The organism is Klebsiella sp. HC6 (assembly GCF_022605325.1).
Lineage (GTDB): Bacteria > Pseudomonadota > Gammaproteobacteria > Enterobacterales > Enterobacteriaceae > Klebsiella > Klebsiella terrigena.
The window spans coordinates 1,588,682-1,701,746 of the sequence record NZ_CP093276.1; the positions used below are offsets into that span (position 1 = coordinate 1,588,682).

The window sequence follows — 113,065 nt, forward strand, 5'->3', positions numbered from 1 at the left end:
GAAATTCAGAGCAGGATTGATCCCAGCAGGCAGGCACTTGCAGACAGCACACCCGGCGGCCGGTTCTACGATGCGCGCTCTGATCTGTCCAGACTGGAGCAAGGCATTATCCCGGAGAGTATGCGCGGACTGATCCCGGAATCATCAACCAGGCCCAGCGATATCGATGCGGCGCATTCCCTGAATGAAGGGCTGCATTATGATATTGAGTCCGCGCCGGTTCTGCACGGTAGCGAAGCCAGCATTAACAGCCACGTTGCGGCGATGGATGAGGCCGCAAGGCAATTGATGGCCGGGCAGCCGGTGAATGTCGGTATGCAGGCGCGCGGGCTTGATGGCGTTGTGCGTCCTGATCTGCTCGTCGATGCATCAGAGCAGCGCGCAGCGATGGAACAGGTATATCGTGAAAACGGAATACCGGTAACCATGGTAGATGCTGGCAGTGAATCGCCGGCGAGAATGACCGACAATAGCGCCTTTACCGGGAAAGAAGACAGTTCACAGGTCAGCGTGGATCCCGATACGGGAGAAACTATTTCCTCAGGTAGCTACGACCTGATGGCGGCGCGCGATCTTGCCGGCGTTGAGCCGGATATCACCGTCGCTCATCCTGACACTGGGCAGCCGGTGAAGCTTTCAGAACTGCTCGCCGATCTGGACAACCAGATCGCCACCGTTAAAAACGAATCCCGCGCCTACTCTGTGGCCGCTTCCTGCTTCCTGAGGAATCCGTGATGAAACAAGCCTGTATTGATGCCGTAGCCAATACGCTGGGGCGCCAGCCGAAAGCGGACGAAATTAAAAATATCGAAGACCGCATTAAAGATGCCGTGCGCGTCATCGCGCGCCGCAACGCCAGGGAAGGGAAGACCGGCATCCCTGACCCGGAAACCTACCGCCAGGCGGCAGAACTTGCCGCTGCGCAGGCTGTGCATGCGGTATTCAAAAAACGCCAGCGCGTGGCGCAGAATGCCATTGCGATCGCCAAAGTTCGCGAGACGCTGAGTAACGCCATACCAGAGAATGAGCAGACTCCGATAGCGCTTCAGCAGTTTGTTTTTTCCGGGCGCCGCGGGCGTGACGGACAACAGGACATTAATGTTGTCTCCGCAGAAGAGATGGCTACCGGCGCTTACCAGGACTGGACGCGGCAACTTTCCGCAGAACTGACAGCCGCCGGCGACGATGTACAGAAATTTTTTTACCAGAGTCAGGCGCTCGGGGAGCAGCGTCTACGCAATTATTTTCCGTTTGACCGGGAAGCGTCACGTTCTGGACAGTTGCAGATCCTGAAAGAGATTTACGGCGAAGATACCGGCAACCCGGCGGCGAAAAAAATCGCTAAGGTCTGGGGCGATGTCACTGGTCGGGCCCGGCAGGAAATGAATGATTCCGGGTTTGATATAGGCCTGCGTGATGACTGGCACCTGCCATACGTTGATGATGCCGAGCTTATCCGCGCCGCCGGGCGTGATGAGTGGCTTTCATCTCTTCCGCTGAATGAGCGCGCTGCTGCAATCGTTGCTGGCCGACAGCCCCCGCAGGACTTCGCGCGGCAGGCCTGGGTTGATGACGTATGGAACACGCAAGACCGATCGCAGTATGTGAATCTCGACGGCAGCCCGATGAACGATATCGAGTATCGCCAGGCGCTGGAAGCCATCTACGAAACCAAAGTGACGGAAGGGGCCAACAAGATTGACCCAGGATCCTTTATGGGAAGCGGTGGCATAAAGAACCGCGGATCACAGAGCAGGGTGATGTCGTTCAAGGATGCACAGTCGCATTTTGCGTACATGGAGAGATACACCCAGCAGCCGGTAGTAGGTGTTATGATGTCGCACCTGCAATCTTCGTCACGGGATCTCGGCGTTGTAAAGGCGTTTGGTCCAGACTCGGCCAACAACTTCAAGCTGCTGATGGACCAGATTTATCAACGTGCGACGTCTACCGCCGGCGGCGGCCATGATGTCGGGACGATGAATGATCAGCGTCAACTGGTAGAGCGGATGTTTAACTCTATGGCCGGTCTGAACGGGGTTGCATCGTCAAGCGTTTTTTCCTCTGCTGTCGGTGGCCTGCGTAACCTGATGACTTCGGCAATGCTCGGTACCAGCGTGTTCACCGCCGCCAGTGATCAGGCCATCATGCGCGCCAATGCGCAGGCGCTGGGCTTCGACCGCAACGGGATGCGGCTATCGGCCAATACTCTGCGCAATCTCTTTAACGGCGATGCGAAACGCGCCAATGCTGAGCTCGGTCTGCTGGTTGATGCGCATGCCGCTGTGGTATCGAAGATGGGAGGCTTTGACCTTTCCCGCGGCATCACTGGCTGGTTCGCAGAGAAGACACTCAAATGGTCCGGGCTGATCGCAATGGACCGGGCAAACAAGGCCTCTTTCGGCCTGCTGATGTTTAAAAATATCGGCGAGCTATCCCGTAAATATAAATCCCTGGATGCGCTGACCGGTAGTGATCGTGCGGTGCTGGCTAACAAAGGCTGGACGCCGGAAGACTGGGCCATAATGAACGCCGCCGAGCTGCGGCCGCTGACACCTAACGGCCATAAGGGGATGACGCCCGACGCGATCTATGATGTTCCCGATGAGGCTATCCGCAATATCCTGGCTGACAGAATAGAACAGGTTCGCGCCGGTAGCGATCAGGCGTTGGCGGCGCTGGGCGATATGACCGATGCTAAACGTCAGACGCTGAAAGAGGCCTTTGACGCCGAAGTTGAGCAGACGGTAAGCCGTATGGTGCGCAACGCCCGTGCTGACGCGGCACAGCATCTCCTGGGGATAACCCACGGTGAGATGACCAGCGCTGTCACGACGGCAACCGGGCTGGATACGTTTGCTCGTGATACTTCCGGCGATCTCCTGAAAAGCTTTATGCTCTTCAAAACAACGCCAATGGCCGGCATGCGGCAACTGGTAACCCGCGCGCAGGATCTAGAAACGTTGCCGGCTGTAAAATATCTGGCGTCCTATATTGCCGGTACCACTGTGGCGGGGATGTTCGCCAACCAGATGAACGCGCTGCTGTCTGGAAATGACCCTCTGGATATGACAAAGCCGCAGACGTGGCTGCAAGCGTTGCTTAAGGGCGGATCATTCGGTATTTACGGCGACTTTCTATTCCAGGACCATACGCAGTATGGCTCCAGCATCGCCGGTATCGTCGGCGGCCCTGTGCTTGGGTTTGCCGAGCAGCTTTCAAAAACGATACTGACGAACTCGCAGAAAGCGATGGCCGGAGAAGATACCACTTTCACAGCTGATGCATTAAAAACCGCCAGGATGATTACGCCGTTTGCCAACCTGTGGTATACAAAAGCGATAACCAATCACCTGATCCTGCAGCAACTTCAGGAGATGGCAAACCCTGGGTATAACGCCCGCGTGCGCGACCGCGCGATGCGCGAGTTCAATACAACGAGCTGGTGGGAGCCTGGCGAAGAAGCGCCACGGAGAGCTCCGGATTTAGGTAAGGCGGTGGGTGAATGAAATCTATAGAAAAAATAGAAATGCTTTCAGGAATGTTATATTCCGCGGAACGTAATAAAAAAATAGCAGGATGGGCTTCTGTTACTTTTTTAGTGGTTTCTATCGGTGATGTTATTTTCCGATACTTATATCAAAGTTCGGCGCTCTTTGAAGGGATTATAGTTGGATGCGCTATAGGCTGTTGGGGTATGAGTTTAGAACATGCATCGGAAATAAAGAGAATGCTTGATAAGCATTGCTACCAAGAGTTTGGTAAAGATTTTGAATCTTCAGTCGATAAAATCGCAGAAATAAGGGATGAAAACTATAAAAGGTCTTTAATATGAATAAGATTATACTTCTTGCGATTGCACTTGCTGTATCTGGTTGCCAAAGTGCTGCTAAGTTCAAAGAAAACATGGCATCTTGGAAAGGACAATCCATTGATGCCATGATTGAAAACTGGGGATATCCTAATGGTGAGCTAACTTCTCCTGACGGCAACAGGGTTTACGTCTATTCCAAGTCTGGATTTTTAACTATCCCGGAGACAACCACATATAACACAAATGCATATTCGGTAGGGAATAGTGTACATGCAACAACAAATGCATATACAACAGGTGGTTACTCTGTTGACCTTGCATGCACTGTTTTTGTAGAGTTCGGGGCAGACAAAATAATAAAAAACATTAGTTGGCGTGGTAATAATTGCGTTTCATAATTTTTAATAAGGCCGCTGCGGCGGCCTTTATCATTTCAGTTGCTGCTTCAACTGCAGGGCGCAGTAGTCGAGGTGGGTTTGCAGGTCCCGCATAGAAACCTGCGAGCTCGTCACGTAGTTGACCAGCGCAACCAGTTCGGCGGCCGCGCCGCCGACGTCGTGCCCGTCCGCTTCAAGCTCTCTTAAAAGGTCCATAAGTTTTGACCTCTCAACCAGAGATCGGACGCCCGCCGGCGTGTGAATTCTCTCCGTGAACCCATCTTCGAGTGGATGATGGTACTGCTGCGGCATTAAGAAAACTCCTGAAATAACTGTATATATATACATATAGCAAAACAAAAGACGCATTTCCAGTGCTGTTTTATTTACCATTAAGGTAATAATAGCGAGGTGATGTCTATGTTTTATTCATATATGGTTTGATGGGTAATAGAATGTCTCTAATGCACGCGCGCCAGCGCTGACCACTGGAGCAAACTATGACAGTTTCAACGCAGGTAAGCCGTAACGAGTACACCGGGAACGGCGCCACCACGCAGTACGATTTCACGTTCCGCATAATGGACAAGAGCGATCTCTTTGTTCAAACGCTCGACACATCAGAAAACATCACGACGCTGACGCTTGACGTTGACTACAGCGTTACCGGCGTCAACCGCTATCCTGGCGGTAAGATTGTACTCAATACTCCGTTGCCTGACGGCTATAAAATCTCTCTCGAACGTAGCGTTCCGGCAACTCAGGAAACCAGCATTCGCAATCAGGGCGGTTTCTTCCCGGAGATCCACGAAGATGCATTCGATAAGTTGACGATGCTGGTACAGCAGATCGATGGATGGTGGTCTGGTCTTGCCCTTAAAAAACCCTCATGGCTGGCGAATTACTACGACGCGCAGAATAACAGAATTCGAAACCTACGTGACCCGTCACAGGCGCAGGATGCGGCAACGAAAAATTACGTGGATGTTGAAGTTGCGCAAGAGGCTGCCGAGCGTCAGGCTGCTGACGATAATCTTCAGTCTCAAATAAGCGTTAATCTGCAACGCACTTTACGCGTACCAGAAAGCAGCATACCTGTATTGTCGCCTGTCTCAGCCAGACGAGATTCAATCTTTGGCTGGGATAGTCAGGGCAGGCAGATACCGGTATTTTCTATGACGGATACCGCAGACCTCGCCATTAAACTTGCCTCAGATGAAGAGGGGCTTGGCGGCGATCTCGTAGCTGATACATCATATTTTTCTGTAAGAGATGTCCTTTCCCGGATGAGGACGCTTGCTGATGTTGGGGCCCCCTTGCCATATCTCGGCTATGACTCAATAAATGATGCCGCTCTTTATAATGCGATGGGGGAAGCCTCAGACCGGCATTTATTACTAAACGGTGGGCTGCATATTGCTGGCCTTTGCGGTAATGGTATTCGACGAAATGCGGGCCTTTTTTCTGTTCGCGCAGGGCAGCCCGTTCCGGGTCAGGGCTTTAATATCCCGTTAATGGGGGTGGCGAGCGCACAGGAGCTGCGCGCATATGATATTTATGAATCGGTGCCGGTTTACCTGGATAACACCAGCCCGGAACGGCAGAGCTATCACAATGTCGCCAGCGCAAATTATACCGCCACAACGGCGCAGATTGACCCCGTTGTCTATGCCATGACGCTCGCAAAATTAGAGGTGGGTTACTATATCAGAACGATGCATGCACCGTATTGCATCGGTCTGGTTCAGGATGTTAATGCGGTCACCGGTATTATTACTGTCGATATGTGGGCCGACTCTAAAACATCAACAACCACACCGGCGAGCGGAGTGGGTCTTTATACGGAATACATCACCAAAATTTACGTAGCGAACCTCAACCTTTTTGTTACCGAAAACTCTGATATCACCAATGCTACCGGTATCGAGATGGGGCTCTCGTCGAAAAAGGCCGTAACGGGCAGTATCGTGGGTTACGATACCGTGACCCTGCCGAACTCCACCCAGAACATCACAGCGGCGTATTTTGCAAGAAGCTCCAACCTGAACGGTTTCGGATTTACCTACGGTTTCAGGGCTCAGGATTCGCAGATTAACTTTCACTCTGCCAGCACGGAACTGTACGGGCGCACGCCTAGAATTGGCTTCAGTGAAAACTCTGATGCAATCGTTGGCTCCCGCTTTGGTACAAAAAATATCTATTCCATGCTCTGGAGTTCCAGTGACGATTTAACTGATGTAACCCTGGCTAACTCAACTATGGCTATTGGGCCAAACGGTCAGAATTACAGGAGGTTTAATCGCACATTAATCATTTCTGCCGATGTGTCCCTTAGTGGATGGTATCCGGATATATGGGTAACCGCTGCAGGAGTGACTATCACAATGCCTCCGGCGGCATCTCATCGTGTCGGACATGGTTATGAGATGGTATTAGTCAGTCCAGGGACATATAAAATAACCGGTGATGTAAACGTTAACGGGAATACGCCTTATACATTTACCACCACCATCGCCAGAAAAACGATTAAGGTCAAATTCGATGGTTCAACATGGCAGGTATTTGACCATGTATCGTAAGGGGGAATTATGCCGACATTCACCTATGAAATAACAGGTGATTTACTTAATGGAATTTACACAAATGAATACGGACTGCCCTTCCAGTCACAGGTAAAACCGTCAGATTACGATTCTGAACTGATGGCAGCAGCAGCTGCGCAGGCACTGGGCGAGCAATACAGCGAACAATATGAGGATACGATGAATGACAAACAAGACTGAACAACAGCCGGCAGAACAAAAATCGCCTGACCGCAACCTACAGCTTGAGCTCTGTGTTGCCAGAATGGAAGCCTGCGTCGTGCGTAATGAGCTTTTTGAAGCAACATCTCAGCTCCTGAAATACCAGATGCAGGACAACAAGCAGCTTTATGAAAATCTCCGCAAGATTCACGCGGAGCTGGCCCCTCAGGCAGGAGCCGCACCGGGGGCGGAGGTTCCGCAGGGTGAACCAGGGCAGCCTGACCCGCTGCGCAAATTCACCCGCGAGCAGGCTGTAATCATTGCGGGCTACACTGGTGCTGCGGTCTGTAAGCCCCATGAGCTGAGGAATGATGTGGGCGCACGCAAAGGAGTAAAAATCACCAATGCAGCCATGAAAAAGCTGACTCGCTCACATCTGGAAGACATGTATAAAGCTGACTTTCAGCTCCTGTGCCCGGTAAAAAATCCGGGGGCGAAAACCATACTAACCCCAGAGCAGGCCGTCATCGTTACAGGCTATACGGGCAAACTTCTGGGGGATGTAGGTAAGTTCTATCCCGACCTTGAAAAACGCCTTGGCCGTAAAATCGTTAATTCTGAACTGCCGTCAATCGGACAGGAGAAGATAAGCGGATTATACAGAGCAGATTTTTTCAATTTGCTATAGATTTCCGGCAATAGATGTAATGAATGACTAACAGATAAACCACATTGATTATTACCGTTTATTCATATTTGGTTTATTGTGTATGATGAGCTTACCAACTTCATGAGGTTCATCATGCACAGTAAACGGTGGTCATCATGTCAGGAACGCTAACCGCTGATACAATAAATCAGGGGCTTAGCTACGGCGCGCTGGCGGCTGTTGTCGCCGGAGTCCCGCCAGAAGTGGCGTTAGGTTCACTGGCCGGGGCGGTAATATTTGTTACCTCTGCGATCGAGTACCCTATCAGGCGCCGCGTTCTTCTGTCCCTTCTCAGCTTTCTCTGCGGTCTTCTCTTCTACAAGCCAACGGCATCCATCCTCATCGGTATGGCCAGTCTGTTCCCCACAATAACGCAGGACTCATTCGAGCGCGGGATCGTGTATTCCGCTGGCGCATTTGTCGCGTCAATCGTCTCTGTCCGGGTTGGCATCTGGCTGTATCACCGTTCTGATAATCCGCGCGATTTAATCCCGGGAGGAAAAGACGATGACAGGCCATGATCTGCTGCTTATTGCTAACGCCATTATCTGCGGAGGTATCGCTCTTCGGGTGATGCTTTTCCAGCGCAACGGATCACGGCACCGCCGGTGGGGAGGATGGATAGCCTACTTCCTCATTGTGTCTGCTGCCAGTATTCCGGTCCGTGCGGCATATTCATTTTTCTATCACTTCCCCATGACTGCCGATTTATCAGAGGTGGTTATCAATGCTGTCATGTTCGCCGCAGTGCTGAAAACCCGCGGCAACGTCGTACAAATTTTCAAAATATCGAGGTCCCAACATGGACATTAACCAGTTTCAGAAAGCCGCGGGCGTCAGTCTGGCGCTGGCCACGCGCTGGCATCCGCATATCGTTGCAGCCATGAAAGAGTTTGGCATCAGCAAGCCTGAAGATCAGGCGATGTTCATCGCCCAGGTAGGGCATGAAAGCGCCGGGTTCAGCAGCCTGGTGGAGAACTTCAACTACAGCGTCGCCGGGCTGGCGGGATTTGTGCGCGCCGGGCGGCTGACTCAGGACCAGGCGAACTCGCTCGGCCGCCGGCAGGGTGAACCATCATTGCCACTGGCGCGGCAGCGGGCGATCGCCAACCTGGTGTACAACAAGCGGAACGGTAATAAAGGTCCTGGCGATGGCTATAACTTCCGTGGCCGCGGTCTTATCCAGATCACAGGGCTGACTAATTACCTCAACTGCGGTACCGGCCTGAAGGTTGATCTGGTGACACAGCCTGAACTGCTGGCGCAGGACGATTACGCGGCGCGCAGCGCGGCATGGTTCTACGTGACGAATGGCTGCCTGAAATATACCGGCGACATCGCCCGGGTGACGCGCATTATCAATGGTGGGTCAAACGGTATCGATGACCGCCAGGCGCGCTTCCTGACAGCTAAGAAGGCGCTGTCGGTATGATCTCGGCATTCGTGAAATCATACTGGAAACAGATCGCCAGCGCCGCGGTTGCTGTTGTTGTCGTGGTCTGCATCATTATTGCCTGGAATATGCATGGCGATGCGCGCTACAGCGCCGGGCAGGACGCTGCAAACCAGAGCTGGCAAATCAAATGGTCTGAACGTGACAAGTCCGATGCGCTGGCGCAGGCATTCCGGAATGACGTTGAGCGCGAGAAAGAACATAACCGGCAGGCTGCCGCAGATGAGGAACAAACCAATGGTGAGAAAGCTCTGGCAAAAGCTCAGGCTGATGCCGATAATGCTCAGCGTGCTGCTGACGGCCTGCAGCAGCAGCTCGCATATCTCCAGCACCAACTCGGGCGAAGTGAAACCAGCAGGCTTTCCGCAACTGCCGCCCTCGGCCAGGCAAGGGGAGAGGCCGCCGTACTGCTTGCCCAGTTGCTCAGCAAATCTGACAAGGCAGCGGGAGAGTATGCAGCAGCAGCTGACAGAGCTTACGAGTCCGGGAAAACCTGCGAGCGCACCTACGACGCGGTGACTTCTGAGCGTGGTATTTCACATGGTACAGTTTCCCGGTGACGGTATATAAAACGGTACGTGAAAGACGGATCCGTTAAAATATGTTTCCAGTCAATTGGTTATGAATGCCGTAAATAATCGAGTGGGAATGATTTAACGTCCGGCAACCGCCCGCACGTAAAAGCCGTAACATCTCTAAGCCCGCGTCACTGCGGGCTTTTCTGTTTTTGTACCCTGCCTTTCCCGGCGTTCATATCGCCGGTGGCAACGGCTATCCCTTCCGCGCGCTACGCATTCCCGGGCGTTTCTCAACGTCCGGATCGGCCAGCAGCCGCGCGTAGGCTTCGCTCTCTACCGCGACCAGCGCGATGCGGCTCTCCCGGTTGTGATGCAGACCATAGCCGTGTTTTTTCACCAGGGGAGAAGCGCGCAGGCAGGCCTGCGGCCTGGCGAAGAACGCTTCGGCCGTCACCGGGCCTTTGCGATCGTTCTCGACCGCGAGAAGCAGTTCATCTGACGTCATGGCGTATGGCGCGGCTGAAAGCCTGGCGAACTGCCGTTCGGCGATCGTGCCCTCCTTCGTTGGCGGCGTTGCCACCGCCACCGGGCAATCATCCGATACGACGATCAGCGTATTCCGGTAATTGGTGCTGTGCATGGTCATATCCCGCTTAATCCGTTAGCCCAATTTATCGTCGGAGACTCGTTGGCTCCAAATCTGCTGCGTCCCTGAAGTATAGAAAATCCGCCGCCGGCGGCAAATCCGGGCTCCGCGGGCTGTGGAATATGGGCTATCGCTCGGGAATGGCGTGCAACAGGCCGGCGTTAGTTGAACGGCCGATCGCCGAGCGGATCGGGGTTATCCTGTTCCCCATCCTGCAAAAGCGCAGGCGGGGGCGGGGCTACCGAGCGCGCATATCGGGCGGGAGGCATACCGACATAGCGGGTGAACGCGATGCTAAAGCTGCTTGCCGACCGATAACCCACCTGAACGGCCAGCCGATCGATACTCAGTTTTCGGCTCCGCAATAGCTGCTTCGCCAGCGCCATGCGCCAGGCCAGTAAATACTCCATCGGCGGCAGGCCGACGATGCGGCTGAATCTGGCAAAGAAGGCCGAGCGGGAGAGGGCGGCTTTGGTGGCCAGCTCGGCAACCGTCCAGGAGTATTCAGGTTGAGTATGCATACAGCGCAGCGCGATCGCGAGACGCTCGTCAGCCAGGCCGCGTCCCAGGCCTGGAACGGATGTGGTCTCTGTGCCGGATCGCAAGACCTCGATCAGCAGCACCTCAAGAAGTCGCTCCAGCACGAGCTCTTTTGCCGACCGCCGCTCTCGCGTTTCTTCGTCGATCAGCTGTATCAGCGTGGTCAGCCGGGGACGATCGCGTACCACAACCACGTCCGGCAGCAGCGAGACCAGCAGCGCCGCATCCGACGCGGCGAAGCTGCAGTGGCCGATGAGCATGCGCAGATCGGCAGCACCCTGCTGGCGCCCAACGCGAAAATGTCCCTCGGTGATCCGCACGGGCGAAGTGAAGGGCATATCGTCCGGCGCATCGAGGCTGCCGTTGACCAGATCCTGCATTGCCGGGGCTAGAATAAAGTCGCCCGCATGGAGGATGAATGGTTGGTTCCTGTCGAAGGTGACGCGGCAGCTGCCTTCAAGAATCACGCAATACAGGGGCTCGCCTGTCGCCTCACGATGGATCCGCCACGAGCCGGCGCACTCCACCAGCTTGGAAAAACGGGCGGCAGGCTGCAGCAGCGTAACGATCTGGGCAAGCGGATCGGGAGTCATGAACGAGACTCTCTCTAAAGTAATGACGACTGTAAGCTATATTACGTCCAATTTTTGGCGACTACTATAAGAGCGTCAACGTTTAATGGAGATGCTTATGCCTACGATATTGATTACCGGTTGTTCATCCGGCTTCGGCCTGGAAACCGCGAAGCTGTTCCTTGCCAGGGGTTGGGAGGTGATTGCCACGATGCGTACGCCGACCGAAGAGGTGCTCCCGTCCTCTGAACGGCTGCGGGTGCTGGCGCTGGATATCACCGATCCGACCAGCATCGCGCAGGCGCTGGCGGCGGCGGGACCCGTCGACGTCCTGGTCAACAATGCCGGTTTCGGCGCGCCGGCGCCGGTTGAGCTTACCGCTGCGGAAACCGTCCATGCCCTGTTTCAGACGAACACCATTGGCACGTTGGCAATGGTTCAGGCCTTCGTGCCGCAAATGCGCCAGCGCCGGGCCGGCGCGATCATTAACGTGACGTCTACGGTAACGGTCAAAGCATTGCCGATCGTCGGGATTTACCGGGCAAGCAAGGCGGCCGTCAATGCCTTCACCGAGTCCCTGGCGGTGGAGATGGCGCCCTTCGGCGTCCGCGTACATATCGTTTTGCCCGGTCGTTCGCCTGAAACCCGCTTCGGCGATAATGCTCGTCCCCACGTGCGCGGCATGGAGGATCCGGACTACGCTCCGATGCTGCAGCAGTTTATCAAAAGCGTCCTGGAGGACCCGGGCCCGGTGACTCATGCCGGCGATGTGGCAGAAGCGATCTGGCGGGCCGCGACCGACGCCTCCGCGCCGCTGCTTATTCCCGCTGGCGCCGATGCCGAGCTTTGGATGGCTGAAGCCGGCCGCCAGGCGCAATCGCACGCTTTTCAACCATGAGGGCAGATGCCGCTTTCCTGCCGCGCTGACCCTCAGGCGAAAAGTATTCCGCTGCGGTTGCGGCGGATAATTTCGGCGAAATATCGATAAACCCGCATGCGAACGGCACCTGACTCAACGGGTGCCGTTCGCATGCGGGTTTTTTATTGTGGGCGGGCCGGGCGACAGCCGTTGCCTTTCGCCGGGAAGCGGGTATTGGGGTCAATCGATAAAAAAGCTGCGCGAGCGGGAATAAAATTCAACGCCCGTACGTCTGCATGATGACGGCTCACTGCGGGCCTTTCTCTGACCTCTTCAGGAGTGGACCATGTTAAGAATCAAACTGCTTGTCCCTGCTACTGCTTTACTGGCTCTGGTATCGGCTTACAGCTTTGCGGCGCCAAAAGATGATGCTCAGGCCCATTTTGCGGCGATTGCCGCAGGCAACGTGACGGAGATCATGAAGCATTATGATAGCCGGGCGCATCTCGAGTGGGTCGGCGGCCCGCTGGACGGGGCGTATAGTACGCCGCAGGCGATTGGCGGCGTGTGGAAAAAATTCACCACCGCTCAGGGGACGATGAAGCTAAGCGTGGCCTCGGTTGAAGAAGCCGCCAACCCGAAAGGCACAACCGTCACGGCGAACGTCCTGTTTGAAGGGAAAATGCCGGTGAAGGTGCGCTATGTCCTGACCTGGCGTAACGGTAAAATCGTGGACGAAATCTGGCAGGTTGCGCCGTCGCTGAACGTCAGCGCGTCCTACTGACGCGATCCTCGTGCGTCAGTCCCACGATAACCGGCTGTTACCCTGGCTTCCGCGCCTGCGCCGCTACGCGCAGGCGTTGACGCATAACCGGGATGATGCTGACGATTTGGTCCAGGATACCCTTGAGCGGGCCTGGGCGAAATCGGCGCACTGGCCCCTTATTCTTGATATGCGCGCCTGGCTATTCAGCATTATGCACAACCTCTATATCGATGGCGTACGGCGCCCGCGGGTGCCGGTAAGCGAGATGGCAGAGCATGACGCCAGCGTCGAAGCACATCACGATAAGCAGCTGACGCTGATGGATCTTCAGGCGGCGCTGCGCCATCTGCCGCCGGAGCAAAAAGAGGTGGTTCTGCTGGTGGCGTTGGAGGATATGGCCTACGCCGATATTGCGCATATCCTTAACATCCCTGTCGGCACCGTTATGTCCCGTCTTTCACGCGGCCGCGAGCGTCTGCGGCTGTTAATGGAAGGGCCGCGTAACTCAGTCCGCGTGACGCGGGTGAAATAATTCTCAGCACCGGAGCCGCCAATGCCTATCACTGATGACGATCTTCACGCCTGGCTTGATGGTGAACTGAGCCATGAACGGATGCAGCAGGTCGCAAGCTACCTGGCAGCCCACCCCGATGAAGCGCAAAGAGTTGCGGCATGGCGGGCGCAGAATGAGGCGCTCCGCGCGCTCTACGATCCCATTCTCGATGACTCGCCGCCGCCGCGCCTGCTGCGCGCCGTGCTACAGCCTCAGCCTGCGCAACGTTCGCCACGCAGGCTGCTGCCCATCGCCGCATGCGTGGCGCTGGCGCTTGTCAGCGGCATCACCGGCTGGGCGCTACGCGCTATTTCGGCTTCGCCGGATATCGTCTGGCAACATCCGGCGCAGCCATTACCGGCTGCCGTTCCGACGGCAGGATTTGTACAACGCGCCGCCGTTGCCCACGCAGTCTATGCCGTGGATGAGCGCCGTCCGGTAGAAATTGACGCCGCACACGAAGCGCAGCTGGTGAAATGGCTGTCAAAACGCATGGGAGCGCCGATGAATCCGCCGCATTTACAGGCGGTGGGCTATAGCCTCGAAGGGGGGCGCCTGCTGCCCGGCGGCAGCGGGCCGGTGGCGCAGTTTATGTATCAGGACCGCAACGGCAAAAAATTGACCCTGTATGTCTCTGATGAAAGAACCGCGCATCGCACGGAGCCGCAGGGGAGCACGGCTTTTCAGTTTGCCCGGCAGGGAAATATCAGCGTGTTTTACTGGATCGATCGCGGTTTTGGCTATGCGCTATCCGCGGAGGAAGACAAAGCGGAGCTGGCGCGGGTATCGAATGAGGTATGGCGGCAGTTAACGGATGATCGCAGGGAGAAATAGCTGGCGCTGCTTGCGGCGATAAAAAAGCCAGATTCACGGCGTGAATCTGGCTAACGGTACGGACGGGGAAAGGATTAGCGCACCTGGACCTGTACCGGTTTGCCGTGCTGCTCGGCGGTGCCTTTCACAATCACCAGGTAGCGGCGTTCATCGGCGTGGCGGCTATCAACCACCTGGCGGATAGGGCCAACGGCGTTGACGATTGCCGCCCCGGCCGGGTTAGTCATAAACTGCGCCAGCGGTTCCAGCTGGCCTTTACCTTCCGCATCCGGCGAGAGCGCCAGCAGATAGGCCTGCTTCGGTTCGAGGCCGGTGGCCGACGCCTGCAGGACCTGGGTCAGCCCCTGATCGAACAGCGACAGCGTCGTTGCCGGCTGCGCTCCTGGGGCGGCATTCACGTTTTTCAGCGCCAGATGCGCTGCTTTGCCGGCGAGGCCGAGAGGAACCAGATTCTGCTTGCCGTCGCCCTGCGGTACGGCATTGGGCACATACACCACCGCCTGCGGCGCCTGGCCGATAGGAACGGTGGCAATGACTTTATTCGTCAGCGTATCAATGGCGGTCAGCGCGTCGGCGTTTTCCAGACCGACATAGACGCGGCTACCGTCGCCTGATGGCCAGACGCCGTGCGGCAGGTTGCCCACCGCAATGGTGGCGACCTGGCTGAAGTCATCGGTACGATACACGTTCACCTTATTCAGGCCGCCGATGGTGACGTAGGCAAAGGTCCCTTTGGCGTTATGCACAATGTTGACGTGGTTGGTAATCGGGCCGCTGTCGATGGTTTTAAGCAGGCTAAACGGCGGATGCGCATCGAACACCTGCACTTTGCCAACGTCTTTTAAGGTGAACCATACCTGCTTGCCGTCCGGGGTCGCCGCAATATTCGGGCAGAACGGGCTGGCCTGCTGAATGCTGCCGACAATTTTATGCTGCTTAACATCCACCACCACGGTTTGCGGGTTGAAAGAGGAGCAGACATAGCCGTACTGACCATCCGGGGAGAAAATCTGCATCCCCGGGCCGCCGGGGACCTTAATCCGCGTTTTCTCTTCGCCGCTGGCGCCGTCCAGCACGGCAACATAATCTTCACCGCGTACGGTCACCCAGATTTCTTTGCCGTCCGGGGTAAAGAAGGCCTCGTGTGGCGAACGCCCGACGTAGGTCACGTGCTTCACCGCGTTGGTTGCGGTATCAATCAGGCTGACGGAGTTCGAGCCAATGGAGACCACGGCAAGCGTCTTGCCATCCGGAGAGAAGCCTAAACCATGCACGAGCACCTGGCCTTTGTACAGCGGGCTGAGGTTGGCGGGCTGCGCATCGCCCAGTTTAATCACCCCGAGCAGGGTGTTGCTGGCCGGATCGGTGACCGATACGGTATTGGAGAACTGTTCTGCGGCATAAACGCGGTCGCGATGACTCACGCCGATATCTGCCGCAGAGGCCGCATAGGGCGCTTGCCCTGCCGAGGCGAATGAGGACGCCAGCGCCACCGTCGCCGCCAGCGCCGAGCGTACGAATCTTCTTGTCATAATGGGTATCCCTTTAACTGTCGAGTATTATCGTGACCACGCAAGGTGGCTTATTTCCCCTGCGGAGCAGCAGGCGCGGATTCAGATTGGATTTGATCGGGTGCGGGTACAGCAGGAGGAAGCGGTTTGCCCAGCGCCTGGTACATGGCGACGATCTCTTGCTGCTGGGTGACAATGATTTCCTGGGCAATGCGTTTTAGCTGTTCGTTTTTGCCGTAACGCAGTTCGGCCACGGCCATATCCATCGCGCCCTGGTGGTGGGGCGTCATCATGGCAACGAAGTCCTCGTCGATGTTGCCCGTCGGCTCAATCGCCATTTTCGCCATCATGGTATCCATCGCCTGCGCATTCTCTTTCCAGAACCCCTGTTCCTGCGTAAGCGCGGTAGCGTCAGCGGCGTGATGTTCATGAGCGCCTGCGCTCTGGCTCAGTAGCAGCAGGCCGTTAGCAATAAGGAAATAGCGAACAATACGGTTCATAGCACAGCCTTTAGCGAATCAATCAGGACCGGATGGGCCTGTCATGGCGCCTATATAAGCAAAGCGATGTATCAGGACTGTTTCTTACCGTGGTGGATTTTGTATTTTTATGTAGCGGGATGACGGAATGTTTCTGGCAAAACGACCCAGCGGACCTGATGGCGACAGGCTGCGGCCTGAAAACGGCCCCCGCGCTGGATACAGTACGGTACAAAGCCCGACACTTTTGCGTAACAACTGCGATAAACTGGCCGCCGTGAGATCATGCCTGAGAAGAGGAAGTGCGCCGTGGAACATGTCGATCATATTTTGATTGTCGATGACGATCGTGAAATTCGTAGCCTGATAGCCGATTACCTCAAAAAAAACGGTCTGCGTACCACCGAGGCCGCGGATGGGCGGCAAATGCGCAGCTTCCTGGAAACCACGCCGGTCGACCTGATTGTCCTCGACGTGATGATGCCGGGTGACGATGGCCTGACCCTGTGCCGTGAGCTACGCAGCAGCAAGCATAAAGGCACGCCGGTACTGATGTTAACGGCGCGCAGTGAAGACACTGACCGTATCATTGGCCTTGAAATGGGCGCGGATGATTATCTGGTCAAACCCTTTGTCGCCCGTGAACTGCTGGCGCGAATCAAAGCGGTGCTGCGGCGCACGCGGATGATGCCGCCGAATCTGGTGATCTCTGAAGCCGCGCGCATTCTGGCGTTTGGCGACTGGGAGCTGGACACCACCTCGCGCAACCTGATCGATAAAGAGGGGGTGATGGTGGCGCTAAGCGGGGCGGAGTATCGTTTGCTGCGGGTTTTCGTGGACCATCCGCAGCGCGTATTAAATCGCGATCAGCTGCTGAATCTCACCCAGGGCCGCGATGCCGAGTTGTTCGAACGCTCGATTGATTTACTGGTAAGCCGCTTGCGCCAGCGCCTCAACGACGTCGCCCGCGAACCTTCTTATATTAAAACGGTGCGCAGCGAAGGCTACGTCTTCGCCATGCCCGTGGAGCTGCGCGAGGCCAGAGAGTGAAACGCCTGACACAATGGTGGCCCAAACGTCTGGCATCGCGCCTGATGCTGATTTTGCTGCTGGGTTTGCTGCTGGCGAATGGTTTAACGCTGGGGCTGCTGTTGCTGGAGCGTTCTCAGAGCACGAAGGCGATGATGATGGACAACCTGGAGTATGACGTTGCCACCAGCATCGCTATCCTTGACCGTCTGCCGGTGGCGGAGCGTGCCGCGTGGACCGCGCGCCTCGATCGCAGTAACCATCACTATCTTTTACACGCCAGCCCGTCGGGCAAGACTGTACAGAGCAAACGCCTGCAGGATACGGCGGCAGCCCTGACCCGGGTGTTAGGCGGGCGCTATCCGCTGAGCTTTAGCGTGGATCCGGTGAGCCCCGGGCAGATGATGGCGCATCTGCGCCTGAGCGATGGCAGCCCATTAACCATCGATCTGCGGCCGCGCAATATGCCGTTCGCCCGCTGGCTGCCGATTGTACTGATCGGGCAGTTTATTCTGCTGCTGGGTTCTGCCTGGCTGGCGGTGCGCAGCGCGGTACGTCCGCTGACGGTGCTGACCCGCGCGGCCGAAACGCTGCATCCCGATCCGGGCGAAACCGTACAGATGTCGGAAGAGGGACCGGTTGAGGTGCGTAACGCCGCGCGGGCTTTTAATGCCATGCAGGAGCGTATTACGACTTACCTGAAAGAGCGCATGCAGATCCTGGCGGCGATCTCTCACGATTTACAAACGCCAATCACCCGCATTCGGCTGCGCTCAGAAATGATGGATGATACCGAAATCAAGTCCCGACTTTTACAGGATCTCGAGGAGATGACGCTGCTGGTGCGCGAAGGGGTGGCCTACGCGCGTACCAGCGAAAGCAGCAGCGAAAAGCCCTGCCGCATTCAGCCGCACGCCTTTATCGATAGTCTGGTGTGCGATTATCAGGATACCGGTCAGAAGGTGGTATTACGGGGGAAATTAAATGGCTCGCTAAGCACCAAACCCCACGCGCTGCGGCGAACGCTGAGTAATCTGATCGATAATGCGCTCAAGTTCGCCGGCAGCGCGGAGGTGGCGGTGAGCCAGGACGCTGACGCCATCACCATTGAGGTTCTCGATCGCGGTCCGGGGATTCCGCCGGCGGAGATGTATGCGGTGATGCAGCCGTTTTATCGGGTGGAAAATTCGCGCAATCGCGCCACCGGCGGCACCGGGCTGGGCTTAGCGATTGCCCAGCAGCTGGTGGCCTCGCTGGGCGGGGAATTGACGCTCGCTAATCGTCGGCAGGGCGGATTGCGGGTGACGGTGACCCTGCCGGGCAGCGGGCGCTGAAATGTATCGCAGTGTATATAAAGGCGCGATAGCGAAACCCCGGTACACTTTCACCTTATTGTCGATATGTTACCGATACATTGCAGTGGTGTAATTCAGTCATCGGGCAGCGAAACGTTTTAACGCTCTCTGCCCCTGGTTAATTACACTTATTGAGGTGACATATGAAAAACGTAAAAATGATTCTGGCCGCACTGATCCTTGGTTCTGTTTCCGCATCCAGCTTTGCGGCGATGGAAACCACCATGCCGCAGGGGATGACCCGTATCGGTACGATTTCTGACAGCAGCGGAGCGACCACGCTTTCAGAACTGGACGCTAATCTGGCGGCAAAAGCGCAGGCCGCAGGGGCCAGCAGCTACCGAATTGTGGCCGCCGGCGGGAATAATGTTTTCTTCGGCACCGCCGATATTTATAAGTAAGCGTGCCTTGCCTGTCGCGCAATGCGAAATAAGGATATCCGCATTGCGTCTGCTTTTTCCTTACCCTTCTTTGCCTCCGACCCGGAGGCTTTTTTACCCGCGCTACGATTATCCCGCCTTAAGGCGGGTTTTTTTATGCCGGCGACGAGGGAATTAGCGGGATGCGGAGGGCCACGTCGCCAGCGCGTGCTCGACCAGGGCGTCAAGCATCTGCCTGCTGGCCCCGGCTTTGGCCTGCACGGCCATCCCCTGAGATAGCGTCATGACGAAGGCAGCCAGGGTGGTGCTGTCCGCGGAAGGCGGCAAATCGCCTTCGCGGCGTGCCCGCTCCAGGCGGTCGTTCAGCGCCTGCTGGGTCGCGCTGCGGCGGCGAATCAGCTCGCGGCGAATGGGTTCTGCATCATCGGAGCAGGCCAGCGCACCGTTGATGCCCAGGCAGCCCGGATGGTCGGCACTTGCCGTCTGGACGCTGACCGATTCTCTCAGGATCCGCGCCACGACCTCGCGGGACGTCGGTTCATCCAGCGCCTCGCGCATAAAGCCCATGTACGCGGCGTCGTAGAGATCGAGGGCCCTGAGGAAGATTTTTTCCTTGTTGCCGAATGCCGCATAGAGGCCGGGGCGGGCTACGCCGGTGGCTTGCGTGAGATCTTCAAGGGAGGCCCCTTCGTATCCTTTCTGCCAGAAGACAGAGAGCGCCGCCTCCAGCGCCTCATTTTCGTTGAACTGTCTGTGACGTCCCATTGCTTTTCACCTGCATATTTCAATACCGACCAGTATAAATCGCTTGACACCTCAGCGGCAAATACAATACCGTTCGATATCATATCGATCGGTATTGTATTTGAGGAATATCATCATGACGAATACCCACGCTCTGCTTCACGATAAGGTCGCGCTGGTGACCGGCGGCGCGCGCGGACTCGGGCTGGAGATTGTTCACCAGCTTGCTGCGCTCGACGCCCACGTTATTATTGGCGCCCGCGATGAGCGCAAAGCCCGACAGGTGGCAAACGAGCTGCGTGGCCAGGGAGGCAAAGCATCGGCGCTCAGGCTCGACGTTACCCGCGAAGCGGATCGACAGGCGGCCTGCGCGGAGATCGACAGGGCTTATGGCAGGCTCGATATTCTGATTAACAACGCCGGTATTCTGCTGGACAGTCCCGACGGCGGCACGCCGGCGACCCGCCCGCCGAGCGAGGCGTCAGCGGACGCGGTGCGTGACACATTTGAGGCCAACTTCTTCGCTCCCGTTTTCCTGACGCAGGCTCTGCTGCCGCTGCTGAGACGCTCGACGGCGGGACGCGTCGTCAACGTATCGAGCATCCGCGGGTCGCTTGCCCATTTATCCGATCCGCATTCGCCGGTCTATCCGATTCGCGCGCTGGGGTACGACACGTCCAAAGCCGCGCTCAACGCCTTCACCATTCTGATTGCGGAAGAGCTGCGCGGGACACCAATCAAAATTAACGCCGTTCATCCCGGCTGGCTGCAAACCAGCATGGGCGGCGAACGCGCGGACATGAGCGTCGCAAGCGGCGCTCGTACCGTCATCCGCTATGCCTGCATCGGGGCAGAGGGGCCAACGGGCGGCTTTTTCTTCCAGGACCAGCGGCTGCCGTGGTGAGGCGGAATTTCCCTTTCAACCCAACCTACTGAGGAATTTGCAATGAATAAAAAACTTGCAGGAAAAGTCGCGCTCATCACCGGCGGTTCGCGCGGTCTCGGCGCGGCGATCGCTGACGTTCTGGCCGGTCAGGGGGCGGATATCGCCATCACCTACGTTGCTTCCGCCGACAAGGCGCATGCCGTCGTGGAAAAACTCATCGCGAAAGGCGTACGCGCCGTTGCTATCCGGGCCGATCAGGGGGAGCCGTCCGCCGCGGAACCCCTGGTGCGTGAGGTCGTGGAGAAGCTTGGTCAACTCGATATTCTCGTCAATAACGCGGCCGTCGCGTGGCAGGGGAAAACGATCGATGCCCCCGATATTGACAACGCGGCGATGGATCGACAGTGGGTTATTAATACGATGGGCGTCATCGCCAACATCCGTGCGGCGGTGCGGGTTCTGCCGGACGGCGGGAGGATTATTTCGGTCGGCTCCGGCCTTGGCACGCGCATAGGTTTCCCCGGTACCACCGATTATGCCGCCAGTAAAGCGGCGATTGTGGGCTACAGCAAGGGCGCGGCGCGCGATCTGGGGGCGCGTAATATCACCGTCAACGTGGTGCAGGCGGGCATCATGGACACCGACATGGCGGCCGGCGCGCGGGATAACCTGCCGCCGGTGGTGATGGCATCTCACGCTATTCAGCGCTACGCGACCGTTGCGGAGGTCGCCGCGACGATTGCTTTCCTGGCCGGGCCGGATGCCGGTTTCATCACCGGCTCGGTGATTGACGTCAACGGTGGCTTCACGGCCTGATTCAGACGCGCTCGCTCACCGTCTCCGGCGGGAACTGACGCTGGTGCCGGGCAATCGCCAGCGTCAGCGCGGTGACGACCAGCGCGAGCAGCGCAGACACCGCTAAACCACCCTCGATGCCCAGGCGCTGGTTAAGCCAGGCGTAGGCAAACGGCGAGGCGGCCGCCAGCAGCTGGGCGGGGATCAGCAAAACTCCGGTGCGCCGGGCGTAATCCTGTGCGGCAAACAGCTGCAGCGGCAGCGTGGCCTTGAAGACCGTGGTTAAGCCATTAATCGCGCCATATCCCAACACAAACCCGGCGGCGGCCCATGCGAAATTGGGGCCGCTCAGGCCGAGCGCAAAGCACAGCGGCATCAGCAGGGTCGTGAGCAGCGTGAGCTTTAGCGGCGTTAATGCGGAGCCGGAAGCCACTTCCAGAAAGCGGGCGCCGGTTTGTCCGACTCCCCAGAGCATGCCTGCCGCCACCGGCAGGCCGTAGCTGGCGATAAACTCGGGCAGATGGGTCGAGGTTCCGTTAGAGACAAAGGTCACCAGCGCGATCAGCGCCGCATACAGCAGGCCAACGCGTCGGTCGTGGCGCGAGGCCGGCGGGCGCGCTTTGCGCTGCGGCGGCCTCGGCAGCCGGATATTCGGCATTTTGCACAGCAGCAGCGCGCTGAGCACGCCGAACAGCGCGTAGACCAGCAGCGCGTGACGCCAGCCGATCGTCGTCAGCAGCCAGGCGCCAAGCGGCCAGAAAACGGCGGAGGCCAGGCCACCCGCCAGCGTCACCCGCGAGATAGCCACTCTTGCACCTTGTCCGTAAAGGTTGACCAGCGCGGCGAACAGCGCGTCATACAGCGCCAGGCGCATACCGATGCCGGTCAGCAGCCAGGCGCTAAACCAGACCGGCAGAGTATGGGCGTTCGCCATTATTAAGCATCCGCTGGCGATTATCAGCGTCCCGAACATCACCACGCGCTGACCGCCGAGGCGGGCCAGCAGGCGGGCAACGAAGGGCGAGACCATCGCCATCATCAGCATCGCAAAGGTCAGGCCGAGATAGATTTGCGCCGCGGACCAGCCGGTATCCCGGGCGATGGCCCGGGCGAAGGTGCCGGGCATATAAAAGGAAATGCCCCAGTTGATTAGCTGGCTGCATCCGGCGGCAAAGGTGAGCAGGGCGGGGGCTGAGGGCGATTTTGCGATTGCTTTCATGGTCTTCTGTTCAGTGATACGGTTGTCGACAGCATATCCCGCGGGCTATTGTGCTGGCAGACCCGTCCGTTTATGACCCTTATAAGAGAAACTTTGCGATGATGACGCTGAATCTGGCAAACCTGGCGACCTTCCGGCTGGTGGTGCTGCGGGGGAGCTTTTCCGCCGCCGCCGACGCACTGGGGCTATCGCAACCGGCCGTCAGCCTGCAGGTGCGCCAGCTGGAGCAGTTTCTCCAGACCCGGCTGGTAGAGCGCACCGGGCGAGGCGTGAAGGCGACGGCGGCCGGCCTGGCGCTGCTGGCCCACGGCGAACATATCGAGCAGGCGGTCAGCGCGGCGCTGCGGTCGGTCGGCGAGTTTAGCCATGAGGTCAGCGGTGCGATTGCCCTCGGTACCGGGGCGACGGCCTGTATTCATCTTTTACCCCCGGTCCTGCAGCAGCTGCGCGAGGGCCACCCGCTGTTGACGGTGGGCGTGACCACCGGCAATACGCTCGATATTGTCCGGGCGGTGGAAGAAAATCGGCTCGATCTTGGGCTGGTGACGCTGCCGGCGAACGGGCGTTGCCTGGCGGTCACCCCGATTCTCGATGAGGAGTTTGTGTTTATTTTTGCCAGCGACGGCCTGCCGCCGCCGCGGCTTACGCCGGACGTTCTGCAGGCTCTGCCTCTGATTGCCTTTGAGGCAGGAAGCGGCACCCGGGCGCTGATTGACGGCTGGTTTCATGCCGCAGGCCTGACGATTGCGCCGGTGATGCAGCTGGGGAGTATCGAGGCGATCAAGCGCATGGTGCGCGCCGGGCTGGGCTACAGCATTGTTCCGCGTATGGCGGTGGACGACGCCGAGGATCGTCGCGGGCTAAGCGTTCACTCGTTGACGCCATACCTTCATCGCCGGCTTGGCGTGGTGATGCGTCAGGATAAAATCCTCAGTAAAGGGATCGCCGAAATGTTGCGCCTGCTGCGGCAACTCGGAAGCTGAACGGACATCGGATACGGCGAACGGCTGGCGACGACGAGGCTATTCTCGGGTCGGCGTGACAACCGGAGCGGTGGTTTGCTGCGACTCTTTTTTGTCCTGATGATGGTACCAGGCACCGATAGAGGAGTAGACGAAACGTCCAAAGAAAAAGATAAAGCTGATAAGCAGTACGATACGGGTCATGCGACGGTTAAATCGATGTCGTTTACGCATACTGGGTGCCTGACTCACAAAAGGTTCCTTAAAGTATACCCATAACATGGGCGTTAGGCGTATTAAGGCACAGGAAAGGGGCGGGGTCAATTGATGAGGATGTAAAAGTGCCTTAGCCAAAGCATTACTTAATGTTATATAACATAATCATTGCATTTACATGGTTTCTTTTTCCTGCGGCCATTGGCAAAAAAATAAGCTTTATTAATATTAGCTAAATGATTTCTTGATTTATATCAACAGTCTGTTTTCGTTGGTAACTAGAATCTCCAGCCAGTTCCGCGTCATTATTCCCTACGCGGTTGAGATGGTTGGGTTGGATGCCTGCCTGAATATACCCTGTTGGAGTTTGGGTTATCCGTAGAGCATCTATGAGCATAATTAATCTGTACAGACAATATCGGGACAAGTGGTGGGCGCTGCCGCTGGTGTTACCCACACTCTTACTTCCCCTGGCGAGATGGACAAATACCTACGCTGAGCTGAACGGTAATGAGGTGTCTCTTTACTATTTACCGCTGGCGCTGGTCTTGAGCCTGATGCTGTTTTTTGGCTGGGACGCGCTGCCCGGCATTATCATCGGGCTGTGGTGCACGGTGGCCCGTGATATGGCTCCGGAAGAGGCGGTCGGCGTTATCTTCCACTTTCTGATCCCGGTGGTATTGTGCTGGGGCGGCTACCGTATTTTTGTCCCGCGCAGGCAGCAGATCTCGCACGGTAACGTCGGCCTGATGCCGCAGAGGCTGTTCTGGCAAATGCTGCTGCCGTCGGCGATATTCCTCGTGCTTTCCCAGTTTGCCGAGTACCTTGGCCTGCATCCTCGCGCCACGGGCCTGATCGGCATTGCCCCCTTTAGTTTACGATCGCTAATCACTTTCCAGGCGCTGATGGTCGGGTGTTTAACCGGCGTACCGCTGTGCTATTTCCTGCTGCGCATTATTCGTAATCCATTACATATACGCGGATTTATTTCGCAAATTCGCCTGCAAATTGATCCCAAAATAAAGCGGATGGAGTTTGTTTTCTGGGCGCTCACGCTGTTAATGTTATTAGTACTATTATTAATACCCTTGAGTAATACCAGTACGATATTTAGCACAAATTATACATTATCATTACTTATGCCGGTGATGCTGTGGGGAGCGATGCGCTTTGGCTATCGCTTTATCGCGATGGTCTGGACGCCGGTATTAATTCTTATTATCCATTTTCATTACCGCTATTTGCCGTTGTCGATGGGCTACAATAATCAGCTGGCTATCACCTCATCCAGCTACCTGGTGTCCTCATTTATTATTGCCTATATGGCCATGCTGGCGACACAGCAGCGGCTGATCCACGCGCGCGTGCGGCGAATGGCGTTTCTCGACCCGGTGGTGCATATGCCGAATTTACGCGCCCTAAGTCGGGCCCTCGAAAGCTCGCCGTGGTCGGTGCTGTGCTTTTTGCGCATCCCTGAGCTGGAGCTGCTGGGGCGGCACTATGGGGTGATGCTGCGCATTCAGTACAAGCAAAATCTGGCGGAACACCTTAGCGCCTTGCTGCAGCCGAATGAGGCCGTTCACCACCTCTCGGGCCACGACCTGGTTATCCGTATGAACTGCGACGATCACAAGGCGCGAATCGACGCGCTGGATAAGCACCTGAAGCAGTTTCGCTTTGTCTGGGACGGGATGCCGCTGCAGCCTGCGGTGGGCCTGAGCTACTGCAGCGTGCGCTCGCCGGTGAAGCATCTGTATTTGCTCTTAGGCGAGCTGAATACCATTGCTGACATGTCGTTAACCAGCGGTCACCCGGAAAATATGCAGCGTCGGGGCGCGATCCACGTCCAGCATGGGCTAAAGGATAAGGTGGCGATGATGAATCAGATCCTGCAGGCGCTGGATCTGGACCGCTTTCGCCTGATGGTGCAGCCGATAGTCGGGATCCGCGGCGATAGCTACCATGAAGTGCTGTTGAGGATGCTGGGCGAGAATGGCGAAATCATCAATCCGGATAGCTTCCTCCCGGTAGCCCACGAGTTTGGCCTCGCTTCGCGGATCGATCTGTGGGTGCTGGAAAATACGCTCTCCTTTATGAACCAGCATCGGCACACTCTTCCGGGCCTGCGGCTGGCGGTGAATCTGTCGCCGGTATCGGTGAGCCGCAGCCAGTTCCCGCAGGAGGTGGAGCAGCGGCTGGCGCACTACGGGGTTGAGCCCTGGCAGCTGATATTCGAACTGACCGAAAATCACTCGTTGACCAATCCGGAGCAGGCGCGACAAACGCTGGCCCATTTACAGGCGCTGGGCTGCCGCGTGGCGATCGATGATTTCGGTACCGGCTATGCCAGCTATGCGCGGCTGAAAAGCCTCAACGTCGACCTGCTGAAAATTGACGGCAGCTTTATTCGTAATCTGGTCACCAGCAGCCTCGACTATCAGGTGGTGGCCTCGATTTGCCATCTGGCGCGGATGAAGAATATGCAGGTCGTGGCGGAGTATGTCGAAACGGCGGAGATTCGTCAGGCGGTGATATCGCTGGGTATCGACTATATGCAGGGGTATGAGATTGGCGAGCCCGTGCCGCTGGAGACGCTGGCTAACGTGGCCGTACCGGCGACGGCTTGACTGCTGAAAAGTGGCCGGACGCGGAGCGCCCGGCCAGCCTGCTAGCTATCAGGCTCTTCTTCGGCAATTTTCAGCAGCCAGTCAGGCACGCCTTCCCAGTACTGCTGCTCTTTTTCCAGATCGAGCAGCACCAGCGCATTTTGGCTAAACCAGTCGTGCGGAAACACCAGCGTCCAGTGGTTGGCTTCGGTCTTCAGCGTCAGCGTCGGCGGCGTTGTCGTCGCCTGGCGCTGGTTGTTCAGCAGAATGCCGAGGCGCAAGAGCTGAATAAGCGGCAGGAACTGCTTTTTCTTAAACAGCGTAAAGCGCGGCAAATCGTCGAGCTTGATGGCCTTGCGATGATAGCGCACCAGCGTGGCCATCAGCATCTGCTGCTCCTGATTGAAGCCGGGCAAATCGCTGTTCTGCAGAATATACGCCGAGTGGCGATGCATACCGCTATGGTTAATATTCAGCCCCACTTCGTGCAGCATGACCGCCCATTTCAGCAGCGCCGAGAGGTTCGGGTTATCCAGCTTAGGGTTCTGATCCTGCCACTGCTCAAAGATATGGGTGGTGGTTTCCAGCACCCGACGCGCCTGTTCGCGGTCGATATTGTACTGGTTTGCCAGGCTTTGCGCGGTGCGGCTGCGGATATCCTGATGGCGGAAGCGCCCCTCCATCTCGTACAGCACGCCTTCGCGCAGCGCCCCGTCCGACAGGCGCAGTTCTTTGATGGCCAGCGCATCGAACACGCCGCACAGAATAGCCAGCCCCGGAGCAAATACCGCCTTGCGCTCTTCAGAGAGGCCCGGCAGGCTAAGCGAGTCGAAGTTTTTATACTTCAGCAGCTCGGCGACCAGCATTTCAAGGCGTTCAGGCGTGATAAAACCGTCCTTCTCGCCCATGGCGATCAGCACTTCCTGAGCGGCCTTAATGGTCCCGGAAGCGCCCAGCGCCACGGTCCAGCCCTGGATGCGGAACTGCCATGCCAGGGTTTCCAGCTTTTGCACCGCCGACAGGCGCGCGCGCTGGAAATTCTCTTTGTTGATGATGCCGCCCGGGAAGTAAATCTGCGAGAAGCTGACGCAGCCCATTCTGCGGCTTTCGACCAGACGCGGCTCGAAATCCTCGCCGATGACCAGTTCGGTTGAGCCGCCGCCGATATCAATGACCAGCTTGCGGCCGCGCTCGGGCTGAGTATGTTCGACGCCCATAAAAATCAGGCGCGCCTCTTCATTACCGGAGATTATCTCAATCGGATAGGGGATAACCTGCTCCGCGCGCTTGAGAAACTCGGCCGCGTTCGTCGCCTGGCGTAGCGTATGCGTCCCAACGATGCAGACGCTGGCGGGCGCAAAGCCCTGCAGGCGTTCGGCAAACAGCGACAGGCAGCTAAGCCCGCGCGCAATCGCCTCTTCGCTGAGCACGGAGTTTTCATCCAGACCATCGGCCAGATGAACCCGCTGTTTAAGGCGACCGATGATCTGCATTGCCCCGTCGACGACACGGGCGATCACCATATGAAAACTGTTTGAACCAAGGTCGACCGCAGCAAACTCCTGGGGCCGAGGGGCTTTTTCGTTTATAGGCATAGGTTAATCGGGCTGTTCGAGTGATTTGAGATAGTCATAGATCGCCATCTGAGCGCGAACTTTACGGCGGTTGCCGCGCGGCACGTAGCTATTACTCAGTTCTTTATCAAGATAGCGTGCTTTCACCGTGTCGTTGAACAAGATGTCAAAAATATCCAGCACCCGCTGTTTCAGGCGCGGGTCCAGCAGCGGCGCGGCGACTTCGATACGGTAGTCGATATTGCGCGTCATCCAGTCAGCGGAAGAGAGCCAGACCTGCTTATCACCGCCGTTTTCAAAGACATAGACGCGGTCGTGCTCAAGGAAGCGGTCGACGATGCTGGTAACGCGAATGTTGTCGCTAATCCCCTCAAGACCTGGGATCAGGGAGCACATGCCGCGGATTAGCAGGTTAACGGCAACGCCGGAGCTGGAGGCCGCGTAGAGGCGGTCAACCAGGCCCTTATCGACCAGGTTGTTCAGCTTAAGGGTGATCCCGGAAGGCTGGCCGTTCTGGGCGTTAGCAATTTCGCGATCGATCATCTCATACAGCAGGCGGCGCGAGTTCTGCGGCGAAACCAGCAGATAGTCAAAGCTAACCGGACGGTATGGGTTTTCGATAAAGTTGAACACGCGACGAACTTCATTGGTAATTCGCGCATCCGCGGTGATCAGGGAGTAGTCGGTATACAGGCGCGCGGTTTTTTCGTTGAAGTTACCGGTGCCGATATGGGCGTAGCGCACAACCTCGTCGCCCTCTTTACGCGAAATCAGGAACAGCTTGGCGTGGATCTTCAGCCCAGGGGCGGAGAAGATAACGTGCACGCCGGCCTCGGTCAGGCGCTTCGCCCAATGAATGTTGGCCTCTTCGTCAAAACGCGCCTGCAGCTCGACCACCACGGTGACTTTTTTACCGTTGTGGGCGGCGTGGATCATGGAGTCAATGATCCGCGAGTCTTTGGCGACGCGGTAAATATTGATTTTTATCGCCAGCACGCTGGGGTCGAAGGAGGCCTGGCGCAGCAGCTCCAGCACGTGCTCAAAGGTGTGGTACGGGTAGTAGAGCAGCACGTCGCGTTCGCGAATGGCGTCGAAACCGTTGCGGAACTTATCAAACCAGGTGTGGCGCAGGCGCGGCAGCGGCTTGTTGACCAGGTTGGCTTTGCCGACGTTCGGGAAGCCGATAAAGTCTTTAAAGTTGTGGTAACGGCCGCCCGGCAGCATCGAGTCATAGCGTGAAATCGAGAACATGGCCCGCAGCATTTCGACCATGGTGTCCGGCATATCGCGCTGATAAACAAAGCGCACCGGCTCGGCGGTGAGGCGCTGTTTCAGGCTGGAGGACATCAGCTCCATCAGGCTCGATTCCATCTCGTGCACCAGATCGTATTCGGCGTCACGGGTCATTTTCATCGAGTAGGCGTTCAGCGCATCGTAATCGAAGAAGCCTTTAAAGATATCATCCAGGCAGTAGCGCAGAATGTTATCGAGCAGGATCATTGGCTTGCGGCGGCGCGGGGCTTCCGGCGGCAGGTTAACAAAGCGCGGAACCTTATCTGACGGAATTTCCAGCAGGGCGTAGTTAATGGTGTCGCCGCGAATGATTTCCACCGCCAGATAGGTGTAATCATCCTTCAAAAACTGGATCAGGTCCGTTTCGCGGTTAATCAAAATAGGGGTGATATGCTGGCGCAGGTACTGCTTAAAGTAGTTGCGCAGCCAGGACTGCTGGTTGACCGACAGCTGGCGTTCGTTAATCAGGAAGATCTGATTGCGCGCCATCTCCAGCAGCAGCTCATTGTAGAGGCTGTCAAACTCCTGGTCGGCCTTCAGCACCCGGGCCTGGATTTTACCTAATAAGTGGCGAGAATGGGCGGTACTACCTTGCTCTTCACTGATGATGATGCGGCGCTTGAGTTCAGCGAAGCGCACTTTATAAAATTCATCGAGGTTGTTGGAGTAAATGCCCAAAAAACGCATGCGCTCAATCAGCGGGTTGCTCTTATCTGCCGCTTCCTGAAGTACGCGTTCATTAAAGGATAACCAGCTGAGTTCTTTCTCGATGTATAGCTTTTCCTGGCCCATTACAACTCACACTCCGGTTGATTGATGTTGCTTTTTCATTATGGCGAGCTTTGCCATTGAATGTCCAACTATGTCAAAGAAGTATGACAGTTTTCTTTCAACGCGCTGCGAAGAAAAGGCGGTCGCTTTCCTTTGCTCATTCTGTGTGCAAAAAACGCTGATTCTGATGCTTGCTGCCGTACGCCGGACGCAAAAAGACATCCGTCGCCCGGTCTTCTGGCGCAGCTAAGCGGTGGCCGCGGTGGCAAAAAAAACGCCTCTGACGGATGTGAGAGGCGCTATCTATTACTCTTCTGCCGCATATCCCTGCGGCGGCAGAGGCGCATCGTCAAGCCAGGCCTGACCGCCCTCCATGCGCAGACGACCGTCAACAAACCAGCTGACGACGAGCGGGTAAATGGCGTGTTCCTGAGCCTGCACGCGGGCGGTAACGTCATCTTCGCTATCGCCGGCGAAAACCGGAACTTTGGCCTGCAGAATAACCGGGCCGCCGTCTAGCTCATCGGTGACGAAATGCACCGAGGTTCCGTGCTCCTCATCGCCGTTTTCCAGTACCTGGCGATGGGTATGCAGCCCGGGATATTTAGGCAGCAGGGAAGGGTGGATATTCAGCAGCCGCCCCTGATAGTGGGCAACAAATGCCGGACTCAGAATGCGCATGTAGCCCGCAAGCACCACCACATCCGGCGCGTAGGCGTCGATCTCGTGCATCAGCTCGCGATCGAACGCTTCACGATTGGCGAACTGGCTGGCGGTGAGCGCATGGGTCGGAATACCGGCCTCACGCGCGCGTTCAAGGCCGAAAGCATCGGCCTTGTTGCTAAATACCGCTCGCAGGGTGCCGCCGATCTGTTTCCGCGCGCAGGCGTCAATCATTGCCTGCAGGTTACTGCCGCTACCGGAAATCAGCACCACGATGTTTTTCATTCAATGACCACACGCTGTTCGGAATCAGAGGCTTTGATATAGCCTATTTTCCACGCGTTTTCACCTTTTTCGTTCAGCAGAGCGATGGCGTTATCGACGGCTTCCGGCGGCAGCGCGATGACCATGCCGACGCCGCAGTTGAAGGTCCGATACATTTCGTGGCTGCTGACGTTGCCGGCAGTTTGCAGCCATTTGAAGACTTCCGGCCACTGCCAGGAGGATTCGTCGATCGCTGCCTGGGTGTTATCCGGCAGAACGCGCGGGATATTTTCCCAGAAGCCGCCGCCGGTCAGGTGAGCAATAGCGTGAACTTCAACGTTAGCGATCAGGTCCAGCACCGATTTGACGTAGATGCGGGTCGGCGCCAGCAGATGGTCGGCTAGTGACGCACCGTTCAGGTCGGTGGTCTGCGGGTCGACGCCGCTGACTTCAATAATTTTACGCACCAGCGAGTAGCCGTTGGAGTGCGGGCCGCTGGAGCCCAGTGCGATCAGCACGTCGCCGTCGGCAACTTTGCTGCCGTCGATAATTTCTGATTTTTCTACAACCCCGACGCAGAAGCCCGCGACGTCATAATCATCGCCATGGTACATGCCGGGCATTTCTGCCGTTTCGCCGCCAACCAGCGCGCAGCCTGACTGCAGGCAGCCTTCGGCGATCCCGCTGATGACGCTGGCCGCCGTGTCGACGTCCAGTTTGCCGGTCGCATAGTAGTCGAGGAAGAAGAGCGGCTCAGCGCCCTGAACCACAAGGTCGTTTACGCACATGGCCACCAGGTCGATACCGATAGTGTCGTGACGCTTGAGGTCCATTGCCAGACGCAGCTTGGTGCCGACGCCGTCAGTGCCGGAGACCAGTACCGGCTCGCGGTATTTCTGCGGCAATGCGCACAGTGCGCCGAATCCGCCCAGTCCACCCATCACTTCCGGGCGGCGGGTTTTCTTCACCACACCCTTAATACGGTCGACGAGCGCGTTGCCTGCATCAATATCTACGCCGGCATCTTTATAGCTGAGAGAGGTTTTATCGGTCACTGCGAAGTCTCCACACATTTGCGGTAGCAAGAAAAATCGGCGCAATTCTAACAGGGATAGCAAACGTTTGCGAGCCTGCTTTACAGTCGGCGTTAAACGGCGGTGAGATGGACAAATTTGATACTGTTCACGAAAATGAAACCGGGTACATTCTTGTGCTTGCCTCGGCGCGCCAGAATGATCATCATGCCACTGAAACCGGTTTCTCTTTTTATTTAAGCGAGCCGAACGACGGTATCAAGAGGATTCAGGAGGGGGGGAAGGATGGTAATTGCCGCATTTGATATTGGTGGCACGGCGCTAAAAATGGGCACGATGACCAGCACCGGCGAGCTGCTGGAGAAGGGAAAACAGCCTATTCGCGACAGCGACGGCGAGCAAATTTTGCAGGCCATGCTGGCGTGGATTGCCGCGCACCCGGAGTGTGAAGGGGTGGCGATCAGCGCGCCCGGCTACGTTAATCCGCACACCGGCTATATCGAAATGGGCGGTGCTATCCGCAGATTCGATAATTTTGCTATCAAAACCTGGCTTGAACAACGTACCCGACTTCCCGTCGCCATTGAAAACGACGCTAACTGCGTGCTGCTGGCCGAGCGCTGGCAGGGCAAAGCCGCCAATATAAGTGATTTTCTGGTTCTGACGATTGGCACCGGAATCGGCGGGGCTATCTTCTGTAATGACCGGCTGGTGCACGGCGCGAGCTTTCGCGCCGGCGAATTTGGCTATATGCAGACCCAGCGCCCGGGCACCCGCGACGTTCGTCGCTACTCAATGAATGAGAACTGTACCCTGCGCGTCTTGCGCCAGCGCTACGCCGCGCATTTCGGGAAAACGCTGGAAGAGGTGACCGGGGAAGAGATATTCGATCGTTACGACAGGGGCGATGCGACCTGTCATCGGCTGGTGGCCGAATTCTTTAACGGCCTTGGCACCGGCCTTTATAACCTCGTCAACGTGTTCGATCCGCAGACTATCCTCATCGGCGGCGGCATCGTGGAACGTCCGGGCTTTTTGCCGCTGCTGCGTGAACATCTGGCCTGGTTTGGCATTGCAGACTATATCGACACCGTTAGCCACGGCAACGACGCCGGGCTGATTGGCGCCGTTTACCATTTCAATCAGCAATACCGGTCGCCGACTGGCGATCGCTCATAAGGAAGAGAACATGTCTGGATTTAAAGAAGGTTTTCTGTGGGGCGGCGCGGTTGCGGCGCATCAGCTGGAAGGTGGTTGGCAGGAGGGCGGCAAGGGCGCGAGCGTTGCCGACGTGATGACCGCAGGCGCCCACGGCGTGGCGCGTGAAATTACCGACGGCGTGGTGGCGGGTAAAAATTACCCTAACCATGAGGCGATTGATTTTTATCATCGCTATAAAGATGACATTCAGCTGTTTGCGGAAATGGGCTTCAAATGCTTCCGTACCTCTATTGCCTGGACGCGTATTTTCCCGCTGGGCGACGAGCAGGAGCCGAATGAAGCCGGGCTGCAGTTCTATGACGATCTGTTCGACGAGTGCCTGAAGCACGGGATTGAGCCGGTTATTACGCTCTCCCACTTCGAGATGCCTTATCACCTCGTGCGCGAATACGGCGGCTGGCGTAACCGTAAGCTGATTGATTTCTTCGTGCGCTTTGCGCAGGTGGTGTTTAAGCGCTATCAGCATAAGGTGAAGTACTGGATGACCTTTAACGAGATCAACAACCAGGCAAACTTCCACGAAGACTTTGCGCCGTTCACCAACTCGGGGCTGAAGTTCCTGCCGGGTGAGGATCGCGAGCCGGTGATGTATCAGGCCGCGCACTACGAGCTGGTTGCCAGCGCCCTGGCGGTGAAAGCCGCGCGGGAGATTAACCCGGCGCTGCAGGTCGGCTGCATGATTGCGATGTGCCCCATTTACCCGCTCTCCTGCGCGCCTGACGATATGATGATGGCGATGAACGCCATGCACCGCCGCTACTGGTTCACCGACGTTCACGTGCGCGGTAAGTACCCTCAGCACCTGCTTAACTACTTCGAGCGCCGCGACTTTGCGCTGGATATCACCGACGAAGATCGCGTGGCGTTGAGCGAAGGCTGCGTCGACTATATTGGCTTCAGCTACTATATGTCGTTCGCCACCAAGGCCACCGAAGATAATCCGCAGCTGGATTATGATGAGACGAAAAGCCTGGTCTCCAACCCGTACGTGCAGAAATCGGACTGGGGCTGGCAGATTGACCCGGTTGGGCTGCGCTACTCCCTGAACTGGTTCTGGGATCATTACCAGCTGCCGCTGTTTATTGTTGAAAACGGCTTTGGCGCTATCGACGTGCGCGAAGCTGACGGCACGGTAGACGACCAGTACCGCATCGACTATCTCTCCGCCCATATCGCCGAAATGAAAAAAGCGGTGGTGGAAGACGGCGTTGACCTGATGGGCTATACCCCGTGGGGCTGTATCGACCTCGTCTCTGCCGGAACCGGCGAGATGAAAAAGCGTTACGGCTTTATCTACGTCGATAAAGACAACGAAGGGAACGGCACCCTGGCCCGCAGCCGCAAGAAATCTTTTGCATGGTATCAGCAGGTTATCGGCAGTAACGGCGAAACCCTCTAAACCGCCCGAAAGCCCCGTGAAACCCCGCCTGCGCGGGGTTTTTTTATTTTGATTTATACTGGCTCAGGCAGCGCAAAGCATTTTGGTTGATCCCGGTCAAACATATCGGCTATGGCGCAAATGGGAAAAAGCGGTATAATCCCGCGATTTTTTTTGTGGCTGCCCCTCAGAGGAGAAAGAGAATGAAGATTGTGGAAGTGAAACACCCACTCGTCAAACACAAGCTGGGCCTGATGCGCGAGCACGACATCAGCACCAAACGCTTCCGTGAACTCGCCTCAGAGGTTGGTAGCTTACTAACTTATGAAGCCACCGCCGACCTGGCGACCGAAAGGGTCACCATCGAAGGCTGGAATGGCCCGGTTGAAGTTGAGCAGATCAAAGGTAAGAAAATTACCGTCGTGCCTATTCTGCGCGCCGGCCTCGGCATGATGGAAGGCGTTCTGGAACACGTCCCGAGCGCGCGCATCAGCGTCGTTGGCATCTACCGTGATGAAGAAACCCTCGAGCCGGTACCTTACTTCCAGAAGCTGGTCTCCAATATCGACGAACGTATGGCGCTGGTGGTTGACCCGATGCTGGCAACCGGCGGTTCGATGATCGCCACTATCGACCTGCTGAAAAAAGCGGGCTGCTCAAGCATCAAGGTGCTGGTGCTGGTTGCCGCTCCGGAAGGGATTGCCGCGCTGGAGAAAGCGCACCCGGACGTCGAGATGTACACCGCGTCCATTGACCAGGGCCTCAACGAGCACGGATATATTATTCCCGGGCTCGGCGACGCCGGCGATAAGATTTTTGGTACCAAATAATTGCAGCATTAATAAGAAGCCGACTTTAAGAGTCGGCTTTTTTTTGAATAAAACACGCCAACAGCAACTAATAACGACACTCAGAGGAAAACACTATGACGCGCCGCGCAATCGGGGTGAGTGAAAGACCGCCGCTTTTACAGACAATCCCGCTAAGTTTGCAACATCTGTTCGCTATGTTTGGCGCAACGGTGTTGGTGCCAGTCCTGTTTCACATCAACCCGGCTACCGTTCTGCTGTTTAACGGTATCGGCACGCTGCTGTACCTGTTTATCTGTAAGGGCAAAATCCCGGCCTATCTGGGGTCGAGCTTTGCGTTTATCTCCCCGGTTTTGCTGCTGCTGCCGCTGGGCTATGAGGTCGCGCTGGGCGGCTTTATTATGTGCGGCGTGCTGTTCTGCATCGTCTCCTTTATTGTTAAAAAGGCCGGCACCGGCTGGCTGGACGTGATGTTCCCGCCGGCGGCCATGGGGGCTATCGTCGCGGTGATCGGCCTTGAGCTGGCCGGCGTCGCGGCGAATATGGCCGGCCTGCTGCCCGCTGACGGGCAGTCTCCCGATAGCAAAACCATTATTATCTCGATGGTGACGCTGGCGGTGACTGTCTTCGGTTCGGTGCTGTTCCGCGGTTTCATGGCCATCATCCCGATTCTTATCGGCGTGCTGGTGGGCTACGCGCTCTCCTTCGTGATGGGCGTTGTCGATACCACTCCCATCGCCGAGGCGCACTGGTTTGCGCTGCCGACCTTCTACACCCCGCGCTTTGAGTGGTTTGCGATTTTCACCATCCTGCCCGCCGCGCTGGTGGTGATTGCCGAACACGTCGGGCACCTGGTGGTGACGGCGAATATTGTTAAAAAGGATCTGATTCGCGATCCCGGCCTGCACCGCTCGATGTTTGCCAACGGCCTGTCGACGATGATCTCCGGCTTCTTTGGCTCGACGCCCAATACCACCTACGGTGAAAACATCGGCGTGATGGCGATTACCCGCGTCTACAGTACCTGGGTTATCGGCGGGGCGGCGATTATCGCCATTCTGCTCTCCTGCGTCGGCAAGCTGGCGGCGGCGATCCAGATCATTCCGCTGCCGGTAATGGGCGGCGTATCGCTGCTGCTGTACGGGGTGATCGGCGCATCGGGTATCCGCGTGCTGATTGAATCTAAGGTCGATTACAACAAGGCGCAGAACCTTATTCTGACCTCGGTGATTTTGATCATTGGCGTCAGCGGCGCGAAGGTGCACATCGGCGCGGCGGAGCTCAAAGGCATGGCGCTGGCCACGATCGTTGGCGTTGCCCTTAGCCTGATCTTCAAATTAATTAGCGTCCTGCGTCCGGAAGAGGTGGTTCTGGACGCGGCTGATGCGGCTGATGACGCCGAGGCAAAACGCTGATCCTCCTGCCGGGCGGCGATCCCGCCCGGTTCTCTCACGGCAGACTTCGTGATAAACTCTCCGCGTTTTTCTGTCAGTCTATGATGAGGTCCATCTGAACGCACCGGCACAGCTCTCCTTGCCACTGTACCTTCCTGACGATGAAACTTTTGCGAGTTTTTGGCCGGGTGGTAATCCTTCTCTTCTCGCTGCCTTACAGAACGTTCTGCGGCAGGAGCATAGCGGGTACATCTATATCTGGTCGCGTGAAGGCGCGGGGCGCAGTCACCTGCTACATGCCGCCTGTGCGGAGCTTTCCCAGCGCGGCGATGCGGTGGGCTACGTGCCGCTGGATAAGCGTACGTGGTTTGTTCCGGAAGTGCTGGAGGGGATGGAACAGCTTTCGCTGGTTTGTATCGATAATATCGAATGCGCGGCCGGCGACGAGCCGTGGGAGATGGCGATCTTCAACCTTTACAACCGCATCCTGGAGTCGGGTAAAACCCGCCTGCTGATCACCGGCGATAGCCCTCCGCGCCAGCTTAATCTTGGCCTCGCGGATTTGGCATCGCGCCTCGACTGGGGACAAATCTACAAGCTGCAGCCGTTGTCCGATGAAGACAAGCTGCAGGCGCTGCAGCTGCGCGCGCGGCTGCGCGGGTTTGAGATGCCGGAAGACGTCTGCCGCTTCCTGCTCAAGCGCCTCGATCGCGAAATGCGCTCGCTGTTTATGACGCTCGATCAGCTCGATCGCGCTTCTATTACCGCCCAACGCAAGCTGACCATTCCCTTCGTTAAAGAGATCCTCAAGCTCTAGCGAGCCGTTGGGATCGGCGCCATCATGACGATGGCGCATCCTGCTTAATTCACGATATCCAGCACCTGTTCCGGCGGTCGGCCGATCCGCGCCTCGCCGTGGCTGACGACGATAGGGCGTTCAATCAGCTTCGGGTTGTCGACCATCGCCTGAATCAGCGCATCTTCGCTGAGCTGAGGATCGGCAAGTTCCAGTGACTTATACAGATCTTCCTTCTGGCGCATCAGCTCGCGGGCGCTCACCATACCCAGCATTTTCAGCAGCTGGCGCAGCGTCGCCGCATCCGGCGGCGTCTCCAGATAGAGCACCACTTCAGGGTCGATACCGTTAGCCTTCAGCAGGCTCAGGGTGTCGCGGCTCTTGGAGCAGCGAGGGTTATGGTAGATTTTTACCGCGTCAGACATGGGGTCTCCTTACATTTTTTGATATGGGCGGAAGCGTTCCTGCAGCTGGCGCAGCTGATCGATGCGCGCATCGTAGCGGGCCTGCTGCAGGCTGCCCAACTTCACCTGTGAACTGGCGCTGCTGAGCAGCGAAATAGACTGTGCAAGCTGGCCGACCAGCGCCATACCTTCCGCACGGGCCGCCAGCTCCTGATCGCGATTGCCGAGGGCCGCTTCCGCCTGCGCCAGCAGGTCCCAGCCGTTGCCATCGTCTTTATTATTGAAGGTGTAGCGGTTAAGGATATTCGCCGCCTCTGCCGGCTGTCCGCCCTGCAGGTAAGCGTTGGCGAGGTTCAGCTGCAGTACCGGGTTGGTGCGGATTTCGCGGGCGTTTTTCAGGCGGTTAATCGCATCGGCCGTTTTCTTCTGGCCAAGGTCAATATCGGTTGCCAGATCGAGATACCAGGCATTTTGCGGATCGGCGCTCAGCAGGGGCTGCAGGGTTTTACGCGCCAGATCGTAGCTATTGCTGCCCATCGCCAGCAGGGCGCGACCGTACTGCGCGGCGTGCTGCTCGCGGATATTGCCTTTCGCCCATGCGTTCAGCAAATCGTCGCCGAGCTTGTTGTCTCCGTTGTTATACATTCCCAGCGTTCGCGCCTTGGCCATATAAAAATCGGCCGACGATTGCACCACCACCGGACGCATCTGATTCGCGCGGTTGCGGGCGTCGGACAGGCGGCTTTCCGGCAGCGGGTGGGTGAGCAGCATTTCCGGCGGCCGGGTGGAGTAGCGCGACTGGTCAAGCAGCTTGCTCATAAACGCCGGCATGGCCTGCGGATCGAACCCGGAGCGCTGTAGCACCTGAATCCCGATGCGGTCGGCCTCTTCTTCATTCTGGCGGGTAAAGCTGATTAATCCCTGCTGGGTGCCGGCCAGCGTGCCGGTGAGCGCGGCCATACCGGCCTGCGGGCTGGCCATCGCCAGCAGAATCGAGCCCAGCGCGCCGACCCAGGTCAGCGGGGCGTTGCGCTTTTGGTCTTCCATTGCGCGCGCGAGGTGGCGCTGGGTGACGTGCGAAATTTCGTGCGCCATGACCGACGCCAGCTCGCTCTCCGTATCCGAGTAGCGGAACAGGGCCGAGTGCAGCACGACGTTGCCGCCAAAGAAGGCGAAGGCGTTAATCTGGTCGTTGTTAATCAGGTAGAAGTGGAAGGGCGTTCGCACCGAGTTGGCGTGCGCAACCAGGCGCATACCTAATCCGTTAATGTACTGCACCAGCAGCGGGTCGTTGATCAGCGGAGCGCTGCCGCGGAGCTGGCGAACGTAGTAATCCCCCATCTGCATTTCCTGACCGATGGAAAGCGTGCTTCCTGCAGAGGTCCCCATATCCGGCAGGGTATCTGCGGAGTCAGCAAAAGCAGGTAAAATCGAACCCAGCGTCAGCGACGCTATCACGGTTGCCACCAGCGTTTTCTTTAACTGCCTGAACATAACCTCTGTCCTGTGTATGTGGGTGTGCCAGTTTGACCGGTAGGGCGGCGTAATGTTCCATTTCCGCGCGTCCTGCGAGTTTAGCTGTCGTTGACGCCGTTGAAAATATGATCTTGCTGCGGGAGGTCATGTTTGTGGTTTTGCTAATAAAAAGCGAAGTCTTTTTTGTGACATTTAGATACACTTCCTCGGGTTGTTGCGGTTTTGCGCTTCAGGGAAGGGTTTATGCTTGAGATGTTAATACAGTGGTACCGCCGTCGGTTCAGCGATCCGGAGGCGATAGCGCTGCTGGTTATTTTGCTGGCTGGGTTCGGCATTATGTTCTTTTTCAGCGGTCTGCTGGCGCCGCTGCTGGTGGCTATCGTGCTGGCCTATCTGCTGGAGTGGCCGACCGTCCGGCTTGAGCGCGTGGGGCTGTCTCGTACCTGGGCGACGTCGTTCGTTCTGATACTGTTTGTCGGTATTTTGCTGCTGATGGCCTTCGTGGTGATGCCCGTCGCCTGGCAGCAGGGTATCTATCTGATCCGCGATATGCCGGGCATGCTGAATAAGCTCTCCGATTTTGCCGCCACCGTGCCGCGCCGCTATCCGGCGCTGATGGACGCCGGGATCATCGACGCGATGGCGGACAATATGCGCAACCGCATGCTGACCGTCGGCGATTCGGTGGTGAAGTACTCCCTGGCCTCGCTGGTGGGCCTGTTGACGCTGGCGGTCTATCTGGTGCTGGTGCCGCTGATGGTTTTCTTCCTCCTGAAAGATAAAGAGCAGATGCTCAACGCCGTACGCCGCGTGCTGCCGCGTAACCGCGGGCTGGCAGGGCAGGTGTGGAAGGAGATGAATCAGCAAATCACCAACTACATTCGCGGTAAGGTGCTGGAGATGATCGTCGTCGGCGTAGCGACGTGGATCGGCTTTATCCTCTTCGGGCTCAACTATTCGCTGCTGCTGGCGGTGCTGGTCGGCTTCTCGGTGCTGATCCCCTACATTGGCGCCTTTGTGGTCACCATTCCGGTGGTGGGCGTGGCGCTGTTTCAGTTCGGCGCGGGCACCGAGTTCTGGAGCCTGTTTGCGGTATACCTCATTATTCAAGGGCTGGACGGTAACCTGCTGGTGCCGGTGCTGTTCTCGGAAGCGGTTAACCTGCATCCGCTGGTGATTATTCTGTCGGTGGTTATCTTTGGCGGGCTGTGGGGATTCTGGGGCGTATTCTTTGCTATCCCGCTGGCGACGTTAATCAAGGCGGTGGTGCACGCCTGGCCGGACGGACTGGTGGTTGAAGAGGATAAATAGCGCGACGGCTTGACGAACCAGGGGCTAAAACGGACGCCGGGGCGGTGAAATGCTCCGGCGTCCTGCGTTCGATAAAACGTTAGCCGTTTTCTTTCAGCCAGTTCAGCACCACGTCGTGGTGATTGCTGGTTTTGAAGTTATCAAACACGTGTTCAACTTTGCCATCTGTATCAATCAGGAAACTAATACGGTGAATACCGTCGTAGGTTTTCCCCATAAACGATTTTTCGCCCCAGATACCAAACTGCTCGCAGACCTGATGGTTTTCATCAGACAGCAGCGTGAAGTTCAGCAGCTCTTTTTCGGCGAAACGGGAGAGTTTTTCTGGTTTATCCGTACTGATGCCCAGTACCTCAACGCCCGCTTTTTTTAAGTCATCCATATTATCGCGCAGGCCGCAGGCCTGGACGGTACAACCCGGGGTCATGGCTTTCGGGTAAAAATAAACCAGAACACGCTGTCCCTGGAAGTCGGTCAAATTTACTTCCTCGCCGTCCTGGTCTGGTAAGCTAAATTTCGGTGCAATATCACCGGCTTTCAGTGGATTCATTACTCAAACTCCATCCTGTTCATCATGCTGTGAATAATTAACGATGTTAATACTGCCTTGTGCATTGAGTTCTGTACATAGGGCTTTGAACGCTTGTTCGATATTTGATGCATTTTGCGTAGCGGGACTGTGCGCCGTTATCTGGATGAACAGTTGGGCTGAATCGTCATCACTGCCGATCTGGGTACGAGAAACCAGCTCGGCGATATTCATATTCCACGCGTCAAACAGGGCGGTGAAGCGCTCGATAATATGCGGCGAGTCCGGTACCTCAACCTGGACCCAGACCGTATTTGGCATGGCCTGAGGCGGGCGAGCGGTCGTCCGTTTCATCACGATCAGCAGATCCAGCTCGGCACCTTTCAGCGGTAGAGTCGATTCAATCAGGTTAATCGCGTTCCACGTACCAGAAAGCAGCATGATAAACGTAAATTCGTCACCGAGCATGGCCAGCCGGCTGTCTTCGATATTACAGCCGCAGCTGCTGACGTGGCGGGTGATCGTATTCACGATGCCGGGACGGTCAGCGCCCAAAGCGGTAATAACCAGATAGTGTTGTAATGAGGCGGTCAAACCTGTTCTTCCTTTAAAAAGGTGAGGTAACATTAGGAAAGCATAAAAAAAACCGGCATACAACATCCCTGAAGGCATCGGGTCTCTTGCTTTTATTACGGCACCAAACGTAACATTGAGAATCTTGTTGCACTTCTGCTCTGAGGATGGCCCATGTTCACGGGAAGTATTGTAGCGCTTGTCACGCCGATGGATGAAAACGGTAACGTCTGCCGGACAAGCCTGAAAAAACTGATTGATTACCATGTCGCCAGCGGAACCTCGGCGATCGTTTCGGTAGGGACTACCGGTGAGTCCGCAACGTTGAGCCATGAAGAGCATGGCGACGTTGTGATGATGACGCTTGAGCTGGCCGACGGGCGTATCCCCGTTATTGCAGGCACCGGTGCAAATGCAACCGCAGAGGCGATCAGCCTGACCCAGCGCTTCAACGACAGCGGCATCGTTGGCTGTCTGACGGTAACCCCTTATTACAACCGTCCGACCCAGGAAGGCCTGTTCCAACACTTTAAAGCCATCGCAGAACACACCGACCTGCCGCAAATCCTGTATAATGTGCCGTCCCGTACCGGTTGCGATATGCTGCCGGAAACCGTCGGTCGTCTGGCGGAAGTAAAAAATATTATCGGTATTAAGGAAGCGACGGGGAACTTAAGTCGCGTTCATCAGATCAAAGAGCTGGTTTCAGACGACTTTATTCTGCTGAGCGGCGATGATGCCACCGGAATGGACTTTATGCAGCTGAGCGGTCATGGCGTGATTTCCGTTACCGCAAACGCTGCGGCTCGTGAAATGGCGGATATGTGCCGACTGGCTCTGGCCGGTCAATTTGCCGAAGCGCGGGCGATTAACCAGCGTCTGATGCCATTGCATACAAAATTATTTGTCGAACCCAACCCTATCCCTGTGAAATGGGCATGCAAGGCGTTGGGTCTTGTGGCGACCGATACGCTGCGCCTGCCGATGACGCCGATTACCGAAGACGGTAAGAAGGCGGTAACCGCAGCGCTGAAGCATGCCGGTTTGCTGTAAAGTTTAGGGAGATTTGATGGCTTACTCAGTACAGAAGTCGCGCCTGGCGAAGGTTGCGGGTGTTTCATTGGTCCTGCTTCTTGCGGCCTGTAGTTCGGATTCGCGCTACAAGCGTCAGGTTGGCGGTGATGAGGTTTACCTGCAAGCTACGCCGCTTAGCGAGCTTCACGCGCCTGCGGGGATGATCCTGCCGGTTCAGGTTGGCGATTATAATATTCCGGTTGCGACCAGCGCCGGCGCGGTGGGTAAAGCTCTGGACATTCGTCCACCGGCCCAGCCTTTGGCCCTGGTAAACGGCGCACGCACTCAGTTTAATGGTGACACTTCGACGCTGATGGTGGAGAACGGCCGCAGCGGTTCGCTGTGGGCGCAGGTCACCAGCATCCTGCAGTCAAAAAACTACGTCATCACCAAACGTGACGATGCCAGCCAGACGCTGAACACCGACTGGGTGGAGTGGAATCGCCTCGATGAAGACCAGCAGTACCGTGGTCGCTATCAAATCTCAGTTAAACCGCAGGGCTATCAGCAGGCGGTGGTGGTGAAGCTGGTTAACCTCGAGCAGGCCGGGAAACCGGTATCCGATCCGGCATCGCTGCAGCGCTACAGCACCTCTATGCTGAACGTCATTTCCGAAGGTCTGGACATGAACGCCACCAGCGCGCAGAACGCGGCGCAGAAAAACGCCGGCGCGACCTTCGACGTGCAGAGCGCTGCCGACGATACCGGTCTGCCGATGCTGGTTGTCCGCGCACCGTTTAACCTCGTGTGGCAGCGTCTGCCGGGCGCGCTGGAAAAAGCGGGCATGAAGGTGACCGACAGCACGCGTTCTCAGGGCAGCATGGCGCTGACCTACAAGCCGCTGTCTGACAGCAGCTGGCAGGAGCTGGGTGCCCACGATCCGCAGCTGGTTTCAGGTGACTACAAGCTGCAGGTCGGCGACCTTGATAACCGCAGCAGCCTGCAGTTCATCGACCCGAAAGGTCATACGCTGACCCAGTCGCAGAACGACGCGCTGGTTGCCGTATTCCAGGCCGCATTCGGTAAGTAATAAACAGGGCTGGAGCAATCCAGCCCTTTTTTCTGTATAGTGACGCAAACGTGTGCGTCAGCACAGAAACGCCTTTTTTATCGTCTATATCTTCACTGGAGTGACAAAGATGAACAAGCAAGCTGAGTTGTATCGTGGTAAAGCGAAAACCGTTTACAGCACCGAGAACCCGGACCTGCTGATACTCGAGTTCCGTAACGATACTTCAGCAGGGGATGGCGCGCGCATCGAACAGTTCGACCGTAAGGGGATGGTGAATAACAAGTTCAACCATTTCATTATGAGCAAGCTGGAAGAAGCCGGCATTCCGACCCAGATGGAAGCGCTACTTTCTGACACCGAGTGTCTGGTGAAAAAGCTGGAGATGGTTCCGGTTGAGTGCGTAGTCCGCAACCGTGCGGCCGGCTCTCTGGTTAAGCGTCTGGGCATCGAAGAAGGTATTGAGCTGAATCCGCCGCTGTTTGACCTGTTCCTGAAAAATGATGCGATGCACGACCCGATGGTCAACGAGTCCTACTGCGAAACCTTCGGCTGGGTGAATAAAAAGAATCTGGCCCGCATGCAGGAGCTGACCTTCAAAGCGAACGACGTGCTGAAAAAGCTGTTTGACGACGCGGGCCTGATCCTCGTTGACTTCAAGCTGGAGTTTGGTCTGTTTAACGGCGAAGTGGTGCTGGGCGACGAGTTCTCGCCGGACGGCAGCCGTCTGTGGGATAAAAATACCCTCGACAAAATGGACAAAGACCGCTTCCGTCAGAGCCTCGGCGGCCTGATCGAGGCCTACGAAGAAGTGGCCCATCGTCTTGGCGTTAAGCTCGACTAATCCTCCTTTCGCCAGAAGGTAGCTCTATCTTCTGGCGCTCTTCTTGTTGTTTCCAGTGGTAATCCTGCGCCGAACCGCCTACGATCTCTCATATTCGAGAACTTGATGAATTGAGGTGCCTATGCGCTGGCAAGGGCGTCGCGAAAGCGACAATGTAGAAGATCGACGTAATGATTCCGGTTCCCCCCTCGGCGGCGGCGGTGGTGGTTTCCGTCTTCCCAGCGGGAAAGGCGGTATCGTTCTGCTGATTATCGTGCTGGTTGCCGGCTATTACGGCGTGGATTTGACCGGCATGCTGACCGGAGAGCCGGTTTCACAGCAGCAAACCACCACTCAACGCTCCATCAGCCCGCAGGAAGAGCAGGCCGCGAAGTTCACTAAGGTGATCCTTGCGGATACCGAAGACACCTGGGGCGCCATCTTCCAAAAAATGGGCCGTCAGTACCCGCAGCCGAAGCTGGTGCTCTATCGCGGCGCGACGCGGACCGGCTGCGGTACCGGCCAGTCGGTGATGGGGCCGTTCTACTGCCCGGCCGATAGCACGGTCTACATCGACCTCTCGTTCTACGATGAGATGAAAAGCAAGCTCGGCGCGGACGGAGATTTTGCTCAGGCCTACGTGATTGCGCACGAGGTTGGGCATCACGTGCAGAAGCTGCTGGGCATTGAATCCAAAGTGCGCCAGCTGCAGCAGAACGCGTCGCAGGCTGAAGTTAACCGCCTGTCGGTGAAAATGGAGCTGCAGGCCGACTGTTTTGCCGGCGTCTGGGGCCACAGCATGCAGAATCAGGACGTGATGGAAACCGGGGATCTGCAGGAGGCGCTGAATGCCGCAGAGGCTATTGGTGACGACCGCCTCCAGCAGCAAAGCCAGGGGCGGGTTGTCCCGGACAGCTTTACCCACGGCACTTCGCAGCAGCGCTATACCTGGTTTAAACGCGGTTTTGACAGCGGAGATCCGGCGCAGTGCAATACGTTTGGTAATGCGCTCTGACCGCTACCGTAGATGGACGAAATCCTTAACCTGACGGCCCGGATGGCGCAGCAGGGCATTCGTCGCCTGCTGGTGCTCAGCGGCGACGAAGCGTGGTGCCTGCAGCAGGCGCTGGCGCTGCGTGAACGGCTGGCCGGGGACGGTCTGTGGATCTCCCCCCAGCCGATGCCGGCGCCCTCGGGTTCTCCCGGCGCCCTGAAGTCTCTGCTCGGACGCGAATACCAGCACGCTTTCTTTGACGCCCGCAGCGGCTTCGACGTGGCGGCGTTTGCCGCCCTTTGCGGCACGCTGCGCGCCGGAAGCTGGCTGGTGCTGCTGACCCCTCCTTTTGCACGCTGGCCGACGCAGCCGGACGCGGATTCGCTGCGCTGGAGCGATGCCCCGGACCCTATCCCAACCCCCAACTTTGTGCAGCGCTTTTGCCGGCGGATCGCAGCGGCTAAAGAGGCGCTGGTCTGGCGGCAGGGTGAGGCGCCGCGCCTGCCGGATGCCGCGCCTCGGCCCCTGTGGCATCCCGCTGACGGCCGCCCGCAGGCGGAACAGGCGGCTATCCTTGCCGAGCTGGCCGCTCTCCCTCCCGGTATTGCCGCGGTGACCGCCGAACGCGGGCGGGGGAAATCGGCGCTGGCGGGGATGCTGATCCGACAGCTGGGAGGCGATGCGATCGTGACCGCGCCCGCCCGCGGCGCCACGGACGTTATCGCCGCGTTTGCCGGGGAAGATTTTCGCTTTATAGCCCCCGACGCGCTGCTGGCGTCCGAGGTTAACGCCTCGTGGCTGATCGTTGACGAAGCAGCCGCCATTCCCGGGCCGCTGCTGCGTCGGCTGGTGGCGCGCTTCCCGCGCACGCTGCTGACCACTACCGTGCAGGGATATGAAGGGACCGGCCGCGGCTTTCTGCTTAAGTTTTGCGCAGGCTTCGCACAGCTGCGCCAGTTTAGCCTCTCTGCGCCCGTTCGCTGGGCGCCGGGCTGCCCGCTGGAGGCGCTGGTGAGCGAGCTGCTGCTGTTTGGGGATGAGGCCTTTAGGCATCCACCGCTGGGTCAGGTGACGCTGGAAACGGTATATCAGGCCAGCTGGCAGCGGCAGCCGGCCCTGCCGGAGGCGATGTATCAGCTCCTTTCCGGCGCCCACTATCGCACCTCCCCGCTGGATCTCCGCCGGATGATGGACGCTCCCGGGCAGCGGTTTATCTGCGCGCGCGCCGGGAGCCACGTTGCCGGGGCGCTGTGGCAGGTGGAGGAGGGCGGTCTTACCCCGGCCCTCAGTCAGGCGGTGTGGGCGGGATACCGCCGCCCGCGCGGCAATCTGGTGGCCCAGTCGCTGGCGGCGCACGGCGGCACTCCGCTGGCCGCTACGCTGGTGGCGCGACGAATTGGCCGCATTGCCGTGCATCCGTCGCGCCAGCGCGAAGGGTTAGGCCAGGCGCTGGTGGCGAAGGCCGTGGCCGAGGCGCAGGGGCTTGATTACCTCTCGGTGAGCTTCGGCTATACCGCCGAGCTCTGGCGCTTCTGGCAGCGCTGCGGTTTTACCCTGGTGCGTCTCGGTACCCACCGTGAAGCGAGCAGCGGCTGCTATACGGCGATGGCGCTGTATCCGTTAACGCCTGCGGGCCACCGCTTACGCCAGCAGGAGCTGGCGCGGCTGCAGCGCGACGAGTACTGGCTGCGCGAATGGCGGGAAGAGGCGCTGCCGCTGCCGGTTGTCGAGGCTGCTATGCTGACGGAAGAGGACTGGCTCGAGGCCGCCGGATTCGCCTTTGCCCACCGCCCGCTGCAGGCGACGATTGGCTGTCTGAACCGCCTGCTGCTGCGGGTCGATCTGGCGCTTCCGGCCCTGCGCGCCCGCCTGCGGCAGCAGGATGAGGGCGAGCTTTGCGCTTCGCTGCGGCTGGCCGGGCGTAAAGCTTTGCTGGCAAGGCTACGCGAGGAGGCGGGGCAGGCGCTGTTGAACCTGGACGCGGCCCGCGCCGATGCGCTGCGCCAGCGGGTTGAGCAACTGCAATTTTTTTAACTAACTCATTCAGTTAAATGTCATGGTCATATTTTATCTGCGGCGTAAACTGCCCGCGTAGACTAAGGAGAAAGCCATGAAACACGATCACTTTATTGTTCAAAGCCCCGTGACACCTGCCCAACAGCTGCTGTTGCTGTTTCATGGCGTCGGTGATAATCCGGTTTCAATGGGGCAAATCGGCAGCCTGTTCGCGCCGCAGTTTCCGGATGCGTTAATCGTCAGCATCGGCGGCGCCGAGCCGTGCGGCCCGGCTCCCGGCCGTCAGTGGTTCTCCGTGCAGGGGGTGACCGAGGACAACCGGCAGGCGCGCATTGACGCCATCATGCCGACCTTTATTGAGACGGTGCGCTACTGGCAGAAGCAGAGCGGCGTTTCCGCACTGGCAACGGCGCTGATTGGCTTCTCGCAGGGGGCGATTATGTCGCTGGAAAGCATCAAGGCCGAACCGGGGCTGGCCTCGCGGGTTATCGCCTTTAACGGACGATACGCCACGCTGCCGCGGTCGGCGACCACGGCGACTACCGTGCACCTGATCCACGGCGGCGAGGATCGGGTTATCGATCTGGCGTGGGCCGTCTCCGCCCAGGAGGCGCTGGTGCAGGCCGGCGGCGACGTGACGCTGGATATCGTTGAGGATTTGGGGCACGCGATCGACGATCGCAGCATGCAGTTTGCGCTCGAACGCCTGCGCTATACAGTGCCGAAGCACTATTTTGACGAAGCGTTAAGCGGCAGCACGCCGAAAGATGACGATATTATCGAACTGCTGTAATCAGGCGGTATCCTGCCCGGATAAGGCGCATAGCGCCGCTATCCGGGAGATTCCCCGGCGACGTGACGTTCACCGGGGAGAGGGCATAGATCCTACTTCTTCGACTGGTCGTTCTTCGGCCAGTCGTCGTCATCATCCCACTTATCGTTGCAGTCACGATGAGGGGGAAGGTCCGGCTTGTTGGCGAGAAATTTTTTGTGGTCGACGCGATTAAGGTCCTTAATCACGTTAATCATGACGCCCACCAAAAAAACTAACACCAGAACCCACCAGTATTTACTTAGCCATTCCATGCTGCTTCCTCTTTTATACCCGTCATCGTTCAGGGCATCTGTCGATGTTGTCAGGCGACCAGTTGTTCCATGATCCGTTGATACATCCGCGCCAGCAGCTGCAGGTCGGCAGCGTTCACGCACTCGTTAATTTTGTGGATCGTGGCATTCACCGGTCCCAGCTCAACCACCTGTGCGCCCATGCGAGCGATAAACCGCCCGTCGGAGGTGCCGCCGTTGGTCAACAGCTGCGGCTTGATCTCATTATAGTGCTCAATGGCATTCACCACCGCTTCAACCAGCTTACCGCGGCCGGTCAGGAACGGCTGGCCGGAGAGCCACCAGTCAAGGGAGTAGCGCAGCTGATATTTTTCCAGCAGCGCGACAACCCGGGCTTTGATCATCTCGTCGGTCAGCTCGGTGCTGAAGCGGAAGTTGAACTGCACGAACATGTCGCCCGGAATCACATTATTGCTGCCGGTGCCTGCCTTGACGTTGGCAATCTGCATGCTGGTCGGCGGGAAGAATTCGTTGCCTTTATCCCATTCGATTCCCACCAGTTCGGTGAGCATCGGCGCGGCGCGGTGCACCGGGTTATCCGCCAGATGGGGATAGGCGACGTGGCCCTGCACGCCGTGGATGGTTAAATTGCAGGTTAACGAGCCGCGGCGGCCGTTCTTCACCACGTCCCCGACCACTTCGGTGCTGGAGGGTTCGCCCACCAGGCAATAGTCGAGGCGCTCCTTGCGGGCCATCAGGGCTTCGACGACTTTCACCGTGCCGTTGTGGGCGCTGGCTTCTTCATCGGAGGTGATCAAAAAGGCCAGCCGACCTTTATGGTTCGGATACTGGGCGACGAAGCGCTCGGCGGCCACTACCATCGCCGCCAGCGAGCCCTTCATGTCCGCCGCGCCGCGGCCAAACAGCATGCCGTCGCGAATAGTCGGTTCAAACGGTGGGTTAATCCACCGGTCGGCGTCGCCCGCCGGGACAACGTCGGTATGACCGGCGAAGGCCAGGGTTTCACCGCGTCCGCGCCAGGCCCAGAAATTTTGGGTATCGCCGAAATCCATCGGTTCAACGGTAAAACCAATCGCCCGCAGACGTTCAATCATTAACGCCTGACATCCCGCATCATCGGGGCTGAGGGAAGGGCGGCGAATAAGCTGCTGAGCCAGCTCAATGACCGGGCAAGACATAGACTATACCTCGTTAACAAGCTTCTTATAAGTGAGTTCACTGAAGCCCAGCAGCATAGGCTGACCGGGCGCGCAGAGCAATGGGCGTTTGATGATTGCCGGCATTTCGAGCATCAGCCCGGCGGCGGCATCGGCGTTATCGATGCGGGCGCGAACCGATTCATCCAGCTTACGCCAGGTGGTGCCGCGGGTGTTGAGCAGGGCTTCCCAACCCAGTTCAGCAATAAACGTATCTAATAATTCACGCTCCAGCCCATCGACGCGATAATCATGGAAGCGGTATTCAATCTGGTTAGCTTCCAGCCAGCGGCGGGCCTTTTTAACGGTGTCGCAGTTTTTTATCCCGTACATGGTCAGCATAATGAAACCTTTTTCATTCAATTAAGCGCGGAACGCAGATTTTTCCGAATATACTCGCGACGCACCCGGCGGCCTGTCCGTTAGCATCCTGAAACTTGAGTTATTTCGGGGATATATAAGCCGATAGGGAATAATACGTTAATCGGTTTAATAAATGTAATTTTTTGCCGGGAATATATAACCATGCTTATATGTTGGTTAAATATTCATCTCTTGCCACAGGATTGTGACGGCGCTCGCGTGCTGAAATCCTGGTCCTTTCTGCCGTAGACGGTCAACCCATAAGAACGAGCCTAATGTTGCAAAATGTTGCTGTCTATCACATTAAATTGACGGTGGCAGGGCCATAGTAACGGCAAATCAGCGATAGCTATCCTGACAGTGGCCATCAGGCAATCAAAGCAATAGGGGCAGGCGACTTCCCATTACTGATGAATTTACATAAAATCACCCATAATAATAAGAGAGGCTATTATGATTGATCATGAACTAGGGAACTGGAAAGATTTTATCGAAGGCATGCTTCGTAAATAAATTCCGCAATGTGAGCAGGGTAATCTGACTGCGAAAATAACGCTGCAGTGGATCTGAACACATAAAAAAGGCGACCCCTGTGGTCGCCTTTTTTGTTATTCCATCGCCACGAGAGATCCTCGCGATGGACGCAGGTTATTGCGGCCGCTCTTTCAGCGGGAAGCGGCGACGCACCAGCACAAAGAACAGCGGTACGAAGAAAATAGCGAGAATGGTGGCGGAGATCATGCCGCCCATCACCCCGGTACCGACCGCGTGCTGGCTACCCGAACCCGCGCCGGTGCTGGTCGCCATCGGCAGCACGCCGAAAATAAAGGCCAGCGAGGTCATCAGAATCGGCCGCAGGCGCTGACGGCAGGCCGAAAGCGTCGCAACCAGCAGATCCTCGCCTTTTTCATTGAGCTCGTTGGCAAACTCGACGATCAGGATGGCGTTCTTTGCCGACAGGCCGATAACCGTCAGCAGCCCGACCTGGAAGTAAACATCGTTCTCAAGACCGCGCATCCAGGTTGCCAGCAGGGCGCCGATGACTCCCAGCGGCACCACCAGCATCACGGAGAACGGAACCGACCAGCTCTCATACAGCGCCGCCAGGCACAGGAAGACCACCAGCAGGGAGATCGCGTACAGCGCCGGGGCCTGGGCGCCGGATAAGCGCTCCTGGTAGGACATCGCCGTCCACTCGAGGCCGAAGCCGTTCGGCAGCTGCTGCGCCAGCTCTTCCATAATCGTCATCGCCGTACCGGTACTGACGCCCGGTGCGGCTTCGCCGACGATTTCGACCGCCGAGTAGCCGTTATAGCGTTCCAGGCGCGGCGAGCCGGTTTCCCAGCGCGAGCTGGCAAAGGCCGAGAAGGGAACCATCGTGCCGCTGCTGTTGCGCACGTACCACTGATTGATGTCGTCCGGCAGCATGCGATATTTTGCCGCCGCCTGGACGTAGACTTTTTTCACGCGGCCGCGATCCATAAAGTCGTTCACGTAGCTCGAGCCCCAGGCGGTTTGCAGCGTATCGTTGATGTCATCTATCGATATCCCCAGCGCCTGCGCCTTGCGCTGATCGATATCCACCTGCAGCTGCGGGCTATCGTCAAGGCCGTTGTGGCGCACGCGGGTCAGCTGAGGATTGTTGGCGGCCAGCTCCAGCAGGGAGTCGCGGGCGGCCATCAGCGCGTCGTGGCCGTTGCCGGCGTGGTCCTCAAGCTCCATATCGAAGCCGGCGGAGCTGCCCAGCCCGCTGATGGCCGGAGGGCTGCTGGCAAAGACGCGCGCCTCTTTAATCTTGTTAAAGGCTTTGGTTGCCCGTTCGATAATGGCAAAGGCGGAGCCGCTGGTGGGGTCCCTCTGGTCCCAGTCCTTCAGGCGTACGAACATTCGCGCCACGTTCTGGCCGTTGCCGCCCGGGCCGGAGCCGATGGTGGCGAACACCGATTCGACGTTGGTCTTCTCGTTCTTAAGGAAGTAGTCTTCGGCCTCCTGCACCACCTTCAGCGTCTGCTGCTGCGTAGAGCCGGCGGGCAGCTGCACCGAGGTGGTGAACATCCCGCGATCTTCCTGCGGCAGGAACGAGGTCGGCAGGTGCATAAACAGGAACACCATCCCTCCCAGCAGCAGGACGTAGATCATTATCCAGCGCAGCGAACGGTGCAGAATTTTCCCGACCGATGATTCGTAGCGGCTGGCGTTGCGGTCAAACATGCGGTTAAACCAGCCAAAGAAGCCTTTCTGACCGTGCAGTTCGCCTTTCTGAATCGGCTTGAGCAGGGTGGCGCACAGCGCCGGGGTGAGGATCATCGCCACCAGAACCGACAGCACCATCGCGGACACAATGGTGATTGAGAACTGACGGTAAATGGCGCCGGTGGTGCCGCCGAAGAAGGCCATCGGGATAAACACCGCCGACAGCACCATGGCGATACCCACCAGCGCGCCCTGGATTTGACCCATCGATTTGCGGGTCGCCTCCCGGGGCGAAAGTCCCTCCTCGCTCATGATACGTTCGACGTTCTCCACCACCACGATGGCGTCATCCACCAGCAGGCCGATCGCCAGCACCATGGCAAACATCGTCAGGGTGTTGATGCTGTAGCCGCAGGTATAGAGCACCGCGAAGGTGCCCATTAAGACGACCGGGACGGCAATGGTCGGGATCAGGGTGGCGCGGAAGTTTTGCAGGAACAGGTACATCACCAGGAACACCAGGGCGATCGCTTCAATCAGCGTTTTCACCACGTCGGTAATCGACGCCTTAACGAACGAGGTGGTCTCGTAGGCGATTTTATACTCCAGGCCGTGGGGGAAATATTGAGAAAGCTCGTTCAGGCGAGTGATGACCCGCTCGGCGGTGGCCATTTCGTTGGCGCCGGAGGCGAGCTTAATACCCAGCCCTGATGCCGCCTGGCGGTTATAGCGGCTGAGGTAATCGTACTTTTCGGCCCCCATCTCAACGCTGGCAACGTCGCCGAGCGTCACTTCCGAGCCATCCTGATTAACGCGCAGCGTAATATCGCGGAACTGATCCGGCGTCTGCAGCAGCGACTGGGCGTTGATGGTGGCGTTAAGCGCCTGCTTATCAACCGACGGCGTGCCGCCCAGCTGGCCTACGGCAATCTGGGCGTTCTGCGATTCGATGGCGTCGGTGACGTCTTTCGCCGTCATCTGGTAGCTGTTGAGCTTCGCCGGATCGAGCCAGATACGCATTGAGTACTGGGAGCCATAGGCATCGATATCGCCGACGCCGTTGACGCGGCTTAGGGGGTCCTGGACGTTACTGGCGACGTAGTCGGCAATATCCTGCTTGTCCATGCTGCCGTCGGTGGAGACAAAAGCGAGGGTCAGAATGTTGGTATCACCGGTCTTACGCACCGTGACGCCCTGATTCTGCACCGCCTGCGGCAGCTTACGCATCGCCGACTGCAGCTGGTTTTGCACCTGCTGCACCGCTTCATCGGGGTCGGTTCCGGCGGTAAAGCTCAGGGTGACCGTCGCCTGGCCGGTGGCGCTGCTCTGAGATGACATGTACATCAGGTTATCGAGGCCGGTCATATTCTGCTCGATAACCTGGGTGACGGTATTCTCCAGCGTTTGCGCGGAGGCGCCGGGGTAGTTGGCGGTGATCCTCACGTTCGGCGGCGCCAGCTCGGGATATTGCTCAACGGGAAGCGATAAAATCGCGAGCGTTCCGGTCAGGCATAAAAGAATAGCCAGTACCCACGCAAAAATGGGGCGATCGATAAAGAAATTCGCCATCAGAATTAGGACCTCATTTTGTACATTTTTTGTTATTGCACAGCTTGTGACACTCTAGCGGTAAGCCTGCAGGCAATCGTGGAGAAATTAAGGAGATAGTGTAATTTATCGTGTGCCTTTTACGGCATGGTAAAGAAGTGTCCTGCCCCTTTACTGAAGGTCGCTTCATGGCGTTACCCTTTCGCAATTGCTGCCGGAAGTAAACATGTTTTATCGCTTTTATGCCGGGCCTGAGCCTCTGTTAAGTAAGTAAAACATCATTTCATTTAAGTCAAAAAAATTGATCCAAAACGGATTATCGCCAGATAAGCGCTATCCTGGGCAAATGAACATTGTTTCCGTCCCACCTTGTCGGGTAATTAATAGCTATGCTAACCGCATGGTTATTTACCGGGAAGACGGAAGGATGCCATGAACCACTTTATTTTGAGCGATAGTCACAAATGCATCGGATGCCGGGCCTGCGAAGTGGCCTGCGTCATGGCGCATAACGATGAGCAGCACGTCCTGACCGAACGGCGTTTTTTGCCACGGATTGTGCTCATCAAAGGCGAGCAAAAATGTAACCCCATAACGTGTCACCATTGTGAAGGCGCGCCCTGCGCCCGCAGCTGTCCGAACGGCGCGATAAGTCGGGTTGACGGTAGCGTACAGGTGCGCCAGGAAAAATGTATCGGCTGTAAATCCTGCATGGTGGCCTGCCCGTTTGGGGTAATGCAAATCGTGCTTACGCCGCTGGCGGCGGGAAAAGTAAAGGCCACCGCGCACAAGTGCGATCTGTGTCGAGAGCGCGAAGCGGGTCCGGCCTGCGTGCAAAACTGTCCGGCTCAGGCGCTGCAGCTGGCCGATGAAGAGACGCTGCTCGGCCTGGCGAAACGACGACGCCTGCGGGCGGCCCGCATGGAGGCGCAGCCGTGGCACAGCCATCCTGCAGACCTCATGCCGGCAGAGCGTAATGAGAAGGTCGAGCAGATGGCGGCAACGCCGCCGCGCGCGGAGGCCGAGAGGCTCGCGCCGGCGCTGCGTAAAACGCATTTTTCTGAAATCTACCTGCCGCTTTCTGCGGCCCACGCGCAGCAGGAGGCTCAGCGCTGCCTGAAGTGCGGCGAGCACAGCATCTGCGAATGGACCTGCCCGCTGCACAACCACATCCCGCAGTGGATTGAAAAGGTTAAGGCCGGGGATATCGCCGCCGCCGTTGAGCTTTCCCACCAGACCAACTGCCTGCCGGAAATCACCGGCCGCGTCTGTCCGCAGGATCGCCTGTGCGAGGGGGCCTGCACGCTGCATGATGAACATGGTGCGGTCACCATCGGCAATATCGAACGCTATATTTCGGACCAGGCGCTGGCGGGCGGCTGGCGGCCGGATCTGTCGCGGGTGGTTGCCAGCGGCAAAAAGGTGGCGATTGTCGGCGCCGGCCCGGCCGGCCTCGCCTGCGCGGACCTGCTGGTACGTAACGGCGTGCAGCCGGTGGTGTTTGACCGGCACCCGGAAATCGGCGGCCTGCTCACCTTCGGTATTCCCGCCTTTAAGCTGGACAAATCGCTGCTCTCCCGGCGGCGGGAGATCTTTAGCGCAATGGGCGTGCGCTTTGAGCTGAACTGCGAGGTGGGCAAAGATCTTCCCCTCAACGCGCTGCTGGACGACTACGACGCGGTGTTTATCGGCGCCGGGACCTATCGCTCGATGAAGGCTGATTTGCCGAATGAGGAGGCTCCCGGGGTGTACGACGCGCTGCCGTTTCTGATTGCCAACACTAAGCAGGTGATGGGGCTGAGCGAGCTGGCGACGGAGCCCTATATCGATACCCACGGGCTGGAGGTGGTGGTGCTGGGCGGCGGCGATACGGCGATGGACTGCGTGCGCACCGCGCTGCGTCAGGGCGCGAAGCGGGTCACCTGCGCCTATCGCCGGGACGAGGCCAATATGCCGGGGTCGAAAAAAGAGGTCAAAAATGCCCGCGAAGAGGGGGCGGTATTTGAATTCAACGTTCAGCCGGTGACCCTGGAGCTGGATGCTAACGGCCGGGTCAACGGGGTGCGCTTCCTGCGAACCCGGCTCGGCGAACCGGACGCGCAGGGGCGCCGCGTGCCGTCGCCGATTGCGGGCAGCGAATTCGTGATGCCGGCGGATGCGGTGATTATGGCCTTTGGCTTTCACCCGCACGGCATGCCGTGGCTGGAGTCCGTCGGCGTGCAGCTGGACGGCCGCGGGCGGATCCGAGCGCACGTTGAAAGCCGCTACCGCTATCAGACCAGCCATCCGCAGATTTTCGCCGGCGGGGATGCGGTTCGCGGAGCCGACCTGGTGGTGACGGCGATGGCGGAGGGCCGCCATGCCGCGCGGGGGATCGTCGATTTCCTCGGTCTAAAATCGATTCCGCCCTGCTAACGACAAAGCGCGATCCGCGGCGTAGTATGACTGCGTCATTCTCTGCTGCGGGGCCGTATGCCACTCAATATCAACGTCATTAAAGATAAAATCCTCTCTGAAAACTGGTTCGTTTTGCGCAACATGACCTACGAGCTGACGCGCGGCGACGGCAGCGTGGTGCGACACAAGCGCGAGGTTTACGATCGCGGCAACGGCGCAACGGTTCTGCTCTACAACCGGCGCAAGCAAAGCGTGGTGCTGGTGCGCCAGTTCCGCGTCGCCACCTGGGTGAACGGTAACGAAGACGGCATGCTCATCGAGACCTGCGCCGGGCTGCTGGATAACGACGAGCCGGAAGCCTGCATTCGCAAAGAGGCGATCGAGGAGACCGGCTACGAGGTGGGTGAGGTTCGCAAGCTGTTCGAACTGTATATGTCTCCCGGCGGCGTCACCGAGCTTATCCATTTCTTTATCGCCGAATACAGCGATGCTCAGCGCAAAAACGGCGGCGGCGGGGTGGATGATGAGGAGATTGAGGTCCTGGAGCTGCCATTCAGCCAGGCGCTTGCGATGGTGGCCGGCGGCGAGATCCGCGACGGAAAAGCGGTTATCCTGCTGCAATATTTGCACGCTTCGGGGCTGATGGCCGGGGATCTCTGATAAATCCGATTGAGTAAAGGCGTATCGCTGGGGAAGATAGCGGCTGTTTTTCGCGCTATCTTCCGGGGTTGTACCACGCATGTTTTATCGGCTTATCTTGATTCTGCTTTTCGGCCTGTTCCCCGCCTCGCGGACGTGGGCGGTGCCGGTGCAGCAGACGTTCAGCGACTGGCTGGTGACCTGTAATAATCAAAACTTCTGCGTAACCCGCAACGTCGGGCTGCACTATGGCCTGGTGATGACCCTCAGCCGCAGCGCCGGTGCGGCAACCGATGCCAGCCTGCGCATTGAGCTGGGCGGGGTCGGTAATCCGGTCGCGGCGCTGGCACCGATCGGCCCTCGTCTGCTGCTGGACGGTAAACCTCTGGCGCTGGTGGATAAGCGCTGGCAGGTTGCCGACAAGCTGCTTAAAACCGGCGATAGTGCCACCATCGACGCTTTTCTCCAGCAGGTGCAGGAAGGACAGGCGATAAGCCTGGTGGACGGCCTGCAGACCATTTCTTTGCAGGGCCTGAAGGCGGCGCTGCTGTTTATCGACAGCCGCCAGAAGCGGGTCGGCAGCGAAACGGCGTGGATTGGCAAAGGCGAAGAGCCGCCGCTCAGCGTCCCGCCGGCGCCGGCGCTGCGCACGGTGGCGAAAGTCGACGTATCGCAATCGCCGCTGAGCCGCGATGAGCTGAATGACCTCATGGACTATGGCAACGAGCGCATGAGCAACAGCGCATGCTCGCTGGATCCCTCCCTGCGGGAAGTGCGGGTTACCGCGCTGACCGATGAGAAGGTATTGCTGATGTTCAGCTGCGAAGCGGGGGCCTACAACACCGTATGGCTGGCGTGGTTGATTTCGCGCCAGCAGCCGTACGTCGCGCGTCCGCTGCGCCTGACCCTGCCTTTCCAGCCGCCCGGCGGCGCAGGGCGCGAAATTGAGCTGATGAATGCCAGCATCGACGAACAGCGCCACGAGCTGGTGACCCTTGAGAAGGGGCGCGGCCCGGGGGATTGCGGCACCCAGACCCGCTGGCGGTATGACGGCCAGCGGTTTAGCCTGGTGCGCTTTGCTCAGCAGCCGCAGTGCGATAACTGGCAGAGGCCAGACGCCTGGCCTACGCTGTGGATCACCCGTTAAGCAGCCCTTCAGCGGTGCTGACGATATTTTCGACGGTAAAGCCAAAGAACGGGAACAGTTTATCCGCCGGCGCCGATTCGCCGTAGCTTCTCATGCCGACAATGGCCCCCTTCAGGCCGACGTATTTATACCAGTAGTCGGCAATCCCGGCCTCAACGGCAATGCGGGCGCTGACGTCAGACGGCAGCACGGATTCCCGGTATGCCTCATCCTGGGCATCAAACACGTCGGTTGACGGCAGCGACACCACCCGCACGTTGACCCCTTTCGCCAGCAGCTTCGCCGCCGCCAGGGCGGTGATCTCTATCTCCGAGCCGGTGGCTATCAGGATCAGATCCGGCTTGCCTCCGGCATCTTTCAGCACGTAGCCGCCGCGCGCAATATCGTCCACCTGCTGCGGCGTGCGCGCCATCTGCGCCAGGTTCTGGCGCGACAGGATCAGCGCGGTTGGGCCGGTCTGCCGCTCGATGGCCGCCCGCCAGGCGACTGCGGTTTCTACCTGATCGCAGGGGCGCCAGGTGCTGAAGTTGGGCGTCAGCCGCAGGCTGGCCAGCTGCTCAACCGCCTGGTGAGTGGGGCCATCCTCCCCCAAACCAATGGAGTCATGGGTGTAAACCATGATCTGCCTGGCCTTCATCAGCGCGGCCATGCGCGCCGCGTTGCGGGCGTATTCCACGAACATCAGGAAGGTTGAGGTGTAGGGAATGAATCCGCCGTGCAGGGCAATGCCGTTGGCGATGGCGGTCATGCCAAACTCGCGGACGCCGTAGTGGATATAGTTGCCGGCAGGATCGTCCTTAATAGAGGTCGATCCGGACCAGATGGTCAGGTTGCTGGGCGCCAGATCCGCCGAGCCGCCGAGCAGCTCCGGCAGCGCGGGCCCGTAGGCGTTAAGCGCATTCTGTGAGGCCTTGCGGCTGGCGATTTTTTCCGGGCTGGCCTGCAGCTTCGCGATATAGCCGCGGACGATCTCGCTCCAGCTTTCAGGCAGATCGCCGCTCATCCGCCGCGTAAGTTCGTCCGCCAGCTCTGGGTACGCCTGTCGATAGGCGGCGAATTTGTCGTTCCACGCGCGTTCTGCTTTTTCACCGCGCGGCCGGGCATCCCACTTTTGATAGATCTCTTTTGGGATCTCGAACGGCGGATATTTCCAGCCCAGCTTCTCGCGGGCTAAGGCGACCTCTTTTTCCCCGAGCGCCGCGCCGTGCGCCTCTTCGGAGCCGGCTTTATTGGGGGAGCCGAAGCCGATGACGGTGCGGCAGATAATCAGCGACGGCTTATCTTTGACGCTTTGCGCCTCGCGAATTGCCTGCTCAATCGCCTGCGGGTCGTGGCCGTCGATATCGCCGATCACGTGCCAGCGATAGGCCCTGAAGCGTTCGGCGGTATCGTCGGTGAACCAACCCTCAACGTGGCCGTCGATAGAGATGCCGTTATGGTCATAGAAGCCGATAAGCTTGCCCAGCCCGAGGGTTCCCGCCAGCGAGCTGGCCTCGTGCGAAACCCCCTCCATCAGGCAGCCGTCGCCCATAAAAATCCAGGTGTGGTGATCGACTATCTCATGTCCCGGGCGGTTGAACTGCGCCGCCAGCGTGCGTTCCGCAATCGCCATCCCGACCGCGTTCGCCAGGCCCTGACCGAGCGGGCCGGTGGTGGTCTCTACGCCTGGGGTGTAGCCATGCTCCGGGTGGCCGGGGGTTTTAGAGTGCAGCTGGCGGAAGTTTTTGAGCTCTTCCATCGGCAGGTCGTAGCCGGTCAGATGCAGGAGGCTGTAGAGCAGCATCGAGGCGTGGCCGTTGGACAGCACAAAGCGGTCGCGATCGTACCAGTGCGGGTTCTCCGGGTTGTGCTGGAGGAAGTCATTCCACAGGACTTCGGCGATATCCGCCATGCCCATCGGGGCGCCGGGATGGCCGGAATTGGCTTTCTGAACTGCGTCCATGCTGAGGGCGCGAATCGCGTTGGCAAGTTCTCTTCGGGACATAATGTACTCCTGAAACAATATGTTGCATGAGTTTTTTGTGATGAATGGTAGCGGAAGTTTTAGGGTGAATAACTAAAAAGCATAGCAGACAGGGCTATCATTGCCTGCGAAACTAGGTTACAAAAATGTTATAAATCGATAACAAATATACCTTTGTGATGGCGAGAGTTTGGCGGTGTTCAAAGTTTGGAAAGCCGTCAGGCGAGATACTATGCCCCACCTTGGGTGGACATCAGGATAGACATTGCCCGTCACCCCCTACGATCGATACGTGAAAGGAACAATAAAATGGATGAGCAGTTGAAACAAAGCGCCCTCGACTTCCATGAATTTCCCGTCCCTGGAAAAATTCAGGTTGTGCCGACCAAACCCCTCGCGACGCAGCGCGACCTCGCGCTGGCCTACTCGCCGGGCGTAGCTGCGCCTTGCCTGGAGATCGAAAAAGACCCGCTGGCCGCCTATAAATACACCGCGCGCGGCAACCTGGTTGCGGTCGTCTCCAACGGTACCGCGGTGCTCGGCCTCGGCAATATCGGCGCGCTCGCCGGCAAGCCGGTGATGGAAGGTAAGGGCGTTTTATTTAAGAAGTTCGCCGGCATTGACGTGTTTGATATTGAAGTTGACGAGCTGGACCCGGATAAGTTTATCAACGTGGTGGCCGCGCTGGAGCCAACCTTTGGCGGTATCAACCTGGAAGATATCAAGGCGCCCGAGTGTTTCTACATTGAGCAGAAGCTGCGCGAGCGCATGAATATCCCGGTATTCCATGACGATCAGCACGGTACGGCCATTATCAGCACCGCCGCCATTCTCAACGGCCTGCGGGTGGTTGAGAAAAACCTCTCCGACGTGCGGATGGTGGTTTCCGGGGCGGGCGCCGCGGCTATCGCCTGTATGAACCTGCTGGTGGTGCTGGGCATGCAGAAACACAACATTGTGGTCTGCGACTCCAAGGGGGTGATTTATAAAGAGCGTGAGCCAAACATGGCGGAGACCAAGGCGGCCTACGCGGTGGACGACGACGGCAAGCGCACCCTCGACGACGTGATCGACGGGGCGGATATTTTCCTCGGCTGCTCCGGCCCGAAAGTGCTGACGCCTGAGATGGTGAAAAAAATGGCCCGCGCGCCGCTGATCCTCGCGCTGGCTAACCCGGAACCGGAAATCCTGCCGCCGCTGGCGAAGCAGGTCCGCGAAGACGCGATTATCTGCACCGGCCGCTCTGACTATCCGAACCAGGTTAACAACGTGCTGTGCTTCCCGTTTATCTTCCGCGGCGCGCTGGACGTCGGCGCCACGGCGATTAACGAAGAGATGAAGCTGGCGGCAGTACACGCGATTGCTGAACTGGCGCACGCCGAGCAGAGTGAAGTGGTGGCCTCCACCTACGGCGATCAGGATCTGAGCTTCGGGCCGGAATACATCATCCCGAAACCGTTCGATCCGCGGCTGATCGTGAAGATCGCGCCGGCGGTGGCGAAGGCGGCGATGGACTCCGGAGTGGCGACGCGCCCGATTGCCGACTTTGATGCCTACATCGAGAAACTCAGCGAGTTCGTTTACAAAACCAACCTGTTTATGAAGCCGATTTTCTCCCAGGCGCGCAAAGAGCCGAAGCGCGTGGTGCTGGCAGAAGGGGAGGAGACGCGGGTTCTGCACGCGACTCAGGAGCTGGTCTCTCTGGGGCTGGCGAAGCCGATTCTGGTAGGACGCCCGAGCGTTATCGAAATGCGCATTCAGAAGCTCGGCCTGCAGATTAAACCCGGGGTTGATTTTGAGATCGTCAACAATGAATCCGATCCGCGCTTTAAGGAGTACTGGAGCGAATACTATCAGCTGATGAAACGCAGCGGCGTCACCCAGGAGCAGGCGCAGCGGGCGGTTATCAGCAATACCACGGTGATTGGCGCGATCATGGTCCATCGCGGCGAGGCGGATGCGATGATCTGCGGCACCATCGGTGATTACCATGAGCACTACGCCGTGATTCAGCCGCTGTTTGGCTATCGCGACGGCGTGAACACGGCGGGGGCGATGAACGCGCTGCTGCTGCCGAGCGGCAACACCTTCATTGCCGATACCTACGTCAACCATGACCCGACGCCGGAGCAGCTGGCCGAAATCGCCCTGATGGCGGCGGAGAGCGTGCGCCGCTTCGGTATCGAACCGCGCGTTGCGCTGCTGTCGCACTCTAACTTCGGCTCCGCCAACTGCCCGTCGGCGAGCAAAATGCGCAAGACCCTCGAGCTGGTGAAGGCGAGCGCGCCGGATCTGATGATCGATGGCGAAATGCACGGCGATGCCGCGCTGGTCGAAAGTATTCGTCACGATCGGATGCCGGACAGCCCGCTGAAAGGGGCGGCCAACATTCTGGTGATGCCGAATATGGAAGCCGCGCGCATTAGCTACAACCTGCTGCGGGTCTCGAGCTCGGAAGGGGTGACCGTTGGGCCGGTGCTGATGGGGGTGGCAAAACCGGTGCATATTCTGACGCCGATTGCCTCCGTTCGCCGCATCGTCAATATGGTGGCGCTGGCGGTTGTGGAAGCGCAAACTCAGCCGCTGTGATCGACAAAGCCCCATTCGGGGCTTTGTTTTATATCCACTCTTTGACTTTGATGAAGTCACTCAGGGCAGCCTCCGGGCTGCCTTCCTGCGGCTGGTAGTCATACTCCCAGCGCACCAGCGGCGGCATCGACATCAGAATCGACTCCGTGCGTCCGCCGGTCTGCAGACCAAACAGCGTTCCGCGATCCCATACCAGGTTGAACTCAACGTAGCGCCCGCGGCGATAGAGCTGAAACTGACGCTCCCGCTCGCCGTACGGCATCGCTTTGCGCCGCTCAACGATCGGCAGATAGGCGTCGGTGTAGCCGTTGCCCACCGCCTGCATAAAGCGGAAGCAGTGGTCGAAGTCCGGGGTATTTAAATCGTCGAAGAACAGGCCGCCGATGCCGCGCTGCTCGTTGCGGTGCCTGAGGAAGAAGTAGTCATCGCACCACTTTTTGTAGCGCGGATAGACCGCTTCGCCAAACGGCTGGCACAGGTCGCGCGCGGTGCGGTGCCAGTGAACGGCATCCTCGTCAAAGCCGTAAAAAGGGGTCAGGTCAAACCCGCCGCCAAACCACCACACCGGGTCCGCACCGGGCTTTTCGGCGATGAAAAAGCGCACGTTGGCGTGGCTGGTCGGCACGTAGGGACTGCGCGGGTGAACCACCAGCGAAACGCCCAGCGCTTCAAAGCTGCGGCCGGCCAGCTCCGGGCGATGAGCCGTGGCCGAAGCCGGCATGGCGTCGCCGTGAACGTGAGAAAAGTTGACCCCGGCCTGCTCAAAGATAGCGCCTTCACGCAGCACCCGGCTTCGCCCGCCGCCTCCGCCTTCGCGCTGCCAGCTATCTTCGATAAACGGCTGGCCGTCGAGGGCGCTAAGCTGCCGGCAGATAGCGTCCTGCAGCTGGAGGAGATAGCGTTTAACCTGTTGCACGTCGGGCTTCATTTACGTCTCTTTGAGTGGGCTTTTTGGTTATCGAACCAGTGGAAGTAGCTGATGATGCCGGAGGCAATCGCGCTGGCGATTTTCTGCCGAAACGCGGTGGTACCTAACAGCTTTTCCTCGCCCGGATTGGTAATAAATGAGGTCTCGACCAGCACCGACGGAATCGACGGCGACTTCAGCACGACGAAGGCCGCCTGTTCGGTGTTGCGGCTGTGCAGCTTATGCACCGGCTTAATATTTTTCAGGATATGTGAGCCCAGCGTCAGGCTGTTTTTAATGGTGTCCGTCTGGACCAGATCGAACAGCACCTGCTGTAGCAGATGGTCTTTCGCGGTGGTCTTTTTCCCCGCCACCTCATCGGCGCGGTTTTCGCGATCGGAGAGGTATTTCGCCATCGCGCTACTGGCGCCGCGGTTGGAGAGGGCAAATACGGACGCCCCGGCGGCGCTGGGGTTAGTAAAGCCGTCGGCGTGAATAGACATAAACAGATCCGCACCGTGCTGGTGGGCAATTTCCACGCGGTCGTACAGCGGAATAAAGGTATCGCCAGTGCGCGTCAGGCGCGCGTCGATGCCGTTACTGCGCAGAATGCTGCGTACGGTTTTGGCAATCGCCAGCACGACGTGTTTCTCTTTGGAGCCGTTATGGCCGATAGCGCCGGTATCAATACCGCCGTGTCCCGGGTCGAGCATCACGACGCGCTTCGCGCCCGCTTTTTTGGCGGCCGGCTTACTGTGCCCGTTGGAAGTCGTCAGCGGCTGTTCTTTTGCGCTGGCCTGCGAGGCAATCCCGCTAAGGGTTACGGCAGCCAGCCCGGCTTTCAGCACCTGGCGGCGCGAAGCAAGTATTTTTAATGGTTTAAAAGTGCTCATTCGGCCTGAATTACAAACAAGTGGTACCCAATGTTATATCGTATCGTGTTTTTCGTTACGACCTTTCGTAATAAGAATTGTTTTACTTTTCATTTCAATACGTGACAAGGTCATATTATGTCATTTTTTGAGGTTAATTTCGCCTGATATTGGCTATCGGGCGTAATCACGCCATAATCACTTTTTTTATGCCTAAAAGATGGGGAATACCATGGAGATACGCGTTTTTCGCCAGCAGGATTTTGAAGAGGTGATAACTCTCTGGGAGCGCTGCGAGCTTCTGCGCCCGTGGAATGACCCGGAAATGGACATCGAGCGTAAGGTTAATCACGATGTTAGCCTGTTTCTGGTTGCCGAGGTTAACGGTGAGGTCGTTGGCACGGTAATGGGCGGCTACGACGGTCATCGCGGTTCGGCCTACTATCTCGGCGTTCATCCGGAGTATCGCGGACGCGGCATCGCCAACGCGCTGCTTAACCGGCTGGAAAAAAAGCTCACCGCCCGCGGCTGCCCAAAAATTAATATCATGATCCGCGAAGACAACGAGGTCGTGCAGGGCATGTATGAACGGCTTGGCTACGAATATGCGGACGTGCTCAGCCTGGGTAAGCGTTTGATTGAAGATGAAGAATACTGAGCTCATCCCCGCCGATTTTGATGCGCACGGCCGGCTAAGGCTGCCGTTTCTTTTCTGGTGCGTCCTGCTGCTGCAGGCGCGAACCTGGGTGCTGTTTATTATGGCCGGGGCGTCGCGGCAGCAGGGCGATGCGCTGCTGAATCTGTTCTACCCCGATCATGACAACTTCTGGCTTGGGCTGCTGCCCGGAATACCGGCGGTGCTGGCGTTTATCGTCAGCGGCCAGCGGCAGCGCTTTCCCCGCTTCTGGCCGCTGATACGCTGGCTGCTGGTGCTCTCTCAGGCGCTGCTGCTTATCTGGCAGCCGCTGCTGTGGCTGGGCGGCGAGTCGCCTTCGGCCCTGACCATCGGCCTGCTGGTGGCGGATATTTATGCGCTGTGGTGGCTGCTGAGCAGCCGTCGGCTGAGAGCCTGTTTCCAGGAAGAGCAGGTTTAACGGCACTTTTTGCCGATCCCGCACTCCAACAGGCGTCAAATTAACAGGAAAGGACGATCTCATGAAATCGCTACGTTTACTTCTTTGCGCGCTCCCGCTGGCGTTAACCGGCTGCTCGACGATGAGCGCGGTTAACTGGTCCGGGGCCCTGCCGTGGAACTGGTTTGGTTCCTCCATGGAGGTCACCGAGCAGGGGGTGGGTAATCTGACGGCCGCTACGCCTCTGAATGAACAGGCCATCAGCGACGCGCTCGGCGGCGGCTACCGCCTGCGCAGCGGCATGAAAACCGCCAACGGCAATATCGTGCGCTACTTTGAGGCGCTGAAGGACGACAGGGTGGTGATGACGATTAACGGCGAGAACGGCACCATCAGCCGCATCGACGTGCGCGACAGCGAAATCAAAACCGAGAGCGGCGTGCAGGTAGGGACTCCGTTCAGCGAGCTGTACAGCAAAGCGTTCGGCAACTGTCAGAAGGCCAGCAGCGACAACGGTGCGGTGGTCGAGTGTCAGGCGCAGGGCAGCCAGCATATCAGCTACGCCTTCACCGGCCACTGGAGCGGCCCGGAAGAGCTGATGCCTTCAGACGATACGCTGAAAAACTGGAAAATCGGTAAAATCACCTGGCGCCGCTAATTTGATCTGGAGAGACACGACGGCGGCAAAAAACGCGTACAATAGTCGCGTTTAAGCGCCACAGCGTTGTGGTTGTCTCATTTCAGGAGGAGCGATGTCTCAGGTTCAGAGCGGCATTTTGCCGGAACATTGCCGTGCGGCGATTTGGATTGAAGCCAATGTAAAAGGGGACGTTAACGCCCTGCGTGAAGCCAGCAAAAACTTTATCGATAAGTTAGCCACCTTTCAGGCTAAATTCCCGGACGCGCAGCTGGGGGCGGCTATTGCCTTTGGCAATAACGTCTGGCGCGAGCTGAGCGGCGGCGTGGGTGCCGAAGAGCTAAAAGAGTTTCCCGTTTACGGAAAAGGCCTGGCGCCATCGACTCAGTACGATCTGCTGATTCATATCCTGTCCGCTCGTCATGAAGTGAACTTCTCCGTCGCCCAGGCGGCGATGGCGGCGTTTGGCGGCATCGTTGAGGTCAAAGAGGAAGTCCACGGCTTCCGCTGGATCGAAGAGCGTGACCTCAGCGGCTTTGTCGACGGTACCGAAAACCCGGCCGGCGAAGAGACGCGTCGCGAGGTGGCGATTATCAAAGATGGCGTCGATGCGGGCGGGAGCTACGTCTTCGTTCAGCGCTGGGAGCACAACCTCAAGCAGCTAAACCGCATGAGCGTTCCCGATCAGGAGATGATGTTTGGCCGGACCAAAGAGGCCAATGAAGAGATTGACGGCGACGATCGTCCGGAGACCTCGCATCTCAGCCGCGTTGATCTGAAAGAGGACGGCAAGGGGCTGAAAATTCTGCGCCAGAGCCTGCCGTACGGTACCGCCAGCGGCACGCACGGCCTCTATTTCTGCGCCTACTGCGCCCGTATCCATAATATTGAACAGCAGCTGCTGAGCATGTTTGGTGATACCGACGGCAAGCGCGACGCCATGCTGCGCTTTACCAAACCGGTGACCGGCGGCTACTATTTCGCGCCGTCCGTCGAGCGTATTCTGGCGCTGTAGGTCTTCCTGCGCCATCGCCCTCTCCCCCGCGGGGAGGGCTGCTATCAGCGCCTGCCTCTCTCTAACGTTGCCGCTGGCCGCGGTTTTCAAACTCCTTATTCTCTTTTCTACTTCCAAATCGCCAAACGGTATATAAAACCGTTACTCCTTTGGTACTCGTTATAAATATTATGACCATATGAAAGTCATCAATCTTATAAGGGTGCGCAATGGCCGTTAAATCACTGAACAAAGGATACCTGGCGCTGGCTGCTTCTGTGCTGCTGGTTGCGCAGGCTCAGGCGACTGAATTGCTGAACAGTTCCTACGATGTTTCTCGCGAGCTGTTTGCCGCCCTTAACCCGCCGTTTGAACAGCAGTGGGCGAAAGATAACGCCGGCGATAAGCTGACGATTAAGCAGTCCCACGCCGGCTCGTCAAAGCAGGCGCTGGCGATCCTGCAGGGCTTAAAAGCCGACGTGGTGACCTATAACCAGGTGACCGACGTGCAGGTCCTGCATGACAAAGGCAACCTGATCCCGGCCGACTGGCAAAGCCGCCTGCCGAACAACAGCTCGCCGTTCTACTCGACGATGGGCTTCCTGGTGCGCAAAGGGAACCCGAAAAACATCCATGACTGGAACGATCTCGTCCGTTCCGACGTGAAGCTTATCTTCCCGAACCCGAAAACATCGGGCAACGCGCGCTACACCTATTTAGCCGCATGGGGCGCAGCGGATAAAGCCGACGGCGGCGATAAAGCCAAAACCGAGCAGTTCATGACCCAGTTCCTGAAGAATGTCGAAGTGTTTGATACCGGCGGCCGCGGCGCGACCACCACCTTTGCGGAACGCGGGCTGGGCGATGTGCTGATTAGCTTCGAATCGGAAGTGAACAACATCCGCAAGCAGTATGAAGCGCAGGGGTTTGAGGTGGTGGTGCCGAAAACCAATATTCTTGCCGAATTCCCGGTGGCGTGGGTGGATAAAAACGTCAAAGCCAACGGTACGGAGAAGGCGGCAAAAGCCTACCTGAACTGGCTCTACGGCCCGCAGGCGCAGACGATCATCACCGACTACTACTATCGCGTGAACAATCCGCAGGTGATGGAAACTCTGAAGGATAAGTTCCCGCAGACCGAACTGTTCCGCGTCGAGGATAAGTTTGGCTCCTGGCCGGAGGTCATGAAAACCCACTTTGCCAGCGGCGGTGAGCTGGACAAACTGTTGGCGGCGGGGCGTAAGTAATGTTTGCTGTTGCCTCTAAGCGCGTGCTGCCGGGCTTTACCCTGAGCCTCGGCACCAGCCTGCTGTTTGTCTGTTTAATTCTGCTGCTTCCTCTGAGCGCGCTGGTGATGCAGCTGGCGCAGATGAGCTGGGGACAGTACTGGGATGTTGTTACCAACCCGCAGGTGGTTGCCGCGTATAAGGTGACGCTGCTGTCGGCCTTTGTGGCCTCTATTTTTAACGGCGTGTTTGGCCTGCTGATGGCGTGGATCCTGACGCGCTACCGCTTTCCCGGCCGCACGCTGCTCGATGCGCTGATCGATCTGCCCTTTGCGCTGCCGACGGCGGTAGCGGGCCTGACCCTGGCGTCGCTGTTTTCGGTCAACGGCTTTTACGGCGAGTGGCTGGCGCAGTTTGATATCAAGGTTACCTATACCTGGCTGGGTATCGCGGTGGCGATGGCTTTTACCAGCATTCCGTTCGTGGTGCGTACCGTCCAGCCGGTGCTGGAAGAGCTGGGTCCTGAATACGAAGAGGCCGCGGAGACGCTGGGCGCCACGCGTCTGCAGAGCTTCCGCAAAGTCGTGCTTCCGGAACTCTCTCCGGCGCTGCTGGCCGGCGTTGCCCTGTCATTTACCCGCAGCCTGGGTGAGTTTGGAGCGGTTATCTTTATCGCCGGAAATATCGCGTGGAAGACGGAAGTCACCTCGCTGATGATTTTTGTGCGTCTGCAGGAGTTTGACTACCCGGCGGCGAGCGCGATTGCCTCGGTGATCCTGGCCGCCTCGCTGCTGCTGCTGTTTTCCATCAACACCCTGCAAAGTCGCTTTGGTCGACGTGTGGTAGGTCACTAATGGCGGAAGTTACTCAATTGAAGCGTTACGACACGCCCCGCATCAACTGGGGAAAATGGTTTCTGATTGGTACCGGGATGCTGGTTTCCGCCTTCATTCTTATCGTGCCGATGGTTTACATCTTCGTTCAGGCCTTTAGTAAAGGCCTGATGCCGGTCCTGCAAAACCTCGCCGACCCGGATATGCTGCACGCGATCTGGCTGACGGTGATGATTGCGCTGATTACGGTCCCGGTGAACCTGGTGTTCGGTACGCTGCTGGCCTGGCTGGTGACGCGATTTACCTTCCCCGGCCGCCAGCTTCTGCTGACGCTGCTGGATATCCCTTTTGCCGTTTCGCCGGTGGTGGCGGGGCTGGTCTATCTGCTGTTTTACGGCTCTAACGGCCCGCTTGGCGGCTGGCTGGATGAGCATAACCTGCAAATTATGTTTGCCTGGCCGGGCATGGTGCTGGCGACTATCTTCGTGACCTGTCCGTTTGTGGTGCGCGAGCTGGTGCCGGTGATGATGAGCCAGGGCAGCAACGAAGATGAGGCGGCGATTCTGCTCGGCGCGTCGGGCTGGCAGATGTTCCGTCGGGTGACGCTGCCCAATATTCGCTGGGCGCTGCTGTACGGCGTGGTGCTGACCAACGCGCGCGCCATCGGCGAGTTTGGCGCGGTGTCGGTGGTCTCCGGGTCAATTCGCGGCGAGACGCTGTCGCTGCCGCTGCAAATTGAGCTGCTGGAGCAGGATTACAATACCGTGGGTTCATTTACCGCCGCAGCCCTGCTGACGTTAATGGCTATTTTGACCCTGTTTTTGAAAAGTTTAGTGCAGTGGCGTTTGGCCAATCAGGAAAAACGCGCGCAGCTGGAGGGAAATCATGAGCATTGAGATTGCCAATATTAAGAAATCTTTTGGTCGCACCCAGGTGCTGAATGATATCTCGCTGGATATCCCTTCCGGACAGATGGTCGCGCTGCTGGGGCCGTCAGGCTCCGGGAAAACGACGCTGCTGCGCATTATTGCCGGCCTGGAGAATCAGTCCAGCGGCCATATTCGCTTTCACGGAACCGACGTGAGCCGCGTGCACGCCCGCGATCGTAAAGTGGGCTTTGTGTTCCAGCACTACGCGCTGTTCCGCCATATGACGGTATTCGACAATATCGCCTTTGGCCTGACGGTGCTGCCGCGCCGCGAACGGCCGAACGCCGCCGGGATCAAGGCTAAGGTGACGAAGCTGCTGGAAATGGTGCAGCTGGCGCACCTTGCCGATCGCTATCCGGCGCAGCTCTCCGGCGGTCAGAAACAGCGCGTGGCCCTTGCGCGCGCGCTGGCCGTTGAGCCGCAGATTCTGCTGCTTGATGAGCCCTTCGGCGCGCTGGATGCCCAGGTGCGTAAAGAGCTCCGCCGCTGGCTGCGTCAGCTGCATGAAGAGCTGAAGTTTACCAGCGTGTTTGTGACCCACGATCAGGAAGAGGCGATGGAAGTTGCCGATCGCGTGGTGGTCATGAGCCAGGGCAGCATCGAGCAGGCCGACGCCCCGGAACGGGTCTGGCGCGAACCTTCTACCCGCTTCGTGCTGGAGTTTATGGGCGAAGTTAACCGCCTGAAGGGGACCATCCGCGGCGGCCAGTTCCACGTTGGCGCCCACCGCTGGCCGTTGGGCTATACCCCGGCGTATCAGGGGCCGGTCGATCTGTTCCTGCGTCCGTGGGAGGTCGATATCAGCCGCCGTACCAGCCTTGATTCACCGCTGCCGGTACAGGTGCTGGAAGCCAGCCCGAAAGGCCACTACACCCAATTAGTCGTGCAGCCGCTCGGGTGGTATGACGAGCCGCTGACCGTGGTCCTGCCCGGCGATGACGCGCCGTATCGCGGCGAACGTCTGTTTGTCGGCTTGCAAAACGCGCGCCTGTACAACGGCAAAGAGCGCATCGAGCCGCGCGAGGAGCTTGCTCTGGCAGAATCTGCCTGATAGCTTAACCCTCAGTTTATCGTCGTTCAGGCGACGGCAAGGATTAGGTAGCCCGGATGCAACGCCATCCGGGGACGTTTGCAGGCCGGGTAAACTCAGACCCCGGCCTTTTTATTGGGTAAAAACCGTGAATACATTAGAACAAACCATCGGCAATACTCCTCTGGTTAAACTCCAGCGCCTGGGGCCGGACAACGGCAGCGAAATCTGGGTCAAACTGGAAGGCAATAACCCGGCGGGTTCCGTTAAGGACCGCGCCGCGCTTTCGATGATCGTCGAGGCGGAAAAACGTGGCGAAATCGCGCCCGGCGACGTGCTGATTGAAGCGACCAGCGGCAATACCGGCATCGCGCTGGCGATGATTGCGGCGCTGAAAGGCTATCAGATGAAGCTGCTGATGCCCGATAATATGAGCCAGGAGCGCCGCGCCGCCATGCGGGCATACGGCGCCGAGCTGATTTTGGTCACTAAAGAGCAGGGAATGGAAGGCGCGCGCGACCTCGCCGCCGAGATGGCGCAGCGTGGCGAAGGCAGGCTGCTGGATCAGTTCAATAACCCCGATAACCCCTACGCGCACTACACCACCACCGGGCCGGAAATTTGGCAGCAGACCGAGGGGCGCATCAGCCATTTTGTCTCCAGCATGGGGACGACCGGTACGATTACCGGCGTTTCACGCTTCCTGCGCGAGCAGAATAAGCCGGTGAGTATTGTCGGCCTGCAGCCGGAGGAGGGGAGCAGCATCCCGGGCATCCGCCGCTGGCCGGCGGAGTATATGCCGGGCATTTTTAACGCCTCGCTGGTGGACGCGGTACTGGATATTCATCAGCAGGATGCGGAAAACACCATGCGCATGCTGGCTATCCGGGAAGGCATTTTTTGCGGCGTAAGCTCCGGCGGTGCGGTGGCCGGCGCGCTGCGTATTGCCCGGGAAAATCCCGGGGCGGTGGTGGTGGCGATCGTCTGCGATCGCGGCGATCGCTACCTCTCCACCGGCGTGTTTGGCGAAGAGCACTTTGCCCAGGGCGCGGGTATTTAAACCGGCGGCTGGTCCAGCAGGTCGGTGCCGTAGGAGTTATCAACGCTGCAGAGCCAGCGATCGTTCTGCAGCTGGAAAACGTAGGTCGCGCGGCGAGTGACCTGCGTTGAACCACCCTCCGCGGTGGGGATATCCAGCCGCGTTTCCATTATCACCAGCGCATTCCCCGCGCCTTCAATAATCTCCATTTTTCCCTGGGTGACGACCAGCCGATGCTGAAAATAGTCGGCAATCGCGACGAAAGCCTTGCGGATATTCTCTTTGCCCCTGACCACCATTCCCGGCTTAACGACCAGCACGGCGTCTTCCGCGTAGTAAGCCATTAAGGTGGCGTAGTCTTCCTGCGAGATAGCCCGGTCGCAGGCTTCGATGGCCGCTTTCAGCTGCGGGTTTGACATGATATTGACTCCGGTTTGTGTGGGGAAAGCGCGTGATAGAGATCCCCGGCCAGCCGGTCAATCTCATCGGGAGTGAGGGCGGCGAGCGAGAGCCGTAATCCATACGACGGCGCGCGAATGCCAAAGGGCTCGCCTTCGCGCACCAGCCAACCGGCGCGGGCCAGGCGTAGCGCAAGCGGCTGGCTCGGTGCCGACAGCGGAAGCCAAAAGTTCAGGCCATCGCCGGGGCCAGGGTTATCGATACCGCGACGGGTAAGGGCGCTGGCCAGCCTTTCATTACGCTGGCGGTAGGCGCGGCGGGCTGCCGTCAGGGAGGCGGTAAACGAACTATCATTCAGACAGGCCAGCACCAGGTCCTGCAGCAGATGGCTGACCCACTGGCTACCGGAGTTGAGGCGCAGCCTCAGCGCCGCTGAGGTGGTGGGATCGCTGGCGACAACCGCCAGCCGCAAGTCGGGCCCCAGCGCCTTCGACATCGAGCGGATCAGCGCCCAGCGCCGGGTCTCCTCGGGCAGAGGAGAGTGCCACAGCGTGGAGGAGAGCAGCGCAAAATGGTCGTCGAGAATGATCAGCACCTGCGGGTAGCGGGCCAGGATTTCGCGGATCGCTGCCGCCCGCGCCTCGCTCAGGCTGCAGCCGGTGGGATTGTGTGCGCGCGGGGTGATAATGACCGCCCGGGCGCCCTGGCGTAACGCCTCCTCCAGCGCGGTGGGCTGCATGCCTTCGCTATCGACCGGCACCGGACAGGCGTTAAAACCGGCATAGCGCAGCATGTTGATGCTGCTGAGAAAGCAGGGGTCTTCCACCGCCACCCGATCGCCGGGCAGCAGCAGCGCGCACAGGAGCCGCTCCAGGGCGTCAATCGCGCCGCTGGTGAGGTTGATTTCGCTCTCAGCTCTCACGTCTTTTTGCACCCAGTCGTGCGCCCAGCGGGCCAGCTTCGGGTCGACGGCGGCGCTGCCGTACAGGCGCGGAGCCGGGCTGAGGCCAGGAAGATAGCGGGTGAGGTCGGGGAGACGCTGTGGGTCGGGGTTGCCGCCGGAAATGTCGTTCAGCGCGGAGCCCTGGGCGCTGCCTTCGAGCACCATTGGTGCGCCGGGGGCTCTGATTGCCGTACCGTTGCGCCCCTGGCTTACGGCCAGGCCGGAGGTCACCAGGCGCTTATAGGCCGCGGCGACGGTATTGCGGTTAACGGCAAGTCTGGTAGCCAGCTCGCGAACCGGAGGCAGCATGTCGCCGGGTTGTAACGTTCCGCTCTGCACCAGATGACGGATGTTATCGAAGATATCATTGGCGGTTTTTCCGGCGAACATTATTGACCTATGACAAAATGAATTTTAGCATAAGACGAATAATAATCAGGGTATAACCCGCTGTCCAGCGGGGGGAGACGGGATGGGCCAGCAAGACGAAATACAATCGGTGCTCTTCAATGACAAAAGCCGGGCGCTGCAGGTCGATATCGTTGCCGTGCAGTCGCAGGTCGTTTACGGCAGCGTGGGCAACAGCATCGCGGTGCCGGCAATCGAACAGCACGGCCTGCGGGTCATGGCGGTGCCGACGGTACTGTTCAGCAATACGCCGCACTATGATACGTACTACGGCGGGGTGATCCCGGAAGAGTGGTTCGTTGGCTATCTGCGCGCGCTGGAAGAGCGCGATGCGCTACGCGAGCTGCGGGCGGTTACCGCGGGCTATATGGGGAGCGCGGTGCAGATTGAGCGTCTGGCGCAGTGGCTGATGCGGATCCGCGATAGCCATCCTGAGCTGTGTATTCTGGTCGATCCGGTGATCGGCGACGTTGACAGCGGCATTTACGTTAAGGCCGAAATCCCGGAGGCCTACCGTCGCCACCTGCTGCCGCTGGCCCAGGGGATCACGCCTAACCTCTTTGAGCTGGAAACGCTCAGCGGTATGTCCTGCCGCAGCCAGCAGGAGGCGGTGAGCGCCGCGCGTAGCCTGCTGTCCGAAACGCTGAAATGGGTGGTTATCACCAGCGCGCCGGGCCTCGATAGCGCCACCATGAATGTGCTGGTAGTGACGGCAGAGTCGGTGGAGGTGGTTATCCATCCGCGGGTAGAAACGGATCTGAAGGGCACGGGAGACCTTTTCTGCGCCGAGCTGATCAGCGGTTTAGTGAGCGGACAGGCGCTAGGTGACGCCACGCGCGCAGCGGCGCAGCGGGTGCTGGCGGTGATGACCTGGACCGCGGAGCACGGTAGCGATGAGCTGATCCTGCCAGCGCCGGGAAGAGGGTAACGGCCGGATTCGGCGATGTTGAGATAAAAAAAATGGCGCCAGAAGGCGCCATTTTTCTGCGGCAAGAATTACTTCTTGATGCGAATAACCGGAGTTTCACCCACGGTCACGCTACCGGACAGTTTGATCAGCTCTTTGATCTCGTCCATATTGGAGATAACAACCGGAGTCAGGGTAGACTTGGCTTTCTCTTCCAGCAGCGGCAGGTCAAATTCGATAACCGGGTCACCGATTTTCACGCGCTGGCCTTCTTCAGCAATACGCTTGAAGCCTTCGCCTTTCAGCTCAACGGTATCAATACCGAAGTGAACGAACAGCTCGATGCCGCTATCGGATTCGATAGAGAACGCATGGTTGGTTTCAAAGATTTTACCGATGGTGCCGTCTACCGGCGCAACCATTTTGTTGCCGGTAGGCTTGATGGCGATGCCATCACCCACAATTTTTTCTGCAAAAACCACATCCGGCACGTCTTCGATGTTAACGATCTCGCCAGAGAGCGGAGCAATAATCTCAATAGTTCCGGTGTCTTTTTTGTCATCAGAAACCAGAGATTTCAATTTATCGAACAAACCCATGATCTTCTCCTAAGCAGTAATTTGGGCCGCGCATCTTATGGATTAGCAGATTGTTTTTTCTTCAATGAACTTGTTAACCAGCGTCATTAACTCGTCCGTTGTCGGTTGAGCAAGAGCCTGCTCTGCTAATACTTTCGCATCTTCGAAGTTCGTGTTACGAATAATCTTCTTGATGCGCGGGATGGAAATGGCGCTCATAGAGAATTCGTCCAGCCCCATACCCAGCAACAGAAGTGTAGCACGTTCATCGCCCGCAAGCTCACCACACATGCCGGTCCATTTGCCTTCAGCGTGAGAAGCATCAATAACTTGCTTAATCAGCGTCAGGACGGATGGTGACATTGGCTGGTAAAGATGTGAAATCATATCATTACCACGGTCAACTGCCAGAGTATACTGCGTTAAATCATTGGTTCCGATACTAAAGAAATCTACTTCCTTCGCTAAGTGACGGGCAATCGTGGCAGCGGCCGGTGTTTCAACCATCACGCCAACTTCGATTGTTTCGTCAAATGCTTTACCTTCGTCACGCAGTTCCTGCTTATAGATTTCAATCTCTTTCTTCAGCGCACGCACTTCTTCAACGGAGATGATCATCGGGAACATGATGCGCAGCTTACCGAAAGCAGAGGCACGCAGGATGGCGCGAACCTGGTCACGCAGGATCTCTTTACGATCCATCGCGATACGCACGGCACGCCAGCCGAGGAACGGGTTCTCTTCTTTCGGGAAGTTCATGTACGGCAGCTCTTTATCGCCGCCGATATCCATGGTGCGAACGATAACGGCCTGAGAGCCGCACGCTTCAGCTACCGCTTTGTAGGCGGCGAACTGTTCTTCTTCAGTCGGCAGCGCGTCGCGGTCCATGAACAGGAATTCGGTACGGTACAGGCCTACGCCTTCCGCGCCGTTACGTTCAGCGCCGTCGATATCGCGAACGGTACCGATGTTGGCGCACACTTCAACCTGATGGCCGTCGAGCGTGATGGCCGGCAGATCTTTCAGCTTCGCCAGCTCGGCTTTCTCTTCAGCGACCTGAGCCTGCAGATCGCGCAGCTCTTCAATTTGTTCGTTGCTTGGGTTAACCAGCACCTGGTTGTTGACCGCGTCAAGAACCAGATAGTCGCCGTTTTTCACCTGCGTGGTTACGCTACCGGTGCCGACAATTGCCGGCAGCTCAAGGGAGCGCGCCATGATGGAGGTGTGGGAAGTACGGCCGCCCGCGTCGGTGATAAAGCCCAGCACCTTGTTCAGGTTCAGCTGTGCAGTTTCTGACGGGGTAAGATCGGCGGCAACCAGAATGACTTCATCCTGAATCGCGCTCAGATCGATGATAGCCAGGCCGAGGATGTTACGCAGCAGGCGCTTACCAATATCGCGTACGTCAGCCGCACGCTCTTTCAGGTATTCATCATCCAGCTCTTCCAGAGCGATAGCCTGGCCTTCGATAATTTCATTAGCTGCCGCGTCGGCAGTCATGTGCTTATCTTTAATCAGGGCTATGATTTCCTGCTCAAGCTCCTCATCTTCCAGCAGCATGATGTGCCCTTCGAAGATGGCTTCTTTTTCTTCACCGAAAGTTTCACCAGCTTTGGTTTTGATGACCTCCAGCTGGGCGGAGGCCTTGGTGCGGCCACTCAGGAAACGTTCAATTTCCTGCTCAACCTTATCGGCAGAAATTTTCTTCCGGTCGATGACAATTTCGTCTTCTTTCAGCAGGAGAGCCTTACCGAAAGCGATACCCGGGGATGCTAAAATGCCTGAAATCATAACCCTACCTTACTTGTGACTGATATTAAAAAGAACCCGTGAACTTATTCGAGTTCAGCCATCAGTTTTACCAGATGCTCAACTGCTTTCTGCTCATCTTCGCCTTCAGCGGAGATGGTGACTACGGTACCCTGAGTCAGACCCAGAGTTTGCAGTTTGAACAGGCTTTTGGCGCTGGCGCTTTTGCCGTTGGAGGTAACAGTGATCTCAGAAGTAAAGCCTTTAGCTTCTTTAACAAACTGAGCAGCAGGGCGGGTGTGCAGACCGTTCGGAGCGGTAATGGTAACTTCTTGCTGGAACATTATATTTCCCCAACTTATAGGTTTAGTGTTGTGGACCTAAAGTCTAGCCTAACGGCCAGGCTTTAGCCTGTATTGTTAGCGCCGGCGTTACGTGTCTGGCTAAGGTGTCGGCAGCGGTGAACCGCTGTGAGGACCATCTGGCCGTTGACGTCTGGCACGTCATTAAACATTATGCCGCGAAAGGAAGACTTGAACCAAATCATAAAATCGATTCAGCTTATGGAAATCCAATTCTGAATAATTTCGCGCATCAAAATAAATGTGCTGGTTAAATACCAGACCCTACGCGGTGAATCAATGCCAGGAGGGGTAAAACTTTGACGTATGCCACAAAAAAGCACCTAAAAAGGTGCTTTTTTACACGATACTTACAAGCTGGCATCACTGTTGCAGTTCTTTCTCGGTGAAGAGATCGGCAAACAGGGCTGTGCTTAAATAACGCTCACCAGAAGAAGGTAGGATAACCACTATATTCTTATTGGTAAAGGCCTCATCTTCCTGCAACTTGAGGGCTGCGGCAACGGCAGCGCCGGAGGAGATACCGGCGAGGATACCTTCTTCGTCCATCAGGCGACGGGCGGTCGAGATAGCCTCTTCGTTGGTGATGGCCACGACTTTATCGACCAGCTTCAGATCGAGGTTGCCTGGAATAAAGCCAGCGCCGATCCCCTGAATTTTGTGCGGGCCTGGCTTGAGCTCCTGGCCCGCCAGCGCCTGAGCGATCACCGGTGAATCGGTCGGCTCGACCGCAACGGTAATCAGATCTTTTTTGCCCTTGGTGCCTTTAATGTAGCGACTTACGCCGGTCAGCGTACCGCCGGTGCCGACGCCGGAGATAAAGACGTCAACCTGACCATCGGTATCTTCCCAGATTTCCGGGCCGGTGGTCTTTTCATGGATTTCCGGGTTTGCCGGGTTGCTGAACTGCTGCAGCAGCAGATATTTTTCCGGGTTGCTGGCAACGATTTCTTCGGCTTTTTGAATCGCCCCTTTCATGCCTTTCGCGCCTTCGGTCAGTACCAGGTTGGCACCCAGCGCTTTCAGCAGCTTACGGCGTTCGATGCTCATGGTTTCCGGCATGGTCAGCGTCAGCTTGTAGCCGCGGGCTGCGGCGACGTAGGCGAGGGCGATACCGGTGTTGCCGCTGGTCGGTTCTACCAGCTCAACGCCCGCTTTCAATACTCCGCGTTTTTCAGCATCCCAAATCATATTGGCACCGATACGGCATTTAACGCTAAAGCTCGGGTTGCGAGATTCAACCTTTGCCAGGATGCGTCCGTTACCGATTCGGTTCAGTCGGACTAGCGGCGTATGACCGATAGTCAGGGAGTTATCTTCAAAAATCTTACTCATGGCCCGTCCTTAACTGTATGAAATTTGGGAGTACGGCTTCAGCATACCCGCTTAAAGAATATGCGGAAGTAAGGATTTAGCATATCTATATTCGTAAGGGAAATAATGGCAAGCCAGAAGGAATAAGGCGCGGCATAAGCCGTCGCCCGGTAGCGCTGAAAATGAGGGGCCGAGAAGTCGCGATTTTTGGCCCATCCATGGACCTGGCTCATCCGTCAGGGCCTATTTCCACATCGCATGTTTATCGCGATAGCAGTCCACCCACATCGCCGTTGCGCCGCAAATGGCCACCGGCAGGATAACGAGGTTGAGGACCGGGATCATGGTGAACAGGCTGGTCAGCGCGCCAAACTGCATGTTGGTGATTTTGCGCGTACGCAGCGCCTCACGCATGGTTTTAAACGGTACCTTGTGGTTATCAAACGGGTAGTCGCAGTACTGAATGGCCAGCATCCACGCGCTGAACAGGAACCACAGCACCGGCGCCACGGTCTGGCCGATGCCTGGAATGAAGTACAGGATCAGCAGGATGATGGCGCGCGGCAGATACCAGGAAAACTTTTGCCACTCACGCTTCATGATGCGCGGAACATCTTTCATGATGCCGAATACGCCGACGTCGGGAGGCGTTGCGCCGGTTAGGCGCGCCTCCAGCTGCTCTGCCAGCAGGCCGCTAAAGGGGGCGGCAATCCAGTTGGCAATGGTGGAGAAAAAGTAGCCGAAGACCAGCAGAATCGAGATGACCATGACCGGCCACAGCAGATAGTTGAGCCAGTTCAGCCATTCCGGCACGTGGCTCATCAGCGAGGGGATCCAGCTATCAAGGCGCGTGAACAGCCACCAGAAGGCGCCGCCCATCAGGATAATATTGACTAATAAAGGCAGAAATACGAAACGACGAATTCCCGGCAGCCCGATCAGTTTCCAGCCCTGCGAAAAATAGTAAACGCCGCTACGCGGGGAAGTGGTGGATGTTGAAACCATGGTCAGGCGATGCTCCTTTTTTGGCATTCAGGCTGAATGCCCGCTTATTTTATCGGGTTGCCGGACAATAACCAGTTAGGAAATGTTCGAAAAAGCAGCAAAAAGCACGATTTAGTTCATCTTTATGTAGTGAAAGCGGTAGACCCACTTGCACTCGGCGTAATCGACAAATACTCTTAGTAAGTAAATGTTTGCCGTGGTGGCAAGGTGTTAGAACAACAGAGAATATAATGATGCAGGATTTGCGTCTGATATTAATCATTGTTGGCGCGATCGCCATAATCGCTTTACTGGTACACGGTTTCTGGACCAGCCGTAAAGAACGTTCCTCGATGTTTCGCGATCGCCCACTAAAACGTATGAAGTCTCGCGATGACGAAGAGTCTGAAAGCGATGGCTTCGATGACGATGTTGAAGGCGTAGGTGAAGTTCGCGTTCATCGGGTTAATCACGCCCCAAATGGTCACAATGGGGAGCAAGAGGCACCTCGTCAGACGCCGCAACACCAGTATCAGCCGCCTTACGAACGTCAGGTGCAGCCGCCCGTGCGCGCGGAAGAACTCGTTCGCCAGCCGCAGCCTGCCCATCACCAGCCGCAGGCCCCGCAGCCGCAAACCAGCGCGCCTCAGCATCAGCCGGTACCGCAGCCCGTGCCGCAGCAGCCAGTGCAGCATCAGCCCGTAGCGCAGGCGCCACAGCAGCCGGTAGCGCAGAGCGCACCGCAGCCTGCTCCGGTCCAGCCAGCCGCCGCCGCACCGACTCAGCCAGCGCCTGAACCGGCGATTGCGGAACCCGCGCCGGCAGCCCCTCAGCCAAAAGAGCGTAAAGAGACGGTCATCGTGATGAACGTGTCTGCGCATCAGGGCTCGCAGATCAACGGTGAGGTGTTGATCAACAGCATCCAGCAGGCGGGCTTCAAATTTGGCGATATGAATATCTTCCATCGTCATCTCAGCCCGGACGGCAGCGGCCAGGTCCTGTTCAGCCTCGCGAATATGGTGAAACCCGGTACCTTCAACCCGGACAGCATGGCGGATATGACGACGCCTGGGGTCACTATCTTTATGCAGGTGCCGTCCTTCGGCGACGAGCTGCAAAACTTTAAGCTGATGCTGCAGTCTGCACAGTACATCGCTGACGAAGTCGGTGGCGTGGTGTTAGACGATCAGCGTCGGATGATGACTCCGCAGAAAATGCGGGAATATCAAGACCGTATTCGTGAAGTGAAAGAGGCTAACGCCTGATTCACTGACCTGCGTTTCGTCTCCCAATCCTGAACCCCCGCCCGTCGGGGGTTTTTTATCATTGATGGTGCGATATGGAACCGATCGAACAAAAACTGACTGAACTGCGAACCACGCTTCGCCATCATGAATATCTGTACCACGTTATGGATACCCCTGAAGTTCCCGATGCGGAATATGACCGGCTGATGCGCGAACTGCGCGAGCTGGAAGCCGAGCATCCCGAACTCATCGTCTCCGACTCGCCGACTCAGCGCGTGGGCGCGGCTCCTCTGGCCTCCTTTAGCCAGATTCGCCATGAAGTACCGATGCTTTCGCTGGATAACGTCTTTGACGAAGAGAGCTTCCTCGCGTTTAACAAGCGCGTTCAGGACCGGCTGAAAAGCAGCGACGATCTGGTCTACTGCTGTGAGCTGAAGCTGGACGGATTGGCGGTGAGTATTCTGTACGAAAACGGCGTGCTGGTGCAGGCGGCAACGCGCGGCGACGGCACCACCGGCGAGGATATTACCTCTAATGTGCGGACGATTCGCGCGATCCCGCTGAAGCTGCGCGGTGACAATATTCCTGCGCGCCTGGAAGTGCGCGGCGAGGTGTTCCTGCCGCAGGCCGGGTTCGAAAAAATTAACGACGAGGCGCGTCGCAGCGGCGGCAAGGTCTTTGCTAACCCGCGCAATGCGGCTGCAGGTTCCCTGCGCCAGCTCGACCCGCGGATCACAGCGAAGCGACCGCTTACTTTCTTCTGCTACGGCGTGGGGGTGCTGGAAGGCGGCGAGCTGCCGGCGAGTCACTCCGGACGTCTGCAGCAGTTTAAGGCCTGGGGATTGCCGGTTAGCGAGCGCGTAACGCTCTGCCGCACTCCAGAGGAAGTACTTACTTACTATCGTAAGGTTGAGGAGGACCGCCCGACGTTAGGTTTTGATATCGACGGCGTGGTCATCAAAGTGGATTCTCTGGCGCTTCAGGAGCAGCTCGGCTTTGTTGCCCGCGCCCCGCGCTGGGCCGTCGCCTTTAAGTTTCCCGCTCAGGAGCAGATGACCTTCGTGCGCGACGTGGAGTTCCAGGTTGGCCGTACCGGAGCAATCACGCCGGTGGCGCGCCTCGAGCCGGTCCATGTTGCCGGCGTGCTGGTGAGTAACGCCACGCTGCATAACGCCGATGAAATTGAACGCCTGGGTCTGCGAATCGGCGATAAGGTGGTGATCCGCCGCGCCGGGGACGTTATTCCTCAGGTGGTTAACGTCGTGCTCTCCGAACGTCCGGAAGATACGCGTGAAATCCTCTTCCCGACCCACTGCCCGGTATGTCATTCAGACGTTGAGCGCGTGGAAGGCGAAGTGGTGACGCGCTGTACCGGCGGATTAATTTGCGGCGCGCAGCGTAAAGAGGCCTTAAAGCACTTCGTTTCCCGTCGTGCGTTAGACGTTGAGGGCATGGGCGACAAGATAATCGACCAGCTGGTTGAGAAAGAGTACGTGCATACGCCGGCCGACCTGTTCCGCTTAAGCCCGGGTAAGCTCACCGGTCTTGAGCGCATGGGGCCAAAGTCGGCGCAAAACGTGGTCAATTCGCTGGAAAAATCGAAAGAAACGACCTTTGCCCGCTTCCTGTACGCGCTTGGCATTCGTGAGGTCGGCGAAGCAACGGCCGCGGGGCTGGCGGCGCATTTTGCGACGATTGAGGCGCTCGAGCAGGCATCCATTGACGATCTGCAGAAGGTGCCGGACGTCGGCATTGTGGTGGCTACCCACGTGCGTAATTTCTTTGCTGAAGAGAGCAACCGTGAGGTTATCGCCCAGCTGCGCGCGGAGGGCGTCCGCTGGCCCGCGCCGGTGGTGGTCAATGCCGAAGAGATCGATAGCCCGTTTGCCGGCAAAACCGTGGTCCTGACCGGCAGCCTGAGCCTGCTGTCCCGTGATGATGCCAAAGCGCGGCTGGTGGCGCTGGGGGCGAAAGTCGCGGGCAGCGTATCGAAGAAAACCGATCTGGTGATTGCCGGGGAAGCGGCGGGGTCGAAGCTGGCTAAAGCGCAGGAGCTGGGGATTGCGGTGATCGATGAAGCCGAAATGCTGCGGCTGTTGGGAGATTAACGTGGATAAGGAACGGCTTATCGAGATTGCCAATACGGAAATGCCGTTTGGCAAATATAAAGGCCGTCGTTTGATTGACGTGCCTGAAGAGTATTTGCTGTGGTTTGCCCGTAAGGAGCAGTTTCCCGCCGGGCATCTTGGCGAGCTGATGGCGTTAACCTTATTGATTAAAACCGAAGGGCTGACCCAGCTGGTTCAGCCCCTCAAGCAGCCGCGTTAAGCCTCTGGCGCGCTGGCGCTTTCACGTGCCAGCCGCTCTTCCGCCTGTCGTTTATAGCGTCGTGCCAGCACGGCGCACACCATCAGCTGGATCTGATGGAAAATCATCAGCGGCAGCACCATGATCCCCAGAATCGAGGTTGGAAAGAGAATATTGGCCATCGGGATCCCGTTTGCCAGGCTCTTTTTCGATCCGCAGAAGACAATGGTAATTTCATCCGCTTTATTGAAGCCGCATTTGCGCGCCACAAAGATGTTAATGGCGATAACGATGGCCAGCAGCACGATGCTGACGGCGACGATGAAAAGCAGCGAGCCTGGACCGACTTTATGCCAGATACCGTTCACCACCGCCTCACTAAACGCCGAGTAGACCACCAGCAGGATAGAGGTCTGGTCGGTTTTTGAAATCCATTTTTTATGCCGCGCCACCCACGCGCCAATCCATGGACGGGACAGATGACCGAGGACGAACGGCAGCAGAAGCTGCAGCATAATCTTGCCGACCTGCTCCAGGCTGCCGCCGGCGCCGTGCAGATTCATCAGTAGCCCGACCAGCAGCGGTGAAATGAAAATTCCCAGCAGGCTCGATGCCGAGGCCGAACATACGGCCGCCGCTACGTTTCCGCCAGCCAGCGAAGTGAAGGCGATCGCTGACTGTACGGTAGCGGGCAGAATGCAGAGATAAATAAAGCCGGTATAGAGCGCTGGATCGACGTTTATCGGCGCCCACCACGCAAACAGCACCCCCAAAACGGGGAAGACGATAAAGGTGCTGCACATCACCCACAGATGCAAACGCCAGTGGCCGCCGCCGGAGATAATCGCCTCGCGGGAGAGCTTTGCGCCGTGCATAAAGAACAGCAGGGCAATGGCCGCGGTGGTGAGGTGCTCAAAGAAGGGGACAAATTCGCCGCGCGCCGGGAAAAAGGAGGCCAGCAGGACGACGGTAACCAGGGTAAGGGTAAATGGGTCAAGAATGCGGAAAAATTTCATAATCGCTCCTGAAAATCGATTTCGCTATTGTGCTTTTTTTAGTTTGAGAAATAAAATTGATTTATTGCATCTATTCATGAATAAAAAAGATGAATTATTCGCTGCGTCAGTTAAAGGTATTTGTCACCGTCGCCAGGGCGAGAAGCTTTAGCCGGGCAGGGGAGATGATTGGGCTCAGCCAGTCGGCGGTGAGCCATAGCGTCAAGGAGCTGGAGCATCAGACCGGCGTGCGGCTGCTCGACAGAACCACCCGGGAGGTGGTGCTGACGGAGGCGGGGCATCAGCTGGCGGGTCGGCTTGAGCGGCTGCTGGACGAGCTGAACAGTACGCTGCGCGACGCCGGACGCGTGGGCCAGCAGCTGACGGGAACCGTGCGGGTTGCCGCCAGCCAGACGATTTCCGCTCACCTCATCCCCCAGTGTATTGCTCACAGCAATCAGCGTTACCCGGAGATTGATTTTGTGCTCCACGATCGCCCTCAGCAGTGGGTTCTGGAGAGCATTCGCCAGGGAGAGGTAGATTTTGGCATTGTTATCGATCCCGGCGCCGCGACGGATTTGCAGTGTGAGACGGTCCTGTCGGAACCGTTTTTGCTTTTATGCCGGGAGGACCATCCTTTTGCCGAAAGGGCATCGGTAAGCTGGCAGGATCTTCAGCACCAGCGGCTGGTATTGCAGGACTATGCCTCCGGCAGCCGGCCGCTGATTGATGCCGCGCTGGCGCGCTTTGGCATTGATGCCAATATTGTGCAGGAGATTGGGCATCCGGCGACGCTGTTTCCGATGGTGGAGTCAGGAATTGGTATCAGCATCCTACCGGCGCTGGCGCTACCGCTGCCTCAGGGCAGCCATTTGCGGGTCAAGCGGCTAACCCCGGTTGTTGAGCGTCAGCTGATGCTGGCGCAGCGTAAGAAGCGCTCGCTCTCAACCGCCGCCCAGGCGCTGTGGGAGGTGGTGCGTGAAGAGGGGAATATGCTGACTGCGGGCAGAGCTGACGATCCGCTGTATCAGCGGTGAGGCGTGAGTCCGTGGAGGCGGGCGTGGTATTCAGAAACGAAAAAGCGGGTGTGAAGGATATGAGTGGTGGGTCGTGCAGGATATCACTCGTCTCATCCTGAGACTCGCCCTGCGGGTCGCCACAGGTGGCGATGCAAAATCGTTCCCGACGATTTTGTCGAACCTGCTGCAGGTTCTCATCCTGCACGGTTAAGCACGGTGTGCAGAAACGAAAAAAGCGCCAAAAGGCGCTTTTTTCTAAATATGGTGGGTCGTGCAGGATTCGAACCTGCGACCAATTGATTAAAAGTCAACTGCTCTACCAACTGAGCTAACGACCCGAAGTGGTGGGTGATGACGGGATCGAACCGCCGACCCCCTCCTTGTAAGGGAGGTGCTCTCCCAGCTGAGCTAATCACCCACTTCGGTACTTCATTTTATTGCAAGAAATCCAGCTGGCGAGAAAGTGGTGGGTGATGACGGGATCGAACCGCCGACCCCCTCCTTGTAAGGGAGGTGCTCTCCCAGCTGAGCTAATCACCCACTTCTCAATTTCTTGCTACACGGCGGAGACTACGTAAAGTAGTTGGTGGGTGATGACGGGTTCGAACCGCCGACCCCCTCCTTGTAAGGGAGGTGCTCTCCCAGCTGAGCTAATCACCCCCGCTGTGTGGAGTCGCATTATAGGGAGAGTTGAAAATGAGTCAACGCCTTTTCTAAATAATTTGTTTGTTCGTCGTAAAATTAAACAAAACGATCGCGAAAGCATCCGCGGCGCATGATTTATAAACAAAAATGGCAAAGCGTGACGTTCAGACGGGAACTACATTGAGGAATCAGCCTACGGTGTTAGAATATTCACCCATAAATACCAACGGACTCTGCCGGTTGTCGGCATCTTTATTAAACGTAAGGCCATTTCATGAAAATCAAAACTCGCTTCGCGCCCAGCCCGACAGGCTATCTGCACGTTGGCGGCGCGCGTACTGCTCTCTACTCCTGGCTTTTTGCCCGCAACAACAACGGTGAGTTTGTACTGCGTATTGAAGACACCGATCTCGAGCGCTCCACGCCGGAAGCAATCGAAGCCATTATGGATGGGATGAACTGGCTGAATCTGGAGTGGGACGAAGGTCCGTATTTCCAGACTAAACGTTTTGACCGCTACAACGCCGTTATTGATGAAATGCTGGAAGCGGGCACGGCCTATAAATGCTACTGCTCTAAAGAGCGCCTCGACGCGCTGCGCGAAGAGCAGATGGCAAACGGCGAGAAACCTCGCTACGACGGTCGCTGCCGCCATGGTCACGAGCATCATGCGGACAACGAACCGTGTGTGGTGCGTTTTGCCAACCCGCAGGACGGTTCCGTTATTTTTGACGATCAGATCCGCGGACCGATTGAGTTCAGTAACCAGGAGCTGGACGATCTGATCATTCGCCGTACCGACGGTTCTCCGACCTATAACTTCTGCGTTGTCGTGGATGACTGGGATATGGCGATCACGCACGTGATCCGTGGTGAAGACCATATCAACAACACCCCGCGTCAGATCAACATCCTTAAAGCATTGAACGCGCCGGTGCCGGTCTATGCGCACGTTTCGATGATCAACGGCGATGACGGTAAAAAGCTCTCTAAGCGCCACGGTGCGGTGAGCGTGATGCAGTACCGCGACGATGGCTACCTGCCTGAAGCGCTGCTGAACTACCTGGTACGCCTGGGCTGGTCCAGCGGCGATCAGGAGATCTTCACCCGTGAAGAGATGATTAAGCTCTTCTCCCTCGGCGCGGTCAGCAAATCCGCCAGCGCGTTTAACACCGAAAAGCTGCAGTGGCTGAACCATCACTACATTAACTCCCTGGCGCCGGAGTATGTGGCAACGCATCTGCAGTGGCATATCGAGCAGGAAAATATCGATACCCGTAACGGCCCGCAGCTGGCTGAGTTGGTGAAGCTGCTCGGCGAGCGTTGCAAAACGCTGAAGGAGATGGCGGCGAGCTGCCGTTACTTCTATGAAGAGTTTGCCGAGTTTGACGCCGACGCGGCGAAAAAACACCTGCGCCCTGTTGCGCGTCAGCCGCTGGAAGTCGTACGCGATAAGCTGGCTGCGGTGACCGACTGGACGGCTGAAAACGTTCACCACGCCATTCAGGCGACGGCGGATGAGCTGGAAGTTGGGATGGGTAAAGTTGGGATGCCGCTGCGCGTTGCGGTAACCGGCGCCGGGCAATCTCCGGCCCTCGACGTGACCGTGCATGCGATTGGTAAATCCCGCAGCGTAGAACGCATCAATAAAGCGCTGGCGTTTATTGCTGAACGCGAAAGCCAGCAGGCCTGAGCATCATAAGCTACGCATAACGGCAGGGACTCCTGCCGTTGTTTACTCTTTTGACCGCTCGCCGCTAATTCCCAAGCGCGATAAAAATCCGCTGATACCCTCCCTTGCAAGAAAGTCCCGCAAATGCTGCTGTTCTTCCGGCGTCATGAGATGAAGCGTCTCGGCAATTTGTCGCCAGATAGCTCCGGCATCGTTAATAAAGTAGTGGCCTGGCGGTTCTGCCAGCTGATAATCGGCAATCAGGTGCCGCAGCGCGGGAATATTCGTCAGAAAATCGAGCACCGGCCTGTCGATAACGATGAGACGGGCGCGCCCACCTTTGACGCCGGGAATGGCCTCCGTACGCCACTTTTGCTCTCTGACCCAGCGGTTGATCGTTTGTCTGGCAAGGCCGAGACATTCCGCAAGTTCTGCCGGGGTCATCTTATCTTTTAATTTCATCATCATGTTACTGGTCGCGAATGTCCAGGCGCTGGAGTAAACCGGTGATACCTTCACGCAGCAGAAGCGACATCAGCTTTTTCTGTTCGCCGGGGGTCATCTCTTTGCTCAGCGTAAGCAGCAGCGGTTCAAGGTCGTTTTCTACGGTGGCGTAGGAGGGCGGCGTTTCAGCCACGCGCTGTGCGCTGCGAATAAAATCGCGCACCTGCTCGTTGACGTGTACGAGGCGGGCTTTGCCTCCCTGCACGCCGGGCCGGGGGGATGTTTGCCATCCTTCTTTGCGTACCCATTTATTGATTGTCTGCCGGCTGAAGCCGGTGAGATGGGCGATTTCTTCAGGTGTCATTCGTTCCTTGAGCATACTATTTCCTGAGTAAAAATGTGGGAATTAGTTGTTCATGTTATAGCATCCTTTTAGATGAAAGAGTGACATGTTTAACTTCTCCCTGCGATAAGCTTCGCAATGTCAGCTATTTGCCTGCTTTTTCAGCGATCAAATTCAGAGGGGTGATTTTGCCGTTGACACCTGACGAAGGAATTCATATTATGCCGCCCGTCAACACGACACGTTTTACGTTACGGGGCTATAGCTCAGCTGGGAGAGCGCTTGCATGGCATGCAAGAGGTCAGCGGTTCGATCCCGCTTAGCTCCACCAAATCCTGTTCCCATCAGGTTTGGTTGTAAAACGTACTGTTGGGGCTATAGCTCAGCTGGGAGAGCGCTTGCATGGCATGCAAGAGGTCAGCGGTTCGATCCCGCTTAGCTCCACCAAATTCGAAACCCTCGCTACGGCGGGGGTTTTTTGTTTTCTCCTCCGCTAATGTAAAGCACTTTGTGCTTACGTCAGAAAATCTCCTGCCAGTAGAATGAAGTGTAATTTAAGAATTTTCCCTGGCTTATTACCTTGCCTGCCATAATTAACCAACATAGTATTTATATATTAAATATAATTCCGGCGCGGGACCTTTAATTAACAATAATGATAGGCAAATTTAACATTAATATCAGAAGATCTTTACTCGCGCTGATCGTTTGTTTAATTACGATTCCATTAGCCAGGTTTATTTCACCTCAGGCATTGATTGACGGCAACCAAATTTTCCTCGCCTGGCTACCGCTAAGTATGATGTACGCGGTCATCTTTATATTTGGCCGCTATGCGGTCGGTCCGCTGATTATCGCTTTTGCTATCACTAACGTCTGGGTAATCCCTCTGACGATACCGCAGGCAGCAATTTTATTATTCTGTCAGCTATTCTCGGTGCTGGCGTCGTGCGCCGTTGTCCGCATGCTGCTCGGCAAGACGTGGCGCAGTGGGTTAACCGCAAAGCGGATGGGCATCAGAATCTTTTGGGGCGGATTTTTTGCCCCCATATTAATGAAAGTCACCATGTATCTGGCGGGGGCGTTTTTTTCTTTCCCTCTGGTTATATCGAGTTATTTCAAAGGTATGCCGGCAATTTATACCATTATTGATATTCAGAGTTTGATTTGCGCGGCGTTAATTTTTACGACCTTCTTTTATTATCCGTTGCGGATGATTATCAATCCGCGTTTTGCCCGCACATTCTGGCTTCATCATTGTCAACCGTGGCTTACGCGCGAGCGTCGGGTATTTACGCTGTACTGGTTTATGACGCTCGCAGCAATATTGGTAGTGCTCTGCGCGCCTTATGATTCTGTTTTTATCGCCGGTTATTTAGTGCCACTTATTTTTATCCTTTATTTTATTGGTATTAGCCGGCTGGGTCATGCGCTGATCCGTATTTCATGGTCCGTTTCAGCATTCTTGCTGGTTGCCTATAATCAAAATTTCCTGCAGGGCGTCAAAACCGAGTACGCATTATCATTCGTGCTCTCGGTGCTCATCTCGTTCACCATCTGCTTGTTTTATATGCTGGATATTTACGCTCAGAACGAGCGAATCAAGCTCAGATGGCGGGATCAGGCGCAGGAGGACCCGCTGACCGGATTGCCTAATCTGCGCGCGCTGGAGTGCCATTTACGCCGCAATCCTGAGGTCGCCGTCAGCAGCCTGCGAATTGATAACCTGGACTTCCTCAGCCGCCATTACGGCATGATGATGCGCGTGCACTGCAAGCGGCAGGTAGCCGGTAAGGTGCAGCCGCTGCTGGGGGCGGGGGATAAAATATTTCAGCTACCCGGCAGCGAGCTGCTGCTGGTGCTGTGTGGGCCGGAACCTGAGGCGAGGCTAGGCCACATCGTGGCGATACTTAACCACAATAAATTTAGCTGGAATAACCAGACGCTGGATCTGGAGTTCGGCGCATCGTGGGGCCGGCACCATGGCGTCGAGGCGGAGCTTCACCCGATGCTGGGCCAGCTGAGCTGGCTTTCGGAGCAGGCCTGCGCGACGCGGCGGGTGCTGGCACTGGACGCGACGCAGGGGCAGGTTTCCGATCAAACCAGCGAGCAGGTGCTGATGCTGACCCGGGTGAAGCAGGCGCTCAGCAAACGCGATCTCGTGCTGTATGCCCAGCCGATCCAGAACGCAGCGGGGGAGGGCTATTACGAAGTGCTTACGCGGATGCAGTGCGGAGAAACCGTTATTACGCCGGACCGCTTTATTCCGCTCATCGTGCAGTTCAACCTGAGCCAGCGTTTCGACATGCTGGTACTGGAAACGTTGTTCAGCACCCTGCATCGTCATCCGGGCCAGCACTTCTCCGTTAATCTGCTGCCCTACACGCTGATGCAGCGCGATAGCGCGGCGCAGATTATTGCGTTGTTCAGGCGCTACCACCTCCAGGCCGAAGCGATCACCATCGAAATTACCGAAGAGCAGGCATTCTGCGATGAGCAAACCAGCCTGCACAACATCCAGCAGCTGCGGGATTTTGGCTGCGCCATTGCTATCGATGACTTCGGTACCGGCTATGCGAACTATGAGCGCTTGAAGCGGCTCCAGGCGGATATCGTGAAGATTGACGGCTGCTTCGTGCGCGACGTGGAGACCGATCCTCTGGATGCGATCATTATTAAATCCATTATCGAGATGGCGAGGGTGAAAAATCTGACGGTTGTGGCGGAGTACGTGGAAACGGAAGAGCAGAGGGCGCGGCTGCTGGCGCTTGGCGTCGACTATTTGCAGGGCTACCTGATCGGCAAGCCCCGGCCGCTTCAGGAATTACAGGCGTAAAAAAGCCGGGACCAGCCCGGCTTTTGCACAACCTAAAGAAATTACAGTACCAGCGCGGCGATAGACGCTGAGAGCACGCTCACCAGGGTTGAGCCGTAAACCAGCTTCAGGCCAAAGCGGGAAACAACGTTACCCTGCTCTTCGTTCAGGCCTTTAATCGCCCCGGCAATAATCCCGATTGAGGAGAAGTTGGCGAAGGAGACCAGGAAGATGGAGATAATGCCTTCCGCACGCGGAGAGAGCGTGCTGGCAATTTTCTGCAGATCCATCATCGCAACGAATTCGTTTGAAACCAGTTTAGTCGCCATGATACTGCCGACCTGCAGCGCTTCACCTGCCGGTACGCCCATCACCCATGCAACCGGGTAGAAGATGTAGCCGAGGATACCCTGGAAGGAGATGCTGTAACCGAACCAGCCGGTAACGGTCGCGAACAGGGCGTTCAGCGCAGAGATTAACGCGATGAAACCAATCAGCATCGCCGCAACGATAATCGCCACTTTAAAGCCTGCCAGGATGTACTCACCCAGCATTTCAAAGAAGCTCTGACCTTCATGCAGGTTCGACATCTGCAGATTTTCTTCGCTTTCATCAACGCGGTAAGGGTTAATCAGCGACAGTACGATAAAGGTGCTGAACATGTTAAGAACCAGCGCCGCAACGACGTACTTCGGCTGCAGCATGGTCATGTACGCGCCGACGATAGACATGGAAACGGTGGACATCGCGGTAGCCGCCATGGTGTACATGCGGTTACGCGACATTTTGCCGAGGATATCTTTATAGGCGATAAAGTTTTCCGACTGGCCCAGAATCAGCGAGCTGACGGCGTTGAATGATTCCAGCTTACCCATGCCGTTGATTTTGGACAGCACGGTACCGATCGCGCGAATGACGATAGGCAGGATGCGGATATGCTGCAAAATACCGATCAGCGCAGAGATGAAGACGATTGGGCACAGAACCTTGAGGAAGAAGAAGGCGAGGCCTTTATCGTTCATATTGCCGAAGACGAAGTTGGTCCCTTCATTAGCAAAGCCGAGAAGTTTTTCGAACATCTCGGAGAATCCTTTCACGAAGCCCAGACCGATATCGGAGTTCAGGAAGAACCAGGCCAGCAGGACTTCAATGACTAGCAATTGAATAACATAACGAATACGAATCTGCTTACGGTTGTGGCTGACCAAAAGGGCCAAAATAGCCACCACGACGATCGCGAGAATAAAGTGCAGGACGCGGTCCATATTTGCTCCAAATATGAGGCAGGTTAAATTTCTGTGCACATTCTATGTAACAAGCCCAAAGAAAACGAGATCAAATCCACACTATTGCAAGGAACTGTGACTAATCACCAAAATAGTGATCGAACATACATTTTTGTTATGTTGCGTAAAGGTTTTAAAAGTTGCTTAGTTGTACTAATCTGATGACCAGGCGGGATGGGCTCCATCACTGCCACCTTTTCGTTGTTAGCCGCTATCGTTCCCCCCTATCAAAGCAATAATTATCGCCGTTACAAATGAACTTGATAATCATTCGCATTTTGGTAGCATTAAACATAGCAAAGGCTATATTTCTGAGGCAGAAAATGACAAGTAGTCGCGTTGAGAATAGCAGCGGTCGCGCAGCGCGCAAGATGAAGCTCGCTTTGATGGGGCCTGCCTTTATTGCTGCCATCGGGTATATCGATCCCGGTAACTTTGCGACCAATATCCAGGCGGGCGCCAGCTTCGGCTACCAGCTGCTGTGGGTGGTGGTGTGGGCAAACCTGATGGCGATGCTGATTCAGGTGCTGTCGGCAAAGCTGGGAATTGCGACGGGTAAAAATCTCGCGGAGCAGATCCGCGACCACTATCCGCGCCCGGTAGTGTGGTTCTATTGGGTGCAGGCGGAAATTATCGCCATGGCGACGGACCTGGCCGAGTTTATCGGCGCGGCGATCGGCTTTAAGCTGCTGCTTGGCGTCTCTTTACTGCAGGGCGCCGTGCTGACCGGTATCGCCACGTTTTTGATTTTGATGCTACAGCGTCGCGGGCAAAAGCCGCTGGAGAAGGTCATTGGCGGGTTGCTGCTGTTCGTTGCCGGCGCCTATATCGTGGAGCTGATTTTCTCCCAGCCGGCGCTGGCGCCGTTGGCGAAAGGGATGATTATCCCGAGCCTGCCTAACGGAGAAGCGGTGTTCCTGGCGGCCGGGGTGCTGGGGGCCACCATTATGCCTCACGTCATCTATCTACACTCGTCGCTGACCCAGAACCTGCATGACGGCACGCGCAAAGAGCGCTATAACGCCACCCGCTGGGATGTAGCGATTGCCATGACCATCGCCGGCTTTGTTAACCTGGCGATGATGGCCACCGCTGCCGCCGCGTTTCACTTTAACGGTCATACCGGCGTCGCCGATCTTGATGCCGCCTACCTGACGCTGGAGCCGCTGCTGAGCCACGCCGCGGCAACCATATTCGGCCTCAGCCTGGTGGCTGCCGGGCTGTCGTCGACGGTGGTAGGGACCCTGGCGGGCCAGGTGGTGATGCAGGGGTTTATTCGCTTTCATATCCCGCTGTGGTTTCGCCGGGCGATTACCATGCTGCCGTCGTTTATCGTCATCATGATGGGGCTCGATCCGACCCGTATCTTAGTGATGAGCCAGGTGCTACTGAGCTTTGGTATTGCGCTGGCGCTGGTGCCGCTGCTGATTTTTACCAGTAATCCGAAGCTGATGGGCGATCTGGTGAATACGGCATGGATTAAGCGAACCGGCTGGGTCATCGTGGCGATTGTGGTTGCGCTGAACGGCTGGCTGCTGGTGGGAACGGTGCTGGGATTATAAGCGGGTAATCAAACGGGGGAGCTGCAAGGCTCCCCCGTTTGATTAAACTGATTGCAGGACATTCAGTGATGGCCGTGACCGTGTCCGCGACCTCCCGGTCCACGCCCCCAGCCGCCGCGACGGTCGTCGCGATCGTTCCAGCCCTCACGGTAGCCGCGTTCATAAGCTTTGCGCTTATCCCAGCCGCGGTGACGGCCGTTGTCATGATGCCGCCAGCGGTTGTCGCGCCATTCGTAGTTACGACGCCAGTAATCACGGTCGCGCCAGCCGCCACCGTCCCAGTAATTACCGTAATTGTCGCGATCGCCTATTTGTAATTTTACAGATGGCAGCAGGGTGATTTCCCCGGCGTTAGCAACTAATGGCGCTGAGGCCAGCAGCACGGCAGCCAGTATCAGTGACCTGAACATACTCTTCTCCTTCACGATCGAGCCTTGCGGCTTGTGAACGTGATATTACGAGGCGGTGAAGCCCCGCAGCATTGGATGAACTCCTAAATCGCGGATAAGAGCACTTTTTGCTAAAGTGACTTTTTTGCTAAAGTAACTTTTTGTTTACGCCGCCAGAATCACGTCTATTTTCGCGCACTCATCAGGGCTGAAGTGGCGGTTGGCGAGCATCCCGACGGCATCGTCAAGCTGGGCCGTTTTGCTGGCCCCGATCAGCACCGAGGTCACTTTTTCCCCGCGAAGCACCCAGGCCAGCGCCATCTGCGATAGCTTCTGTCCGCGCGCCTGCGCCAGGGCGTCCAGCTGACGGACTTTCTCCAGTTTTTCTGCCGTCAGCTGATCCGCCTGCAGGAAGCGGCTGCCGCTGGCGGCCCGGGAATCTGCCGGGATACCGTGTAAATAGCGGTCGGTCAGCTGGCCGCCGGCCAGCGGTGAAAACGCAATGCTTCCGACCCCCTCGGCCTGCAGGAAATCCAGCAGCCCGTCTTCAACCCAGCGCTCTAACATGGAGTATTTTGGCTGATGAATAATGCACGGCGTGCCGAGATCGTTGAGAATGCTAACCGCTTCCGTCGCCTGGGCGAGGGGGTAGTTGGATAGCCCGACGTAAAGCGCTTTACCCTGACGCACGATATGGTCCAGCGCGCGCATGGTTTCCAGCAGCGGAGTCTCGGGATCGGGGCGGTGATGATAGAAGATATCGACGTATTCCAGCCCCATCCGTTTCAGGCTCTGATCGAGGCTGGCAATCAGATACTTGCGCGACCCCCAGTCGCCGTAAGGCCCGTCCCACATGGTGTAACCGGCCTTGCTGGAGATAATCAGCTCATCGCGATAAGGTAAAAAATCCTCCCGCAGGATGCGGCCGAAATTGCTCTCAGCGGAACCCGGCGGCGGCCCGTAGTTGTTGGCCAGATCGAAGTGCGTAATGCCGAGATCGAAGGCGTGACGCAGCAGCTGGCGGCTGGTTTCTACTCGCGTTTCGTCACCAAAGTTATGCCAAAGGCCGAGAGAAACTGCCGGCAGCTTTAGCCCGCTCTGGCCGCATCGGCGGAACTCCATTGTCTCATATCGCGTCGCATTTGCCTGGTAAACCATACTTCCTCCGCAGATAAAACAGCTTGTGTATACGTTTACACTAAAGAATGTTCAGCCCGGAGTACACACCCCAAAGTCGTAAATTTTGCTTTCCACCTCATATATTCGACACAATCTGGACAGTTCGATCGCTTATTCAATACTCAAATTACCTGCACGGGATGAGGAGTATGGCTATGCAACCGACTTACACGATTGGCGATTATCTGCTGGATCGCCTTGTAGATTGCGGCATAGACCGCTTGTTTGGCGTACCGGGAGATTACAACCTGCAGTTCCTCGATCGTGTGATTGCGCATGAGGCGCTGGGATGGGTCGGCTGCGCGAACGAACTGAACGCCGCCTATGCGGCCGACGGCTATGCGCGTATTAAGGGCGCCGGCGCGCTGCTGACGACCTACGGCGTTGGCGAGCTGAGCGCGCTTAACGGCGTGGCGGGCAGCTATGCCGAACACGTCCCGGTTCTGCATATCGTGGGCGCCCCCTGCAGCGGCGCCCAGCAGCGGGGGGAGCTGCTGCACCACACGCTGGGGGACGGCGACTTTACCCATTTTGCGCGCATGAGCGAGCAGATTACCTGCACTCAGGCCACCCTGACGGCGGGCAACGCCTGCCATGAAATCGATCGCGTCTTCAGCGAAATGCTGGCCCACCATCGTCCCGGCTATTTAATGCTGCCCGCCGACGTCGCAAGGGCCAGCGCCACGCCGCCCGCGCGTCGTCTGGTGATTGAGGGTCCGCCGGCGGACGAGAATCAGCTGGCCGGCTTTCAGGAGTATGCGGGACAGCTGCTGCGGGGCAGCCGGCGGGTATCGCTGCTGGCGGATTTTCTCGCCCAGCGCTATGGCCTACAGGAAACGCTAAGAACCTGGGTCGAAAAAACGCCGATCGCTCACGCCACCATGCTGATGGGCAAGGGGCTCTTTGACGAGCAGAATCCCGGTTTTGTCGGGACCTACAGCGGCATCGCCAGCGCACCCCAAACCCGCGAGACCATTGAAAACGCCGATACCATTATCTGCGTAGGCACGCGCTTTACCGACACCATTACCGCCGGATTTACCCAGCATTTACCGCCCGAGCGCACCATTGAGATCCAGCCGTTCGCCGTCAGGGTAGGGGAGCGCTGGTTTAGTCGGATCCCGATGGATCAGGCGCTGGCGGTCCTGATCGGGCTCTCCGCCAGCCTGGCGGCGGAGTGGACGCTGCCGCCGGTCTCGCTGCCGGAGGTTGGCGGCGCTACCGGCGGCACGCTGACGCAAAAAAGCTTCTGGAGCACCGTACAGGAGCAGCTGAGGCCGGGGGATATTATTCTCGCCGATCAGGGAACCGCGGCATTCGGCGTCGCGGCGCTGAGGCTGCCCTCGGATGCGACGCTGCTGGTTCAGCCGCTGTGGGGGTCGATAGGCTTTACGCTGCCGGCGGCCTACGGCGCGCAGACCGCCGCGCCGGATCGAAGGGTGGTATTGATTATCGGCGATGGCGCAGCGCAGCTCACGATCCAGGAGATGGGCTCGATGCTGCGCGACAAGCAGCGGCCGCTCATACTGCTGCTTAACAACGAAGGCTATACGGTTGAGCGGGCGATCCACGGGCCGGAGCAGCGCTATAACGATATCGCCCTCTGGGACTGGAACCGCCTGCCGGAGGCGTTTGCCCCCGACGTTCCTTCGCGCTGCTGGCGCGTGACGCGCACCGCGGAGCTGAAGGAGGCGATGAACGACAGCCTGGCCTCCGACCGGCTGACGCTGGTCGAGGTGATGCTGCCAAAAATGGATATCCCCGACTTTTTGCGGGCGGTGACCGAGGCTCTTGAGGAGCGCAACAGCCGCCTTTAGTCGGGGCGTCGTTTAATCATCATCAGCGGCTTCCCGGCCAGCAGCAGCCAGGCCGGGAGCATCACCATGCACAGCAGCGGCAGCAGCGTGGTGTCCGGCACCACGACGGCGGCCATAAACAGGCTCAGCCAGCCGTCACGGGTGACCACCAGCGTCATTCCGAGAATCGCGCAGGAAACCGTAATCGCCGCCGGGACGGCGTCAACGTGCGCATGCAGCATCAGGCCCAGCGCCACGCCGACGAAGACCGCCGGGAAAATTCGCCCGCCGCGAAAGCCGCTGGCGGCAGCGATCGTCAGCGCCGCCAGCTTCACCAGCGCAATCAGCATAAAGTCGCCGCCGCTCAGGGTCTGGCTGAACGCCATTTGCTGCATCTCATCCAGCCCTTTAAACAGGGTGATATGCCCGCCGACGGTTCCGAGAATGCCGAGCAGCAAACCGCCGATCCCGAGCGTTAAAACGGGGCTTTTCAGGCGGTGCATCAGCGCATGCAGGCGCGGCAAGCACCAGACGGCAACCATGCCTACGGCAATCGCGATCAGCGTGACCACCGCGCCGCTAAAGATATCCACCAGCTGCATCTGCGGATAGTGCGGGATCGGTAGCGAGAAGTGGGGGTTGAAGAACAGGCTGGTTGTCAGGGCGCCGGCCGCCGCCGCCAGCAGCGGGGCAAAAAGGCGGTCCCACAGCGGGACGTCGTTGCTGCCGTTAAGGGTTTGCGAAAAGATCAGCGCGGCGGCAACCGGCGTGCCAAACAGGGCGCCGATAGTCCCGGAGGCGGCGAGGATCGTCCAGTCAAGCGAGCTGACGCGGGGAAAGAGGCGCGAACCGATGGCCACCGCCAGGGCGATATTGACCACCATGATGGGGTGTTCTGGCCCAAGGCTGACGCCGCCCGCGAGGCCTAAAATGAGCGCGGCAATCAGCCCCGGCAGGGCGCTGGTGCTGACCGGCGCGCCGACCAGCGATTCAGCCGCCGGGTCGGGCCCGGCGTGGCCTGGGCTAAAGCGGATAACCAGACCGACGGCAATGCCGGTGAGCGTCAGAATGGCAATGGTCCAGAGATGCCCGCCGGCGTTAAGGCCGAGGCTCAGCGGCAAAACGCTCCAGAGGATATTCTGCAGGACGCTCGCAACCTTCATCGTCACAATCAATACCAGGCTGGACGCAATCCCGATGATAACCGCCGGGACCGATAGCAACAGCATTGTTCTGGCGCGCGGATGCAGCATGAAAATTTCCTTTTGCAGGTTGCGGAGCACTACTTTGCCTTCGCGCCAGGAGAGCGTCGATGCAAATGGTGCTGAAACGATAAACTTAAGGCTATGCCTGACGATCGCAGCGGCGCGGGATAAACCATTTTGCACAGATTACAGCCTAAATGTGATATAGGTCGCTAAACTGTGGGCGCTTATACGTTGGTCGTTGTTGTTAGGGCATCATGAATTTACAGTGTGCCAAAAGAATCATTTTGACTTTAGTGGAGCCGTAACGGAATGACAAAATTTGCTTTAGTAGGGGATGTCGGCGGAACCAATGCCCGACTGGCATTATGTGATATGGCGAACGGGGAGATCTCCCGCGCCAAAACCTATTCCGGGCTCGATTATCCCAGTCTCGAAGCCGTCGTTCGCGTCTATCTCGACGAGCACAGCGTCGACGTCGAGGACGGCTGCATTGCTATTGCCTGCCCGATCACCGGCGACTGGGTGGCGATGACCAACCATACCTGGGCGTTTTCCATCGCCGAAATGAAAAGCAACCTCGGGTTCGCCCATCTGGAAATCATCAACGATTTCACGGCGGTATCGATGGCGATTCCGATGCTAAAAGCCGAGCACCTGATTCAGTTTGGCGGCACGGCGCCGGTAGAGGGGAAACCTATCGCCGTCTATGGCGCGGGGACCGGCCTCGGCGTGGCGCATCTGGTCCACGTTGATAAACGCTGGGTCAGCCTGCCGGGCGAGGGCGGCCACGTCGACTTCGCGCCGAACAGCGAAGAAGAGGGCATTATTCTGGAAGAGCTGCGCGCCGAGCTGGGACACGTTTCCGCCGAACGCGTGCTCTCAGGCCCGGGTCTGGTATACCTCTATCGCGCGATAGTGAAATCTGATGGTCGTTTACCGGAAAATCTGCAGCCGAAAGACGTGACCGAACGCGCGCTTGCTGACTCCTGCACCGACTGCCGCCGCGCGCTGTCGCTGTTCTGCGTGATCATGGGCCGTTTTGGCGGCAACCTGGCGCTGACGCTGGCGACCTTTGGCGGCGTGTATATTGCGGGCGGTATCGTGCCGCGCTTCCTCGAATTCTTTAAGGCGTCCGGCTTCCGCGGCGGTTTTGAAGATAAAGGGCGCTTTAAAGCCTTCGTGCAGGATATTCCGGTGTACCTGATTGTCCATGACAATCCGGGGCTGCTGGGGTCCGGCGCGCATTTACGCCAGACGCTCGGCCAAATCCTCTAAACCACGCCTCCGGGCCCTCGGGCCCGGATAAGCGCCGGCTACAGGTGCATCAGCTGGCGGAACTCTTTGACCTTGCTGCGGCTCACCGGCACCTGAAACTCCAGATCCCGCAGCCGCAGAACGTAGGTGTTATTAAACCACGGCTCAATTTCGCGAATTTTGTTCAGATTGACGCAGTAGGAGCGGTGGCATCGGAAGAAGTGCGCTGGCGGCAGTTTGGCGCAAAACTCCGTGATGTTCATCGGCATCACGAACGACTCCCGCCGGGTATAGACAAACGTCATTTTTTCATGCGCTTCCGCGTAGTAGATATCGTGAATGCTGGTGACGATAATCCGCTCGTCTTTGATCAGATTGATGGTGTCGTTTTCCCGCTGCGGGTTCGGCGCCGCGCTGGCGCTGGCCGCCGGAAGCTGCTGCTGTTGCCAGGCGCTGCTTAGCTTCTGCAGCATGTTGATAATGCGTGATTCCTGATAGGGCTTGAGGATGTAATCGAACGCCTCCAGCTCAAATGCCTCTACGGCGTGCTCTTTCCAGGCGGTGATAAACACAATAAACGGCTTGTGGGCAAACTGGCTGATGTTCTGCGCCAGCAGAACGCCGTCCAGCGAGGGGATGTTGATGTCGAGAAAAATGGCATCGACCCTGTTGTGCTGCAGAAACTTCAGCACGTCCAGCCCGTCGTCAAAGGTACCGACAATCTCCATCTGGCTGTGGGTGTTAATCAGCCAGGTCAGCTCCTGTTGCGCCGGGAACTCGTCCTCAACGATGATGACTTTCATTTTTTCTCCGCTCATGGCAGCAGCGACACCGGCGTAGGCTGAGGGGCGTTGCGGTTGGGCACGTAGAAGGTGATCTCCGTACCCGGGGTCATGCGCCGGATATGCAGCCCTTCACCGTACAGCAGTTTGACCCGATGGTGAACGTTGAGCAGGCCGATTTTATTCCCCGGCATTTCATCGGCCTCCACCCGGGCGACGACGGCCGGATCGATGCCGTTGCCGGTATCACGGACGCTAATCCGTACCCGGTTCCCACACTCGTTGATGCCAATCGTGACCACGCCTTTTCCCTTGCAGGGCTGGATCCCGTGAACAATCGCATTTTCTACCAGCGGCTGGATCAGCAGGCTGGGAATGACGCAGCTGACTTCATCATCGATATCATAGATAACGGTGAGCTTGTCGCCGAAGCGCGCCTGTTCAATGGCAATGTAGTCCTTGATTTGGTACAGCTCCCTTTTAATATCAATCTGCTCGTCGTCTTTTAATTCAATGTTATAGCGTAAATAGCGCGATAAATTAAAAATAAGCTGACGCGCGGTATCCGGATTCATGCGAATCGATGACGAAATGGCGTTGAGCGCGTTGAAGAGAAAGTGCGGATTGATTTTACTCTGCAGCGCGCGCAGCTCGGCCCTGTTGGCCATTTCCCGCAGCTGCTCCGCGCGGGAGACCTCCAGCTGGGTGGAGATAATTTGCGACAGGCCTATCGCCATCTCCTGCAGCGACGAAGTGATGCGGTGCGCGTGGCAGTAGTAGATTTTCAGCGTCCCGGTGACGACGCCTTTTTCCCGCAATGGGATCACCAGCATCGAGTGAATTTCCGGAGTTCTGTACGCCTCATCGTTGTTCTTGATGATAATTTTTCCACTCTCAATCGCCTGGCGAGTGGTGGGGCTAATGGCGTTGTCGCGGTCGTGATAGTTGCCCTCGCCAAAGCCAACGTAGGCCAGCACCCGATCGGTGGTGGTGATCGCCACCGCATCGGCGTTGATATCACGGCGGATAATGTCGCAGACCTGGCGGAGCGACTCGCTGTTAACGTGGCGAAACAGCGGCAGCGTTTTGTTGGCAATATCCAGCGCCAGCTTGGCCTGGCGCGCGGCGCTGGCCTCTTTTTCTCCCTCGACGCTCTGCACCAGCAGGACGATAAAACCGATACTGACGCTGCCGAGGATCATCGGAATACCGATTTTCGAGACGATATCGAGGCCCAGTGAAAAGGAGGGCGCCCACAGCACCACGAGGATCATGGTCAGCGTTTCGCAGAGCATCCCGGCGAGGATCCCGGCCTTCCAGCGCTGGGCCTTGGGCACCCTGCGGCCGATCAGTCCGGACAATAGCCCGGCGATGATGCTGGTGATAAAGCAGGGGATGGCGGTAACGCCGTCGATATCGATCAGGTAGCGGTGCACCCCGGCAATGACGCCAACGATGGCGCCGACCCACGGGCCAAACAGGATACCGCCGGACATCACTGCGATGATGCGCACGTTGACCAGCGAACCCTCCACCGGTACGCCTGACCAGGTACTGAACAGGGCAAACAGGGAGAAGATGGCGGTGACGGCCAGCAGCTCCTTCGGCGTATGGGCAGATTTATGCAGCAGTTCGCGAAACAGCCGCAGGCGGATGAGGAAAAAAAGACAAATTAGCATCAGTGCCGCGCGGTCAAAAACTGCGAGCAGCATGGTGAATATTTCGTGCATGGAGGCGCCGTGTCATTCGCGGGAAAACGCTATGATAAAAAACCTCGCCCCAGAAGGCCAGCCGCAGACAATAATAGGGAACAGGCACACTTTTAAAAGGGGATCTTCAGCAAAAGGCGGGCGGCCGCGAAGGCGAGAGTCCTGCGGCTAAAATCAGGTAATATAAAAGATATTAAGATGTTACTTTCAACGATCGTATTGGCTAAATCCGGATCCGCCGCTGCCGTATTTACTGGAACGAGTACCCGTTTTTTGTGCCAGATTTTATTTTTTCTCTGCCCTCTCGACAGCGTGAATTTTTTCGGGTTATTTTCTTAACGTGTCGCAACAGCGGCAGCGTCGCTCGGACGGTCCGGGCGCTCACGTTAATCCGAGGAATCTATGGCTGAATTCAGTCCTGAACGCCGCTTTACGCGTATCGATCGTCTCCCCCCGTACGTTTTTAACATTACCGCTGAACTGAAAATGGCTGCGCGTCGGCGCGGCGAAGATATTATCGATTTCAGCATGGGCAACCCGGACGGCGCGACGCCGCCGCATATCGTTGAAAAACTGTGCACCGTTGCCCAACGCCCGGATACCCACGGCTACTCGACCTCTCGCGGCATTCCACGCCTGCGCCGGGCTATCTCGCGCTGGTATCAGGATCGCTATAACGTCGAGATTGACCCGGAATCGGAAGCCATTGTGACTATCGGCTCGAAAGAGGGGCTGGCGCATCTGATGCTGGCGACGCTGGATCACGGGGACACGGTGCTGGTGCCTAATCCCAGCTACCCTATTCATATTTACGGCGCGGTGATTGCCGGCGCCCAGGTGCGTTCGGTGCCGCTGGTGGAAGGCGTTGATTTCTTCAACGAGCTGGAACGCGCGATCCGCGAAAGCTATCCGAAGCCGAAGATGATGATCCTTGGCTTCCCTTCTAACCCGACCGCGCAGTGCGTCGAGTTGGAGTTCTTTGAAAAAGTGGTGGCGCTGGCCAAGCGCTACGACGTGCTGGTGGTGCATGACCTGGCCTATGCCGACATTGTCTATGACGGCTGGAAGGCGCCTTCCATTATGGAAGTACCCGGCGCGCGCGACGTGGCGGTTGAGTTCTTCACGCTGTCGAAAAGCTACAATATGGCCGGCTGGCGCATCGGCTTTATGGTCGGCAACAAAACGCTGGTCAACGCGCTGGCGCGAATTAAAAGCTACCACGATTACGGCACCTTCACTCCGCTGCAGGTGGCGGCCATCGCCGCCCTGGAAGGCGATCAGCAGTGCGTGCGCGATATTGCGGAGCAGTACAAGCGCCGTCGCGATGTGCTGGTTAAGGGGCTGCACGAAGCGGGCTGGATGGTGGAGTGCCCGAAAGCGTCCATGTACGTGTGGGCAAAGATCCCTGAGCACTATGCGGCGATGGGATCGCTGGAGTTCGCCAAAAAGCTGCTTCAGGATGCCAAAGTGTGCGTATCGCCGGGCATCGGCTTTGGCGACTACGGCGACACCCACGTGCGCTTCGCCCTGATTGAAAACCGCGATCGCATCCGTCAGGCTATTCGCGGCATAAAATCGATGTTCCGCGCCGACGGACTGCTTCCTGCCGCGGGCAAGACGGCGGGCGAAGGCCAGGAATAAGTGCGGGAATAAAAACAGGAATAAAGAAAGGGAGCCGCCGGCTCCCTTTCTTTTAACTCTTCACGCTGCTTAGATCATCAGGGCAAAGGTGCCGGCCCAAACGATGACCATAAAAGACACGCCCATAAAAAAGTATTTCACGTCTCATTACTCCGCATTCTCGGCGAAACGCCAAACGAATTTTGTTTTCATTGTTTTCCATGAACTGTCGCAGGAAAAACCAGAGGCTTCTGACGGCTGCGGCGGTTCGGAATTACAGGCTGTAACTGCTCCAGCTGGCGCTAATGTACGCCTAAAAAATGGGGGAAACAAGAGGCATTTTTTTATTAATTTTTAGTTACTTACGAGTGTCGTGATTCGGCGACACATTAATTTCACTCGGTAATAAATACGATTCTGGCGAAGGCAATTGGCGGCGATAGTTTTAACGCGGGTAGCGGTTTGATTTTTGGCTTTTTTCTCTGCGGAAGGGCGCGAAAGCGGCCCTTCCGCACCTGACGTTATCGCGCCCGATCGCCAGTCGGCGGCGTTTTTCGCCACTCCTGCGGGTAGCGTGCCGGCACAAAACGCAGCGTTATCACCATCAGGAGCGCCACGCAGACGGCGTGAAAGGCCCAGTCCAGCACGTAATTCCCGCTCAGGCTGCGCAGCAGGCCCGATAGCCATGGCGAGAGGCCGGCGACGATAAAGCCAATTCCCTGCATAAAGGCCACCAGCCGTCCGGCAATCGCCGGATGTCGGGAGTGGTCGAGCGCCAGCACCAGGCACAGCGGAAAGGCGCCGCCTAAACCAACCCCGCAGCTTATCGCCCACAGCTGCGGCAGGTACAGCGGCAGCCAGATAAACCCGCAGAAGCCAATCAGCTGCAGCAGCAGCGTCAGCATCAGCAATTTGCGCCGATCCTCATGCCGGGCCAGCATCGGCAGCAGCAGGGCGCCGGCGGTTTGGCCCAGCGTCATCACGGCCAGCAGGGTGCCGCTAAGCTGCGCGCTGTAGCCTGACTGCATGTAGTAGGGCGGCAGCCAGGCGATCAGGCTGGCGTAGCCGCCGTTAATGAGGCCGAAGTACAGCCCGAGCGTCCAGGCGCGACGGCGGCGGAAAATAGCGGTTTCCGGCGTCGCTGAGGCGAAAGGCGCTTCCCGCGCGGGCGCGCGGTTAACGGACCACCAGCCGAGGATCGCCAGCACCGCGGGCAGCGTCCACCAGGCCAGGGCGTGGTACCAGACGGCGCTGCGCTGCGCCAGCCACGGCGTCAAGGCTGCACCGAGACCGCCGCCGCCCATCAGCGCCGCTGACCATAGCCCCATCACCTGGGGCGTATGCTGCGGGAAGCGGCGTTTTATCACTCGCGGGATCGTCGCCTGAATAATACCGATGCCGATCCCCCCGAGCAGGGCGCTGCTCAGCAGCAGCCCGCTGCGCGGAGCGAGCTCGCGAAGCAGCGCGCCGGCGGCGATTGCCAGCAGGCTCAGCGCGATCCCCCGGTTTTCGCTGAGGCGCCGGTCAATCCACGGGCTGGCCAGCGCCAGCGCGCCCATCGCGACGACCGGGATGGCGGTGAGTAGCGAAACGAGGGTAAAGCTCATACCGCTGGCCTGCTGCAGCTGAGGAAGCAGGGGGCCGATTGAGGTCAGCAGGGGGCGCATATTGATGCCGACGAGGACCAGTACCAGCAGCATTAGCCGGCCGCGCGCCGCGTGGCTCATAGCGACCCGCCTGCCCGCTGCGGATGCGGGCCAGGGCGGCCGACGGACGCATGCTGAACAACGTTAACCTCGATGGGCATAAAGGCTCCTGCAAATAGGGACGCGGCGCGCGGGGAAAGCGCCGGGATTAAAGGTGCCGACAGGTTACGTATCTTATTCCATAAGTTAAAAGACTTATTTATGATGAGTTCAATTTGAATTACTTATGGATACCGGCATGCTGCTGCGTCATCTCACCTGTTTTCTGGCGGTTGCCGAACATCGCGGCTTTACGCGCGCCGCCACGGCGCTCCATATCTCGCAGCCGGCGCTATCGCAGCAGATCCGCCAGCTCGAAGAGACGCTGGGGGCCCAGCTTTTTGACCGCAGCGCGCGCAGCATCCGCTTAACGGATGCCGGGGAGGTGTGGCTGATCTATGCGCGCCGGGCGCTGCAGGATTTAGCCGAGGGAAAGCGCGCCATCCACGACGTGGAGGACCTTCAGCGAGGGACGCTGCGGGTGGCGATGATGCCGACCTTTACGACCTATTTTATGGGGCCGCTGGTGGGCTCTTTTTATCAGCGCTACCCCAATATCTCGCTGACCCTGCGCGAAATGGATCAGGATCGAATGGAAGCCCTGCTGCGCAACGATGAGCTGGATCTCGGTATTGCCTTTGACGGTGGCGGCTCGCGAGATATCTTGTCCTGCCCTTTGCTGACGGAAACGCTGGCGCTGGTGGTGGGCCGCCACCATCCGCTGGCGGTGCAGCGGCGGGTGGAGCGGGAAGCGCTGAGCCAGGAGTCGCTGATCTTGCTTAGCGGAGAGTTTGCGACCCGGGAGCGGATCGATCGCTATTGCCGCCGGTACGGGATTGAGCCGCAGGTTCGGATGGAGGCGAACTCGATTAGCGCGGTACTGACCGTTATCCAGCGTACGCCGCTATCGACCCTGCTTCCGGCTGCCGTTGTGCGGGAGCGCGACGATCTGGTGGCCATTGAGCTAACGCCGGCGCTGCTGGAAAGAACGGCCTGCCTGCTGCAGCATAAGGATTCCTGGCAGAGCGCGGCCGCACGGGCGTTTAGCGCCATGGCGCTGGAGGTGGCCGCAGGGCTGAACGCTGAAGGAGAGGGGCGGTAGCGGGGGCTTACCAGGTGTAGCCGACGGCGAGAATACCGTACAGCTCGCCGCTGTGCTGGACGATAGGGCTGTCGGCGATGTCCTTATCGTAGAGCTCGTAGTTAGCCGCGAACATCCCAACCCAGTGGGGGCTAAAGCGGTAGCTGGTGACAATGGCCGCCATCGGCGAAACGGTTGTGCCGGTGTCCCACTGTTGGCGCTGGTCGGTAGCTTCCGCGGACGAGACGCCGCCAAAATAGTAGTTCGCCATATTTTTACTGCGGATCATCAGCCCCATCCCCGGCATGATCAGCAGATTGTTTTTGATGATGGGGAAGTCGGCCCATAAAAGCAGCTCCTGCCCGTCGCTGCGACCGGTGACGTCGGAGCTAATGCGTGCGCTGAGCAGCGCATACGGGGCGATCAGCGTCGCGCCGATCCCCGCTTCAAACTCACCCTTGCGCTTTTCCATTCCGCTGAACGCATCGCTATCGCTGGGATCTAAATTACCAAAACGCCAGCGGCCGTAGCCGTAGGCCGCCACCGTGTCATCGATATGAAAATAGTAGCGGGCGCGATCGCCAAGGTAGATAAAGCGGTCGCCAAAATAGAGCCCGCCGGGGATCAGGTGCGTATCGTTATCCTGCTTTTCGTAGCGCGCGGTGCCGCTGATGGCGGCGGCACCCAGCACGAACCCTTTGGGTACCGGACTATTGGGGTTATTTGCCGAGAAAATATCGATAGAGCCCAGATCAACCTCGGCGCTGGCATAGGTGCAAGATAAACATAACGTGCAAAGTACGGCGACCGGGCTGAGATAGGGTTTCATCCATATTCCAAAAATGGCTAGCGGCGGTGAAATGAACGCAGAAAAGCGTTTTTTGAATATATACCAGGTTGGGCGGGTACGCGGGTTGGTTTTTGTTTTTTCTTAATTTTTCACGAAGTACGCTGCGGTAAGGACGCCGCCTGCCGTGTGTCGGCTGAAGGCGTCTTGTCTGAGGAGCCGGCGTTTCTAGAAGGTAAAAGCGCCGTCGCCAACCTGCGCCTGGCGGTACCACGCCATCAGCTCTGCGGTGCCCGCGTCGCCTTCAGCCGGCGCCCAGGAGACATAATCCTCGGCCGCCACCGGCCGATAGCCGCCGTGTTTCACTTCGAAAATAATCCCGCCGGGATCTAACGAGAGCACCGCATGCCAGGTCCCGGCATCCATCTCCAGCGCCGCGCACTCTTCCCCTAAAATCACCCGGCGGGTGACGTAGCCCTGGTCATCAAAATTCAATACCAAAAAGCGTCCGCTAAGCGGTAGCAGCAGCTCAAAGGTGTGCGGGTGGCGGTGGGGGCGAACGTAGGTTCCGGGCTCCATCGCAACGGCTAAACGCTGTACCGGATCGCTTAATTGTGGGTGAAAGTTACGGTGCGCGCGCAGGCGCGGTGAATTCGCCGCCGCTTCGCGCTGTTGTTGCATATCGCTGAGGGTAATTTGCTTCATTTATCCGCCTGGCATCAGGTCTGAAAACGGGAGACTCGGGCCTTATCGTCAGAAAGGCCGGCTGCCGCATTGTACGCGCTAAACCCTGGGCTGTCGGGCTAAATTTGTCGCCCCGCCGGCGGTTTGCAGGTAGAGAGCTTTGCCCTTACCGCCGCGCGGCGTCCTCCTGCGCGGACTCTCTTAGCCAGGCGCTGAACATATCCGCCAGCGCATCAGAGAAGCGGCTAATTTCTTCGGCCGTGCGCGGGCTGGATGAGAAACCGCTGCCCACCGAGCTTAGCGTTGTCGTCAACAGCTCGCAGGCCAGCTGCTGCCTGGCCGCCGAGGCGTCGGGAAGGACTTCCTCAATAAAGTGGCGATAGACGCTATCGGCCGCGGTTCTATTTTCTGTGGCCTCGGGCGCGTCGCGATAGAGCGGGGCGGCGTCGTTGAGCGCCTGGCGCAGTCCCGCCTCTTCGCACTCCGACTGGATAAAGGCGTGCACCAGGGTGCGTAATCGGTCGAGCGGAGGACGATCGGCGTTACCGAGGATCCCGCTGAGCATGGTCGTTGTCTGCTGCCATTCATCGCTTTGTAAGCGAAACAGAATCGCCGCTTTGTTGGGAAAATACTGATATACCGACCCGACGCTCACTCCTGCCTTTTCAGCCACCCTCGCGGTGGTAAAGCGCACCGCCCCCTCTTTTTCTAAAACCTGAAGCGCGGCCTGAATAATCGCCGATACCAGCTCGGTTGAACGGGCCTGTTTTGGCTTTTTCCTCAATGAAATCAACTTGATTTTAGCAGGCGACATGGCGCTTCTCTCCCGAGTCAGAACGCGAATAGTTAATGTGAATAATTGATCGTATTCTTTAAAAGGTGACGAATCATTCGCATTTTATGCCGCAGGCGTAAACCACACAACTTTTGAAGGATTTATTATGTCAACCACGCTGACATCCGCGCCGCTGGCGGCATTACTAGAACGCCTGTTTAAACAGGCAAACGGGGCCGCAAGCGCGGCGTTCTCCAGCATTCCTCGCGCCGACCGCGAGCGGATGATGACCAGCAAAACCGAATATCGCGAGCTTTATGGTCATCTGAAGGATCTTTGGCTCCCCGTCGCCGCGGAGACCGGGACGTTGCTCTATATGCTGGCTCGCAGCATTCGGGCGCAGCATATTGTAGAGTTTGGGACCTCGTTTGGTATTTCCGCGCTCCATCTGGCCGCCGCGCTAAAGGATAACGGCGGTGGCCTGCTGATAACCAGCGAGTTTGAGCCGAATAAGGTGCTGCGGGCCCGCGAGCACCTGAAAGAGGCCGGGCTTGATGCCCTGGTCGATGTTCGCGAAGGCGATGCGCTGCAAACTCTGGCGCAGAATCTGCCGGAGACCATCGATATGGTGCTGCTGGACGGCGCCAAAGCGCTGTATCCGGAGATTTTGGCGCTCCTCGAAAGCCGTCTGCGCCCCGGCGCGCTAATCATCGCCGATAATGCCGACTACAGCGCCGAATATCTGGAATACGTGCGCAATCCGCAACACGGTTACCTGTCCGTGCCCTTTGCGGATGACGTTGAGCTCTCGCTGCGCACGAGATGAAAAAGAGCCCGCAACAGGGCACAAGAGCCGAAGGGGAGGACGCCCTTCGGCCCGCTATTTATCCCCGCATTGAATGAATTCACTTATGACTGAACAACAAAATCAAACTTCTGCGGCGTTGACTGACGCCGTACCGCAGGCCAGGTCCGTGTTCCTGACCTTATTGCCGATTGTGATATCGGTTTATATTGGTTTCCTGATTATTGGCATGCAGTTGCCGGTATTACCGCTGCACCTGCACGGTACGCTGGGGCAGAGTACGCTGGTGGTGGGGCTGGTCATCGGATCGCAGTTCGTGGCCGCGCTGCTTTCGCGCTCCTGGGCCGGCAACTTTGCCGATATACACGGCGCGAAACGCGCGATGGTTATCGGCCTGCTGGTGACGGCCGGGTCCGGGATCCTGTATCTGCTCTCGCTGCTGTTTACGACCAGCCCCGGCGTTAGCGTGTGGATCCTGCTGGCCGGACGCATCGTGCTGGCGCTGGGCGAAAGCCTGCTGGTGACCGGCGCGATGGGCTGGGGTATAGGGCTGGTGGGCCCGCGAAACGCCGGGAAAGTGATGTCCTGGAACGGGATTGCGATGTACGGTGCCTACGCGTCAGGCGCTCCGCTCGGGGTGGCCTTTAACGCCTGGGGCGGCTTCTTTGGCCTGTCGCTTGCCGTGCTGATGGTCCCCTTTATTGCTCTGCTGGCCATTGCCAGAGTCCGCGGCGTTGCCCCGCTGGCGACGGAGAAAACCTCGTTCTATACCGTCCTTAGCGCCGTCTGGAAGCCGGGATTAGGCCTCGCCCTGTGCAGCGTCGGCTTCGGCGTTATCGAAGCGTTTATCGCGCTGCTGTTTACCGCCCATCGCTGGGGTAACGCGTCGCTGGCTTTTACCGCTTTCGGCCTGGCCTTTATTGCCGCGCGGATTGCCTTCGGTCATCTGCCCGACAGGCTGGGCGGCGCAAGGGTTGCGCTGATCTGCGTGGTGATTGAGGCCGTGGGTCAGCTGTTTATCTGGCGAGCAGATACGGCCTCCCTGGCCTACCTTGGTGCGGCGCTTACCGGCTTTGGCTACTCGCTGGCTTTTCCCGGATTTGGCGTGGAAGCCGTACGCCGTGCTCCTCCGCAAACCCGCAGTCTGGCAATGGGGGCGTACGTTGCTTTCCTTGATGTTTCTTTAGGGGTAACCGCTCCGCTGGCCGGCGCCCTGGCGGGCAAATGGGGCATTAACGCCGTCTATCTGGCGAGCGCGGCTGCCGTTGCGCTCTCCGCCGCCGTCGCGCTGGCGCTGCTGAACAGAGGCACAAACCGTGCGGGCTGAGCGGCTCTACGCGTTGATTCTAGACCGATGACCAGGCTCTGTTCTGCAGGACCACCCGATAGCCATCGTCATCGGCAAAGGTCCGCCCGCTCACGTCCCAGTACGGATTAAACGAGCTCACCGGGGTAAACCCGGCCAGCTCCATTTTTGCGCACGCCCTTTGCCACTCATCCCGTTCGGGGTAGTACAGCACCAACAAGTCTTCCGCCGTCTGCGCAGGGCGGACCGGGTGATGATGACAGAGGGTCAATTCGATATGCCAGGGTAAATCTTTACGGCCCAGCATGATCCCGCTGAAGCCGTCGTGATCCGCGAAATCGGCAATTTTTTGTAAACCTAAGCCCTCGGCATACATCCTGAATGCGTGCTCAAGGCGGGTGACGGGGCGGGCAATGCGCAGGTGGGTAAAAGACACCATAAGCTCCTGTAACGGTTGTTGCGTGCACGATGTCGTTAGTATACGCGGCACCGGGCCTGGTGCATCGCCAGCCTGCAGCCAGGGGCGTTCAAAAGAACCCTTGCCAAACATCTCTGCGCCATTCCAGCACAAGATGTGCCAATACCAGGCGGCAAAGCGCCGATGCTCTGCCGGCCGTTTGCCGGCACAATTTCATCCGGGCAGCAATGGCGAAAAGCCAGCGGGTTTGTTGCCTTAAGTGCTGCAAAACGTACGCCGTCGAGTCGATCGAAATAAGTTTGCACAATGAACTCCATCATTCAGGGCACGAAAGGTCAATAGCTGCGGCTATCCTCTATTTTTCATCATCGGTTGATCAATTACGTTATTTCATTCGCAGATTAAGAGATTGCTCAAATGTGAGCAATATCGCAAAAAGTTGAGTCATGTATTCCCTCCGCTGACGGTCATGTAGAATTCAGCTTTCGGAGGGAGCTGATCAGCGCTGAAATAAAATGCTGGTTTTGTCGAGTACATGCGTCCTGCCCGGACATTGGGGGATACCAGGGCCATATTTTTGTTGCGTGGATTAAGAAACCCTGCGTTTTAATGATCACAAAAGTAAAAAAACGTAACTAATTAATATAAAAACGCAATAGATTCTCCGCGGTTATCTGTGTCAAAAAGTGCTTCACATTTACAAAAACAATCGGAGACCTGATTAGAATGCGTAAAGACATAATTCCAAGTCGGCATGATGAGTACCACAAATTAACGCGGGGTGAGCGCATTGGTTATGGAATGGGGGATTTTGCGCAAAACCTCGTCTTTGGTACAATTGGCGGTTTTCTCGCTCTACACATGCTGACGGTAAATACCATCAGCACCGCAACGGCCGGGTTTATATTTCTTTT

General features: G+C 57.5%; 108 protein-coding genes, 6 tRNA genes, 1 other RNA gene and 2 pseudogenes (2 of these 117 cut by a window edge). 66 read left to right on the plus strand and 51 right to left on the minus strand.

Annotated features, from left to right (window positions below):
- The 4 genes in view from MMW58_RS07865 to MMW58_RS07880 are tightly spaced (each overlapping or abutting the next) and all read left to right on the plus strand, a layout consistent with a single transcriptional unit that may run on beyond the window.
- Nucleotides 1-735 carry the 3' end of a hypothetical protein gene (locus MMW58_RS07865; RefSeq protein ID WP_241723070.1) on the plus strand. The gene continues 1,179 nt to the left of window position 1, outside the view, so the window shows 735 of its 1,914 coding nt (coding positions 1,180-1,914); the start codon falls outside the window, past its left edge; the stop codon is at nt 733-735.
- Nucleotides 735-3,509, plus strand: coding sequence for a hypothetical protein (locus MMW58_RS07870; protein WP_241723071.1), 2,775 nt, complete (start codon nt 735-737; stop codon nt 3,507-3,509). Before MMW58_RS07865 ends, MMW58_RS07870 begins: the two co-directional genes overlap by 1 nt.
- Nucleotides 3,506-3,835 carry a hypothetical protein gene (locus MMW58_RS07875; RefSeq protein ID WP_241723072.1) on the plus strand — a complete coding sequence of 110 codons (330 nt, stop codon included), beginning with the start codon at nt 3,506-3,508 and terminating at the stop codon, nt 3,833-3,835. The genes MMW58_RS07870 and MMW58_RS07875 overlap by 4 nt, the downstream gene beginning before the upstream one ends.
- Complete coding sequence (locus MMW58_RS07880) at nt 3,832-4,212, plus strand: hypothetical protein (RefSeq protein WP_241723073.1); 381 nt, start codon at nt 3,832-3,834, stop codon at nt 4,210-4,212. Before MMW58_RS07875 ends, MMW58_RS07880 begins: the two co-directional genes overlap by 4 nt.
- 30 nt (nt 4,213-4,242) lie before the next feature.
- Here the strand turns inward: MMW58_RS07880 and MMW58_RS07885 are convergent, their stop codons facing one another.
- A complete protein-coding gene (locus tag MMW58_RS07885) occupies nt 4,243-4,539 on the minus strand; it encodes a hypothetical protein (RefSeq protein ID WP_241723702.1) in 297 nt (98 codons plus the stop codon).
- Nucleotides 4,540-4,691: 152 nt separating this feature from the next.
- Here MMW58_RS07885 and MMW58_RS07890 point away from each other — a divergent pair, with 152 nt between their 5' ends.
- The 7 genes from MMW58_RS07890 to MMW58_RS07920 all read left to right on the plus strand — a co-directional run bounded on the left by MMW58_RS07890 (nt 4,692) and on the right by MMW58_RS07920 (nt 9,657).
- The gene (locus MMW58_RS07890; RefSeq protein WP_241723074.1) at nt 4,692-6,770 is read left to right on the plus strand and encodes a hypothetical protein; all 2,079 of its coding nucleotides are present in this window, start codon (nt 4,692-4,694) and stop codon (nt 6,768-6,770) included.
- Between the two features lie 9 nt (nt 6,771-6,779).
- Entirely contained in the window at nt 6,780-6,974 is a 195-nt protein-coding gene (locus tag MMW58_RS07895; protein WP_241722958.1) for a hypothetical protein, read from the plus strand.
- Nucleotides 6,958-7,623, plus strand: coding sequence for a DUF7736 domain-containing protein (locus tag MMW58_RS07900; protein WP_241723075.1), 666 nt, complete (start codon nt 6,958-6,960; stop codon nt 7,621-7,623). The genes MMW58_RS07895 and MMW58_RS07900 overlap by 17 nt, the downstream gene beginning before the upstream one ends.
- Before the next feature lie 137 nt (nt 7,624-7,760).
- Nucleotides 7,761-8,165, plus strand: coding sequence for a putative holin (locus MMW58_RS07905; RefSeq protein WP_241723076.1), 405 nt, complete (start codon nt 7,761-7,763; stop codon nt 8,163-8,165).
- A complete protein-coding gene (locus MMW58_RS07910; protein WP_241723077.1) occupies nt 8,152-8,457 on the plus strand; it encodes a phage holin family protein in 306 nt (101 codons plus the stop codon). Before MMW58_RS07905 ends, MMW58_RS07910 begins: the two co-directional genes overlap by 14 nt.
- Nucleotides 8,447-9,076 carry a glycoside hydrolase family 19 protein gene (locus tag MMW58_RS07915; protein ID WP_241723078.1) on the plus strand — a complete coding sequence of 210 codons (630 nt, stop codon included), beginning with the start codon at nt 8,447-8,449 and terminating at the stop codon, nt 9,074-9,076. Before MMW58_RS07910 ends, MMW58_RS07915 begins: the two co-directional genes overlap by 11 nt.
- Nucleotides 9,073-9,657, plus strand: coding sequence for a DUF2514 family protein (locus MMW58_RS07920; RefSeq protein WP_241723079.1), 585 nt, complete (start codon nt 9,073-9,075; stop codon nt 9,655-9,657). Before MMW58_RS07915 ends, MMW58_RS07920 begins: the two co-directional genes overlap by 4 nt.
- A 211-nt stretch (nt 9,658-9,868) precedes the next feature.
- On the opposite strand, the gene MMW58_RS07925 is transcribed toward MMW58_RS07920, so the two are convergent.
- Nucleotides 9,869-10,255 (minus strand): DUF6157 family protein, encoded by a 387-nt coding sequence (locus tag MMW58_RS07925; protein WP_133601189.1) that lies wholly within the window; start codon nt 10,253-10,255, stop codon nt 9,869-9,871.
- Between the two features lie 167 nt (nt 10,256-10,422).
- A complete protein-coding gene (locus MMW58_RS07930) occupies nt 10,423-11,394 on the minus strand; it encodes an AraC family transcriptional regulator (protein WP_133601190.1) in 972 nt (323 codons plus the stop codon).
- A gap of 97 nt (nt 11,395-11,491) precedes the next feature.
- Here MMW58_RS07930 and MMW58_RS07935 point away from each other — a divergent pair, with 97 nt between their 5' ends.
- The 4 genes from MMW58_RS07935 to MMW58_RS07950 all read left to right on the plus strand — a co-directional run bounded on the left by MMW58_RS07935 (nt 11,492) and on the right by MMW58_RS07950 (nt 14,385).
- Nucleotides 11,492-12,271: an SDR family oxidoreductase gene (locus tag MMW58_RS07935; protein WP_159236810.1), complete on the plus strand. Its 780-nt coding sequence runs from the start codon at nt 11,492-11,494 to the stop codon at nt 12,269-12,271.
- Between the two features lie 307 nt (nt 12,272-12,578).
- Complete coding sequence (locus MMW58_RS07940) at nt 12,579-13,016, plus strand: nuclear transport factor 2-like protein (protein WP_241723080.1); 438 nt, start codon at nt 12,579-12,581, stop codon at nt 13,014-13,016.
- Nucleotides 13,017-13,026: 10 nt separating this feature from the next.
- Nucleotides 13,027-13,530 (plus strand): RNA polymerase sigma factor, encoded by a 504-nt coding sequence (locus MMW58_RS07945; protein WP_133601193.1) that lies wholly within the window; start codon nt 13,027-13,029, stop codon nt 13,528-13,530.
- A gap of 21 nt (nt 13,531-13,551) precedes the next feature.
- A complete protein-coding gene (locus tag MMW58_RS07950; RefSeq protein ID WP_133601194.1) occupies nt 13,552-14,385 on the plus strand; it encodes an anti-sigma factor family protein in 834 nt (277 codons plus the stop codon).
- A 74-nt stretch (nt 14,386-14,459) separates the two neighbouring features.
- Here MMW58_RS07950 and MMW58_RS07955 read toward each other — a convergent pair whose 3' ends face one another.
- Entirely contained in the window at nt 14,460-15,917 is a 1,458-nt protein-coding gene (locus tag MMW58_RS07955; protein ID WP_133601195.1) for a YncE family protein, read from the minus strand.
- 50 nt (nt 15,918-15,967) lie between these two features.
- Nucleotides 15,968-16,396: a DUF305 domain-containing protein gene (locus MMW58_RS07960; RefSeq protein ID WP_133601196.1), complete on the minus strand. Its 429-nt coding sequence runs from the start codon at nt 16,394-16,396 to the stop codon at nt 15,968-15,970.
- Nucleotides 16,397-16,684: 288 nt separating this feature from the next.
- Here MMW58_RS07960 and MMW58_RS07965 point away from each other — a divergent pair, with 288 nt between their 5' ends.
- From MMW58_RS07965 to bhsA, 3 genes are all read left to right on the plus strand, one after another.
- A complete protein-coding gene (locus MMW58_RS07965; RefSeq protein WP_241723081.1) occupies nt 16,685-17,425 on the plus strand; it encodes a response regulator in 741 nt (246 codons plus the stop codon).
- Complete coding sequence (locus MMW58_RS07970) at nt 17,422-18,738, plus strand: ATP-binding protein (RefSeq protein WP_133601198.1); 1,317 nt, start codon at nt 17,422-17,424, stop codon at nt 18,736-18,738. Before MMW58_RS07965 ends, MMW58_RS07970 begins: the two co-directional genes overlap by 4 nt.
- A 164-nt stretch (nt 18,739-18,902) precedes the next feature.
- Complete coding sequence (gene bhsA, locus MMW58_RS07975; RefSeq protein WP_133601199.1) at nt 18,903-19,160, plus strand: multiple stress resistance protein BhsA; 258 nt, start codon at nt 18,903-18,905, stop codon at nt 19,158-19,160.
- Between the two features lie 153 nt (nt 19,161-19,313).
- Here the strand turns inward: bhsA and MMW58_RS07980 are convergent, their stop codons facing one another.
- Entirely contained in the window at nt 19,314-19,904 is a 591-nt protein-coding gene (locus MMW58_RS07980; RefSeq protein WP_241723082.1) for a TetR/AcrR family transcriptional regulator, read from the minus strand.
- Nucleotides 19,905-20,019: 115 nt separating this feature from the next.
- Here MMW58_RS07980 and MMW58_RS07985 point away from each other — a divergent pair, with 115 nt between their 5' ends.
- Nucleotides 20,020-20,787 carry an SDR family oxidoreductase gene (locus MMW58_RS07985; RefSeq protein WP_241723083.1) on the plus strand — a complete coding sequence of 256 codons (768 nt, stop codon included), beginning with the start codon at nt 20,020-20,022 and terminating at the stop codon, nt 20,785-20,787.
- A 42-nt stretch (nt 20,788-20,829) separates the two neighbouring features.
- The gene (locus MMW58_RS07990; RefSeq protein ID WP_241723084.1) at nt 20,830-21,585 is read left to right on the plus strand and encodes an SDR family NAD(P)-dependent oxidoreductase; all 756 of its coding nucleotides are present in this window, start codon (nt 20,830-20,832) and stop codon (nt 21,583-21,585) included.
- Nucleotide 21,586: 1 nt separating this feature from the next.
- Here MMW58_RS07990 and MMW58_RS07995 read toward each other — a convergent pair whose 3' ends face one another.
- Nucleotides 21,587-22,783: an MFS transporter gene (locus MMW58_RS07995; protein WP_241723085.1), complete on the minus strand. Its 1,197-nt coding sequence runs from the start codon at nt 22,781-22,783 to the stop codon at nt 21,587-21,589.
- 98 nt (nt 22,784-22,881) lie between these two features.
- On the opposite strand from MMW58_RS07995, the gene MMW58_RS08000 reads away from it, so the two are divergent.
- Nucleotides 22,882-23,766 carry a LysR family transcriptional regulator gene (locus MMW58_RS08000; RefSeq protein ID WP_241723086.1) on the plus strand — a complete coding sequence of 295 codons (885 nt, stop codon included), beginning with the start codon at nt 22,882-22,884 and terminating at the stop codon, nt 23,764-23,766.
- Between the two features lie 39 nt (nt 23,767-23,805).
- Here MMW58_RS08000 and MMW58_RS08005 read toward each other — a convergent pair whose 3' ends face one another.
- Nucleotides 23,806-23,997 (minus strand): YfgG family protein, encoded by a 192-nt coding sequence (locus MMW58_RS08005; protein WP_072051827.1) that lies wholly within the window; start codon nt 23,995-23,997, stop codon nt 23,806-23,808.
- Nucleotides 23,998-24,350: 353 nt separating this feature from the next.
- On the opposite strand from MMW58_RS08005, the gene MMW58_RS08010 reads away from it, so the two are divergent.
- A complete protein-coding gene (locus MMW58_RS08010; RefSeq protein ID WP_241723087.1) occupies nt 24,351-26,588 on the plus strand; it encodes an EAL domain-containing protein in 2,238 nt (745 codons plus the stop codon).
- 41 nt (nt 26,589-26,629) lie between these two features.
- On the opposite strand, the gene ppx is transcribed toward MMW58_RS08010, so the two are convergent.
- The 4 genes from ppx to purM all read right to left on the minus strand — a co-directional run bounded on the left by ppx (nt 26,630) and on the right by purM (nt 32,187).
- On the minus strand, nt 26,630-28,162 hold the full coding sequence (ppx, locus tag MMW58_RS08015) for an exopolyphosphatase (protein ID WP_045856276.1): 1,533 nt from the start codon (nt 28,160-28,162) through the stop codon (nt 26,630-26,632).
- Nucleotides 28,163-28,165: 3 nt separating this feature from the next.
- Nucleotides 28,166-30,226 carry a polyphosphate kinase 1 gene (gene ppk1, locus MMW58_RS08020; RefSeq protein WP_132514267.1) on the minus strand — a complete coding sequence of 687 codons (2,061 nt, stop codon included), beginning with the start codon at nt 30,224-30,226 and terminating at the stop codon, nt 28,166-28,168.
- A 285-nt stretch (nt 30,227-30,511) separates the two neighbouring features.
- Entirely contained in the window at nt 30,512-31,153 is a 642-nt protein-coding gene (purN, locus tag MMW58_RS08025) for a phosphoribosylglycinamide formyltransferase (protein WP_041146691.1), read from the minus strand.
- The gene (gene purM / locus MMW58_RS08030; protein ID WP_241723088.1) at nt 31,150-32,187 is read right to left on the minus strand and encodes a phosphoribosylformylglycinamidine cyclo-ligase; all 1,038 of its coding nucleotides are present in this window, start codon (nt 32,185-32,187) and stop codon (nt 31,150-31,152) included. Before purM ends, purN begins: the two co-directional genes overlap by 4 nt.
- A gap of 107 nt (nt 32,188-32,294) precedes the next feature.
- On the opposite strand from purM, the gene MMW58_RS08035 reads away from it, so the two are divergent.
- The 6 genes from MMW58_RS08035 to MMW58_RS08060 all read left to right on the plus strand — a co-directional run bounded on the left by MMW58_RS08035 (nt 32,295) and on the right by MMW58_RS08060 (nt 37,785).
- Nucleotides 32,295-32,471 carry a hypothetical protein gene (locus MMW58_RS08035; RefSeq protein WP_241723089.1) on the plus strand — a complete coding sequence of 59 codons (177 nt, stop codon included), beginning with the start codon at nt 32,295-32,297 and terminating at the stop codon, nt 32,469-32,471.
- On the plus strand, nt 32,452-33,345 hold the full coding sequence (gene bglK / locus MMW58_RS08040) for a beta-glucoside kinase BglK (protein ID WP_241723090.1): 894 nt from the start codon (nt 32,452-32,454) through the stop codon (nt 33,343-33,345). The genes MMW58_RS08035 and bglK overlap by 20 nt, the downstream gene beginning before the upstream one ends.
- Before the next feature lie 10 nt (nt 33,346-33,355).
- The gene (locus MMW58_RS08045) at nt 33,356-34,786 is read left to right on the plus strand and encodes a 6-phospho-beta-glucosidase (RefSeq protein ID WP_133601209.1); all 1,431 of its coding nucleotides are present in this window, start codon (nt 33,356-33,358) and stop codon (nt 34,784-34,786) included.
- Nucleotides 34,787-34,968: 182 nt separating this feature from the next.
- On the plus strand, nt 34,969-35,595 hold the full coding sequence (gene upp / locus MMW58_RS08050) for a uracil phosphoribosyltransferase (RefSeq protein WP_041146687.1): 627 nt from the start codon (nt 34,969-34,971) through the stop codon (nt 35,593-35,595).
- Between the two features lie 95 nt (nt 35,596-35,690).
- Entirely contained in the window at nt 35,691-36,989 is a 1,299-nt protein-coding gene (gene uraA / locus MMW58_RS08055; RefSeq protein ID WP_241723091.1) for a uracil permease, read from the plus strand.
- A gap of 94 nt (nt 36,990-37,083) precedes the next feature.
- Entirely contained in the window at nt 37,084-37,785 is a 702-nt protein-coding gene (locus tag MMW58_RS08060; RefSeq protein ID WP_217698328.1) for a DnaA inactivator Hda, read from the plus strand.
- A 44-nt stretch (nt 37,786-37,829) separates the two neighbouring features.
- Here MMW58_RS08060 and arsC read toward each other — a convergent pair whose 3' ends face one another.
- Together arsC and bepA are read right to left on the minus strand one after the other, a co-directional pair.
- Nucleotides 37,830-38,189, minus strand: coding sequence for an arsenate reductase (glutaredoxin) (gene arsC / locus MMW58_RS08065; protein WP_041146684.1), 360 nt, complete (start codon nt 38,187-38,189; stop codon nt 37,830-37,832).
- A 9-nt stretch (nt 38,190-38,198) separates the two neighbouring features.
- A complete protein-coding gene (gene bepA / locus MMW58_RS08070; RefSeq protein WP_133601211.1) occupies nt 38,199-39,662 on the minus strand; it encodes a beta-barrel assembly-enhancing protease in 1,464 nt (487 codons plus the stop codon).
- Nucleotides 39,663-39,887: 225 nt separating this feature from the next.
- Between bepA and MMW58_RS08075 the strand changes: the two genes are divergently transcribed.
- Entirely contained in the window at nt 39,888-40,955 is a 1,068-nt protein-coding gene (locus tag MMW58_RS08075; RefSeq protein ID WP_041146682.1) for an AI-2E family transporter, read from the plus strand.
- Nucleotides 40,956-41,034: 79 nt separating this feature from the next.
- Here the strand turns inward: MMW58_RS08075 and bcp are convergent, their stop codons facing one another.
- Nucleotides 41,035-41,505, minus strand: a complete 471-nt coding sequence (gene bcp / locus MMW58_RS08080; protein ID WP_041146681.1) for a thioredoxin-dependent thiol peroxidase — start codon at nt 41,503-41,505, stop codon at nt 41,035-41,037.
- Nucleotides 41,506-41,508: 3 nt separating this feature from the next.
- A complete protein-coding gene (locus MMW58_RS08085) occupies nt 41,509-42,078 on the minus strand; it encodes a glycine cleavage system transcriptional repressor (RefSeq protein WP_045856254.1) in 570 nt (189 codons plus the stop codon).
- 153 nt (nt 42,079-42,231) lie between these two features.
- Between MMW58_RS08085 and dapA the strand changes: the two genes are divergently transcribed.
- From dapA to ypfH, 6 genes are all read left to right on the plus strand, one after another.
- A complete protein-coding gene (gene dapA / locus MMW58_RS08090) occupies nt 42,232-43,110 on the plus strand; it encodes a 4-hydroxy-tetrahydrodipicolinate synthase (protein ID WP_241723092.1) in 879 nt (292 codons plus the stop codon).
- A 16-nt stretch (nt 43,111-43,126) separates the two neighbouring features.
- Nucleotides 43,127-44,161, plus strand: coding sequence for an outer membrane protein assembly factor BamC (gene bamC, locus MMW58_RS08095; protein WP_241723093.1), 1,035 nt, complete (start codon nt 43,127-43,129; stop codon nt 44,159-44,161).
- Between the two features lie 109 nt (nt 44,162-44,270).
- Nucleotides 44,271-44,984, plus strand: a complete 714-nt coding sequence (gene purC, locus MMW58_RS08100) for a phosphoribosylaminoimidazolesuccinocarboxamide synthase (RefSeq protein WP_041146677.1) — start codon at nt 44,271-44,273, stop codon at nt 44,982-44,984.
- Nucleotides 44,985-45,105: 121 nt separating this feature from the next.
- Nucleotides 45,106-45,978 carry a KPN_02809 family neutral zinc metallopeptidase gene (ypfJ, locus tag MMW58_RS08105; protein WP_128877454.1) on the plus strand — a complete coding sequence of 291 codons (873 nt, stop codon included), beginning with the start codon at nt 45,106-45,108 and terminating at the stop codon, nt 45,976-45,978.
- Nucleotides 45,979-45,990: 12 nt separating this feature from the next.
- Nucleotides 45,991-47,991, plus strand: a complete 2,001-nt coding sequence (locus MMW58_RS08110; RefSeq protein WP_241723094.1) for a tRNA(Met) cytidine acetyltransferase TmcA — start codon at nt 45,991-45,993, stop codon at nt 47,989-47,991.
- Nucleotides 47,992-48,067: 76 nt separating this feature from the next.
- Entirely contained in the window at nt 48,068-48,766 is a 699-nt protein-coding gene (ypfH, locus tag MMW58_RS08115) for an esterase (protein ID WP_241723095.1), read from the plus strand.
- A 92-nt stretch (nt 48,767-48,858) separates the two neighbouring features.
- Here the strand turns inward: ypfH and MMW58_RS08120 are convergent, their stop codons facing one another.
- The 3 genes from MMW58_RS08120 to MMW58_RS08130 are packed head-to-tail and all read right to left on the minus strand — an operon-like array spanning nt 48,859 to nt 50,597.
- On the minus strand, nt 48,859-49,059 hold the full coding sequence (locus MMW58_RS08120) for a YpfN family protein (protein WP_045856239.1): 201 nt from the start codon (nt 49,057-49,059) through the stop codon (nt 48,859-48,861).
- Nucleotides 49,060-49,109: 50 nt separating this feature from the next.
- Nucleotides 49,110-50,237 (minus strand): succinyl-diaminopimelate desuccinylase, encoded by a 1,128-nt coding sequence (dapE, locus tag MMW58_RS08125; RefSeq protein WP_041146672.1) that lies wholly within the window; start codon nt 50,235-50,237, stop codon nt 49,110-49,112.
- A 3-nt stretch (nt 50,238-50,240) separates the two neighbouring features.
- On the minus strand, nt 50,241-50,597 hold the full coding sequence (locus MMW58_RS08130; RefSeq protein ID WP_045856235.1) for an ArsC family reductase: 357 nt from the start codon (nt 50,595-50,597) through the stop codon (nt 50,241-50,243).
- A 474-nt stretch (nt 50,598-51,071) separates the two neighbouring features.
- Between MMW58_RS08130 and ypfM the strand changes: the two genes are divergently transcribed.
- Nucleotides 51,072-51,131 (plus strand): protein YpfM, encoded by a 60-nt coding sequence (gene ypfM, locus MMW58_RS08135; protein WP_115193902.1) that lies wholly within the window; start codon nt 51,072-51,074, stop codon nt 51,129-51,131.
- A 135-nt stretch (nt 51,132-51,266) separates the two neighbouring features.
- On the opposite strand, the gene acrD is transcribed toward ypfM, so the two are convergent.
- Nucleotides 51,267-54,380, minus strand: a complete 3,114-nt coding sequence (gene acrD, locus MMW58_RS08140) for a multidrug efflux RND transporter permease AcrD (RefSeq protein WP_133599367.1) — start codon at nt 54,378-54,380, stop codon at nt 51,267-51,269.
- Nucleotides 54,381-54,791: 411 nt separating this feature from the next.
- On the opposite strand from acrD, the gene aegA reads away from it, so the two are divergent.
- The 3 genes and pseudogenes from aegA (at nt 54,792) to MMW58_RS08155 (ending at nt 58,542) form a co-directional block, all read left to right on the plus strand.
- Nucleotides 54,792-56,774, plus strand: a complete 1,983-nt coding sequence (gene aegA, locus MMW58_RS08145; RefSeq protein WP_241723096.1) for a formate-dependent uric acid utilization protein AegA — start codon at nt 54,792-54,794, stop codon at nt 56,772-56,774.
- Nucleotides 56,775-56,831: 57 nt separating this feature from the next.
- Nucleotides 56,832-57,429, plus strand: a pseudogene (gene nudK / locus MMW58_RS08150) (GDP-mannose pyrophosphatase NudK).
- A gap of 66 nt (nt 57,430-57,495) precedes the next feature.
- Complete coding sequence (locus MMW58_RS08155) at nt 57,496-58,542, plus strand: DUF1176 domain-containing protein (RefSeq protein WP_241723097.1); 1,047 nt, start codon at nt 57,496-57,498, stop codon at nt 58,540-58,542.
- On the opposite strand, the gene tkt is transcribed toward MMW58_RS08155, so the two are convergent.
- Complete coding sequence (gene tkt, locus MMW58_RS08160) at nt 58,532-60,526, minus strand: transketolase (RefSeq protein WP_241723098.1); 1,995 nt, start codon at nt 60,524-60,526, stop codon at nt 58,532-58,534. The two genes, MMW58_RS08155 and tkt, sit on opposite strands and share 11 nt — an antisense overlap.
- 288 nt (nt 60,527-60,814) lie before the next feature.
- On the opposite strand from tkt, the gene maeB reads away from it, so the two are divergent.
- The gene (gene maeB, locus MMW58_RS08165) at nt 60,815-63,094 is read left to right on the plus strand and encodes an NADP-dependent oxaloacetate-decarboxylating malate dehydrogenase (protein ID WP_241723099.1); all 2,280 of its coding nucleotides are present in this window, start codon (nt 60,815-60,817) and stop codon (nt 63,092-63,094) included.
- A 28-nt stretch (nt 63,095-63,122) separates the two neighbouring features.
- On the opposite strand, the gene hemF is transcribed toward maeB, so the two are convergent.
- Nucleotides 63,123-64,022 carry an oxygen-dependent coproporphyrinogen oxidase gene (gene hemF / locus MMW58_RS08170; RefSeq protein WP_241723100.1) on the minus strand — a complete coding sequence of 300 codons (900 nt, stop codon included), beginning with the start codon at nt 64,020-64,022 and terminating at the stop codon, nt 63,123-63,125.
- On the minus strand, nt 64,019-64,894 hold the full coding sequence (amiA, locus tag MMW58_RS08175; RefSeq protein WP_041146663.1) for an N-acetylmuramoyl-L-alanine amidase AmiA: 876 nt from the start codon (nt 64,892-64,894) through the stop codon (nt 64,019-64,021). The genes hemF and amiA overlap by 4 nt, the downstream gene beginning before the upstream one ends.
- Nucleotides 64,895-65,105: 211 nt before the next feature.
- Between amiA and MMW58_RS08180 the strand changes: the two genes are divergently transcribed.
- The 9 genes from MMW58_RS08180 (at nt 65,106) to cysM (ending at nt 72,655) form a co-directional block, all read left to right on the plus strand.
- A complete protein-coding gene (locus MMW58_RS08180) occupies nt 65,106-65,531 on the plus strand; it encodes a GNAT family acetyltransferase (protein WP_041146662.1) in 426 nt (141 codons plus the stop codon).
- A complete protein-coding gene (locus MMW58_RS08185) occupies nt 65,518-65,967 on the plus strand; it encodes a DUF2919 domain-containing protein (RefSeq protein ID WP_133599353.1) in 450 nt (149 codons plus the stop codon). Before MMW58_RS08180 ends, MMW58_RS08185 begins: the two co-directional genes overlap by 14 nt.
- Nucleotides 65,968-66,028: 61 nt before the next feature.
- Entirely contained in the window at nt 66,029-66,604 is a 576-nt protein-coding gene (locus tag MMW58_RS08190) for an RpoE-regulated lipoprotein (RefSeq protein WP_045856209.1), read from the plus strand.
- A gap of 94 nt (nt 66,605-66,698) precedes the next feature.
- Complete coding sequence (locus MMW58_RS08195; protein WP_045856208.1) at nt 66,699-67,598, plus strand: Dyp-type peroxidase; 900 nt, start codon at nt 66,699-66,701, stop codon at nt 67,596-67,598.
- A gap of 209 nt (nt 67,599-67,807) precedes the next feature.
- On the plus strand, nt 67,808-68,824 hold the full coding sequence (locus tag MMW58_RS08200) for a sulfate ABC transporter substrate-binding protein (protein WP_133599349.1): 1,017 nt from the start codon (nt 67,808-67,810) through the stop codon (nt 68,822-68,824).
- Nucleotides 68,824-69,657: a sulfate/thiosulfate ABC transporter permease CysT gene (cysT, locus tag MMW58_RS08205; protein WP_095100406.1), complete on the plus strand. Its 834-nt coding sequence runs from the start codon at nt 68,824-68,826 to the stop codon at nt 69,655-69,657. The genes MMW58_RS08200 and cysT overlap by 1 nt, the downstream gene beginning before the upstream one ends.
- Nucleotides 69,657-70,532, plus strand: coding sequence for a sulfate/thiosulfate ABC transporter permease CysW (cysW, locus tag MMW58_RS08210; protein WP_045856202.1), 876 nt, complete (start codon nt 69,657-69,659; stop codon nt 70,530-70,532). Before cysT ends, cysW begins: the two co-directional genes overlap by 1 nt.
- On the plus strand, nt 70,522-71,616 hold the full coding sequence (gene cysA, locus MMW58_RS08215; RefSeq protein WP_123710300.1) for a sulfate/thiosulfate ABC transporter ATP-binding protein CysA: 1,095 nt from the start codon (nt 70,522-70,524) through the stop codon (nt 71,614-71,616). The genes cysW and cysA overlap by 11 nt, the downstream gene beginning before the upstream one ends.
- 127 nt (nt 71,617-71,743) lie before the next feature.
- Entirely contained in the window at nt 71,744-72,655 is a 912-nt protein-coding gene (cysM, locus tag MMW58_RS08220; RefSeq protein ID WP_133599347.1) for a cysteine synthase CysM, read from the plus strand.
- Here cysM and MMW58_RS08225 read toward each other — a convergent pair.
- Both MMW58_RS08225 and ptsJ read right to left on the minus strand, forming a co-directional pair.
- The gene (locus tag MMW58_RS08225; protein ID WP_123710298.1) at nt 72,652-73,053 is read right to left on the minus strand and encodes a YybH family protein; all 402 of its coding nucleotides are present in this window, start codon (nt 73,051-73,053) and stop codon (nt 72,652-72,654) included. The two genes, cysM and MMW58_RS08225, sit on opposite strands and share 4 nt — an antisense overlap.
- Nucleotides 73,035-74,366, minus strand: a complete 1,332-nt coding sequence (gene ptsJ, locus MMW58_RS08230) for a MocR-like B6 salvage transcription factor PtsJ (RefSeq protein ID WP_241723101.1) — start codon at nt 74,364-74,366, stop codon at nt 73,035-73,037. The genes MMW58_RS08225 and ptsJ overlap by 19 nt, the downstream gene beginning before the upstream one ends.
- An 82-nt stretch (nt 74,367-74,448) precedes the next feature.
- On the opposite strand from ptsJ, the gene pdxK reads away from it, so the two are divergent.
- Nucleotides 74,449-75,312: a pyridoxine/pyridoxal/pyridoxamine kinase gene (gene pdxK, locus MMW58_RS08235; RefSeq protein WP_241723102.1), complete on the plus strand. Its 864-nt coding sequence runs from the start codon at nt 74,449-74,451 to the stop codon at nt 75,310-75,312.
- A gap of 68 nt (nt 75,313-75,380) precedes the next feature.
- Here the strand turns inward: pdxK and crr are convergent, their stop codons facing one another.
- The 5 genes from crr to cysZ form a co-directional block, all read right to left on the minus strand.
- Nucleotides 75,381-75,890: a PTS glucose transporter subunit IIA gene (crr, locus tag MMW58_RS08240; RefSeq protein ID WP_041146650.1), complete on the minus strand. Its 510-nt coding sequence runs from the start codon at nt 75,888-75,890 to the stop codon at nt 75,381-75,383.
- Nucleotides 75,891-75,932: 42 nt separating this feature from the next.
- Nucleotides 75,933-77,660 (minus strand): phosphoenolpyruvate-protein phosphotransferase PtsI, encoded by a 1,728-nt coding sequence (gene ptsI / locus MMW58_RS08245; protein ID WP_041146649.1) that lies wholly within the window; start codon nt 77,658-77,660, stop codon nt 75,933-75,935.
- 44 nt (nt 77,661-77,704) lie between these two features.
- Nucleotides 77,705-77,962 (minus strand): phosphocarrier protein Hpr, encoded by a 258-nt coding sequence (gene ptsH / locus MMW58_RS08250; protein WP_000487600.1) that lies wholly within the window; start codon nt 77,960-77,962, stop codon nt 77,705-77,707.
- Between the two features lie 381 nt (nt 77,963-78,343).
- Nucleotides 78,344-79,315 (minus strand): cysteine synthase A, encoded by a 972-nt coding sequence (cysK, locus tag MMW58_RS08255; protein ID WP_041146648.1) that lies wholly within the window; start codon nt 79,313-79,315, stop codon nt 78,344-78,346.
- A 222-nt stretch (nt 79,316-79,537) separates the two neighbouring features.
- Entirely contained in the window at nt 79,538-80,299 is a 762-nt protein-coding gene (gene cysZ, locus MMW58_RS08260) for a sulfate transporter CysZ (RefSeq protein WP_133599341.1), read from the minus strand.
- A gap of 230 nt (nt 80,300-80,529) precedes the next feature.
- Here cysZ and zipA point away from each other — a divergent pair, with 230 nt between their 5' ends.
- The 3 genes from zipA (at nt 80,530) to MMW58_RS08275 (ending at nt 83,853) form a co-directional block, all read left to right on the plus strand.
- On the plus strand, nt 80,530-81,543 hold the full coding sequence (zipA, locus tag MMW58_RS08265) for a cell division protein ZipA (protein ID WP_241723103.1): 1,014 nt from the start codon (nt 80,530-80,532) through the stop codon (nt 81,541-81,543).
- Between the two features lie 74 nt (nt 81,544-81,617).
- Nucleotides 81,618-83,633, plus strand: coding sequence for an NAD-dependent DNA ligase LigA (gene ligA / locus MMW58_RS08270; protein WP_133599339.1), 2,016 nt, complete (start codon nt 81,618-81,620; stop codon nt 83,631-83,633).
- Nucleotide 83,634: 1 nt separating this feature from the next.
- Nucleotides 83,635-83,853 carry a DUF3820 family protein gene (locus tag MMW58_RS08275; RefSeq protein WP_041147715.1) on the plus strand — a complete coding sequence of 73 codons (219 nt, stop codon included), beginning with the start codon at nt 83,635-83,637 and terminating at the stop codon, nt 83,851-83,853.
- Here MMW58_RS08275 and MMW58_RS08280 read toward each other — a convergent pair.
- Nucleotides 83,850-84,848 carry a bile acid:sodium symporter family protein gene (locus tag MMW58_RS08280; protein ID WP_128877474.1) on the minus strand — a complete coding sequence of 333 codons (999 nt, stop codon included), beginning with the start codon at nt 84,846-84,848 and terminating at the stop codon, nt 83,850-83,852. The two genes, MMW58_RS08275 and MMW58_RS08280, sit on opposite strands and share 4 nt — an antisense overlap.
- Nucleotides 84,849-84,937: 89 nt before the next feature.
- Here MMW58_RS08280 and MMW58_RS08285 point away from each other — a divergent pair, with 89 nt between their 5' ends.
- Nucleotides 84,938-85,864 carry a LysR family transcriptional regulator gene (locus tag MMW58_RS08285; RefSeq protein WP_241723104.1) on the plus strand — a complete coding sequence of 309 codons (927 nt, stop codon included), beginning with the start codon at nt 84,938-84,940 and terminating at the stop codon, nt 85,862-85,864.
- Nucleotides 85,865-85,928: 64 nt separating this feature from the next.
- On the opposite strand, the gene MMW58_RS08290 is transcribed toward MMW58_RS08285, so the two are convergent.
- The 5 genes from MMW58_RS08290 to MMW58_RS08310 all read right to left on the minus strand — a co-directional run bounded on the left by MMW58_RS08290 (nt 85,929) and on the right by MMW58_RS08310 (nt 86,506).
- A non-coding RNA gene (locus tag MMW58_RS08290) (RtT sRNA) lies at nt 85,929-86,065 on the minus strand.
- A 43-nt stretch (nt 86,066-86,108) separates the two neighbouring features.
- Nucleotides 86,109-86,184, minus strand: a tRNA-Lys gene (locus tag MMW58_RS08295).
- A 4-nt stretch (nt 86,185-86,188) separates the two neighbouring features.
- A tRNA-Val gene (locus MMW58_RS08300) sits at nt 86,189-86,264 on the minus strand.
- Nucleotides 86,265-86,310: 46 nt separating this feature from the next.
- A tRNA-Val gene (locus MMW58_RS08305) sits at nt 86,311-86,386 on the minus strand.
- Between the two features lie 44 nt (nt 86,387-86,430).
- Nucleotides 86,431-86,506: transfer RNA gene (locus tag MMW58_RS08310), tRNA-Val, on the minus strand.
- A 259-nt stretch (nt 86,507-86,765) separates the two neighbouring features.
- Here MMW58_RS08310 and gltX point away from each other — a divergent pair.
- Nucleotides 86,766-88,184 carry a glutamate--tRNA ligase gene (gene gltX, locus MMW58_RS08315; protein ID WP_241723105.1) on the plus strand — a complete coding sequence of 473 codons (1,419 nt, stop codon included), beginning with the start codon at nt 86,766-86,768 and terminating at the stop codon, nt 88,182-88,184.
- A 42-nt stretch (nt 88,185-88,226) separates the two neighbouring features.
- Here the strand turns inward: gltX and MMW58_RS08320 are convergent, their stop codons facing one another.
- Nucleotides 88,227-88,628, minus strand: coding sequence for a YfeC-like transcriptional regulator (locus MMW58_RS08320; protein ID WP_076947760.1), 402 nt, complete (start codon nt 88,626-88,628; stop codon nt 88,227-88,229).
- A gap of 4 nt (nt 88,629-88,632) precedes the next feature.
- Complete coding sequence (locus tag MMW58_RS08325) at nt 88,633-88,986, minus strand: YfeC-like transcriptional regulator (RefSeq protein ID WP_045856178.1); 354 nt, start codon at nt 88,984-88,986, stop codon at nt 88,633-88,635.
- A gap of 219 nt (nt 88,987-89,205) precedes the next feature.
- On the opposite strand from MMW58_RS08325, the gene MMW58_RS08330 reads away from it, so the two are divergent.
- The 3 genes from MMW58_RS08330 (at nt 89,206) to MMW58_RS08340 (ending at nt 91,786) form a co-directional block, all read left to right on the plus strand.
- Nucleotides 89,206-89,281: transfer RNA gene (locus tag MMW58_RS08330), tRNA-Ala, on the plus strand.
- Between the two features lie 40 nt (nt 89,282-89,321).
- Nucleotides 89,322-89,397: transfer RNA gene (locus tag MMW58_RS08335), tRNA-Ala, on the plus strand.
- Between the two features lie 208 nt (nt 89,398-89,605).
- On the plus strand, nt 89,606-91,786 hold the full coding sequence (locus tag MMW58_RS08340; RefSeq protein WP_241723106.1) for a sensor domain-containing phosphodiesterase: 2,181 nt from the start codon (nt 89,606-89,608) through the stop codon (nt 91,784-91,786).
- A gap of 41 nt (nt 91,787-91,827) precedes the next feature.
- On the opposite strand, the gene MMW58_RS08345 is transcribed toward MMW58_RS08340, so the two are convergent.
- Nucleotides 91,828-93,030, minus strand: a complete 1,203-nt coding sequence (locus tag MMW58_RS08345) for a NupC/NupG family nucleoside CNT transporter (RefSeq protein WP_041146639.1) — start codon at nt 93,028-93,030, stop codon at nt 91,828-91,830.
- A gap of 344 nt (nt 93,031-93,374) precedes the next feature.
- On the opposite strand from MMW58_RS08345, the gene MMW58_RS08350 reads away from it, so the two are divergent.
- Nucleotides 93,375-94,613 (plus strand): Nramp family divalent metal transporter, encoded by a 1,239-nt coding sequence (locus tag MMW58_RS08350; protein ID WP_045856173.1) that lies wholly within the window; start codon nt 93,375-93,377, stop codon nt 94,611-94,613.
- A 62-nt stretch (nt 94,614-94,675) separates the two neighbouring features.
- Here MMW58_RS08350 and MMW58_RS08355 read toward each other — a convergent pair whose 3' ends face one another.
- Nucleotides 94,676-95,023 (minus strand): DUF2502 domain-containing protein, encoded by a 348-nt coding sequence (locus MMW58_RS08355; RefSeq protein ID WP_045856170.1) that lies wholly within the window; start codon nt 95,021-95,023, stop codon nt 94,676-94,678.
- Nucleotides 95,024-95,167: 144 nt separating this feature from the next.
- Entirely contained in the window at nt 95,168-96,160 is a 993-nt protein-coding gene (gene mgrA / locus MMW58_RS08360) for an L-glyceraldehyde 3-phosphate reductase (protein WP_159236790.1), read from the minus strand.
- 176 nt (nt 96,161-96,336) lie between these two features.
- Between mgrA and MMW58_RS08365 the strand changes: the two genes are divergently transcribed.
- A complete protein-coding gene (locus MMW58_RS08365) occupies nt 96,337-97,998 on the plus strand; it encodes an alpha-keto acid decarboxylase family protein (RefSeq protein WP_241723107.1) in 1,662 nt (553 codons plus the stop codon).
- Here the strand turns inward: MMW58_RS08365 and MMW58_RS08370 are convergent.
- On the minus strand, nt 97,995-99,230 hold the full coding sequence (locus MMW58_RS08370) for an ion channel protein (protein ID WP_133599327.1): 1,236 nt from the start codon (nt 99,228-99,230) through the stop codon (nt 97,995-97,997). The genes MMW58_RS08365 and MMW58_RS08370 overlap by 4 nt on opposite strands.
- Nucleotides 99,231-99,494: 264 nt before the next feature.
- On the opposite strand from MMW58_RS08370, the gene glk reads away from it, so the two are divergent.
- Nucleotides 99,495-100,460: a glucokinase gene (gene glk / locus MMW58_RS08375; RefSeq protein ID WP_159236788.1), complete on the plus strand. Its 966-nt coding sequence runs from the start codon at nt 99,495-99,497 to the stop codon at nt 100,458-100,460.
- A 38-nt stretch (nt 100,461-100,498) separates the two neighbouring features.
- Here glk and MMW58_RS08380 read toward each other — a convergent pair whose 3' ends face one another.
- The gene (locus tag MMW58_RS08380; RefSeq protein ID WP_123710394.1) at nt 100,499-101,242 is read right to left on the minus strand and encodes a LytR/AlgR family response regulator transcription factor; all 744 of its coding nucleotides are present in this window, start codon (nt 101,240-101,242) and stop codon (nt 100,499-100,501) included.
- 11 nt (nt 101,243-101,253) lie between these two features.
- Nucleotides 101,254-102,933: a sensor histidine kinase gene (locus MMW58_RS08385; protein ID WP_241723703.1), complete on the minus strand. Its 1,680-nt coding sequence runs from the start codon at nt 102,931-102,933 to the stop codon at nt 101,254-101,256.
- Nucleotides 102,934-103,332: 399 nt separating this feature from the next.
- On the opposite strand from MMW58_RS08385, the gene alaC reads away from it, so the two are divergent.
- On the plus strand, nt 103,333-104,571 hold the full coding sequence (gene alaC, locus MMW58_RS08390) for an alanine transaminase (protein ID WP_133599322.1): 1,239 nt from the start codon (nt 103,333-103,335) through the stop codon (nt 104,569-104,571).
- A gap of 69 nt (nt 104,572-104,640) precedes the next feature.
- Here the strand turns inward: alaC and ypdK are convergent, their stop codons facing one another.
- Nucleotides 104,641-104,712 carry a membrane protein YpdK gene (gene ypdK, locus MMW58_RS08395; RefSeq protein ID WP_115193904.1) on the minus strand — a complete coding sequence of 24 codons (72 nt, stop codon included), beginning with the start codon at nt 104,710-104,712 and terminating at the stop codon, nt 104,641-104,643.
- 359 nt (nt 104,713-105,071) lie between these two features.
- The gene (locus MMW58_RS08400; protein WP_305853197.1) at nt 105,072-106,277 is read right to left on the minus strand and encodes a cyanate transporter; all 1,206 of its coding nucleotides are present in this window, start codon (nt 106,275-106,277) and stop codon (nt 105,072-105,074) included.
- Nucleotides 106,278-106,494: 217 nt separating this feature from the next.
- On the opposite strand from MMW58_RS08400, the gene cynR reads away from it, so the two are divergent.
- Nucleotides 106,495-107,397 (plus strand): transcriptional regulator CynR, encoded by a 903-nt coding sequence (gene cynR, locus MMW58_RS08405; RefSeq protein WP_241723108.1) that lies wholly within the window; start codon nt 106,495-106,497, stop codon nt 107,395-107,397.
- Between the two features lie 7 nt (nt 107,398-107,404).
- Here the strand turns inward: cynR and MMW58_RS08410 are convergent, their stop codons facing one another.
- From MMW58_RS08410 to MMW58_RS08420, 3 genes are all read right to left on the minus strand, one after another.
- Nucleotides 107,405-108,205 carry a MipA/OmpV family protein gene (locus MMW58_RS08410; RefSeq protein ID WP_159236786.1) on the minus strand — a complete coding sequence of 267 codons (801 nt, stop codon included), beginning with the start codon at nt 108,203-108,205 and terminating at the stop codon, nt 107,405-107,407.
- Between the two features lie 186 nt (nt 108,206-108,391).
- Nucleotides 108,392-108,868: a WbuC family cupin fold metalloprotein gene (locus MMW58_RS08415; protein WP_159236785.1), complete on the minus strand. Its 477-nt coding sequence runs from the start codon at nt 108,866-108,868 to the stop codon at nt 108,392-108,394.
- Nucleotides 108,869-109,013: 145 nt separating this feature from the next.
- Complete coding sequence (locus MMW58_RS08420; RefSeq protein ID WP_241723109.1) at nt 109,014-109,661, minus strand: TetR/AcrR family transcriptional regulator; 648 nt, start codon at nt 109,659-109,661, stop codon at nt 109,014-109,016.
- Between the two features lie 127 nt (nt 109,662-109,788).
- Between MMW58_RS08420 and MMW58_RS08425 the strand changes: the two genes are divergently transcribed.
- Nucleotides 109,789-110,448: an O-methyltransferase gene (locus tag MMW58_RS08425; protein WP_241723110.1), complete on the plus strand. Its 660-nt coding sequence runs from the start codon at nt 109,789-109,791 to the stop codon at nt 110,446-110,448.
- Nucleotides 110,449-110,533: 85 nt separating this feature from the next.
- A complete protein-coding gene (locus MMW58_RS08430; protein ID WP_241723111.1) occupies nt 110,534-111,754 on the plus strand; it encodes an arabinose transporter in 1,221 nt (406 codons plus the stop codon).
- Between the two features lie 19 nt (nt 111,755-111,773).
- On the opposite strand, the gene MMW58_RS08435 is transcribed toward MMW58_RS08430, so the two are convergent.
- Together MMW58_RS08435 and MMW58_RS08440 are read right to left on the minus strand one after the other, a co-directional pair.
- On the minus strand, nt 111,774-112,172 hold the full coding sequence (locus MMW58_RS08435) for a VOC family protein (RefSeq protein ID WP_371823008.1): 399 nt from the start codon (nt 112,170-112,172) through the stop codon (nt 111,774-111,776).
- Between the two features lie 60 nt (nt 112,173-112,232).
- Nucleotides 112,233-112,456, minus strand: a pseudogene (locus MMW58_RS08440) (xylose isomerase); the annotation flags it as partial.
- Nucleotides 112,457-112,892: 436 nt separating this feature from the next.
- Here MMW58_RS08440 and MMW58_RS08445 point away from each other — a divergent pair.
- A protein-coding gene (locus MMW58_RS08445) for an MFS transporter (protein WP_166646169.1) crosses the window boundary here: on the plus strand, nt 112,893-113,065 show its start. It continues 1,267 nt past the right edge of the window; the window shows 173 of its 1,440 coding nt (coding positions 1-173); its start codon is at nt 112,893-112,895; the stop codon falls past the right edge of the window.

Coding starts and splice junctions, on each gene's coding strand:
- MMW58_RS07895 (WP_241722958.1), top strand. CDS start 6,780: ATGCCGACATTCACCTATGAAATAACAGGTGATTTACTTAATGGAATT.
- MMW58_RS07960 (WP_133601196.1), bottom strand. CDS start 16,396: ATGAACCGTATTGTTCGCTATTTCCTTATTGCTAACGGCCTGCTGCTA.
- MMW58_RS08350 (WP_045856173.1), top strand. CDS start 93,375: ATGACAAGTAGTCGCGTTGAGAATAGCAGCGGTCGCGCAGCGCGCAAG.
- MMW58_RS07985 (WP_241723083.1), top strand. CDS start 20,020: ATGACGAATACCCACGCTCTGCTTCACGATAAGGTCGCGCTGGTGACC.
- MMW58_RS08130 (WP_045856235.1), bottom strand. CDS start 50,597: ATGCTGACCATGTACGGGATAAAAAACTGCGACACCGTTAAAAAGGCC.
- gltX (WP_241723105.1), top strand. CDS start 86,766: ATGAAAATCAAAACTCGCTTCGCGCCCAGCCCGACAGGCTATCTGCAC.
- bhsA (WP_133601199.1), top strand. CDS start 18,903: ATGAAAAACGTAAAAATGATTCTGGCCGCACTGATCCTTGGTTCTGTT.
- MMW58_RS08415 (WP_159236785.1), bottom strand. CDS start 108,868: ATGAAGCAAATTACCCTCAGCGATATGCAACAACAGCGCGAAGCGGCG.
- ppk1 (WP_132514267.1), bottom strand. CDS start 30,226: ATGGGCCAGGAAAAGCTATACATCGAGAAAGAACTCAGCTGGTTATCC.
- MMW58_RS08355 (WP_045856170.1), bottom strand. CDS start 95,023: ATGTTCAGGTCACTGATACTGGCTGCCGTGCTGCTGGCCTCAGCGCCA.
- arsC (WP_041146684.1), bottom strand. CDS start 38,189: ATGTCTGACGCGGTAAAAATCTACCATAACCCTCGCTGCTCCAAGAGC.
- MMW58_RS08435 (WP_371823008.1), bottom strand. CDS start 112,172: ATGGTGTCTTTTACCCACCTGCGCATTGCCCGCCCCGTCACCCGCCTT.
- MMW58_RS08010 (WP_241723087.1), top strand. CDS start 24,351: ATGAGCATAATTAATCTGTACAGACAATATCGGGACAAGTGGTGGGCG.
- MMW58_RS08380 (WP_123710394.1), bottom strand. CDS start 101,242: ATGAAAGTCATCATCGTTGAGGACGAGTTCCCGGCGCAACAGGAGCTG.
- MMW58_RS07925 (WP_133601189.1), bottom strand. CDS start 10,255: ATGCACAGCACCAATTACCGGAATACGCTGATCGTCGTATCGGATGAT.
- MMW58_RS08365 (WP_241723107.1), top strand. CDS start 96,337: ATGCAACCGACTTACACGATTGGCGATTATCTGCTGGATCGCCTTGTA.
- MMW58_RS07995 (WP_241723085.1), bottom strand. CDS start 22,783: ATGAAAGCAATCGCAAAATCGCCCTCAGCCCCCGCCCTGCTCACCTTT.
- MMW58_RS07885 (WP_241723702.1), bottom strand. CDS start 4,539: ATGTATATATATACAGTTATTTCAGGAGTTTTCTTAATGCCGCAGCAG.
- MMW58_RS07920 (WP_241723079.1), top strand. CDS start 9,073: ATGATCTCGGCATTCGTGAAATCATACTGGAAACAGATCGCCAGCGCC.
- MMW58_RS08370 (WP_133599327.1), bottom strand. CDS start 99,230: ATGCTGCATCCGCGCGCCAGAACAATGCTGTTGCTATCGGTCCCGGCG.
- bcp (WP_041146681.1), bottom strand. CDS start 41,505: ATGAATCCACTGAAAGCCGGTGATATTGCACCGAAATTTAGCTTACCA.
- MMW58_RS07910 (WP_241723077.1), top strand. CDS start 8,152: ATGACAGGCCATGATCTGCTGCTTATTGCTAACGCCATTATCTGCGGA.
- MMW58_RS08325 (WP_045856178.1), bottom strand. CDS start 88,986: ATGCTCAAGGAACGAATGACACCTGAAGAAATCGCCCATCTCACCGGC.
- ypfJ (WP_128877454.1), top strand. CDS start 45,106: ATGCGCTGGCAAGGGCGTCGCGAAAGCGACAATGTAGAAGATCGACGT.
- MMW58_RS08340 (WP_241723106.1), top strand. CDS start 89,606: ATGATAGGCAAATTTAACATTAATATCAGAAGATCTTTACTCGCGCTG.
- MMW58_RS08320 (WP_076947760.1), bottom strand. CDS start 88,628: ATGATGAAATTAAAAGATAAGATGACCCCGGCAGAACTTGCGGAATGT.
- aegA (WP_241723096.1), top strand. CDS start 54,792: ATGAACCACTTTATTTTGAGCGATAGTCACAAATGCATCGGATGCCGG.
- MMW58_RS08195 (WP_045856208.1), top strand. CDS start 66,699: ATGTCTCAGGTTCAGAGCGGCATTTTGCCGGAACATTGCCGTGCGGCG.
- MMW58_RS07875 (WP_241723072.1), top strand. CDS start 3,506: ATGAAATCTATAGAAAAAATAGAAATGCTTTCAGGAATGTTATATTCC.
- tkt (WP_241723098.1), bottom strand. CDS start 60,526: ATGTCCCGAAGAGAACTTGCCAACGCGATTCGCGCCCTCAGCATGGAC.
- MMW58_RS07935 (WP_159236810.1), top strand. CDS start 11,492: ATGCCTACGATATTGATTACCGGTTGTTCATCCGGCTTCGGCCTGGAA.
- MMW58_RS08000 (WP_241723086.1), top strand. CDS start 22,882: ATGATGACGCTGAATCTGGCAAACCTGGCGACCTTCCGGCTGGTGGTG.
- ligA (WP_133599339.1), top strand. CDS start 81,618: ATGGAACCGATCGAACAAAAACTGACTGAACTGCGAACCACGCTTCGC.
- MMW58_RS08410 (WP_159236786.1), bottom strand. CDS start 108,205: ATGAAACCCTATCTCAGCCCGGTCGCCGTACTTTGCACGTTATGTTTA.
- crr (WP_041146650.1), bottom strand. CDS start 75,890: ATGGGTTTGTTCGATAAATTGAAATCTCTGGTTTCTGATGACAAAAAA.
- hemF (WP_241723100.1), bottom strand. CDS start 64,022: ATGAAGCCCGACGTGCAACAGGTTAAACGCTATCTCCTCCAGCTGCAG.
- pdxK (WP_241723102.1), top strand. CDS start 74,449: ATGGGCCAGCAAGACGAAATACAATCGGTGCTCTTCAATGACAAAAGC.
- MMW58_RS07955 (WP_133601195.1), bottom strand. CDS start 15,917: ATGACAAGAAGATTCGTACGCTCGGCGCTGGCGGCGACGGTGGCGCTG.
- MMW58_RS08120 (WP_045856239.1), bottom strand. CDS start 49,059: ATGGAATGGCTAAGTAAATACTGGTGGGTTCTGGTGTTAGTTTTTTTG.
- cysK (WP_041146648.1), bottom strand. CDS start 79,315: ATGAGTAAGATTTTTGAAGATAACTCCCTGACTATCGGTCATACGCCG.
- ptsH (WP_000487600.1), bottom strand. CDS start 77,962: ATGTTCCAGCAAGAAGTTACCATTACCGCTCCGAACGGTCTGCACACC.
- mgrA (WP_159236790.1), bottom strand. CDS start 96,160: ATGGTTTACCAGGCAAATGCGACGCGATATGAGACAATGGAGTTCCGC.
- MMW58_RS08430 (WP_241723111.1), top strand. CDS start 110,534: ATGACTGAACAACAAAATCAAACTTCTGCGGCGTTGACTGACGCCGTA.
- cysT (WP_095100406.1), top strand. CDS start 68,824: ATGTTTGCTGTTGCCTCTAAGCGCGTGCTGCCGGGCTTTACCCTGAGC.
- MMW58_RS08285 (WP_241723104.1), top strand. CDS start 84,938: ATGAATTATTCGCTGCGTCAGTTAAAGGTATTTGTCACCGTCGCCAGG.
- acrD (WP_133599367.1), bottom strand. CDS start 54,380: ATGGCGAATTTCTTTATCGATCGCCCCATTTTTGCGTGGGTACTGGCT.
- purC (WP_041146677.1), top strand. CDS start 44,271: ATGAACAAGCAAGCTGAGTTGTATCGTGGTAAAGCGAAAACCGTTTAC.
- MMW58_RS07950 (WP_133601194.1), top strand. CDS start 13,552: ATGCCTATCACTGATGACGATCTTCACGCCTGGCTTGATGGTGAACTG.
- MMW58_RS08180 (WP_041146662.1), top strand. CDS start 65,106: ATGGAGATACGCGTTTTTCGCCAGCAGGATTTTGAAGAGGTGATAACT.
- MMW58_RS08200 (WP_133599349.1), top strand. CDS start 67,808: ATGGCCGTTAAATCACTGAACAAAGGATACCTGGCGCTGGCTGCTTCT.
- uraA (WP_241723091.1), top strand. CDS start 35,691: ATGACGCGCCGCGCAATCGGGGTGAGTGAAAGACCGCCGCTTTTACAG.
- MMW58_RS08185 (WP_133599353.1), top strand. CDS start 65,518: ATGAAGAATACTGAGCTCATCCCCGCCGATTTTGATGCGCACGGCCGG.
- MMW58_RS08155 (WP_241723097.1), top strand. CDS start 57,496: ATGTTTTATCGGCTTATCTTGATTCTGCTTTTCGGCCTGTTCCCCGCC.
- MMW58_RS07915 (WP_241723078.1), top strand. CDS start 8,447: ATGGACATTAACCAGTTTCAGAAAGCCGCGGGCGTCAGTCTGGCGCTG.
- bamC (WP_241723093.1), top strand. CDS start 43,127: ATGGCTTACTCAGTACAGAAGTCGCGCCTGGCGAAGGTTGCGGGTGTT.
- MMW58_RS07930 (WP_133601190.1), bottom strand. CDS start 11,394: ATGACTCCCGATCCGCTTGCCCAGATCGTTACGCTGCTGCAGCCTGCC.
- MMW58_RS07990 (WP_241723084.1), top strand. CDS start 20,830: ATGAATAAAAAACTTGCAGGAAAAGTCGCGCTCATCACCGGCGGTTCG.
- cysZ (WP_133599341.1), bottom strand. CDS start 80,299: ATGGTTTCAACATCCACCACTTCCCCGCGTAGCGGCGTTTACTATTTT.
- MMW58_RS07890 (WP_241723074.1), top strand. CDS start 4,692: ATGACAGTTTCAACGCAGGTAAGCCGTAACGAGTACACCGGGAACGGC.
- MMW58_RS08035 (WP_241723089.1), top strand. CDS start 32,295: ATGGACAAATTTGATACTGTTCACGAAAATGAAACCGGGTACATTCTT.
- MMW58_RS08425 (WP_241723110.1), top strand. CDS start 109,789: ATGTCAACCACGCTGACATCCGCGCCGCTGGCGGCATTACTAGAACGC.
- glk (WP_159236788.1), top strand. CDS start 99,495: ATGACAAAATTTGCTTTAGTAGGGGATGTCGGCGGAACCAATGCCCGA.
- zipA (WP_241723103.1), top strand. CDS start 80,530: ATGATGCAGGATTTGCGTCTGATATTAATCATTGTTGGCGCGATCGCC.
- bepA (WP_133601211.1), bottom strand. CDS start 39,662: ATGTTCAGGCAGTTAAAGAAAACGCTGGTGGCAACCGTGATAGCGTCG.
- MMW58_RS07870 (WP_241723071.1), top strand. CDS start 735: ATGAAACAAGCCTGTATTGATGCCGTAGCCAATACGCTGGGGCGCCAG.
- alaC (WP_133599322.1), top strand. CDS start 103,333: ATGGCTGAATTCAGTCCTGAACGCCGCTTTACGCGTATCGATCGTCTC.
- cynR (WP_241723108.1), top strand. CDS start 106,495: ATGCTGCTGCGTCATCTCACCTGTTTTCTGGCGGTTGCCGAACATCGC.
- MMW58_RS08420 (WP_241723109.1), bottom strand. CDS start 109,661: ATGTCGCCTGCTAAAATCAAGTTGATTTCATTGAGGAAAAAGCCAAAA.
- dapA (WP_241723092.1), top strand. CDS start 42,232: ATGTTCACGGGAAGTATTGTAGCGCTTGTCACGCCGATGGATGAAAAC.
- MMW58_RS07940 (WP_241723080.1), top strand. CDS start 12,579: ATGTTAAGAATCAAACTGCTTGTCCCTGCTACTGCTTTACTGGCTCTG.
- MMW58_RS08075 (WP_041146682.1), top strand. CDS start 39,888: ATGCTTGAGATGTTAATACAGTGGTACCGCCGTCGGTTCAGCGATCCG.
- MMW58_RS07905 (WP_241723076.1), top strand. CDS start 7,761: ATGTCAGGAACGCTAACCGCTGATACAATAAATCAGGGGCTTAGCTAC.
- ypfH (WP_241723095.1), top strand. CDS start 48,068: ATGAAACACGATCACTTTATTGTTCAAAGCCCCGTGACACCTGCCCAA.
- MMW58_RS08345 (WP_041146639.1), bottom strand. CDS start 93,030: ATGGACCGCGTCCTGCACTTTATTCTCGCGATCGTCGTGGTGGCTATT.
- MMW58_RS08385 (WP_241723703.1), bottom strand. CDS start 102,933: ATGCTGCTCGCAGTTTTTGACCGCGCGGCACTGATGCTAATTTGTCTT.
- MMW58_RS08400 (WP_305853197.1), bottom strand. CDS start 106,277: ATGAGCCACGCGGCGCGCGGCCGGCTAATGCTGCTGGTACTGGTCCTC.
- MMW58_RS08045 (WP_133601209.1), top strand. CDS start 33,356: ATGTCTGGATTTAAAGAAGGTTTTCTGTGGGGCGGCGCGGTTGCGGCG.
- ppx (WP_045856276.1), bottom strand. CDS start 28,162: ATGCCTATAAACGAAAAAGCCCCTCGGCCCCAGGAGTTTGCTGCGGTC.
- cysW (WP_045856202.1), top strand. CDS start 69,657: ATGGCGGAAGTTACTCAATTGAAGCGTTACGACACGCCCCGCATCAAC.
- ptsI (WP_041146649.1), bottom strand. CDS start 77,660: ATGATTTCAGGCATTTTAGCATCCCCGGGTATCGCTTTCGGTAAGGCT.
- upp (WP_041146687.1), top strand. CDS start 34,969: ATGAAGATTGTGGAAGTGAAACACCCACTCGTCAAACACAAGCTGGGC.
- MMW58_RS08190 (WP_045856209.1), top strand. CDS start 66,029: ATGAAATCGCTACGTTTACTTCTTTGCGCGCTCCCGCTGGCGTTAACC.
- ptsJ (WP_241723101.1), bottom strand. CDS start 74,366: ATGTTCGCCGGAAAAACCGCCAATGATATCTTCGATAACATCCGTCAT.
- maeB (WP_241723099.1), top strand. CDS start 60,815: ATGGATGAGCAGTTGAAACAAAGCGCCCTCGACTTCCATGAATTTCCC.
- amiA (WP_041146663.1), bottom strand. CDS start 64,894: ATGAGCACTTTTAAACCATTAAAAATACTTGCTTCGCGCCGCCAGGTG.
- MMW58_RS07900 (WP_241723075.1), top strand. CDS start 6,958: ATGACAAACAAGACTGAACAACAGCCGGCAGAACAAAAATCGCCTGAC.
- purN (WP_041146691.1), bottom strand. CDS start 31,153: ATGAAAAACATCGTGGTGCTGATTTCCGGTAGCGGCAGTAACCTGCAG.
- MMW58_RS07880 (WP_241723073.1), top strand. CDS start 3,832: ATGAATAAGATTATACTTCTTGCGATTGCACTTGCTGTATCTGGTTGC.
- bglK (WP_241723090.1), top strand. CDS start 32,452: ATGGTAATTGCCGCATTTGATATTGGTGGCACGGCGCTAAAAATGGGC.
- dapE (WP_041146672.1), bottom strand. CDS start 50,237: ATGTCTTGCCCGGTCATTGAGCTGGCTCAGCAGCTTATTCGCCGCCCT.
- MMW58_RS07980 (WP_241723082.1), bottom strand. CDS start 19,904: ATGGGACGTCACAGACAGTTCAACGAAAATGAGGCGCTGGAGGCGGCG.
- MMW58_RS08280 (WP_128877474.1), bottom strand. CDS start 84,848: ATGAAATTTTTCCGCATTCTTGACCCATTTACCCTTACCCTGGTTACC.
- MMW58_RS08110 (WP_241723094.1), top strand. CDS start 45,991: ATGGACGAAATCCTTAACCTGACGGCCCGGATGGCGCAGCAGGGCATT.
- MMW58_RS08225 (WP_123710298.1), bottom strand. CDS start 73,053: ATGTCAAACCCGCAGCTGAAAGCGGCCATCGAAGCCTGCGACCGGGCT.
- cysA (WP_123710300.1), top strand. CDS start 70,522: ATGAGCATTGAGATTGCCAATATTAAGAAATCTTTTGGTCGCACCCAG.